This is a genomic window from Dyadobacter luteus, from assembly GCF_003383615.1.
GTDB lineage: Bacteria > Bacteroidota > Bacteroidia > Cytophagales > Spirosomataceae > Dyadobacter > Dyadobacter luteus.
On the sequence record NZ_QNUL01000003.1, the window covers coordinates 1 to 115343 of the forward strand.

The 115343-nt window shown below is 43.6% G+C and carries 87 protein-coding genes and 1 other RNA gene; 50 read left to right on the forward strand and 38 right to left on the reverse strand.

Annotated features, from left to right (window positions below; genetic code table 11):
• On the forward strand, positions 1-462 hold a 462-nt coding region (locus tag DSL64_RS05145; RefSeq protein WP_199539332.1), incomplete at its 5' end, for a transposase.
• 367 nt (positions 463-829) lie between these two features.
• Here DSL64_RS05145 and DSL64_RS05150 read toward each other — a convergent pair.
• Both DSL64_RS05150 and DSL64_RS28920 read right to left on the reverse strand, forming a co-directional pair.
• Positions 830-1483, reverse strand: coding sequence for a response regulator (locus DSL64_RS05150; RefSeq protein WP_158547878.1), 654 nt, complete (start codon positions 1481-1483; stop codon positions 830-832).
• A 566-nt stretch (positions 1484-2049) separates the two neighbouring features.
• Entirely contained in the window at positions 2050-2208 is a 159-nt protein-coding gene (locus DSL64_RS28920; protein WP_158547879.1) for a hypothetical protein, read from the reverse strand.
• Between the two features lie 195 nt (positions 2209-2403).
• Here DSL64_RS28920 and DSL64_RS05160 point away from each other — a divergent pair, with 195 nt between their 5' ends.
• Both DSL64_RS05160 and DSL64_RS05165 read left to right on the forward strand, forming a co-directional pair.
• Positions 2404-3798, forward strand: coding sequence for a tail fiber domain-containing protein (locus tag DSL64_RS05160; protein WP_115829603.1), 1395 nt, complete (start codon positions 2404-2406; stop codon positions 3796-3798).
• 322 nt (positions 3799-4120) lie between these two features.
• Positions 4121-4750 (forward strand): helix-turn-helix transcriptional regulator, encoded by a 630-nt coding sequence (locus DSL64_RS05165; protein ID WP_115829604.1) that lies wholly within the window; start codon positions 4121-4123, stop codon positions 4748-4750.
• A 146-nt stretch (positions 4751-4896) separates the two neighbouring features.
• Here the strand turns inward: DSL64_RS05165 and DSL64_RS05170 are convergent, their stop codons facing one another.
• The 5 genes from DSL64_RS05170 to lpxK form a co-directional block, all read right to left on the reverse strand.
• Positions 4897-7983, reverse strand: a complete 3087-nt coding sequence (locus tag DSL64_RS05170) for a sensor histidine kinase (protein ID WP_158547880.1) — start codon at positions 7981-7983, stop codon at positions 4897-4899.
• Positions 7984-8422: 439 nt separating this feature from the next.
• A complete protein-coding gene (locus DSL64_RS05175) occupies positions 8423-11335 on the reverse strand; it encodes a PD-(D/E)XK nuclease family protein (protein ID WP_115829606.1) in 2913 nt (970 codons plus the stop codon).
• A 60-nt stretch (positions 11336-11395) separates the two neighbouring features.
• Positions 11396-11989 carry a MiaE family protein gene (locus DSL64_RS05180; RefSeq protein WP_115829607.1) on the reverse strand — a complete coding sequence of 198 codons (594 nt, stop codon included), beginning with the start codon at positions 11987-11989 and terminating at the stop codon, positions 11396-11398.
• Positions 11990-12045: 56 nt separating this feature from the next.
• A complete protein-coding gene (locus tag DSL64_RS05185) occupies positions 12046-14028 on the reverse strand; it encodes a putative porin (protein ID WP_115829608.1) in 1983 nt (660 codons plus the stop codon).
• 24 nt (positions 14029-14052) lie between these two features.
• Positions 14053-15093, reverse strand: coding sequence for a tetraacyldisaccharide 4'-kinase (gene lpxK / locus DSL64_RS05190; RefSeq protein WP_115829609.1), 1041 nt, complete (start codon positions 15091-15093; stop codon positions 14053-14055).
• Positions 15094-15159: 66 nt separating this feature from the next.
• Here lpxK and menC point away from each other — a divergent pair, with 66 nt between their 5' ends.
• Positions 15160-16242: an o-succinylbenzoate synthase gene (gene menC / locus DSL64_RS05195; protein WP_115829893.1), complete on the forward strand. Its 1083-nt coding sequence runs from the start codon at positions 15160-15162 to the stop codon at positions 16240-16242.
• Between the two features lie 103 nt (positions 16243-16345).
• Here menC and hemF read toward each other — a convergent pair whose 3' ends face one another.
• The 4 genes from hemF to DSL64_RS05215 all read right to left on the reverse strand — a co-directional run bounded on the left by hemF (position 16346) and on the right by DSL64_RS05215 (position 19889).
• Positions 16346-17266 carry an oxygen-dependent coproporphyrinogen oxidase gene (gene hemF / locus DSL64_RS05200; protein WP_115829610.1) on the reverse strand — a complete coding sequence of 307 codons (921 nt, stop codon included), beginning with the start codon at positions 17264-17266 and terminating at the stop codon, positions 16346-16348.
• Positions 17267-17363: 97 nt separating this feature from the next.
• Entirely contained in the window at positions 17364-18869 is a 1506-nt protein-coding gene (locus DSL64_RS05205; RefSeq protein ID WP_115829611.1) for a M56 family metallopeptidase, read from the reverse strand.
• Between the two features lie 30 nt (positions 18870-18899).
• Positions 18900-19274, reverse strand: coding sequence for a BlaI/MecI/CopY family transcriptional regulator (locus DSL64_RS05210; protein ID WP_199539340.1), 375 nt, complete (start codon positions 19272-19274; stop codon positions 18900-18902).
• Positions 19275-19454: 180 nt separating this feature from the next.
• The gene (locus DSL64_RS05215) at positions 19455-19889 is read right to left on the reverse strand and encodes a PepSY-like domain-containing protein (RefSeq protein ID WP_115829613.1); all 435 of its coding nucleotides are present in this window, start codon (positions 19887-19889) and stop codon (positions 19455-19457) included.
• A gap of 144 nt (positions 19890-20033) precedes the next feature.
• Between DSL64_RS05215 and DSL64_RS05220 the strand changes: the two genes are divergently transcribed.
• Positions 20034-22358 (forward strand): TonB-dependent receptor, encoded by a 2325-nt coding sequence (locus DSL64_RS05220; protein ID WP_115829614.1) that lies wholly within the window; start codon positions 20034-20036, stop codon positions 22356-22358.
• A gap of 211 nt (positions 22359-22569) precedes the next feature.
• Positions 22570-22941, forward strand: a transfer-messenger RNA (tmRNA) gene (gene ssrA / locus DSL64_RS05225).
• A gap of 1525 nt (positions 22942-24466) precedes the next feature.
• Here the strand turns inward: ssrA and tnpA are convergent.
• Entirely contained in the window at positions 24467-24904 is a 438-nt protein-coding gene (tnpA, locus tag DSL64_RS05230; protein ID WP_115829615.1) for an IS200/IS605 family transposase, read from the reverse strand.
• A gap of 95 nt (positions 24905-24999) precedes the next feature.
• Between tnpA and DSL64_RS28925 the strand changes: the two genes are divergently transcribed.
• The gene (locus DSL64_RS28925) at positions 25000-25182 is read left to right on the forward strand and encodes a hypothetical protein (RefSeq protein WP_115829616.1); all 183 of its coding nucleotides are present in this window, start codon (positions 25000-25002) and stop codon (positions 25180-25182) included.
• Between the two features lie 262 nt (positions 25183-25444).
• On the opposite strand, the gene DSL64_RS05240 is transcribed toward DSL64_RS28925, so the two are convergent.
• The 3 genes from DSL64_RS05240 to DSL64_RS05250 form a co-directional block, all read right to left on the reverse strand.
• A complete protein-coding gene (locus DSL64_RS05240; RefSeq protein ID WP_115829617.1) occupies positions 25445-26737 on the reverse strand; it encodes a YihY/virulence factor BrkB family protein in 1293 nt (430 codons plus the stop codon).
• Positions 26738-26981: 244 nt separating this feature from the next.
• On the reverse strand, positions 26982-27368 hold the full coding sequence (locus tag DSL64_RS05245; RefSeq protein WP_115829618.1) for a response regulator: 387 nt from the start codon (positions 27366-27368) through the stop codon (positions 26982-26984).
• A gap of 233 nt (positions 27369-27601) precedes the next feature.
• A complete protein-coding gene (locus tag DSL64_RS05250; RefSeq protein ID WP_115829619.1) occupies positions 27602-30736 on the reverse strand; it encodes a PAS domain-containing protein in 3135 nt (1044 codons plus the stop codon).
• Positions 30737-31570: 834 nt separating this feature from the next.
• Here DSL64_RS05250 and DSL64_RS05255 point away from each other — a divergent pair.
• The gene (locus DSL64_RS05255; protein WP_115829620.1) at positions 31571-35488 is read left to right on the forward strand and encodes a response regulator; all 3918 of its coding nucleotides are present in this window, start codon (positions 31571-31573) and stop codon (positions 35486-35488) included.
• A gap of 24 nt (positions 35489-35512) precedes the next feature.
• On the opposite strand, the gene DSL64_RS05260 is transcribed toward DSL64_RS05255, so the two are convergent.
• A complete protein-coding gene (locus tag DSL64_RS05260) occupies positions 35513-35932 on the reverse strand; it encodes a response regulator (protein WP_115829621.1) in 420 nt (139 codons plus the stop codon).
• Between the two features lie 244 nt (positions 35933-36176).
• On the opposite strand from DSL64_RS05260, the gene DSL64_RS05265 reads away from it, so the two are divergent.
• The 4 genes from DSL64_RS05265 to DSL64_RS05280 all read left to right on the forward strand — a co-directional run bounded on the left by DSL64_RS05265 (position 36177) and on the right by DSL64_RS05280 (position 43206).
• Positions 36177-36761, forward strand: coding sequence for an RNA polymerase sigma factor (locus DSL64_RS05265; RefSeq protein WP_115829622.1), 585 nt, complete (start codon positions 36177-36179; stop codon positions 36759-36761).
• Positions 36762-36856: 95 nt separating this feature from the next.
• Entirely contained in the window at positions 36857-38044 is a 1188-nt protein-coding gene (locus DSL64_RS05270) for a FecR family protein (protein ID WP_115829623.1), read from the forward strand.
• A gap of 208 nt (positions 38045-38252) precedes the next feature.
• Positions 38253-41693: a TonB-dependent receptor gene (locus tag DSL64_RS05275; RefSeq protein WP_115829624.1), complete on the forward strand. Its 3441-nt coding sequence runs from the start codon at positions 38253-38255 to the stop codon at positions 41691-41693.
• Positions 41694-41724: 31 nt separating this feature from the next.
• Complete coding sequence (locus DSL64_RS05280; protein WP_158547881.1) at positions 41725-43206, forward strand: RagB/SusD family nutrient uptake outer membrane protein; 1482 nt, start codon at positions 41725-41727, stop codon at positions 43204-43206.
• Positions 43207-43279: 73 nt separating this feature from the next.
• Here the strand turns inward: DSL64_RS05280 and DSL64_RS05285 are convergent, their stop codons facing one another.
• On the reverse strand, positions 43280-44122 hold the full coding sequence (locus DSL64_RS05285) for a glycerophosphodiester phosphodiesterase family protein (RefSeq protein ID WP_115829626.1): 843 nt from the start codon (positions 44120-44122) through the stop codon (positions 43280-43282).
• A gap of 194 nt (positions 44123-44316) precedes the next feature.
• Here DSL64_RS05285 and DSL64_RS05290 point away from each other — a divergent pair, with 194 nt between their 5' ends.
• The 4 genes from DSL64_RS05290 to DSL64_RS05305 all read left to right on the forward strand — a co-directional run bounded on the left by DSL64_RS05290 (position 44317) and on the right by DSL64_RS05305 (position 49217).
• Positions 44317-46152, forward strand: coding sequence for a glycoside hydrolase family 15 protein (locus DSL64_RS05290; RefSeq protein ID WP_115829627.1), 1836 nt, complete (start codon positions 44317-44319; stop codon positions 46150-46152).
• A gap of 718 nt (positions 46153-46870) precedes the next feature.
• Positions 46871-47668, forward strand: a complete 798-nt coding sequence (locus DSL64_RS05295) for a glycosyltransferase family 2 protein (RefSeq protein WP_115829628.1) — start codon at positions 46871-46873, stop codon at positions 47666-47668.
• Positions 47652-48503, forward strand: coding sequence for a glycosyltransferase family 2 protein (locus tag DSL64_RS05300; RefSeq protein ID WP_115829629.1), 852 nt, complete (start codon positions 47652-47654; stop codon positions 48501-48503). Before DSL64_RS05295 ends, DSL64_RS05300 begins: the two co-directional genes overlap by 17 nt.
• A 6-nt stretch (positions 48504-48509) precedes the next feature.
• Positions 48510-49217, forward strand: a complete 708-nt coding sequence (locus DSL64_RS05305; protein ID WP_115829630.1) for a glycosyltransferase — start codon at positions 48510-48512, stop codon at positions 49215-49217.
• On the opposite strand, the gene DSL64_RS05310 is transcribed toward DSL64_RS05305, so the two are convergent.
• Genes DSL64_RS05310 through DSL64_RS05320 form a run of 3 tightly spaced genes read right to left on the reverse strand, consistent with a single transcriptional unit; the run spans position 49214 to position 51518 of the window.
• Positions 49214-50089, reverse strand: coding sequence for a glycosyltransferase family 2 protein (locus DSL64_RS05310; RefSeq protein ID WP_115829631.1), 876 nt, complete (start codon positions 50087-50089; stop codon positions 49214-49216). The two genes, DSL64_RS05305 and DSL64_RS05310, sit on opposite strands and share 4 nt — an antisense overlap.
• A gap of 16 nt (positions 50090-50105) precedes the next feature.
• A complete protein-coding gene (locus DSL64_RS05315) occupies positions 50106-50516 on the reverse strand; it encodes a sugar 3,4-ketoisomerase (RefSeq protein ID WP_115829632.1) in 411 nt (136 codons plus the stop codon).
• Positions 50517-50528: 12 nt separating this feature from the next.
• The gene (locus DSL64_RS05320) at positions 50529-51518 is read right to left on the reverse strand and encodes a glycosyl transferase (RefSeq protein WP_115829633.1); all 990 of its coding nucleotides are present in this window, start codon (positions 51516-51518) and stop codon (positions 50529-50531) included.
• A 284-nt stretch (positions 51519-51802) separates the two neighbouring features.
• On the opposite strand from DSL64_RS05320, the gene DSL64_RS05325 reads away from it, so the two are divergent.
• Positions 51803-52594, forward strand: a complete 792-nt coding sequence (locus DSL64_RS05325; RefSeq protein ID WP_229216969.1) for a methyltransferase, TIGR04325 family — start codon at positions 51803-51805, stop codon at positions 52592-52594.
• Between the two features lie 18 nt (positions 52595-52612).
• On the opposite strand, the gene DSL64_RS05330 is transcribed toward DSL64_RS05325, so the two are convergent.
• Positions 52613-53113, reverse strand: a complete 501-nt coding sequence (locus tag DSL64_RS05330; protein ID WP_158547882.1) for a sigma-70 family RNA polymerase sigma factor — start codon at positions 53111-53113, stop codon at positions 52613-52615.
• A 548-nt stretch (positions 53114-53661) separates the two neighbouring features.
• Here DSL64_RS05330 and DSL64_RS05335 point away from each other — a divergent pair.
• A complete protein-coding gene (locus DSL64_RS05335; protein ID WP_115829635.1) occupies positions 53662-54729 on the forward strand; it encodes a hypothetical protein in 1068 nt (355 codons plus the stop codon).
• Positions 54730-54992: 263 nt separating this feature from the next.
• Here DSL64_RS05335 and DSL64_RS05340 read toward each other — a convergent pair whose 3' ends face one another.
• Positions 54993-56720, reverse strand: a complete 1728-nt coding sequence (locus tag DSL64_RS05340; protein ID WP_115829636.1) for a tetratricopeptide repeat protein — start codon at positions 56718-56720, stop codon at positions 54993-54995.
• Positions 56721-56954: 234 nt separating this feature from the next.
• Between DSL64_RS05340 and DSL64_RS05345 the strand changes: the two genes are divergently transcribed.
• The 3 genes from DSL64_RS05345 (at position 56955) to DSL64_RS05355 (ending at position 59039) form a co-directional block, all read left to right on the forward strand.
• Entirely contained in the window at positions 56955-57371 is a 417-nt protein-coding gene (locus DSL64_RS05345) for a DUF1761 domain-containing protein (protein WP_115829637.1), read from the forward strand.
• Between the two features lie 98 nt (positions 57372-57469).
• A complete protein-coding gene (locus DSL64_RS05350) occupies positions 57470-58066 on the forward strand; it encodes a YdeI/OmpD-associated family protein (RefSeq protein WP_115829638.1) in 597 nt (198 codons plus the stop codon).
• Positions 58059-59039 carry a helix-turn-helix transcriptional regulator gene (locus tag DSL64_RS05355; RefSeq protein WP_115829639.1) on the forward strand — a complete coding sequence of 327 codons (981 nt, stop codon included), beginning with the start codon at positions 58059-58061 and terminating at the stop codon, positions 59037-59039. Before DSL64_RS05350 ends, DSL64_RS05355 begins: the two co-directional genes overlap by 8 nt.
• A 97-nt stretch (positions 59040-59136) precedes the next feature.
• On the opposite strand, the gene DSL64_RS05360 is transcribed toward DSL64_RS05355, so the two are convergent.
• Positions 59137-59616 (reverse strand): hypothetical protein, encoded by a 480-nt coding sequence (locus DSL64_RS05360; protein ID WP_229216970.1) that lies wholly within the window; start codon positions 59614-59616, stop codon positions 59137-59139.
• 439 nt (positions 59617-60055) lie between these two features.
• On the opposite strand from DSL64_RS05360, the gene DSL64_RS05365 reads away from it, so the two are divergent.
• Positions 60056-60535: a response regulator gene (locus DSL64_RS05365; protein WP_115829640.1), complete on the forward strand. Its 480-nt coding sequence runs from the start codon at positions 60056-60058 to the stop codon at positions 60533-60535.
• Positions 60536-60612: 77 nt separating this feature from the next.
• On the opposite strand, the gene DSL64_RS05370 is transcribed toward DSL64_RS05365, so the two are convergent.
• The gene (locus tag DSL64_RS05370; RefSeq protein ID WP_115829641.1) at positions 60613-61005 is read right to left on the reverse strand and encodes a hypothetical protein; all 393 of its coding nucleotides are present in this window, start codon (positions 61003-61005) and stop codon (positions 60613-60615) included.
• A 231-nt stretch (positions 61006-61236) separates the two neighbouring features.
• On the opposite strand from DSL64_RS05370, the gene DSL64_RS05375 reads away from it, so the two are divergent.
• On the forward strand, positions 61237-61788 hold the full coding sequence (locus DSL64_RS05375) for a YciE/YciF ferroxidase family protein (RefSeq protein ID WP_115829642.1): 552 nt from the start codon (positions 61237-61239) through the stop codon (positions 61786-61788).
• A gap of 19 nt (positions 61789-61807) precedes the next feature.
• Positions 61808-64000 (forward strand): catalase, encoded by a 2193-nt coding sequence (locus DSL64_RS05380; protein WP_115829643.1) that lies wholly within the window; start codon positions 61808-61810, stop codon positions 63998-64000.
• Between the two features lie 63 nt (positions 64001-64063).
• Here DSL64_RS05380 and DSL64_RS05385 read toward each other — a convergent pair whose 3' ends face one another.
• The 4 genes from DSL64_RS05385 to DSL64_RS05400 form a co-directional block, all read right to left on the reverse strand.
• The gene (locus DSL64_RS05385) at positions 64064-64540 is read right to left on the reverse strand and encodes an ankyrin repeat domain-containing protein (protein WP_115829644.1); all 477 of its coding nucleotides are present in this window, start codon (positions 64538-64540) and stop codon (positions 64064-64066) included.
• Between the two features lie 111 nt (positions 64541-64651).
• Entirely contained in the window at positions 64652-64897 is a 246-nt protein-coding gene (locus tag DSL64_RS05390) for a hypothetical protein (RefSeq protein ID WP_115829645.1), read from the reverse strand.
• A gap of 61 nt (positions 64898-64958) precedes the next feature.
• Positions 64959-66116 (reverse strand): DUF748 domain-containing protein, encoded by a 1158-nt coding sequence (locus DSL64_RS05395; RefSeq protein WP_115829646.1) that lies wholly within the window; start codon positions 66114-66116, stop codon positions 64959-64961.
• A 66-nt stretch (positions 66117-66182) separates the two neighbouring features.
• Entirely contained in the window at positions 66183-67562 is a 1380-nt protein-coding gene (locus DSL64_RS05400; RefSeq protein ID WP_115829647.1) for a sensor histidine kinase, read from the reverse strand.
• A gap of 288 nt (positions 67563-67850) precedes the next feature.
• Between DSL64_RS05400 and DSL64_RS05405 the strand changes: the two genes are divergently transcribed.
• From DSL64_RS05405 to DSL64_RS05425, 5 genes are all read left to right on the forward strand, one after another.
• Positions 67851-68033: a DUF3606 domain-containing protein gene (locus DSL64_RS05405; RefSeq protein WP_115829648.1), complete on the forward strand. Its 183-nt coding sequence runs from the start codon at positions 67851-67853 to the stop codon at positions 68031-68033.
• A gap of 471 nt (positions 68034-68504) precedes the next feature.
• Entirely contained in the window at positions 68505-71672 is a 3168-nt protein-coding gene (locus DSL64_RS05410) for a SusC/RagA family TonB-linked outer membrane protein (protein WP_115829649.1), read from the forward strand.
• 13 nt (positions 71673-71685) lie between these two features.
• Positions 71686-73167 (forward strand): RagB/SusD family nutrient uptake outer membrane protein, encoded by a 1482-nt coding sequence (locus DSL64_RS05415; protein WP_115829896.1) that lies wholly within the window; start codon positions 71686-71688, stop codon positions 73165-73167.
• Positions 73168-73210: 43 nt separating this feature from the next.
• Positions 73211-74536 carry a TldD/PmbA family protein gene (locus tag DSL64_RS05420; RefSeq protein WP_115829650.1) on the forward strand — a complete coding sequence of 442 codons (1326 nt, stop codon included), beginning with the start codon at positions 73211-73213 and terminating at the stop codon, positions 74534-74536.
• Between the two features lie 41 nt (positions 74537-74577).
• Positions 74578-76221, forward strand: a complete 1644-nt coding sequence (locus tag DSL64_RS05425) for a TldD/PmbA family protein (protein WP_115829651.1) — start codon at positions 74578-74580, stop codon at positions 76219-76221.
• Between the two features lie 73 nt (positions 76222-76294).
• Here DSL64_RS05425 and treY read toward each other — a convergent pair whose 3' ends face one another.
• Together treY and treZ are read right to left on the reverse strand one after the other, a co-directional pair.
• Positions 76295-80491: a malto-oligosyltrehalose synthase gene (treY, locus tag DSL64_RS05430; RefSeq protein ID WP_115829652.1), complete on the reverse strand. Its 4197-nt coding sequence runs from the start codon at positions 80489-80491 to the stop codon at positions 76295-76297.
• On the reverse strand, positions 80488-82335 hold the full coding sequence (gene treZ / locus DSL64_RS05435; protein WP_115829653.1) for a malto-oligosyltrehalose trehalohydrolase: 1848 nt from the start codon (positions 82333-82335) through the stop codon (positions 80488-80490). Before treZ ends, treY begins: the two co-directional genes overlap by 4 nt.
• A 298-nt stretch (positions 82336-82633) precedes the next feature.
• Here treZ and metN point away from each other — a divergent pair, with 298 nt between their 5' ends.
• The 6 genes from metN (at position 82634) to DSL64_RS29140 (ending at position 87035) form a co-directional block, all read left to right on the forward strand.
• Entirely contained in the window at positions 82634-83665 is a 1032-nt protein-coding gene (gene metN, locus DSL64_RS05440) for a methionine ABC transporter ATP-binding protein MetN (RefSeq protein ID WP_115829897.1), read from the forward strand.
• On the forward strand, positions 83658-84311 hold the full coding sequence (gene metI, locus DSL64_RS05445) for a methionine ABC transporter permease MetI (RefSeq protein ID WP_115829654.1): 654 nt from the start codon (positions 83658-83660) through the stop codon (positions 84309-84311). The genes metN and metI overlap by 8 nt, the downstream gene beginning before the upstream one ends.
• A 52-nt stretch (positions 84312-84363) precedes the next feature.
• Positions 84364-85188 (forward strand): methionine ABC transporter substrate-binding lipoprotein MetQ, encoded by an 825-nt coding sequence (gene metQ / locus DSL64_RS05450; protein ID WP_115829655.1) that lies wholly within the window; start codon positions 84364-84366, stop codon positions 85186-85188.
• 89 nt (positions 85189-85277) lie between these two features.
• Positions 85278-85520 (forward strand): hypothetical protein, encoded by a 243-nt coding sequence (locus DSL64_RS29260; protein ID WP_229216971.1) that lies wholly within the window; start codon positions 85278-85280, stop codon positions 85518-85520.
• Positions 85521-85535: 15 nt separating this feature from the next.
• Positions 85536-86279 carry an alpha/beta fold hydrolase gene (locus DSL64_RS05455; protein WP_262512408.1) on the forward strand — a complete coding sequence of 248 codons (744 nt, stop codon included), beginning with the start codon at positions 85536-85538 and terminating at the stop codon, positions 86277-86279.
• 594 nt (positions 86280-86873) lie between these two features.
• Positions 86874-87035, forward strand: coding sequence for a hypothetical protein (locus DSL64_RS29140; RefSeq protein WP_199539333.1), 162 nt, complete (start codon positions 86874-86876; stop codon positions 87033-87035).
• A gap of 109 nt (positions 87036-87144) precedes the next feature.
• Here DSL64_RS29140 and DSL64_RS05465 read toward each other — a convergent pair whose 3' ends face one another.
• Entirely contained in the window at positions 87145-87558 is a 414-nt protein-coding gene (locus DSL64_RS05465) for a hypothetical protein (protein WP_115829656.1), read from the reverse strand.
• Between the two features lie 274 nt (positions 87559-87832).
• On the opposite strand from DSL64_RS05465, the gene DSL64_RS05470 reads away from it, so the two are divergent.
• From DSL64_RS05470 to DSL64_RS05480, 3 genes are all read left to right on the forward strand, one after another.
• The gene (locus DSL64_RS05470) at positions 87833-88210 is read left to right on the forward strand and encodes a hypothetical protein (RefSeq protein WP_115829657.1); all 378 of its coding nucleotides are present in this window, start codon (positions 87833-87835) and stop codon (positions 88208-88210) included.
• A gap of 106 nt (positions 88211-88316) precedes the next feature.
• Positions 88317-92675, forward strand: coding sequence for a CusA/CzcA family heavy metal efflux RND transporter (locus DSL64_RS05475; protein ID WP_115829658.1), 4359 nt, complete (start codon positions 88317-88319; stop codon positions 92673-92675).
• Between the two features lie 12 nt (positions 92676-92687).
• Entirely contained in the window at positions 92688-93824 is a 1137-nt protein-coding gene (locus DSL64_RS05480; protein ID WP_115829659.1) for an efflux RND transporter periplasmic adaptor subunit, read from the forward strand.
• A gap of 70 nt (positions 93825-93894) precedes the next feature.
• Here the strand turns inward: DSL64_RS05480 and DSL64_RS05485 are convergent, their stop codons facing one another.
• Both DSL64_RS05485 and DSL64_RS05490 read right to left on the reverse strand, forming a co-directional pair.
• Complete coding sequence (locus DSL64_RS05485) at positions 93895-95745, reverse strand: histidine kinase dimerization/phosphoacceptor domain -containing protein (RefSeq protein ID WP_115829660.1); 1851 nt, start codon at positions 95743-95745, stop codon at positions 93895-93897.
• A 141-nt stretch (positions 95746-95886) separates the two neighbouring features.
• Complete coding sequence (locus DSL64_RS05490) at positions 95887-96642, reverse strand: response regulator (protein ID WP_229216972.1); 756 nt, start codon at positions 96640-96642, stop codon at positions 95887-95889.
• A gap of 419 nt (positions 96643-97061) precedes the next feature.
• Between DSL64_RS05490 and rfbD the strand changes: the two genes are divergently transcribed.
• Entirely contained in the window at positions 97062-97910 is an 849-nt protein-coding gene (gene rfbD / locus DSL64_RS05495; protein ID WP_115829662.1) for a dTDP-4-dehydrorhamnose reductase, read from the forward strand.
• 75 nt (positions 97911-97985) lie between these two features.
• Here the strand turns inward: rfbD and DSL64_RS05500 are convergent, their stop codons facing one another.
• The 4 genes from DSL64_RS05500 to DSL64_RS05515 form a co-directional block, all read right to left on the reverse strand.
• Positions 97986-98747: an SDR family NAD(P)-dependent oxidoreductase gene (locus tag DSL64_RS05500; RefSeq protein WP_115829663.1), complete on the reverse strand. Its 762-nt coding sequence runs from the start codon at positions 98745-98747 to the stop codon at positions 97986-97988.
• Positions 98748-98848: 101 nt separating this feature from the next.
• Complete coding sequence (locus DSL64_RS05505; protein ID WP_115829664.1) at positions 98849-99754, reverse strand: helix-turn-helix domain-containing protein; 906 nt, start codon at positions 99752-99754, stop codon at positions 98849-98851.
• Between the two features lie 47 nt (positions 99755-99801).
• On the reverse strand, positions 99802-101031 hold the full coding sequence (locus DSL64_RS05510; protein ID WP_115829665.1) for a hypothetical protein: 1230 nt from the start codon (positions 101029-101031) through the stop codon (positions 99802-99804).
• A gap of 26 nt (positions 101032-101057) precedes the next feature.
• The gene (locus DSL64_RS05515) at positions 101058-101702 is read right to left on the reverse strand and encodes a Crp/Fnr family transcriptional regulator (RefSeq protein ID WP_158547883.1); all 645 of its coding nucleotides are present in this window, start codon (positions 101700-101702) and stop codon (positions 101058-101060) included.
• 293 nt (positions 101703-101995) lie between these two features.
• Here DSL64_RS05515 and DSL64_RS05520 point away from each other — a divergent pair, with 293 nt between their 5' ends.
• From DSL64_RS05520 to DSL64_RS05565, 10 genes are all read left to right on the forward strand, one after another.
• A complete protein-coding gene (locus tag DSL64_RS05520; RefSeq protein WP_115829667.1) occupies positions 101996-102457 on the forward strand; it encodes a c-type cytochrome in 462 nt (153 codons plus the stop codon).
• A 140-nt stretch (positions 102458-102597) separates the two neighbouring features.
• Entirely contained in the window at positions 102598-104574 is a 1977-nt protein-coding gene (gene nosZ, locus DSL64_RS05525) for a Sec-dependent nitrous-oxide reductase (RefSeq protein WP_115829668.1), read from the forward strand.
• An 83-nt stretch (positions 104575-104657) separates the two neighbouring features.
• Positions 104658-105692 carry a nitrous oxide reductase accessory protein NosL gene (locus DSL64_RS05530; RefSeq protein ID WP_115829669.1) on the forward strand — a complete coding sequence of 345 codons (1035 nt, stop codon included), beginning with the start codon at positions 104658-104660 and terminating at the stop codon, positions 105690-105692.
• Positions 105693-105833: 141 nt separating this feature from the next.
• On the forward strand, positions 105834-107090 hold the full coding sequence (locus DSL64_RS05535) for a nitrous oxide reductase family maturation protein NosD (RefSeq protein ID WP_115829670.1): 1257 nt from the start codon (positions 105834-105836) through the stop codon (positions 107088-107090).
• On the forward strand, positions 107087-107845 hold the full coding sequence (locus DSL64_RS05540) for an ABC transporter ATP-binding protein (RefSeq protein ID WP_115829671.1): 759 nt from the start codon (positions 107087-107089) through the stop codon (positions 107843-107845). Before DSL64_RS05535 ends, DSL64_RS05540 begins: the two co-directional genes overlap by 4 nt.
• Entirely contained in the window at positions 107842-108609 is a 768-nt protein-coding gene (locus tag DSL64_RS05545; RefSeq protein WP_115829672.1) for an ABC transporter permease, read from the forward strand. Before DSL64_RS05540 ends, DSL64_RS05545 begins: the two co-directional genes overlap by 4 nt.
• Before the next feature lie 46 nt (positions 108610-108655).
• Entirely contained in the window at positions 108656-109612 is a 957-nt protein-coding gene (gene ric / locus DSL64_RS05550) for an iron-sulfur cluster repair di-iron protein (protein ID WP_115829673.1), read from the forward strand.
• 19 nt (positions 109613-109631) lie between these two features.
• Positions 109632-110456, forward strand: coding sequence for a DUF2249 domain-containing protein (locus DSL64_RS05555; RefSeq protein WP_115829674.1), 825 nt, complete (start codon positions 109632-109634; stop codon positions 110454-110456).
• A gap of 12 nt (positions 110457-110468) precedes the next feature.
• The gene (locus tag DSL64_RS05560; protein ID WP_115829675.1) at positions 110469-111743 is read left to right on the forward strand and encodes a hypothetical protein; all 1275 of its coding nucleotides are present in this window, start codon (positions 110469-110471) and stop codon (positions 111741-111743) included.
• Entirely contained in the window at positions 111730-112056 is a 327-nt protein-coding gene (locus tag DSL64_RS05565) for a metal-sulfur cluster assembly factor (RefSeq protein WP_115829676.1), read from the forward strand. The genes DSL64_RS05560 and DSL64_RS05565 overlap by 14 nt, the downstream gene beginning before the upstream one ends.
• 25 nt (positions 112057-112081) lie before the next feature.
• Here the strand turns inward: DSL64_RS05565 and DSL64_RS05570 are convergent, their stop codons facing one another.
• Positions 112082-112711 (reverse strand): response regulator, encoded by a 630-nt coding sequence (locus DSL64_RS05570; RefSeq protein WP_115829677.1) that lies wholly within the window; start codon positions 112709-112711, stop codon positions 112082-112084.
• A 291-nt stretch (positions 112712-113002) separates the two neighbouring features.
• Here DSL64_RS05570 and DSL64_RS05575 point away from each other — a divergent pair, with 291 nt between their 5' ends.
• Positions 113003-115291 carry an alpha-L-rhamnosidase-related protein gene (locus DSL64_RS05575; RefSeq protein ID WP_115829678.1) on the forward strand — a complete coding sequence of 763 codons (2289 nt, stop codon included), beginning with the start codon at positions 113003-113005 and terminating at the stop codon, positions 115289-115291.
• The last annotated feature ends 52 nt before the right edge of the window (positions 115292-115343 follow it).

A 115343-nucleotide genomic window follows, 5' to 3' on the forward strand; every position in this document is an offset into this window, starting at 1 on the left:
TTAAGTCGAAAATGGGCACCAATAGGGCATAGACCCATTGCACCAGTTAAAATCGGTTATGAGAACACGTACTTATATTTAACGGTTTGCCCTTTTACTGGAGAAGGTTTTGCAACATTTCTTCCTAAGCTTGACAGTAAATCCTTCCGCTGGTTTATTCAAAAAGTAGAAGAGAGTATCAGTAAAAAATCCCTTTTCATAGCTGACGGAGCGAAAGCCCACAAGGAGGAACTTTTCGATGCCAACAAATTGGTATTTAAGAAACTGCCGCCTGCTTGTCCTGAACTAAATCCTGTTGAAAGGTTTTTCAAGGAAGTACGGAAATATCTAAAAAACAAAGTTTTTGAAAGCCTTGAACTTCCTCAGCAAAAAATCCAAAAAGTGGTAGAGACCATTTCTTCATCAGTTGACAACATAATTTCACTTACCTGTTTTCCATATATTAAGAATACGTCCATTTAAATTGTAATTAGTATAATTAGATAAAAATATTTCTACAAAACTTCCGTAATATGGCTAATGGTTTAATTTTAAACCCATCTATATTTGTATCAAAAGCAGCACTTTCTAAAGAAGAAACTACATTGTTGCTTCCTGCATACAGAAACAATATTCTATCGCTATACACACATTATTAAATAATTCGGATCGCCAATAACTATACACACACCTGTCATCAATCGTTTAATCGGATAACAGATATCCGATTAAACGATATCCTCGAAGTAGATAAATTTGTCTTTACTCCGTTATCGAAATACAACGTGTTCACCATGGCATGTACCCAAAAGGTAAACGCCATGGTGAACACGTTCCTGAATCTCCGGACTTATTGATCGGATGTTTTCAATTCATTGGTGTATTCTTCTACTTTCTTATAAAGTTCTACCGTATTTTCAGCTCCCATCTTTTCCAGAATACGAGCTTTGTGCGTACTCACTGTCGAGAATTTCAAATTGAGCAGCTCAGCAATTTCTTTTGTCCATTTCCCCATGATCAAAAGATCCAAAACCTCTCTTTCCCGCGGCGTCAGCGACTCCATCGGATTGGGCAGTAAGGTTCTGTTATGGAGAAAATTGTCCAGTATCTGGGCCTGTACATGCGGTCTCAGATACTTTTTATTCTGTAACACTGTTCGAATTGCAGTTTCCGTTTCTTCGTCAGAGGCATTTTTCGGAAGATATCCATTCGCCCCCATAGAAATACAGTGAGGGGCATTGTGCAGCTCATCACGGCCACTACATACCAGAACCGGAGCTCCTGAAGACTGCTTGTGTAACACTTGTATCATTCCCGCGCCAGTACCACCCGGAATACTCAAATCAAGAATGATCATATCAAATCGATAATTCTCAGCCTGAGTCATTGCTTCCTTCAAAGTGCCTGCGTGGACTACAATGCACTCTCCGACAACTTTTCGAACAGTACCTTCCAAAGCTTTCCGGATAATCGGATGATCATCTAACAGTAATATGTTTTTCATGAGGGGAAAATTATTGAGGCTCAAAACTACTAGAGAAAGCAATGGTATCATCTCCAAATATTTCGATTTTATTTTCGATATGTCCCTTTGATTACCACGTAAAATTTCATGTCAAGCTCTTCGATTCTTCTCCATTTCTCCGAGAAGCCACATTTTCATTTTTTAAGTTTCTTTCCAAAGCTAGTAAGTCTGGGCACATTAATATACATATCAAAGTACTCGTTAACAAAATATTACCAAATCATATACCAGAAAAATAAGGCATTACTTGTTGTCTTCATCTGCTACTCGGACACCTCAATAACAAAAGTAGATACAGTTCTACAACTTCGCATATTCATCAATTTCACATCGTATTCTTTACACTATAAACAAATCATTACCTGGACTGGTACACACCATGAGTTGTATCATTTCAAACATTTAGTCATTGGATTCCTTACGAAATGCATTATCGTAATATTTCTGTTTTTAGTAAGCTATATGGCTAATAGTAGGAGTTTTCAGAAAAATACATTTGTACTGTAAACACACAAATCACTATAGCACTATGATACAATTTTCCTTCACTTCACCTCATTGTAACCGTCACCCGCAAGTAACATGTCTGCAACATTGCCGATCCGAAATGTTTCGTAGTCACCCTTAACTTTGCTCATCGGACAAGTTATAATTTCCCACAACCACTCATAACGCACAACAATATACGAAGATAATATCCTCATACCTTTTAAGTTGCGAGGTGGCATTCCCATAGCTACTTTTCCCGGTGTATCCTTTATTTCAGAGGGTGCATTTGGACAGAAAAACTACAGACCAATTTCAAGCTGTTGGTTCTGGCTACTTTATCGCATTACGTATACCAAATACCGTTACAAACAGTAAGATTCGCAATACATCTATAAACATAAACAGCAACAATGAACAAATTAAATCAGCTTTTAAGCGCAGGATTATTAGTATTTGCAGTATCAACTGCCCAGGCTCAGGTTAAGGTGGGTGACAATCCAGCTACAATCAATGCCAACTCTGCCCTGGAAATTGAAAGTGCAAACAAAGGGTTATTGTTTCCACGTCTGGAGCTGGTAGCACCCACAAACCCCTCGCCTCTGGCAGGACATGTAAAAGGTATGGTCATCTATAACACCAAAGCAGTGGCAGGACTCGAAGAAGGATTGTATGCCAATGATGGTACAAGATGGTCCCTATTGAATAATGAAAAAGTGTTTGCAAGCAACGTATTGGGAAGTAATGCACCTTCCGGTTCTTGTGCTGTAGGCACCCTATATACTGATACGTTATCTACCAGCAGTACAGTGGGTAGGCAATGGACGTGTAGTGGAGGAGCCTGGGTGAGCTACACTCCTGCTACCAGTACTCCTTTTTTTCTGGATGGCACAACCAATGATGCCGGAGGAAATAAATGGACTTCCATAACACGTTCGGGACCGGTACAGGTGAAATGGACAAACGGATCGCAATCTAACTCAACGAGTCTGGGAGGAGGTAACCTTATTCTCACCAGAGAAACCGATTGGGCAGGCGGATTTATTGATTTCAAAAGATCTCACGCAGATGCCACGCCTCGTGTCAGACTGGTGTATAATACACCTTGGGAAGCTTTTGCAATCAATCCCCAAGCCTCTTCAGATGAAGCCAATACTTTCTTTTTTAAAGATAATGGAAGGATGGGAATAGGTGTTGGTAATCCTGGTCATAAACTGGATATAAACGGAAACATCAGAGCTGTGCATGCTATATTTAGTGGAAATATTTCTGGTAACCATATTACTGCTACTGGAAACATCGGTGCGGCACATGCTTCTTTCAGTGGTAACCTTGTGGTGGAAGGTACTGCTTCTAAACCTGGTGGAGGAGCGTGGGCAGCTACCTCGGATAGAAGGGCTAAAGAGAACATCCATCCTTACAATAAGGGAATTAGTGAGCTGATGAAAATAAATACCGTGACTTTCCAGTACCAACCTCAGTTTGCACTTGGGAATAAAACGCACGTCGGAGTAATAGCTCAGGAAATAGAGGAAGTTTTACCGTCAGTAATTGTAGCAGCAAGTGATGCCAAACTTAAAGATTTTAAGCATGTGGATCCAAGCGAACTTACTTACCTATTGATCAATTCTGTAAAAGAACAGCAAAAAGAACTGGATCTTCATAAAGCGGAAATTGCTTCTCTTAAAACACTTTTGAATGAGAAACTGGCTAAACTAGAGAAACGTGCCAGCAAAAAAGAGAACAGGTTGGCTCGCAAGAACAATGCTAAATTGAATAACAAGTCACGCATTGCAATGAATCCCTGATTGAAATCAACTTCTGGTATTCTCAAATAAAAGAACAACTTTTGAAACCCCTTCTATCAGTCTGTCGGTATTATTGCCGGCAGACTTTTTTATTAACCAATTCAAGGAGTAAAGTAAAAACATTTTCCTACACAACTGGTAAGTAGAATTGAGCAATAACATTTCACTGTGCCGGGCTTATCCCCAACGTAAGATATTGATCATCAATACGCTCAACAGTAGAAACATTTCTATAACGCATAGCATATATAACGTACTTTTATCATCATACTAACTTTATTTTTATTGCGAAAATACAGTTCTAAACAAACTCAATAGTATTATGAAGCACATCGTCCTTGTAGAAAGTTACCCTATTGTCAGAGCTGGCATAGCCATGTTAATTACAGAAAGCATGTCGGAAACGTACCAGATACACACAGCAGACAGCATTGAAAAACCCTTCCCAAAAGATCCGGATATCATCATCTTGTCCGTAAATGCAGACGCCATAGCAGAGTTGGGAAAGAAAATAACTTTGTCAAAAATTAGATGCTCCAAAAGTAAACTAATTGTTTTCTGTGAAAATATGACATATACCGATATTTCTAATCTGATAGCATCAGGTGTATCCGGATTTGTATCAAAACGAAGTGAATTTGAACAACTGACCACATGTATTCGGGAAATCGAAATCAGAGAGTACTTCTTTTGTACTGAACTTATAGGCCTGATCATCTCCCGTTTTGTATCTCCTCAAAACGCAATCCTACCAGAAAAAAGGCACAAATTATCCTCACGTGAAATAGAAATAGCCAGCTATCTGGTTAAAGGCATGAAAACTTCTGACATAGCTGTGCAGCTGGACAGAAAGCCTACAACAGTGAGCACTATCAAAAACAATATTTTCAAAAAAATGAATGTAAATAATGTGATGGCACTCAATGAAGTGATGACAAAACTGCATCTGTAATAAAATGCTGAAGCAAAGTATCTTAATTTGAGTAGATTATGTAAGTGAAAATATACTCGACAAGTATTTTACTGAATCGAGTATATTTATTTTCTGTACGAGAGAACCTGAGTCGCGTGCCCATGTAAATTCTTCAAACAATAAATCTATTCCATGTAATCACTGAAAATAAGGTGAACATGTGCTCCGTTATTATTCTCTGCATACAACCCGACATGCAAAATTTCTGAAATCTCTTTGATTATCAACAGCCCTAATCCACTATATTCCTGCGGCACATTCTGGGATACATGTGGTGGTTGGTTGAGCCACTGAATAACGCTATCGGGAAATCCCTGTCCCGGATTAGAGAAAATAAGGTGTATCCCCCCCTCACCCAATTCAGTTTTTACACGCACATCATAATGTTCATAGGAATGCTTTAGGGCATTATCGATCAAATTATGAACCATAATCCCCAACAGCTGTGGGGAGGTGGCTATTTCCAGTTCCACAGGCACCTCGTTATGAAAAGAAATACCCCGTTGGGAAAGAACATTTTTAAAAATCCGGACTTTATCTTCAATCAGTTTGTGTACCAGAACAGGTCGGGCGTTTGTATGTAATCCATAAATTTGACTTTTACTAAAGGTCACAAGGTTTTCAACAAAAGTGTAAATCTGCCGCGCTGAGCTACTCACTTCCTTAAGAAATTTCCGTGCCCCTTCATTGTCTTCACCTCGTATCATGTCGCCTGCCATGTCGGAAGCTTTTGCAAAATAGTGAATAGGCGTGCTTACATCATGGCTAATGGATGCCACCAAACGGGATTGCAACTGCATCTGCCGACTGAGTTCTTTTTCGGAAGTCTGAAGAGAATCCAGCGCTTCCTGCAAATTCCGTGTGCGTTCGGCAACATGCCTTTCCAATTGCTCGTTTCTTGCAAGAAGTCTGCGCGTGCGTATGTAAAACAGGGCATACACCAACCCAAGAACAAAAACTGCCAGCGCTATCCGAAACCAAAGCATTTCATACCAGTGCAGCGGTACCGACACAGCCAGCTTTTGTATACTATACTTGTTAAAGCCAAAACCATCCGTTTTCCTAACCCAAAGGGTGTACTCTCCCGAAGCAATTTCCGTAAACCTGGCAATAGGTTTCCCTTCTTCTACCGGCAACCATTCGCTATCAGCAGGTTTTTCAGTTCCAACTTTCAACACATATGAAATATGCAAATTCTCAGGATTCCCAAAGTAAGCTGTATTGAGATGAAAGCTGATATTCCGCGGATTTAACGACAATTTTACACGGTCACCGGTGATTTGCCTGAGGACATTGTGCTCTTCAACAAAATCTATCACCAATGGACGGTCGGGAAGAACCGGCGTGACATACTCGGGCTCGAATAGCACCAAACCCATCAGTGAAGGCAGTGAAACAAAACCGTTCTTCAGCCGCACTGCACAGGGAGAGCATCCACCATTGAACTCATTCGTGTTAAATCCTTCTTCTTTTGTATGATACAGATAAAACAAGTCAGTTGATTTTCCACGCTGTACACGCTTTACATAGTTGTACAGATCCTCCACTTTCGCCTGAAAAAGACCCCGGTTTGTCGTGATCCAAAAATAGCCGTTGCGATCTTCCACGATACAATGCGCTGCAGCAAGGTATCTGTTCGCATCAAGAGGAAATTGGGTCAACCTTTTGCCATCATAGTAAAAGAAGCCATGATGGAAGGTTGTGAAAAAGAGCTCGTCTCCTTTTCCTCTCAAGTAAAGACTTCTGACAAAAAGATTTTCTGTACCTGGCACTAACTCCCTTACTCGGGTAAGTAAATTAAAACGATAAAGTCCCTTCTCTGTACCCAATACTAAATGAGAGGAATCCGTTTGCTGTATACACACCACGTCCTTCATATCGGCAGGATTATAGAATGACCTTACTTCTTTTGAATTGAGTGAAAGACTGAAGAGCCCCCTTCCTTTAGACCCTACCAGAATCTCGCCATTCCAACTTTCAAAGAGTGTTGTTATATTATCTACGGCAATTTTATGTAGGACCTTATTGCCATCGGAGGAGTAAATGACTACAAAGCGCTCCTCAGCAATCCACATCCTGCCTAACTTATCGCGCAAAGCGTAGCGTGCTGATGTAGCATTGACATCGTGCACAACTCCTGCGGTTTGCCTTTCCTCCAGAAGATTTCCACCTGATTTACGAATGCCAACTACTCTTCCACCAGGCAACAAAACCGTATTACTGTCCATAGAGATCTGGCTATAAGTAACATTTTTATCATCATCCTTGCTTAGGACCAGACTTAAAAAATTTTGCTTTTTTATTACCGTAAGACCCCTTGTTCTACTTCCCACCAACAAATTTCCCGACCTCTCTTCGTAGTAAACACTTGTAATACCGTTTGTCTTAAACGAAAAGCTCTCCAACAATAGCTCTGTATTCCATGTTCCCTCTTTGCCAATTTTCAAATAATAGAATCTGTCCTCTATTAGTAAAAAAGCCTGTTGATTTAACGTATTTGCAAAAAGTTCATGTTTGTAATTACCTTTTTCCCATTCTTTATCATACAGCACATCCCCAAAAATCTTCATAGGCTCAAAAGCTCTCTGCGCGCATTCAGCTACAGTCCCGTCTTCGGTCAAATAATAAAGTTGTCCATCTAATACGAAAAAGTTTTTAAAATTCGGAAAGTTATGACTCTTGACCCACTGCAACTTAAAATCAGAATAAAACTTAATATGGTTGGCTGTGACTATATATGCGCAACCCTTACAACCCGAAACGGAATAATGAAGTGTCTCTAAAAAATTTATACGTTTAAGCATCCCTTCAGAAATATCCTGGGCTAAGTCTATTGTTAGCACATTGAATCCCATCAGAGCCATCATCTCCTGTACTTTGTAAGCCTGGTCGAGCACTGCTCTTCCATTCTCAATACGAACAGACGCATTATCTGGGTGGTAAGTATTTATTTTATTACTATTTCCTAATAAATCTGGCAGGAATTTTTGTCCACGATCCATCCCATCCTTGAAAAATTGACTCATACTAACAATTCTCTGCCCGTCAAATCTGGCAAGCCCACTTTCAGTCTGTAGCCAGATAAAACCAAGATTATCAGCCACCATACTTTTTACACTATTTTGAGGAAGCCCATTTTCATCAGTAAAATTCCGTATTGTGTATTTGTTTTTGACAGGTTGTCCGGAAGCTGTAACAGAGGTAATAAACATGACCATGATTATGTGGAGCCATGTTCTGGGGATATGCAACAAAAGCAATTTTAGTGTGGGTTTGGGTAAATATATATACAATAGGGCTATTATTAGCTATACCGTTGAATAATAAAAATACTACAAAATGCCGGGTTTGACTATTGAACAAAAGAAAACTTATTCGCTTTCAATGAATAGCTATCTATAAAATACTGAACTACAAAATATTGGCAACAACTACTATAATTCGAATATCCGCTACAGCATTGTATGCTAAAAGGGTGAATATTGGCAATTGGTTTTTACAGAACGATGAATATGCAAAAAAGTCCTTCAGAGACCTGTGGTAAGGTGCTGTTACTATCCCCTAAAATCGGGCATAGTAACACCTGTTTCAAATAGCCTCCGTATTTACACGGGCATTGCGTGTTGAAGTAAACAACAACCTCCACAAAACTTACCTCCCGCAGATACCCGTAAAATCACAAAACGCGCATGTATTAAGCTCGTTGGTTTTAGCGAAAGGAATATCCGGATCCAGCATATCATTGAGAATGTCGGTTAATATCCTTTCAGATTCTTCCAAAAACTGTGCAGGGTTCACTCCATCTGTCAATTCTAGCGGGTTGACAATGGCATTTTTTGGGTCCCGGAAAGAATAGAATCCTGATTTTACCAGATGTTGACCGAAGTCATAAACGGTGTCCTGGAGTTTCAGCCCCTGTTCTTCCCGCATTTTGCGGTACATCAGATACTCATAAAGCCATAGCTGACGCACATAACCCATTTTTTTGTCGCCATCCGTTTTCATCATTTCATCTCTCAGCAGCGGATCGGCCAGTTTGGTTTTGGCTGAAAGCTCAACGCTGCCGGTTTTGTAATCCATGACAAACAAGGTTCCTGCATCATCGCGCTCAATCCTGTCAATTTTTCCTCCGATGTTCACAGGCGTGTATTGCCCTTGTAGGACAAGATTGATACTGGTGCGAAGAGCTTGTTCCGCTGCCAGAATTTTCCGCCTTGGCTTCTGTTCCATCTGATGTTTGAGAAAGGTCAGGATTTGCTGTTCCCCGATCTGGAAATAAATTCTGTTTAGCCCCATATCTGTCACGTAGCCGCTGTATAGCCGGTTGAATTCTTCCCGGAGAATAGCTTTAATCTGCTCTTCCGAAGGATCATTTCCAGAGAGAAAAAATTCGTTATCCATCCGCTCCAGACAGCTATGCAGCCAAATCCCTATTTTATCCATTCCCAGCTCTTCTTCCACCTCTTCCTTTTCCTGAACACCCACGATATGTTTCAGATAAAACTGCATTGAGCAGCGGATGAACTCGTTCAGGTGTGTAGGATAAATGCCTTTCCCGGACAGATACCCCCGGATCGCAGCCAGCATTTCATCGTTTTTGACGACTACTTCTTCAGGTTCAGTGTAGTTGCCGGATTCAAAAACAACTGTCTTATTTTCGATCCTGATCAGCGGGTTGTACCCGGTCAGTTCATATTCCAGCTGCCGGATGAACCTGCTTTTTTCCCCTCCACCGGGGGCATCATTGGTGCTGGTATAAAGCATGTGAACCTCAGACGCACGTTGTATCAGATGGTAAAAATGGTAGGACATCACAGCCTCTTGGTGCTGGTAGGTGGGCAGTCCCACTGCCTGAGCAGCATCAAAAGGGATGAGCGAATTTTGTTTTTTTGCCTGCGGAGTAATCCCCTCGTTTACAGACAGAACAATAACTCGCTCAAAATCCAGAGCACGGGTCTCTAGCATTCCCAGAATTTGTAAATCGCTGATCGGCTCCCCGCTGAAAGGTATGCGGGTTTGTCTGATCAGCTCGAACATAAACGAACGAAGCGTTTTCAGATTGATCAGCTCACTGCGTTCTGCCAGGGTTTGCTCGAACTGTTTGAGCAAAGTATAAAACAGATACAGATACTCGGTTTCCAGTGCATTTTTGTAATCTTTATATACATCCCTTAGCAGATTGATCAGCTGATAAAATGCGTCCAGTATGGCTATAGGATTGTTTTTATCCCAACGGGTAAACAGTATCTTAAACAAAGGGTGATGATCGCCAAGTGCTATGAGTTCATCTGCGCTCAGGTAGACGATATTTTTATCTGTAATCTCGTTGAGTGTCCTTTGAATTATGGTTTGACCGTCGCTCTCAGGTTTGAGCATTACGTATTCAAAATGCCGGATGAAGGGGTGGTTCAATACCTTTCCAACAGACTTATGCCCGAATTTGGGAATCCTTACAATCTGACCACTTCGGTTTTTGAACTCCACAACATTCTGCTGCAGTTCAAACAGACTGTCAATCAACGTATACAAGAGGGAACTTCTCAATGATAGTCCCATGGTAATGTTCAGATCCGTTACCTGCTCATCCAGCGAATACAACATGGGCAAAAGCAGGTTCTCATCTGCCAATACGATCGCTGTGAGCACCGGTCTCTCAGGATCTTCATTCTGGCGCATGGTTTGATACAACTGTCCGGCTACCTTGGCCTGAAGGGTTGCATTAGGAACGCCATACAGGGTAATATTTTTGGCAGAAGTTAAAAGATGGTCGGTCATCTGGTTCCATTCTTTTCCAAACCGTTTGTCTTTCTGGTATTCCCGGAGACTTTTTCCAGCCTCTACGCCTGTATTCTCCTGCATGTAATAGCGGTCGGTATCCCAGATGGCCTCTGCCTTTTCCGCTTTCACGAGTGCTGTTACAATTCGTTTCTCTGCCTCTGTGAATGCATTAAAACCTGCGAAATAGATGCGTTCGTGGGTAGAGTCTGCCACCAATAACGTATCCACATGCTCAGCAAGATGCCGGTAGGCCATGCCACGGTAAGCCTTATTTCTGTTGGAAAGCCGTGCTCTGAACGATGCATATATTTTTTTGATATTTTCAAACAGCGAAAAATACTGCCCCGTACCACTGGTTTCCGGTAATGTTCTACCAGAAGGCAGGTTTTGTTGCCATCGGTCTATCGCTCTTGCTTCAGACAAATAATCGAAGAGATAGTCTGTGTTTACCAGATACTGATCCACCTTATCAAGATCAGAAAGCAGCACGGATGCCCAACCCATGAACCTGTCAAAGTCAATGGTCGGATCTATTTCCTTAAAGGTTTCGTAAAGCTCGAAAAGAAGGTGTACTGAATCCTCAATCCGAAGCGTACAGATACTTTCAACGAAATCATCCACTGCTAAAACCGTAGGGCTCATTACAGGTTCTTTGGCTGCATTGGCCAACTCCTGCATCACAAAGAAGGCCGCTCTTCTCGTAGGCAAAACAATGGTTACACCGGAGAGATCAGCCGGATGATTTTTGTAAATATGTGCCGCTACGTGTTGAAGAAAAGTTTGCATTACAGCTCGCTGTTGGTAAATGATCAGGCGAAATTAAGGGAATGAGAGCTATGAAAATAATCAGTGCATACGATCTGCCCGCGGCCCCAGTGTCTTCATAATTTCTGCTTCCTGAAAAAGAAGTTCCTTCCAGCGGGTTCTTACCATATCTTGAGGGATATATTGTTCTGCCAGTTCAATAAAAGTACGGTAATGCCCCGCTTCGGAAATCATGAGCTCACGGTAGAATTTTTGCAGGTGCTCGTCGTCCAGCGATTCGGATAGTAATTTAAAACGTTCACAGCTGCGGGCTTCTATCAGTGCGCAGATCAATAGTTTATCAAGTAATGCTTCTTCATAATCACCTTTATTGCGTACCAGTTTCATTAGCTGACCTACGTACTCGTCTTTTCGCTGTCTTCCGAGAGGGATATTTCGTTTTTTCAGTTCCTTTAAAACCCTTTGGAAATGTCCCCATTCTTCCGCTACAATGGGTGTGAGCGTTTCAACAATACTGGTTTTCTCCGGATAATGAACGATTAGTGAAATGCAGCTCGATGCCGCCTTCTGTTCGCAATAAGCATGATCAATCAAAATATCGCCGATCTGCATCGCAGCTATATCAACCCATCTGGGGTCAGTCGGGAGTTCGAGACCGAGTGTGGTTAAAGACATTATTCAGTAAGGATTTATTTGAATCCATGGCATGCGTGAACCATGAAAGTTGTGGTTTAATCAAACAACGGCCACAACACACCGAAGGAGAATGCTCTGCCTTGCCCCATATAAGTAGGCGTGATGTAATAGCCTGCCGGCGCAGCACCCCAAAGATTCATATTTACGTACGACATCTGGAAGAATAATCTCACGCGGCTGATACGGATGTTTGCAAATGCGTCAGTAATAACCCGGCCTTGTACCTGTGTTGTATTCTGCCTGTGAAATTGCTGCGTAACCGGCATATAAGCATCTGCGAAATAGGTAGAGCGGTACCGTGCAGCAAGTCCAAGTTGGATATGAAGTACCTTGGCGTACACAAAATCGTAGGTAACCTCTCCACTTGCAAATAGGTTTGGCACCTTGAAAATGTCGCTGTTATCAGTTCCTGAGAAATAGGCCATACCTGCAAAGTTCCATCGTTTGAAATGACTTGCAGTGGTAGCACCTATCCGATAAAGACCAAATCGGCCATTGTATTGTGTCGGCAAGGCCAATGTATCGTAGTAGATATAGTCCACGATCTGGTGTATATAGGCATCAGCAGTAAAGTCGATTTTTTTTGATTTGACAGGTGCTGAGCCATAGAAGGTCAGTACCTTTTGACCGTTAAAATTATTTCTCCAGTCAAAATGGTTGCCCAGATAGCGTTGCGTAAGAAGGTCGGGTGCCGTCTGGATAATCTGAACTCCGGCTTTGCCCCATTTGGTACTAAGTTCTCCTTTAAGATTGTACTCAAAATTGACAGACAAATTCAATTCTGCTTCAGCCGTCAGATGTTGAGCAGAATCCTTAAGATAGTAAGCCAGCCAGGCACCAACGATATTGTCAAAACGAAGACCGGTACGGTAGGTGGCATATGGGCGTCCACTTGTGTTGAAATCCTGTCCCTTTGCGTTCATTCCATACAAACGAGGACGGTAATACGCCCTGTAGTTAAAACCCGAAAGGTAACCTTTGAAGCCTAACTTGGTATCCAGAAGCTTGTAATAAATGTCCTGTCTGGTGGTGGTTGTATCAAATTTAACCGTTTTGTAAATGCCATTGGTGATGCCCTGCGCTATATCCCGATCCGTATAACGGTTGATGACGCTTGAATACTCTCCCTGCTGGAAAAGCTGAAAACCATTGGCAAGCTTGTATTGCTGGTACACGTGAAAGACATGACGTCGTTCCCATGAATTGGCGTTATCGCTTATTCTTGCAGGGCCATCGTAGGGGTAAGGATCAATCTGCCCGGTGACCGCATCAGTAGTGAGCATAACACCTCCCTGTTCCCGCACTTTCTGATTCAAATGGCGGTAATGGGCCAGCAAAAGGTATTTTTTGTCTTTGGAGAAAAAGCTGGTATGCATCAGCATAGTCCAGTTCTGGCCCAAAAATGCGCCGGAACTGATGGTATTATAACTTCCGTATTGCTTGTTAGATGTAAATCTTTCAAAATTCAGACCGAAGTTGAACCGGGAGTGGGCATTTTGCGAATAACCGAACTTTCCAAGTGAGGTTTGCTTGCCGCCATTGATATAGGATAGATACGTATGTTGAGACTTGGTATCAATATATTGTACCTCTTCCGCTTTGATTGCATAGGTATCATAAGCACGCATTCCGAGTTGCGTACCGATATCTTGCCGTGGCTGGAAAAATATACTTCTCGAAGCTGTCAGTGCATTGCCCAGGTCAACAAGTTTTCCCCAGGACTTATCAATGGGAGACCAGCGGTGAAAGTTGGTAAGCGAAGTGTCGACCAGATAACGCACTGAATCCCGGTTGTTCAGGATATCATTTTCAAAGTAATGCAGCGTGGTTTTCGGGCCATAAATGTTCTTGGTACTATCATCCAGAACTGCTCCTCCGCCACCTCCACTGCCAAGGCCACCTCCTCCGCTACCGCCGGGCATTTTGATACCGGCCGGCAAATTTACCTGAGCCGATGCTTGTTGCTGCCAAAAAACGATGCTGATAAGGAATAGTGTAATACTAAAAGCAATTCTCATAAACGAAACTATAATACGCCGTTTTTAAAGGATATTCTGGATTTTTTGCCGTATCCAGAGATCAAAGTTGCTGGTTTCATTTTTAAAATCTACGACAATGGGTATATAAACAAATTGAGCTGTAACACCTGCTTCTTCCACTAATGGTTTTAGCTTGACCATATCCTTTTCGGTTGTAACTACAAAAGTATCGTTTTTTAAGTACTTAATCAGTCCTTTCAGATCGTCGGTGCTGTAATTATGGTGATCAGGATAAATAATTTCCTCTATAACGTTACAATGCTGCCCGACATGTGCGGTAAACGTAGCTGGATTTGCGATGCCGGCCACCAGTTTAACATTATTTAACTTAACCCGACTTCCGTCATAACAAACAGCCTCGCCATACCGGATGAAAGAGAAAAAGACAGGCGTTCCGTTTTTGCCGTAGCGACGGATTTTTGTGATAATCTGTATTTTTTCTTCTTCTGTCAGAGTGGACGGACATTTGGTAACAATAATGGCATCAGCTCTCTTGGCTCCGCTTCTTGTTTCGCGAAGGCGTCCGGCAGGGAAGGGAAGATCTTTGTAGAATGGCCGGGCATAGTCTGTCAATACCAGTTTCAGATCTTGAATAATGGCCCGGTGCTGGAAGGCGTCATCGAGCAACAGCAGTTTTACATCAGGCTTCAGGGAAGCAATTTCTCTTGCTCCAATCACCCGTTTCTCACAGACTGCCACTGTGACAGAATCTCCGAATTTTTCAAAATACTGTAAGGGCTCATCACCAATATCTTCGGCGGTCAGCTTCGGTTGAGCCAGTACAAAACCCTTTGTTTTTCTCCCATATCCTCTGCTCAGGATAGCTGTAGCATATTTTGCTGACAGCAACCGTACAAGATACTCTGTCATAGGGGTTTTGCCTGTTCCTCCAACAGTGATGTTACCGACAGAAAGAGTGAATTGGGAAGGCCTTTCAGAACGCAGCACCTGTGTGTCGTATAGCAGATTTCGGATACTGGTAATCAAACCGTATAGCCAGGAAAGAGGTGTCAATATGACTTTAATCCAATTGCGTTCTATCATCTTATCTGCATAATTACGTATTTTTTGGCTAATATTGCAGCCCTGAAAAAACTGACACCAGAAATCATGCCGTTAAAAATCGTCTTTACACCTCATACGCTGCGCTTTAAAAAGCAGGCAGGAACATCGCGTGGGGTGATGACGGAGCGGAAATCATGGCTTGTACGTGTTACGGATACAGAACGGCCTGGCGTTGAAGGTTACGGGGAGTGCGGGCCGTTGCCGGGATTAAGTGTCGACGATCTGCCTGATTTTGAGAATCAGCTGGCTGATGTCTGCTCTCTTTTCAACGAGCTGGATTTAGAAGTATTTCCTTTCAATCTTTCTATCATCCTTCAGCAGGTTATCCCTGAACATCTGCCTTCTGTCAGATTTGGAATAGAAACTGCCTTGCTGGATTATATGAATGGTGGCAACAGAATCATTTATCACAGCCCATTCATCAGTGATCAGAAAGGCATTCTGATGAACGGGTTGATCTGGATGGGGGATTATGATTCTATGCAACAGCAGGTGCAGCAAAAACTGGAACAAGGGTTTGCCACTTTAAAAATGAAGGTAGGCGCTATAGATTTCCAACAGGAGCTGCAGGTACTTGCTTCGGTGAGAAAGCAGTTTTCGGCTTCGGAAATCACATTGCGTGTAGATGCTAACGGTGCATTTAATGCAGAAAACGTGGATACTAAACTGGAAGCACTTGCCCGGTTTGACCTGCATTCAATTGAACAACCTGTGAAAGCAGGGCAACATGAACTTATGGCACAGATTTGTGCAAGCTCGCCAGTGCCGGTTGCGTTGGACGAGGAGTTGATTGGAATATTTGACTACAGAGAGAAATTCGCACTGTTAAAGAAAATTCAACCTACCTATATCATTTTGAAACCCGGATTATTGGGCGGTTTTCGGCAAACGAAAGAATGGATTGAGATTGCAGACAGGCTGAAGATCGGATGGTGGATTACCTCTGCGCTGGAATCCAATATTGGTCTGAACGCGATTGCACAGTTCACTTCGCAGTTTCACAATGAGCTGCCCCAGGGGCTAGGCACGGGGCAGCTGTATCATAATAATTTTGAATCTCCGCTTTATATCAGGGACGGTCATTTGTTTTATGATCTGAACAAGGAATGGGAGTTGCCCTCGTTTTGAGTCGGATGTTAGCACCTCGTTACCGGTCTGAATGCATTTTTGCAGCCTGAACGGGTAATCAACTTACGACCGTCTGTCACCGTTCAGACCGCCGAAATGGCGTTCAGACCGGAGCCCACTCCACACCTTTGCGTAGCCATTCGATAGTAGCCGCTTCCTTAGATCCTTCTTCCAGGATCAGATTATACTCCCAGTTGGCCTGCGGAGGCAGACTCATCAGTATGGATTCGGTGCGACCATTTGTTTCCAGTCCGAATTTGGTGCCTCTGTCCCAGACCAGATTGAACTCGACATAACGTCCTCTTCGCAGATATTGCCAGTCTTTTTCCAGTTGTGTAAAAGGGATGTCGCGATATCTGTCCATGAGTGTTGTGTATATGGGCGCAAAGCTTTCACCTACTTCCTTCACAAAAGCAAAAAGCTGTTCTTTTGATAAACCCTGCCCATTTCCCTGCTGATCTGGTTTCAGATAATCAAAGAAAATTCCTCCCACACCACGCGTTTCGTTGCGGTGTTGTATGAAAAAGTAATCGTCGGCCCAGGTTTTGAAAGTTGGGTAGAAGGCAGCATGGTGTTTGTCACAAACGGTTTTCAGATGCTGGTGAAATGCCCTTGCATCATCTTCAACTACGTAATGAGGAGTAAGGTCAATTCCTCCGCCAAACCAGCACGTTCCGTTACTCAGCTCAAAATACCGCACGTTCATATGAATGATGGGTACGTGGGGATTGCCAGGATGCATCACAATCGAAATACCGGTTGCAGTAAACTGAAAGTCATCGTTTTCTCCCAGGTTCATTTGCTGGCGAAGGCGCGGATGTACTTCTCCACGTACACTTGAAAAGTTGACACCTCCTTTTTCCAACACACTACCGTGCTGTATCAAACGGGTTCTGCCGCCTCCGCCTGAATGATGCTCCCAGGCATCTTCTTTAAATTTGCCCCCCCCGTCGGTTTCTTCAATCGCTGCACAAATGTTGTCCTGTAAACCCTTAAAAAATGACTCTATATCTTCAATATTCATATGCTGGTTCTTATGTTACCGGGCAAAAATACGAGGATAAACAGGAAACAGTAGTCAAATTAGGGACAGAATGATGTTTTTGAACAGAATAATTGTTTTATGGGGCTTTGGGAAGCCATGTACGTGAGATGATTACTCGGTTTAAGACCCGCTCTTCGTACGTTTTGTCAAAATGATCATTGGTCAGTAAATTGAGCTGATACTTATAAATCCGGCCTTTCAGTGCTGCCCCGTACAATTTGCTTAAGTCATATTCTGCTATGTCTGAATATTTATATTTGTCCAGTTCGGAATTGGGCACCTGCTTGTCGTTGATCCATATACCGAATACAGTAGGTCTTTTCCAGTTCTCGAACATTTCGGGAGTAGGGGCTTTTTTAACGGGGATGTCCATCTGCATTATGATTAGCCCTTGATCAAACTGTTGCTGCTGCTGTTCCTTATCCATGCGTGTGTAGCGCTCATACATTTGATCCTTCAGAGCCGGTGGCATGCGAACGATACGATCCGTTCTTCCCTTTTTATTCGTTGTATAGTTCGTATGTTTTTCGAGTATATCTTCAAATTCCCGGATCTGATCCAGAGAAAGTCCCGAACCTGATTTTTGTGCATAAAGTGCTCTCGGGTATTTTGGATTGGCAGAGTCAACAGGAGTCTTTCCCTCTTCCGGTTTTACAATTGGCTGAACCTTACTTACGGTTGTTTTTGGCGTGTTCTGCGAATAAATCTTTTCACAGAAAATCAATGCAAGACCAAACGAAAGTAAGGGGACGATACCTTTCTTTAAGACTGTAAGCGTCCGGTTGGAATTTTTAGTCATCATGATTAATCGGTTTTTTGTGATAGAATAGTTAAAGCTGCTGGTAAGATTCGCCTGTTTTGCATGAAGTACATTGTCAAGCAGAAGCAATTGGTAGTTCTGTACGTTTTCAAACTGGTTCAGTACAGCGCCGTCTGCCAGAAATTCGTGATTCAGCGTGATGGCTTTTTTGTAGAAATGCAGCAAAGGATTAATCCAGAAAACAGCGCTGACGAGTTCTGTGAAAAGTAAATCCAATGTATGTTTCTGCTGTACGTGAGCGAGTTCGTGTGTGAGTATTTCAGGCTTTATGTGTCCTTCCCGAAATAATTTCTCATTGACGAAAATGTAATTCAGGAAACTGAAAGTGGTCACCTCTTCTGTGAGTAACACTAGTTTGGATTGGTGGTAATCGATCAGCGTTTTTCCTTTCTTTTTATTCAGCAAAGTATTGAAATTCAATATCAAACGTAGGGTCAACAGGAACGTCACCACCGCATACATTCCGGGAATGATGTATTCAAGGTTATTTGCTGCACTACTGGTTGGAGATGCAGCAATGATAGAAGATGATTCCGGATTGATAACAGGATAGGTATTTAGCTTCTGTACTACAGAAGCATATTCTACCGGGCCGGGGTTGGTTAGCTCTATACTCACCAGAGGAATTGTTAGTGAAAACAGAATACTCGCCAGTAGGTAAAACCGGTTGAAGTGGTGCATTTTTTCTTTTTCAAGAAAAAGGCGGTAGAAAAGCAGCAAGGCGAAAGAACAGAGGATGAACTTAATGAAGTAGGTGATCATTTTCGCTTGGATTAAGAGGTGAAGTCTATTTCAGTCGTTCTTTTTACGCTTTATTTCATCTTCAATAATTTGCTTTAATTCTTCCAGTTCCCGGGTGCTCAGGTTGGTGTCTTTCGCGAAGAATGAGCCAAACTGGGAAACAGAATCGTTAAAGAATGTTTTGATGATGCCGCCCACTTGTTTTGAGAAATAGTCGGTTTTCTGAACCATTGGATAATATTCCCGCGAATTTCCATAAAGTGTATACCCTACAAAACCTTTATCCTGCATGCGTTTCAAAAGCGTAGCAATGGTAGTTGTTGCTGGTTTAGGCTCTGGAAATGCCTCTATCAGATCTTTCATGAATGCCTTTTCTGCCTTCCACAAATAATCCATAAGCTGTTCTTCCGCTTTACTAAGTTGCATCATTTTGTTTATTCTATGTTTGTATATTGTATTCTACAAATGTAGAGCAATTAAAATCTATGTCAATAAATGTGGTTAAATTTTTTAATTTAATTTTTTGAACCCACTAAAACAGACAAGGACGAAGCGTTTGCCTCGTCCTTGTCTGTTGTTGAAGAAGTGTAAGTACTATCGTTGTTCTTAATTATCAATTCTCAAAAAACCTCCGCTCAGATTAAATTTCAGTTCAACGCGATTGGAAAGTTTTACCTCCTGATCAGTTTTGTCTTTTTCCCATTCGACTATAAAGTGATCAGGATAGTTGGCCTGCACATATTCCAGCACTTTAAGAGGAATTACAGAATCAGGTAACTTTAAGCTGGCAGGACTTTCTGCGTCATAGCAGTTGCCACTTTTATCAAATGTTAGTTTTACCTGGTTATCCAAAATAACATCATAAGTTACCTCCAGGTCGTCACGCTCTTTCACTACCTGTTGTACTTTGGCAGAGGGGAAGTGCGCCTCCACGAATTCGCGGGCGCCACTTGGCAAATCGTTTTCGTTCACTACTTTTTCTTTGTCGCAGCCTGTAAGTAAGAGTAAGCTAAATACAAGACTGGTTAGTGCGATTCTCATAAGATGTCAGTTAGATTATTTGTTACGTTTAGCCTGAGACAATCCATTCAGGGTTTACCCCTATGGCACTCTGAATAAATTTAAGTTTGTGATCGCCTGCTAACGCATTATTTTTGTGCCAGTGTTCCATATACCTTTTCTCAGATGCTTAGAATTCTCCTCATTGTATTGTTTACGACTTCTTTCTGTTTAGCTCAAAATTATACTTCAACCATACGGGGAACTGTCCGGGATGCAGACACAGGTCTGCCTTTATCTGGTGCAACGGTGACTCTCGATAAAAATTCAGACGGCACAAGCACTGATGAAAATGGCAGTTTCCGTTTTCAGGAAATTGCAGTGGGCAGATATGTTCTGAAGATTTCTTATTTGGGTTATGAATCAGTAGTAATTCCAGAAATTCTGTTGGAATCCGGGAGAGAAAATGTGCAGGAGGTACGGCTGCATGCTTCCGGTCAGCAATTACGGGAGGCAACGGTTACTACCAACCGACCAGGCGCCTTCAACAGCGTTCAGGAAATTACGATTGAACAAACAATGCGGTACGCTGCTACTTATCTGGATCCGGCACGGGTAGCCACTTCTTTTCCCGGAGTAGCGGCGGCCAACGATCAGGCAAACGGGCTTGTAATCCGGGGAAATTCCCCCAATGGAATGCAATGGAGACTGGAAGGTGTGGAGATTGTAAATCCCAATCATCTATCCAACGCAGGTACTTTCAGCGACCGTGCCACAACAACCGGTGGAGGTGTAAATATTCTCAGTACGCAGCTACTTTCAAATTCTTTTTTTCTGTCTGGAGCTTTTCCTGCACAATATGGCAACGCGCTTTCCGGCATACTAGATATGAACCTTCGCAAAGGAAATGATGAGAAGACAGAATTTGTAGCGCAGGTAGGGCTGATCGGTATCGATGTTGCAGCAGAAGGTCCATTTTCAAAGAAATCGAAAGCGTCGTACGTGGCCAACTACCGTTACTCTTTTACTGGTTTGCTAAGTTCTATCGGTATTGATTTTGGCGGAGAGGCCAATAAGTTTCAGGATTTTTCTTTCAATGTAAATCTGCCTACAAAAAAGGCAGGAACCTTCAGTATTTTTGGATTAGGTGGAATCAGTGAAAACGTGTTTACTGCCGAGAGGGACAGTACTCTTTGGGAAGTACAAAAAGATGGGAGAGATATTATTTTTAAGAATAAAATGGGTGCAGGAGGTATAACCCATAACGTTTCGTTAGGTAATCGCACCTCATGGAATACAGTTCTTGTGGCTTCAGGATTGACAACAATTCGGCAGAGTTACGATGTGAAAATTGCTGCAAATAACAGGGTTCTCACCGACAGCGATGAATTGAGTAAGGTCAGGTTTTCAGCAAACACCTATATCACACATAGGGTTAATGATAAAAACAGAATCAAGGCAGGCTTATATGCAACAAAGCAATATGATAACATTGGCTTAACCAGGTATTGGGGTGGATCAGAACAGCAATTAACAGGTTGGTTGATTCAGCCATTTATCAATTGGACCTATAAAATTGCTGACAATATTACCTCAGAGCTTGGGTTGCATTCGATGATAAGCACCTTAAAAACGCATATTCTTAAAGGTAACTCTTCAACCCTGGAGCCAAGAGCGGCAGTAAAATGGCAACTGAATCCTAGTCAGCAGGTGAGTTTCTCGTATGGACTACATAGCCAGTTGCAGCTTCCTCAGGTATATTTAGCTCAGTATAGTACAACGCAGTTCGCGGGTAACCTGCATTTGAAACCTACCCGATCACATCATCTTGTATTAGGCTATCAAAAGAATTTTGTCAAAAACAGTAGTCTGAAACTGGAAGCATACTGGCAACAAATGATAGATGTTCCTGTGACTGATGGGATACGTAACTCTTTTTCAGCTCTCAACGTAATTGAAAATGAAGTGAATCGTCGTCTTGAGAATTCTGGAACCGGACGCAATTATGGAATTGAGGCTACCTATCAGAAGCTACTAACAGATCAATATTATATTCTTTTGTCAGGATCATTGTATGATGCCACTTATGTAGGAAGCGATGGTGTAAGGCGTGACAGCCGTTTCAACGGACGGCACACTTTCAGTTTTACAGGGGGAAAAGAATTTAAGAAGGGAACTCAAAGTACGTGGGGCATAAATGCAAAAATTCTTTGGGTAGGCGGCTTCCGGGATACACCCATAGATATTGATGCTTCGACGGCCAGCAATACAACAGTGTACCTGCAAGATCAGGCGTTCTCAGTAAAAATGAAAGACTACTTCCGCCCGGATGTCCGGATCTACTGGAAGAAAAGTAAAACCCGTTACAGCCGGACTCTGGCTTTGGATCTGCAAAATATTTCAGGTACAAAAAACGAAGCATACAGCTATTACGACACTTTTAAAAAGAAAGTTGTAGCACAATATCAGCTGGGCCTGATTCCGGTTTTGAGCTACAGATGGGAGTTCTGAGATCCGGTCGGAACCGCAAAGCGGGTCTTAGCGGAGAAGTCGGTTAATTTTATCGATAAATCTGTGAATGTAAAACTTGCCGGTTACTAAGCATTTGGTAATCAGTGTTGAAGAAAATTTTTATAATTACTTTGAACTATTATTCAACCGCATTTGTCTTCTGATAGCAACAATACTTTGCTTCAAGTAAAGTACCTGTGCCAACAAAAATGGGGGTGACTGGTATTGACAGCGGGCTGAGGTTCTGTGTGTAAGCATGTCGGGAGTTGAGAGTACCTCCCGGAAATAATATTCTCGAACAATAACTGGCGAAAATAACTACGCCATGGCTGCTTAATCCGGAGGATTAACCAAATGCCATCATCCCTCCAACCTACGTGCTGACGGTTGGGCTCCGGGGTGTCGCAAATCAGCGCTGGTTGAAATAGTGATACGGAAATTCAACGAGACACCAGTATCTAAGGCCATGACGCGGGTCCGCCGTGTACCTTGTCAGGTTCGAAAATCCAATCACGGATAAGCATGTAGAAGGCGCAGGGTTTCCCTGTTCTGGACCAGGGTTCGAATCCCTGCATCTCCACTGAATAACTTTTACTGGAAGTAGTTTAACCAGTGAGCGATTCGTGTTGTAGTGAAAAAATTGAATTTACAACTTGTTGATTATTAATAAGTTAAATGCTAATTTCAAGTTTCTCCGTCTCCACGAAAAGTAATTTTAAAACATCTAAAAGCCTATTTACCCCGCGTAAATGGGCTTTTTTTATTGTGCGTATAATGTCAAAATTTATAAAAATGCACAAAACTCTAGTGAGCCATTCGTGTAGTACTTCGGATAGAAAAAAAGTACTCACTGAAAGCGATGTAATGTTTTGACATTTAACATGTTAACCTGATTTACATCTTGTCTTTTTGCTGAGGTCTGAACTATCTGTCGGTGTAGACAGGAAACAATGTATTATGTCTGAAAGAGAAAAAACACAAACTCCACACGTATCTCACTGCTGTCGAGAGCCTTGGAGAACGTATTTAGGCTATATTGCAAACGAAAACAACAGCGAGTCAGATAATTTTGGCTACGCTCTTATCGGAATTATTGTGACAAAGGACGCAACCGATCTAAACCAAATTCATTAAGCCATCAAATACTTAAACCCACGGATCGAGCGGTAGCTGTCTGTATTCAAAGCTTTGCCATTTTTTCGATAACTCCCACAAACAAACCGAGTGGTTTGTCTCCTCGTCATCACAATATGCGGAGCTGCACCCTGCTGATTAAGTGTTCGGTCCTAAACTATCCCTGAAACCACCTTCGGTTGCCCGTACCCGGATCGAGTACGGCAATACCGGTTTTGCCAAAGAGGAATAAGATGGGCGACAGGTTTATTGCAACTGCTTTTTCCAAAAACCAAAGTGAAAAATGTCAAAAAATCTATTAAAGGCACGCAGGGCAGCTTATCGATTGACCATCAAGTGACCATCAAGGATCTACTGACGAACTCATAGAGCATTTCACTAAAATTCCTGCCTTAAAATATGAGATTGCTGAGCTCGAAGAAGGAAAGGTCAAAATAGCCATGCAGAAATCATTCTAAACCATCCAAATAATCGAAAAACACCAAATATGAAAAATCTATCTACTTCAGTGGCCCGTACATGTATAATTGTCCTGTCAATTATATTTTTATATGCTTGTAAAAAAAAGAAGGGGAAATAGTACGCATTCAATCGATTGTGTCGCAAGCTGTTATTGACAAGCTAAGAACACAGGGCATGTCCATTAACGAAAGGAATGAACCTCCCAGGATAGATATGGCTATCAGGGTAAGCCCCTACGAATTAGTTGAGCCGTACGGTCCGTCCGATGCCTAGAAAAAAGGGTTTGTGATTTCTGACAACTTCTATAAATTTTATGGACAAACTGATGCTCAGGAAATTTCCCATGATTATCACAACAGAGGTAGTGACAAAGGAGTAGGCCAGGGTGCATTTATCGTGGGTAGTGGTAACAGATTTACAATTTTTGCAAAAAACGAGGCTGTGTCTAGTGGAATTCCAACTAAACCACTATGGACTTAAAGTCCATAGGTTAAAGGAAAGAATGAAATTCTTTATTCAAGTATAATATTATCAGTATCAATATTTCCAGGCTTTCTATGATGCTCCAGATATTCATTAACCATTTCATCCGTAATATTACCGGTGCTCCAAGCCCCATAGCCTATTGCCCAGAAATGGCGACCCCAGTATCGTTTACTCAATTCTGGATATTCTTCCTGCAAGCGACGAGATGTACGATCTTTCAATCTTTTTACAAGATCACTAATCGCAAGAGAAGGTCGATACTCAATATGAATGTGAACATGATCCTTGCTTACAACACCTTTCAGAATACGTACGTCCTCTGCATCACATATTTGCTTAACAAGTTCCCTGCAACGAATTTGGATATCGCCGGTCAGAACTTTATATCTGTATTTTGTAACCCAAACAATATGGACCGTCAACCAAGTTACCGTATGGCTCCCAATTCGTTGCTCTTTACTCATTCAGTAAATTTAACAAAATGTGTAGCAACTGAAAGTCTTGCGCTGAAAGCGCATAGTTTTAACTAGCGATTGAGACCAATAAACTGGTGACTGTCATGTCCGGACAGCTCGAAGGAAATTCGATCAAAGATTTTCAATATTCACTAGTGATGATAGAGAAAACTGGAGATGATAATAACAGCGTTTTAATACCAGTAAACGCAGGTCGGATTTGGAAAGATGGTGATGGAATTTCAGAATCAATCGACAATTTCAGATTACAAAGACAGGGATTATAAGTCAACGGCGACTCAGTGAATATCCTGAATATCCGGCTTGGTCTGATTCTAATTACGTTGAACTATAGCCTGATCCACTATGCGAATCTTCGGAATAGGCAGGTATGATTCTTCCTCCACCCTTAGTCTATCATGATCAAAAAACCTTTTTTGATGTGCTGGGTAATCACATGTGGGAGCCTGACAACGAACGAAATCAGCTCATGGAGCAAAGCGCCGGATATAATCGTGGCGTGATGAAATGCCCGTAATCTCACGTCTGTCAGTTTTTTTCTTCCATGAGTTTAAACAGTGTACGGCGAAGGAAAATTGTGATTTTTGTTCTCAACAGCACTACCAACGCTATAATAATAAAACAAGCCCCGAGAAGAACCACATAACCCAGATAATCGCTGTCAACCCATTGGTTCAGAAGTCGCCCGACGATTAATGTACCTACAATCAAAGTCATAAAAAACATCACGAAACCTACCGCGTAGAACAGCACAGGCGAAGTCAGTCTGGATATGGTAGTATTTATCACCGCCCGTACAGCGTTCAGTTTGTCATCCACGAACGAAGTCACGCTGTCGATTAATTTGCTCTTGACAGCTTCCGGTTTTAACACAGCCACAATTTTCGCAACGCCCTCCTTAGCCTTCTGCTGAACAGGCTCGTTCTGCTCTGCTTCTCTGCGAACAATCAGAACGGCATGATCATTAGGTTCAATCGAAGTACCATCAGATCTTGCATATACCTTTGTAAACTCAGCTCCGAAATAAAGGATTATGGATGAATAGTATATCCACGTTAGCAGTATCACTATTGATGCTGAAGCTCCGTAGGTAGCCCCCAAATCCGACTGCCCCAAATAAAAACTGATGGCAAACTTTCCCACTGCAAACAATACAGCTGTAAATCCTGCACCTACCAGGCATTCTTTCCAACGTACCTTACCATCCGGTAAAATTTTAAAAATAACTGTAAAAAGGGCAGTAATGATCGCCAGGACAAGAGCCACATTCACGATCGAGAACAATATTACCGAACCTTCAGAAAAGTAGCGTTCCAATCTGCTGCTAAGTACGTCCACCATTGCGTTTACTCCCAGCGATACAATCATCAGAAAACCCAGGGTTATAATCACCGAGAAGGAAAGTAATCTGTTTTTAAGGTACTGAAGCCAGCTTTTCTTAGGTTTTGATTTGATCGACCAGATGTAATTGATCGAATCCTGGATCTCTGCGAATACCGCCGTAGCACCAATCGCCAAAGTAACCGCACCTATCACAGCCGCAGTCGATGACTTATTGGTCAAAGCCGCATTCTTTACAATTTCCTGAACTTGCAATGAAGCCTGACTTCCCACCAAACCACTGATCTGAGTATACAGTTCGCCTTCAAAGGCTTCCTTCCCAAAAAATATGCTCACAATTGAAATCACGAGCAGCAACAGCGGAGCCAGCGAAAATATCGTATAATAAGACAGCGCCGCAGCGAGTTTCATACAGTTATCGTCTAAAAACTCTGAGAAACTGTCTTTAAGTAGCGCAATAATAAATTTGACCTTAACCATTTGTGTGCTGTTTTACCCGTGTAACCTTGTGTAGATATTTCGATCGTTCAGCCTGCTGATGGTAAAAATTGTGCCAGAATGGGAATATGTCTTGCATTTACAATAGGTAACAACACAAAACAGGCACACCGAGATGCATCCTAGATTTGCGAGGGTTCCGCCTGGAACCGCTGGTCCGGACACAAAAAATCACCGGCAATTGCTACCGGTGATCCTTCGACTAATAAGCCGGAACAAAATATCTTTACTGGAACGATTCCAAAATATGTGAAAGCTCAGGAAATGAAATAGGCTTATTTAAAAAGCCTTTAAGCTCGGTAAATGATTTGGCTCTGATATAGTCTTTGTCATCCAGAGATGAACTCGACAAATAAATAACAGGATTATAATCTTTAATCGACAATGTTCTTAATGCTTCCAGAAACTGCCATCCATTCATTTCCGGCATGTTTATGTCCAGAAAGATCAGTTCAGGCAACACATTCACACTTTCAGAAAACTCCTCAATGAATTCCGCCGCGATACGACCGTTGGTATACTGCTGTACAACGTTATCAGAGGGTATTTTCTGAATCAGTTTATTCAGTAAAATCTGGAAAATGGGATCGTCGTCGATTATAGCTATTTTCATACAAAATGAGATGAATGTTCCGAAGGTATTAAATCTTAGAATCACATAAAACCATTTGCAAAAGAATCAGACCAGACTATAAAATTATTACTATAAAACACCTTCAAGTTGTACAAATAGTACTATAATTATAAATTTACTTCTAATGTACAAGTAATAAAAATTATTTAAATAATACCAAAACAAATTCACTGCGACTTTTTCCAGCAGATGAAATTGTACACGAAAATTAATCAGGATTGTTTGTCGGGTAGAATCAGCCAGAAGCTTGCTCCTTTCCCCGGTGCAGATTCTGTAATTAAAGCCCCGCCATGGTTTAAGACTATTCTTCTGCATAAAGCAAGTCCGATACCCGATCCGGGATAACTCTTGCGGCCGTGAAGCCTTTTAAAGATTTCGAAAATCTGGTCTGCATACTGATTTTCAAATCCTATACCGTTGTCCTGTACATGAATCCGGTAATATACTGCGAAGGGATGCGGAAGTTTGATATAATCTTTTAACAAATCAACCGGACATATATCACACGATATGGAGATAACCGGTGGCTGATCAGGTTTGGTAAATTTCAGGCTATTACTGATCAGGTTATAAAACAATTGGTTCATCTGGAGGCTGACAGCTTCCAGAGACGGGAGTTTATCCAGCCTGAATATAGCACCCTTCTCCTGTGCAACAAGCTCAAAATCCCGGAATACATCTCTTACAATCTCATTGAGATCAATCAGATGAAAAGGAGATTCGGATTTGGCCAGTTGAGAGAAATCCAACAAATTGATAATCAACATCCTCATTCTTTCCGCTGACGAGAATATCTTGGACGCCAATTCTCTTCCGTATGCTGACAACATGCTATCCGATGACAGCATATCGGTAAAGACCTGTATCTTTCGCAAAGGTTCCTGCAAATCATGACTGGCCACGTAGGCGTATTGAGCCAGTTCTTCATTAGAGCGTACCAAAAGTTCATTAGTCCCGGCCAGTTCATAATTGGCAAGTTGCAATTCCTCTGTTCGTACACGCACCTGTGCCTCCAGAGCGGATTTCAAATCCTGCTGAACTGTGATATCTTGAGCCGTGCCGACCAGCATGATGGCGTTTCCATCACCATCAAAATGCACTCTTCCGCTGGAATGTATAATACGTGTTGTTCCATCAGAATTGCAGGCAAGCTTATAGATCTGGTCAAACCGTCCGTTACCTTCAATGGCCTTTGAAAGTGCCTGCCCTACCCTTTCCTTATCATCCGGATGCACATGTGACAGTGCCCCCGGGTCTAGATCCATTGCGCTATTTCCCAGCCAGTTTTGCAACCTTTCGGAATATGTCACTATGCCAGTAGGCACATCCAAACTCCAGGTTCCAAGCTCAGCAAGCTCAATGGCGTTTCTGAGCGCAGCTTCTTTTTGCTCCAGTTCATATTGATGTAGCCGTTCTGAGGTAATGTCCCGTGCCGTTCCTTCAATTTTATAAGGTTTGCCGTATTTGTCAAAAAATGATCTTCCAATCGCACTGATGATCCTTCTCTGGCCTGTTTGCTGGCTCACTACCGTATATTCCTCCCTGAACCAGCCGTCCGACTCCGGGTCAAGTGTATAAAAAAGAGCATTGCGAACACGTCTGCGGTCCTCCTCCTGAATCGACTGCATAAAAACACTGATATCTGCCTCAGCCAGCGGAACGTCAAACCATTCAGCCATTCTGGGCGCCAGTGTTGTTCTTCCTTCGGGTAAGTACACTGTCCAGTTCCCTAACTCAGCAAGCTCTATGGCATTTTGAAGTATGATCTCTTTTTCTTCCAGAATTTGATGTGCGATCACCTGTTCGGTTACATCAACAGCCATATCTATGATCCCGTACACCTGACCATTATTATCAAAAAGAGGTTTATAACTAAAATTAAAATAGTAGGTCGACAGCACTTCATCCACTACCAGCTCAGCCGGAGCAGCTGTAGCAGAATAGGCGCTACCTGTTGTATATACCCATTCAAGAATATCAAGAAAAGGTTGTCCGACCAGCTCTGGTACTGCCTCACTCAAAGGCTTACCAATGACCGAACCATCTTTACCCCACACACCAATCATCTTGTCATTGGCCACCTCAATTTTCATATCCTTTCCGATAAACAAACAAGTGGCTACCGGAGCCTGTTCGATCAATGAACGGAATCTGGCTTCACTATGCGCTATAGCCTGATTGGCTATTTCACGGTTGGTCACTTCGGTAGCCAGGGTCATAACCCCTGTCACACGTCCGTCGTCTGCCCTTACAGGCGTATATACAAAATCAAAATAAGCATCTTCCAGCACTCCTTTCCTTTTAAGCCTTGCCAATGTTCCGGCTCCGAAATACGGAATACCAGTATCGTACACCTGCTGCATCAGTTGCATGAATGGCTGGCCTTCAAGTTCAGGGAGTATTGCCATCATGGGCAGCCCAGTCATTTCAGAGCTCTTTCCCCAAATCTCGAAGATGCGGTCGTTTCCCAATGTAACAACCATATCCCTTCCTTCTGCCAATGCAATCCCCATTGGAGCCTGCTCGAATATAGAACGAAATTTTGCTTCACTTTCCCTGAGCGCGATTTCGGTGCGTTTACTGTTGGTGGCATCTGTAGCATGTATCACAATACCCGCCACGGTGCCGTCGTCCTGAATGTCTGGCGTATAAATTATACTTAGCCAGCGGTCCTTTCCGATCCGGCCTGGAGCAGGCATTTCGAAACTTACCTGTTCTCCGGCGTAGGCTCTTATTAATCTGGGATAGATTCTTGCGTAGGCCTCTTCACCAATAAAATCCCGTACGTGAACACCAAGCGCCTCGGTTTCTCCCACATTATACCATTGCATGAAGGTACTGTTATAGGATTTATAGCGTTGGTGAGCATCCAGATAGAAAATCATGGCTGGTACCGAATTGCTGAGAAATTCGATAAACTCTTCACTTTCACTCGCCTTTTGCTGTGCCTGATGACGCATACTCACATCGCGCGCCACTCCTCCGAAACGTTGGACCTGACTGTCGTGGTCCATATAGGCAGAACCTGAAAAATGCACCCATCTTATCAGATTGTCAGCACCTACGGTTCTGTAGGTTGCTTCGTAGGCGCCTCCATTTTCCCCCTGTAGGGCAGCATTGAGTAACTTTGTCACAAGGGGCAGGTCATCGGGGTAAATGTATTTGTAAGACTGATCAAAGGGTATGGCATGTTGTTTTTCCAATCCTATGAGCTCACAGCAGCGATCATCCCAATAAACCATGTTATTGGCTAAATCGACCTCCCAAATACCTATACCGGCTGCCCCCAAAGCAGCTTTGAGCCGGATTATATCCTGCGAAAAACCATGTATGTTCGCCTCTGACATAAAATTAAAAAGTGACTATGGGTATAATCGCATCACGATTATATCATAAAGCTATTGGCTTTTAAGCATAATTCAATGCGTGATAACGAGTTTACTTTTTTGGGTAAGGAAACAGGCAAAATCATTTGAGATGCATCTGCTTATGTTGTTAATAATAGTTTAGGCTGGCGCGACCCGATTGAAAATATCAGTACAGGAATCATGAAATTCCGGCAACAGAGCTGTTTGCAGCTATCCGTCATTCAGATGAAAAACAAATTCGTCGCATCACTGTTAACGCGGCTACGAATTTCAATTCACAAAACGGTTGGTTGATTTGATTATCCCTACAACTGAGAGTCAAAATGTGCAGGAAAAAGGTTTATTCTCTTTCCGGTTGCCCCTTCCTTAACGTTTCTTACCGTTAAGCATTACCAATACTCCAAGCCATATCTCCCAGGATCTGACAGAGTCTACGCTATCCGCATTGAAAAGCATCAGGACAACAAACCAACTTGTTCAGAAAATATGAATCTGAACGGCTCTGCCCACTCCGTGAATAGTGGCACAAACAGGAACTTTGCCAAATAATACTTCTATAAGAAAGCGAATAAATTAATTTACATATAAACTTTTTTCATCTGGCATGAAATTTACCGAAAGACCGATCAGTAAAATTTTGAACTATATTCAGAATATTTAGAAATCATATAATATAAATACTAAGAATTATATTTACTTTATACTTAGAGACACAAAATCTGGAATTTATAGAAATAGTTTTACATATTTCAAGCTGGCCTTCGCCTGAAAAAAACCATCCCGGAATTCACTGAGTTAACAGACACTGTAATCATGCAACCCGAAAACGAAAAAGGACGTCTTGAAGCTTTAGAAAATTACCAGATATTAGACTCTTTGAATGAAGAAGAATTTGATCGCATCACAGAATTGGCATCTATCATTTGCGATACGCCTATTGCACTTGTCACACTTCTGGATGAGAAACGGCAGTGGTTTAAGTCCAAAGTAGGTTTGCAGCTGGGTGAAACCCCCAGAACGATTGCTTTTTGCCAGCATACAATTATGCAAGACACCTTGTTCGAAGTGCAGGATACTGAAAATGATGCACGTTTCAGCAACAATCCACTTGTTACGGGAGAACCACATATACGATTTTATGCCGGATACCCACTTACTGACCCATCCGGGTTCAATCTCGGAACACTTTGTGTAATTGACCGTGTACCAAGGTATTTGACCGAAAAACAAAAAAAAGCATTGTTACTGTTATCGCAGGAGGTGATAGGACTTATTGTAGAACGCAGAAAAAAAGAGGAGTTAAAAAACTTCGAGAATCTCTTCAAACTGTCACCAGACCTGATCTGTATTTCGGGAACAGACGGCTATTTCAAAAAGATAAACCCTGCACTTCAACAACTGACAGGTATTGACGCCAGTCAGTTGACGACAACCTCCTTTTATGATCTGGTGCATACCGACGATCTCAGCGCAACAGTGGATAAAATCAAACTTATCCGCCAGGGCATTCAGCTTCAGAACTTTGTTGCCAGAATACGCGCTTCCACCGGAGCATACAGGAGTATAGAATGGACTGCGTCCCCGGAAAAAAGTACGGGGAATTTGTTTGCTGTCGGCAGAGATTTTACAGAGGATCTTATTAAAGAATCCAAACTTTCTGACAGCGAATCCAGATTACGCGCTTTCTTCGAAAATTCACTGGGGCTGATGAGTACCCATGATCTCGAAGGCAAATTTTTGTCTGTCAACCCGGCGGGTGCAGAAATGCTTGGATACACCTCCGAGGAATTGATTGGTAAAACACTCTATGACCTCATTCCCAAAGGCAGACATTTCGCTTTAAGCGCCTATCTGCAGCAGGTACAGTCAGAAGGATCTGCAAAAGGACAGGTGACTATGGTTCATAAAGAAGGATTCCGCCAGACCTGGATGTTCAGCAATGCGCTGGAAACTTCAGCGGATGGGGAAATGTACGTGATCGCCAATGGTGTGGATATCACAGAACGGTTTGAGATGGAAACAAATCTGTATCAGACGAAGAAGATGCTTGAAGAAACCAATCAGGTGGCCAGGATTGGCGGCTGGCAGATTGATCTGGAGAACCAAAAGCTGTATTGGACCTCTGTTACCAAAGAGATTCATAGGGTCAGTCCGGATTTTGAACCGGATATTAATACGGCCATTAACTTTTACAAAGAAGGCGAAAGCCGGGATTTGATTACCATCGCCGTTGATAACGCATTACAACATGGTATTCCCTGGAATCATGAGCTGCAGATTGTGGACGCAGAGGGCAATGAGTTGTGGGTGAGAGCAATCGGAAAAACGGAATGGAAAGACGGTATTTGCCACCGGCTATACGGAACATTTCAGGATATAGATGATAAGAAAAAGACGCAGATAGAAGTACTCAAATCAAAAGCAATTCTGTCTGCTTTTGTTCAGCACGCCCCTGCATCAGTAGCCATGTTTGATACTGAGATGCGGTATATTGCGACGAGCAACAACTGGCTCGAAGATTATCAACTGCACGATAAGCCAGTGATTGGTGTATCGCATTACGATCTTTTTCCCAATATTACTGCTGAAGGCAAGCAAAGACATCAGCGCATCCTTGCCGGAGCCGTTGAACGCAACGATCAGGATTCATTTATTTTGCTCGGTGAAGAAAACCGACACTATGTTGCATGGGAAATGCGGCCCTGGTATCAGCTGGATGGAAGTATTGGCGGGATAATGATTTTTACCCAGGACGTTACCGAAGCAATACAGCAGCGCGAGCAGCTCACGGCGGCGAAAAATCTCGCTGAAGAAGCCAGCATGGCGAAATCCGAATTTCTTGCCAATATGAGTCATGAAATCAGAACACCCCTGAATGGGGTAATCGGTTTTACAGATCTTGTTCTGGAAACAGATTTGAGTGACACGCAGCAACAATACCTGACGATAGTGAATCAGTCCGCGAATGCTTTGCTCAGTATTATTAATGATATCCTGGATTTTTCTAAAATCGAAGCGGGCAAACTGGAACTGGACATTGAGCGGATTAACCTCTACGAACTCAGCACACAAACCACCGATATCGTCTCTTATCAGGTTCAAAATAAAGGACTGGAAATGCTGCTGCACCTTCCGGATGGGCTGCCGGATTTTATATGGGTAGACGTAGTCAGGTTAAAGCAGATTCTTACAAATTTACTGACTAACGCCGCCAAGTTTACTGAAAAAGGTGAAATAGAACTCAGCATCACAACAATTAGCCGCAACGACAGTTACGCCACCTTACGTTTCTGTGTCAGGGATACCGGAATAGGGATCAAACCTGATAAACAGAGTAAAATTTTTGAGGCCTTTTCACAGGAAGATGGCTCCACTACTAAAAAATATGGTGGTACAGGACTCGGACTGACTATATCGAATCAATTGCTTTCGCTAATGGACAGTCAGTTGCAACTTGAAAGTGTCCCTGATAAAGGCAGCGACTTCTTTTTTGAAATAACAGTGCAAGCCGCAAATGCTGAGCCGGTTGAATATGAAAATCTGGATAAAATTAAAAATGTCATGATCGTCGATGACAATCAGAGCAATCGCAGGATTATCTCTGACATACTGTCGTTGAAAGGTATCGCGTCAGTACAAGCAAAAAATGGCTACGAAGCCATACAGCAACTCGCCTCAGGAAAACAGTTTGATGCAGCGCTGATAGACTATCATATGCCCTACTGGGATGGTCTGGAAACGATAACAAAAATGAGGCAATTACTAGGTCGTAGCAGCGATCGGCTACCGATCATTCTATTGTGGACGTCTTCTGATAAGGAAACTGTTAAATCTGAAAGTGAAGCGTTGGCCGTATCCCAGAGATTGCTGAAACCAATAAAAGCGCATGACCTGTATACTGCATTGTCGCAGCTTTATGCAATAAAATCTGAGCCTGTCCTTCCAGTAAAAACCTTTGCGACTCCGCCTGCTAATTCTAATCAATATACGATTCTGATCGTTGAAGATAATCCTGTGAACATGCTGCTCACGCAAACGATTGTAAAAAGGATTTTACCCAATGCCACCCTGCTGAAAGCACTTAATGGCCTGCAAGCTGTTGATACCTGTAAAGAAGTTTGGCCAGATCTGGTATTAATGGATATGCAAATGCCGGAAATGAACGGGTTGGAAGCTACAAGACAGATCAGATTAATGAACAAAGGAACTCTTCCTATTGTAGCCCTGACTGCCGGAACACTTAAAGAGGAGAGAGAAAAATGCCTTGCAGCCGGAATGGATGACTTTATTGCAAAACCAATCATTGAAAAAGTACTTCGCGCTACACTGAGTAACTGGCTGGGATACGAAAGCCCGGAAATCCCTTCAGATGTGACATCTACGGATGACGCAACTATTCATTTTGATCGTGACCAGCTCATCAAATATGCTGGTAATGATCACGGAATTGTTGCGGAAGTTATTCATCTTACCAAATCAGAGCTTACAGACTCATTAGACAATCTGAAAATGGCCATTGACAAAGAAGATCTTGCCATGATTAAGGGAGTGGGTCACAAGCTTTACGGCACATCTGCTACCGCCGGACTACCAGTTATAGCCCGAGTGGCTATCCAACTGGAGCATTCCGTCAGCTATGATACACTAATTATGCAGGAAATTTATGAGCGGTTAACGCAGGAAACAAGGCACGTAATTACGCTTCTGGATGCTGAAAAACAGAACGGATAAACCTGACTGTAAACCGGTAACGTACTAGGTCGGCAGAACAACGGTCTGAAACCAGTAGCTTCTCAAATTATTAGCCATTACCTGTAAGTCAGTATATTTCCTGGGTTTCACAATGTAGCTGCTCGCGCCCAGATCATATGAGCGGTTCACCTGATCCTTGTCAGAAGAAGTTGTCAGGATAACAACCGGAGTACGGGAAGAAAGATTGCGTAACTGCAATTGGCTCAGAACTTCAAACCCATTCATCACTGGCATATTCAGATCCAATAATATCAGATCAGGTGCGTAAGCCGCTTTGGAAAGCATATCCAGCGCCTGGCGTCCGTCTGTAGCAAAATCCAGATGCACAGGTAAATCCGAATCCTGAAACGCTTCTTCTATCAACTGCTGGTCATCGATATCATCTTCGACTAGCAGTACATGAAAATCCTTTTTTGGTTTCATTATTTCGGTTCGTTAATGGAGTTTAGTTTATATCGCAAATACAAGTACGTTTAGATTCTATAAAAAGTTCAAGAAGTGTCAAATTTCTACGACAGCTCTTTTTAGCGCTCTGCCAATATTAAAACACCACTATATCAGGTTAAAATATAAATATTTCGTCAGTAACAGTAAGATTGCTTTACATTTGCTTTGATATCGAAGCAGGTTCGTGAAAATTTCTAAGGTCAACCACTTTACGAAGAGTATGATACACAAAGCTCCGCCATGTAATGAAGATGTCCTGCGGCAGGTTGCCGCGGGGGATCAGCGTGCATTTCGGCAGCTGTTTAATCTTTATCACCATAAGTTGGGTAGCTACATTTACAACATTACAAAGTCACGTGAACTGGCTGAAGAAGTGGTTCAGGATGTGTTTTTAAAGATCTGGAATAATAAGGCTACACTCCCTGAGATAATCAATTTTGATAGTTATCTTTTTGTCATTTCAAAAAATCATGCGCTGAACTCTCTGAAAACGATAGCCGCCCGACAAACAGCCACTACCTATCTGGAGCAGGTAACCGAGGAAATGTTACCAGCAGATTATCAGGAAGAAAATGAGAGATACTTACTTGTCGACGAGGCTATTGACCGTCTTCCGCAACAGCAAAAACTGGTTTATCTGATGAGCCGGCATGAAAGGTTGCAATATGCGGAAATTGCCGACCGCATGAGTCTTTCAAAGGAAACTGTAAAAAAATATCTGCAGATCTCTACCGAATCCATTTCGAGCTACATTCGTAAAAGACTGACAATCAGTATTATTTTATTTATATCCAATTTATTTTAAAAAAAGTCATATTTAAATACCCCCTTTTTTAACATTTTTTCTGTCCTAAGTATAAATAACATTATTTAGACCGAACCGGATTAAATGTTAGCATTATGCATGAATTTTCTACCAGGCTGACTTACCTCTTTCAAAAGTACTATTCGGGTGATGCATCTGCTGAAGAAACAGATGAACTGATGCTACTGGTTAGAAGGGCTCAGGGCGATCAGCAACTCACTGATATATTAAAATATGCCTGGGAAAATGCAGCTGAAAATCATGGATTTTTTTCCGGAAATGAAAGCGAAACCATTTTCGGAAATATCATTGAACACACCTCTGAGCAAGAAACAATTTCTCCTTTGAGAAAATGGTACTGGTGGAGATATGCAGCTGCGGCTATTCTGATTTTGTTTGGTCTGGGAGCTCTTTATAAATTCAACGATAAAGACATTATTCAACAGAAGACAGCTGCTGCCAAAGAGATACCTAACGATGTGGAACCGGGAGGTAACAGGGCTACACTTACCCTGGCTGACGGCTCAACAATTCTGCTCGACAGTGCCTCCAACGGGTTACTGGCAACTCAGGGAAGCGCTAAGATCAGCAAAAACAGTGATGGTCAGCTTACGTACGATGCACAGGTTAGTGGAGCTTCAGCGGATCCGAATCAGATCAATATGCTCTCTACGCCCAAAGGAGGGCAATATCAGATTACGCTTCCTGATGGCAGTAAGGTATGGCTCAACTCTTATTCCTCAATCCGCTTTCCTGCTTCATTTGCTCAAAATGAAAGAAGTGTTGCCATTACCGGTGAAGTCTATTTTGAGGTAAAAAAAGATAAACGCAGGCCTTTCAAGGTACAATTTCACGACAGCGAAATTGAAGTACTCGGCACCAGTTTTAATGTTACGGCCTATCAGGATGAGCCCTCTTCAAAAACTACATTGATCGAAGGCTCGGTCTCACTGGGAAGTAAAAGCAACAGAAAAAAACTTGTTCCCGGTCAGCAGGCGGCCATAAGCAACGATGGAAATATCAGAACTGCCGATGTGGATGTGGACGAAGTGATTGCCTGGAAAAAGGGACTTTTCTATTTCAGGGATGAAAGTATTGAGCAGGTGATGAAGAAAGCATCCCGCTGGTACGACATACAGGTGGAGTACCAGGGCAGCATACCGCTCCGTCAGTTCACCGGGAAGGTTTCCATGGATGTGAACATATCAGAATTGCTCAACATGCTCAGCTACGCGGGTGTAAACTGTAAAATTGAAAACAAAAAAGTAATCATTACAAATTAACAAATACGTATATACTATATAGTTAAACTTTTATCCAAATCTGACCCAAATCACATGATACGGTATGCAAACCCTCCACCCTGATCAAGGGGAAGGTCTGAAACTAAAAAAGGGAAAATGCTGCGAACATTTCCCCCGGATCAACTCAGGCTAAACAATCTTTTCTTGTCGGAAAAGCGACTATTTTTTACCTAAATCTTTCAAAGATATGAAAATAAACCTTTTACAATGGCGTGGAAAACCCTACCGGCTGACCACAGCTGCTAATTTGATAAAGACTATGAAACTCGTAACGCTACTGCTGATAGCAACGTTGTCGCAGGTCGCCGCCAGAGGATACAGCCAGAAAATTACGCTGGAACGGCGTAACATTTCTATAGAGGCTGCATTCAAGGCCATAGAGAGCCGAACCGAATATTTGTTTCTTTACGATAAACTGGATTTACCATCATCCAGACTAGTGTCGGTCAATGTCAAAAATGGTACGATAGACCAGACCCTGAATCAGCTATTGGAAAATCTGCCTTTGTCCTACAAGATTTTCAACAAGAATATTGTCATCAGAAAGGAGCAGAAAACTAAAGAAGAAGCTGTTGTAGCTCCTCAGAAAAGCTTACCAGCCGTACAGCAGCTCACCGGAAAGGTTACGGATGAGAAAGGTGAAGCGCTCCCTGGTGTAAACATCATTGTAAAAGGAACTTCCAAGGGCGCGACAACCGACATATCCGGAATTTACCAACTGGATCTGACCGAAACAGATCCTATACTTGTATTTTCATATGTAGGCTATATTTCGCAGGAAGTTCAGCCAGGGAATAAAACGACGCTGGACATCATACTGAAAACAGACGACAAGGCACTCGAAGAAGTAGTGGTAGTCGGATACGGTACGCAAAAGAAGAGCGACCTGACCGGTTCTATCTCTTCTATCAAATCCGAGGATCTGAAAAAATTACCTACCACATCATTTGACCAGGCTATCCAGGGAAGGGCTGCCGGAGTGCAGGTTACGCAGGCATCCTCCGCACCAGGTGGCCGTGTATCTATCCGTATTCGTGGTGGAAACTCTCTGAGTAGCGGTAATGAGCCACTTTATGTAGTGGATGGGTATCCTATCACGGCAGGTGGCACAGCGAGCGATAATGGATCCGGATCAAACGGCGCAGGTCAGAATCCACTGGCCTCTATTGCACCGGGTGATATCGAGTCCATGGAGATTCTGAAGGATGCTTCCGCTACAGCCATTTATGGTTCTCGTGGAGCCAACGGCGTTGTATTAATCACGACAAAACGCGGCAAATCGGGAAAAACCACGGTAAGCTATGATGGTTACTACGGAGTACAGAAGGTTATTAAAAAGTTAGATATGATGAATGCGCGGGAATTTGCTGCGCTTGTCAATGAAGCACGCGTCAATGACGGAGTCGCAACCCCGGTCTACCCCAATCCAAATGACCTTTACAATTTCCCGGATCCTGCAACAATGGGCGAAGGAGTTGATTACCAGGATGAAGTATTTCGCTCGGCTGCGATTCAAAACCATTCAATCAATATTTCCGGTGGGAATGATATCACAAAAATCGCTGTATCAGGAAGTTATTTCGACCAGAAAGGGGTATTGATAGGCTCTGATTTTAAGAGGGTTTCACTCAGAGCAAATATTGATACGAAGCTGGCGAAAAACCTGATGTTCACCACAAACCTGACAACCAGCAAAGTGTGGGGGAATAATGGCCGTTCTGAAGGAGATGGTGGTGGCAATGCCAATACGGTGAATGCAGCCTTGATTATGCCTCCGACAGTACCAATTTTTCAGCAGGACGGCTCTTACACCAGGCTTAATCCTACCCCGGGTGGTTCAACCGTACACAACCCTGTGCCGATCGTCAAGTTCAATAAAGATTTCCAGAATATAGACAGGATCATGGGAACAATGGCATTAAACTGGAACATCATCAGCGATCTGTCTCTTAGAGTTTCTTTCGGAACGGACATGTCGAATGCCAACCGCGAAATGTATGAGCCCCGCCAGACTGTGAATGGTTACAATGCCAACGGGCGGGCTACACAGGCAAACCGCCGGTCTAACTCCTACCTGAACGAAAACATTCTGACCTACAACAAACTGATCAATAAACATTCGATCAATGTGGTGGCAGGTTATACCTGGCAAATGGATCGTGATCAATCTTTCAGCACATCTTCGAGCAATTTCCTGACAGATATGTATGAGTCGGATAATCTTGGCGCGGGGGCCGTTTTTGCACCGCCTACATCGCGAAAAAATCAAAGTCAGCTGGTTTCTTATCTGGGGAGAATCAACTATACCTTCGATAACAAATATCTGATCTCTCTGACCGGCCGCTCGGATGGAAGCTCCAAATTCGGAGCGAATAACAAGTGGGCATTCTTTCCATCGGTGGCAGTGGGTTACAAAATTTCTGAAGAATCATTTATTCAGAACATAGACGCAATCAGTAATCTGAAAATCCGCGCCAGCTATGGTAAAACCGGGAATCAGAATATTGACAACTACCGCTCTCTGGCTCGTTTAAGTGTCTACAATTATGATTTGAACGGATCATTGGTATCTGGTTTGGCGCCAAACAACATTGCCAATCCCGATTTACGCTGGGAAACAACTGCCACAACTGACTTTGGTATCGATCTTGACCTGTTCGGCAATCGCCTGAACTTCGTTGCGGATTACTACTACAAGAAAACAACCGATTTGCTATGGAACATCAGTGTTCCACTTACATCCGGTTTCGGCTCTATTTTCAGAAATGTGGGAAGTCTGCAGAACAAAGGGCTTGAATTGAGTTTGGGTGGAGCCGTTTTCGATAAAGATTTCAAATGGAATACCCAGGTTAACTGGTCGATGAACCGTAACAAGGTTTTGGCTATTCCGGGGTATACGCCTACGACACAAAGCGAGATTTCCGGCCACTTGAAAATCAACGGAAGCTGGCTTGCACCCGGGTTGCCTGTGGGTGTCTGGAACTTGCTTCAATATGACGGCGTATTCCAGAATCAGCAGCAACTTGATCAGGGGCCTCGTTCGAGCAGCAGTACCAGACTTGGTGACGCACGTTTCGTGGACCGCAATGGAAATGGTTCTATCAACCTGGCAGAGGACCGTATGATCGTGGGTGATCCCAACCCTGACTTTATTTTCGGCTGGTCAAACAACTTCTCTTACAAAGGGTTTGATCTGTCTGTTTACATGCAGGGAACTTATGGCAACGACATTTTGAACGTGCAAAGAGCTGAAAGTAATGTATCGGGTCCATGGGGAAATCAGCGCAGGGAAATACTAGACCGCTGGACACCAACGAATACCAACACCGACATTCCCCGCGCCCGCACTACAGTGGATCCTTTGCTTTTGCAATCATCCTGGCTGATTGAAGACGGCTCATTCCTACGTGTAAAAACAGCTTCACTGGGTTACACTTTCACGCCAACAAAGGGCATCAAGTCCTGCCGCGTGTATGTGTCCGGTTTGAACCTGCTGACTTTCACCAAATACTCAGGATTTGACCCGGAAGTAAACTCTCCCGGAAACAGCAACCTGCAGCTTGGTGTAGACTACAACGCCTATCCTGCTGCTCGCACCTTCATGGTGGGGGTGAATGTTGGTTTTTGATCTGATGTAAATGACATTAAACTGGAAGAAGATGAAAAAGAATTTCAAAATATGGATTAGCTCAGCACTCTTTGTTACGAGCTTATTGGGATGTCATGAAAGTTTTCTTGAAGAGAAAGTATTCGATTCACTGACTCCGATTAACTTTTATAAATCTGAAGCTGATATACAGGCCGGGCTAACAGCTGTCTATAATGCCATGCACAGCGGCGATTGCTGGGGAAGACAAGTTTGGCTTGCTGCCGAATATCCGGGCGAATCGTCCTGGCCAAACAGCTCCGGAGAGGCATGGCGTACAGAACTGGATCAGTATACTTGGACACCCAGCTCAACCGGATTCAAAACGATATGGAGTGGCCTGTTCAGAATGGTGAACCGGGCGAATACTGTGCTGCAATATGCCGACGGTATAACCTATAGCAGTCCTGCAAAAAAAGATCAGATCCTGGCAGAAACCCGTTTTCTACGAGGTCTGGCTTACTTGACACTTGTACGCTTCTTTGATCACGTACCTTATGTAACAGAGCAGAATACAAACGAGCTTTATCCGACCAATGAAGGTACCGACGACCAGGTTTGGAGTCTGATCATTGATGACTTCAAATTTGCACTTTCGGTTTTGCCACCCAAAAATACAGGAGCCAATATCGGAAGAGCAACAGCGGGTGCAGCGCAGACCATGCTCGCCAAGGCGTATCTGACACAGGCAGGAAAACCATGGAACAAGACCGAAAGCTGGGCACTGGCTGCCGAAGAAGCCAACAAGATCATCAATAATACAGCTTATGGTTATGGTTTGCATGCGAGCTACGACAATGTGTTCACACTTGCCAATGAACATGCGCAGGAATATGTTTTCAGCCTGGAACTTGAAAGTGGAATGGGCCTTGGGAAGGACTTTCCTACTTTTACCGGAATCCGTAGTGGAAATCAATTGAGGCTAGATGGCTGGTCTTCACTTGTGGCAGAGAAAAAGTTTATTGACTCAATGGACCCGACCGACCAACGTCGTAGCAAAACGTTTGTACTCACCTACCCCGACATCCGTGGTAATGGAACGGTATACACCTATCCTCAGACCATTACGCTGCCTCATTTCAATAAGCTGATCAATGCAGATGACAACAAGGCAACCGGCACCGGAGATTACGCTACCAACCTGCCAATCACACGGTACTCTGATGTATTGCTAATGCATTCAGAGGCAGAAAATGAAGCGAAAGGGCCAAGTGCGGAAGCGGTGAAAGGAATCAATATTGTTCGACAGCGCGCAGGGCTTGCTTTGCTTACGCCGGGCTCTATGACTAAGGCAACGCTTCGTGATGCTATCATACAGGAACGTTCATGGGAACTTTGTGAGGAAGGGCATGCATTCTTTGACCTGAAACGTCAGGATGCCATTACGAAAAGAATCACTTCTTTCCCTACCACGGCAAAAAGTTATGTATTTCCGGTACCTCAGGATGAACTGGACGTCAATCCAAATCTGAAACAGCATCCGTTGTACAGGTAATCAGGAAGAAATGAAAATACCCATGTGCTCATGAATATCATGGCAGATGGGTACTTTTATGTTCCAAGGCACCTCATCGGTGCAGCTTGCTCTCCTTTAAATATTTCAGAATCTTTTCAGGCTCATCAGTCTGGATAACATTGGCACCATTAGTGATTAACGCATCTACCGCCTGCTTTACGTTTCCTTGCTGAATTAATTCGTCAGGTTTGCCTAAGGCATTGATCCAGATTCTTGCATGGTTGTTTTTGATCAACTTGCATACTTCCGGTGTATTGAAGGAGTCGTCGATATGAATCACTTCCGGTTTAAACAACTTAATAGCGGAATCAGCCATAGCTATGTTGTGTGCTCTGGGCATAAGCATAAATTGCTTTGAGACAGCATCTACCTTTGACAAAATCTGATAATCGCTGTCAAAAAAGAAAACGATATCTTCGGTTTTGGTACTTTCCACTACTTCGATCACTTCATCAATTCTGTCGGTTTTCAAGTCCAGATCCACCATTATTTTTCCTTTCGCAACTTCCAGCGCTTCGCGTAATGTCGGAATTACCTTCCCTGTTTTCTTTCCATCCTGAACCAAATGAAGTTTTCTTAACTCCTTATAAGTCTGCTCTTCCAAATCACCTTTCCCGTTGGTTGTCCTGTCTACCTTGCCATCGTGCATCAGCATGGGAATACCATCTTTGCTGACCTTTACGTCGATTTCAATGATATCCACGCCCAGTCTGATCGCCTCCTTAATAGCCGCAATTGAATTTTCAGGGTGTTTTTTGTGGGCTGCTCTATGGGCCGCTACCAATATTTTCCCTGAAGCGGGATTTAGAAAATCAGACTGAATGTGTGAAACCGGTGTCTGGGCAACAGCCGGCATGGTCAGTAATAATGAAAGATACAGGATCAAATTTCTCATACAATTTTTATTAAATGAATCCCGCTGTGATGTTGGACGGGGAATACCAATTCTACTTTCTGTCCGGAGAAACAGACTATTATTCCCTTCTCTTTCACGAAATGATAACAATCTCCAACCAATTTACGCCGTCAGGAACGATTTTATCGTAGCCACCGGGGACGTCAGAACTTTTCTCAACTAACTAAAACAGCATGGACATCAACACAGACAACTATCAACCCATTGAAAATTACGGTGTAATCGGGAACATGAAAACCGCAGCCCTTGTCGGGATGGATGGCTCTATTGACTTTTTGTGCTTTCCGGCATTTGACTCACCAAGCATTTTTGCCAAAATCCTTGATCATCAGAAAGGCGGCTATTTTTCCATAGAACCACAAATGGAGAATGTTCAGATCAAACAGCTCTACCTACCTGAAACGGCCGTTCTGATCACACGCTATTTCTCTGAGGAAGGTATTGCCGAAATAGCCGATTATATGCCCGTCAGAGATGAAACCTGCAACAGCTACAACGCTGTTGTAAGGAAAGTGAAGGCGGTGAGGGGAACAATCAGATTCATCCTGAAAATGCAGCCCAGGTTCGACTACGGGCGACAATCTCATAGCACGAAAAATAATGATAATGCGCTTCTTTTCAGCTCCGATGAAAACAACAAAACCCTGCTTCGTTTACAGGCTGAATTTCCTCTGGAAATCCGAGATCAGGATGCTTACGCTGAATTTGAATTGCAGGAATCTGAAAAAACTGTGGTCGTTCTTGAGTGCGTTGACGAAGGTTATGAAAAACACTTTAAGGAGCTTTCCTTTTATGAAGAGCATACTTATTTTGAAACAATTGAATACTGGCGAAGGTGGAGCAATCAGTGTACCTACAAAGGACGTTGGAAAGAAATTGTGCTCCGGTCAGCGATTACATTAAAACTCCTCACCTCCTCTCAATATGGCTCCGTAGTAGCGGCTGCCACTTTCGGACTTCCCGAGGAGCTGGGCGGTGACCGTAACTGGGATTATCGTTATACCTGGATTCGCGACGCCGCATTTACCATGTATGCATTTCTGAAGCTGGGTTTTACTCAGGAATCGGAAGACTTCCTGAAATGGATTATTGAACAGGATCAAAACAGAGATCTTCACCTCTTGTACAAGGTCGACGGCAGCTCGGACATGGAAGAGCAAATCCTGGAGCATTTTGAGGGCTATAAGAAATCTGCTCCCGTACGAATCGGTAACGAAGCCAACAACCAACTCCAACTTGATATTTACGGTGAACTTCTCGACACGATTTACATCTTTAACAAATACCACAAGCCGATTACTTACGACTTATGGCAAATCATCTGTAAGGAGGTCAAAATTGTGATGGAAAAATGGCAGGAGCCCGACCACGGCATCTGGGAGATCCGCAACCAGGAACAGGAATTTCTCCATTCACGGCTCATGTGCTGGGTCGCGATGGACAGAGCCATCAAGATCGGACAGGACCGCTCGTTTCCTTTTCCTCAAACAGAATGGATAAAGGTGAGAGATGAAATCTATCATGATATTTACCACAATTTCTGGAATGAAGAACTCAGCAGCTGGGTACAATTCAAAAACGGCGACAAGGTTTCGGATACCATTGATGCCAGCGTGTTATTGATGCCACTTGTTCATTTTATAGTTCCAAATGAACCTCGGTGGGAAGCCACGCTGGAAGCTGTAAATAAGCATCTCAGACTCGATGTATTGGTTTACAGATACGACAATGACGAATCAGGAATAGACGGCCTGCAAGGGGAAGAAGGAACATTTACCATGTGCTCATTCTGGTATATCGAATGCCTGGCAAAAGCCGGACGCATTGAGGAAGCAGTTGAAAACTTCGCTAAAATGATCGGTTATAGCAACCACCTTGGTCTTTTTGCTGAACAAATCAGTAAGAAAGGTGAACACCTGGGTAATTTTCCGCAGGCATTTACGCATCTGGGACTGATCAGCGCGGCGCTTGAACTGGATAAGCAATTAACCAGAAAGGTAAACAGGTAATAGCAGGCAGTTCCCTGCATTGTTAATGTGCAGGGAACTGCCCCATTGAACATAGCCCCGTGAGAAACCAAACCAAGTTCGCCGGGCAAATAACGTTTATTAATAAGCGTTCAAAAAAACCGCATTATTGCTGCGCAAAAGCACAATTGTACTATTTCCAGTATTCTACAAGAATAGTTACAAGGTACCCTCTGCGACTAGTATTCTATATTGCAAATATCGGTTACAAGCTCATTTTTCCCGGTTTTGTTACCTCAGGATACCTTTACGATACATTTAGAGACTTTAATAGAAAAAAGACATTAAAATTCTGTTAAAAAAATATTTGAAAAAAATAAGAAATATGTTTGATTTAATTCCGGTACTTTTTCGATATTTATGGCGTCTATGACATAACAACAATTTATCCCTAACAAAACATAACAGATGTCCTCTATTCGTATCACTTTCTTTGGTTTACCGCCATCCCAAAAGCGGTCAGTCCCGTCCGGGTTTTATTCTGTTCATCACAAAATTTTATTGGCCTGATCACGTGTTTTCCCGATGCAGTACCGCTGGTTTCTGAATAAGTTATAGTGCTCTCCATATTAACTTCTCCTGCTTTGTCGTCAGAGTTTTCTGATTACTGATGCTGGTGAGTTATATCCGATCATTACACCTGTCTCTCTTAACTGACGTCTGTGTTGGAAACATCATCATCAGATAACTGATTAATCCGATGAATTTTGTACCGGCAACAGCCCTTATTATTGCCACCTACAACTGGCCCGAGGCTTTGCATTGTTGTCTTTTGAGCGTAGCAAGGCAGACTCTGCTACCGACAGAAGTGATTATTGCAGATGATGGCTCAGACGTGCGTACATGGACTGTGATAAACAAGATGCGCAAATTTCTTCCCATACAGGTATTGCATGTATGGCAGGAAGACGATGGTTTTCGCAAAACGCAGATTCTCAACAAAGCGGTCAGTCAGTGCTCTGCAGATTATGTGGTTCAGGTGGATGGAGATGTGATACTCCACCCCTCTTTTATTGCCGATCATCTATCTGCAGCAGAGAGTGGTGTGTTCGTTCGCGGGAGCCGCGCCAGGCTTACGCCAACCAAAACACTGGATACACTTCGAAGCCAGAACACCAAAATCGGATTTTATTCCAATGGAGTTCACAACCGGCTGAATGCGGTCAGAATGCCGTTTTTTCAGCAACTGGGGCAACGAAAAGAAATGAAAAGCAGGAGTGTTCGGGGAAGTAATCTGGCGTTCTGGAAAGCCGATTTCATCAGAGTCAATGGTTATAACAACGAACTCAATGGATGGGGACACGAAGATGAGGAGCTCGCAGCAAGGTTTATCAATAATGGTATTTGTAAAAAAATTGTAAAGCTCGGCGCTGTTCAGTTTCATCTGCACCACCAGGAATTACCCAAACCGAACGAAGGTCTTCACCGGGAAGTGATTGACCAGACGCTTACCTCCAAAATCAAAAACTGCATAGACGGATATGAAAAACTTTACTAAAATTTCCCTTATCATTTCAACATATAACTGGCCTGAGGCGCTGCGCCTTTGTTTGCTGAGCGTACAACAACAGTCGTTACTGCCTTATGAGGTAATTATCGCAGACGACGGCTCAACCTCTCAGACATTCCAGGTTATCGAATCGATGCGTGCGATGCTACCTGTTCCGCTGGTTCATATCTGGCATGAGGATGATGGTTTCCAGCTTTCTAAAATTCGTAACAAAGCTATTGCTGCAAGCACAGGCGATTACGTCATTCAGATTGACGGCGACCTTGTTTTGCATCAGCACTTCATTAAAGATCATCTCGAAATAAGCAGACGAGGAAGTTTTGTTGCCGGAAGCCGGGTGATGATGAATGCCGAACTTTCTCAAAAAATGCTTCTGAAGCAGTGCCCTAAAATAGCCACATTTCAGTCCGGACTGGGAAATTTCTGCAACCGTGTGAATATTAACTGGCTGAGCCGCTATATGGCCGACCGTTACAAGCCTGGCAATATTTATGCGCTGCGCGGATGTAATATGGCATTCTGGCGTGAAGACCTGATTCGCGTAAACGGATACAATGAACACTTTCAGGGATGGGGACGTGAGGACAACGAAATTGCTGTACGCCTGATGAACTCGGGCATAAGCAAACGTGCTATTAAATTCGGAGGAATTGTGTTTCATATCCACCATAAAGAAGCCGACAGGTCGGGATGCAAAGAAAATGAGCAGTATCTACTGCAGGCATTGGAACAAAAGTCCGTGTACTGTCAGCATGGTGTAAGCCAGTATGTGGAAACTTTCACTTATGCTGCTGAAAACAGAATTGAACTGGCAGTTGCATAGCGCTAAATGAATAACCAAAGTCTGATATCGGTTGTAATAGTTAGCTATAATGCTGAAGCGCTCCTGCAAAGGTGCCTGGAAAGTATATACGCACAACAATATACGCAGATCGAAATTATACTAATTGATGGTGACAGCAAAGATAGAACTGTTACTATTATACAGAAAAATGCTGCCCGGATTGCATTCTGGATAAGTGAAAAAGACAATGGGATATACGATGCGATGAACAAAGCCCTGAATTATGTAAAAGGGCAATGGGTCTATTTTATTGGAGTTGATGATGTGTTAACCCCGGAATTTTCTGCGTTAGCGCAGCAATTAAACGACCCGGCAACAATTTACTACGGAAGCGTCTGGAAATCAGGCAAAAAGTATCTCGGTAAGCTGTCACCCTATCACCAGGCTAAGACTGGAATCAATCACCAGGCGATGATTTACCCTGCACAAGTATTTGCAAAAAAACGTTACGACACGCAATACACCATTTCCGCAGACCATGTACTTAATATGGAATTGCACAAAGATCCTCTATACCATTTTGAATTTCAGAATTTTACGATCGCTGTCTTTAATGATACCGGCGTATCCTCACTTAAGAAAGATCAGCTTTTCGAAAAGAGGAAAGCAAACCTTATTCTGCAAAACTACGGATGGGGCATCTATTTCAGATTTTTATTCAAAACACTGAAAGCTAAACTCTTGAAACATTAAGAAGGATTATAACTAAGCATTAATACATTGGTTCTATCAAACACGATTTTAGGTGGAAGAGCCAGTAAACCAGCTGAAAGTCTATCCTGCCATTTTCGTTTAGGCAAAAGCCGAAAACAATTCAGCAAAAGTTTATATACAAACACGTATCTGATGCCATCGGCTCTTCTCCTTTCCTCTTCCAGCAATTGTTGAACCTGATCCAAATACTCATCCCGTTGCGTATAACTCTTCTGATTTTCAGAACGTAAACGAAATCCGGCTAACATGTAGGAAGTAGAATACAGCTTTGCATACCTGGAAAACCGGAGCCACAGTTCCAGATCAGCTGCAAGGGAAAAAGATTCGCTGAGCTGACCTCCCGCCTGCGACCAAAGTTCCCTCCGCCAGAATACCGATTCCTGCTGAACAAAATAACCATCTCCCAACAGCAATCGCTTTCTGGACCACCTTTGCGCATAAGGTTGCGCTTCGAATACAAATGGAAAACCAGACTCATCAAAATAGGTATTACTACCCATAATCCACTTTATATCAGCATACTTTGCAAATATATTGGCTACTTGAAAAAGACTTTTCCGATGCAAGAGGTCGTCTGCATTCAGCCACGCCATGATATCGCCCGTAGACCGTTTAAAGCCTTTCTGAATAGCATAATATAAGCCATTATCTGATTCACTTACCCAATAAGAAAGCTGGTGCTCGTACTTTTTGATAATATGTACCGATTCATCCGTACTGCCTCCGTCAATGATGATGTATTCAAGGTTAGGATATCCCTGACTCAAAACTGACAATATCGTATCCTCCAGATATTTACCCTGGTTAAAAGAAGCAGTAACGATAGTTATTTTAGGATAATCTGCACGCATCACACTCCAAAACAATTTAAATAGCGACCCGCAATGAAGCTTCCGGCAGAAAAGCTATGGTAGTTGGGTACGGTTCGTAGATATAATCCGCCTCATCAAAATATTCAGAAGCGAGTACCATCAGAATGGCGTCAGGAGTGAATTCAAGCATTTGATGCCAGTCTTCGGGATTCAATACCAGACACTGATCTGCCGAGTCCAGGATAAACTCCTGCTGCTCTAACCCATTGTCATTGACGATTTTACAGCTGCCTGTCAGACAAATCGCCGCCTGCACTGTCTTATGGTGTCTGTGCCCACCCCGTACAGAATCATCGACGCCGTAGATGTAAAATATCCTTTTGATATCAAAAGGGATAATACGCTCTATCACAGTGAGGTTACCTCTGATATCTGTGAAGGTTTTCAGGTTGATTACGTGAGCCAATTGGTGTACTATTTATAGTAAATAACTTTTTTTAGCGTAATTTTTATGCGCTCCACTCACCATAAAACGAATTCTACGCGACAGGCTCACATATATCCATTTCATTGGTAGCAGTCGTTCATGATATACAGCTTTCGGATCGAACTGTGTGACTTGTTGCTCAGCCTGTTTCAAGCCTTTCGCATAGGGTTGGTATACATTTCGGACAACATCTCCATTCAGCAGGTATTGTTCCGCCGTCAACCTGAAATTGCCGTTTTCACAATATCTGAAATCATGAAAATGGTAAAAAACAAGTTCTGTTTTTTGCTCTCTTTCACTTTGAATTATGACACGACCACCCGCATCCTGAAACTTATAATCTTTTGAATTCCAGGGAGCTACTCCTCCTCCATAATTCTCCAACACATGAACCCCTTCAAATCTTTCCGTCCAGTCGTCCAGGTATTTCTGATCTCCGAACTTACCATCTTCAAATCGGCTGTAACACCAGTCAAGACAAACCTTACACCACCAGTCAAGTGCTTTCAGGCCACGAACAGTGTTTTTAAAAGTCAAAAACTGAACGCAGTAAATTCCGCTAAGCTCAGACTGATCATATTCCTTACTATAGTTATGGCGGGTGATCAGCACATCGTTTTCGCCCATTTCATCTGTCAATACTTTCGGGTCAGAAAAGAAGAGTAAATCCGCATCCAGATACGTACAATGATCCAAATTGTAGTGATGAATACAATGCCAGATCGTAAACGATGTACAAGTCCAGCAGTACTCCCCGACAGTGCGGCTATCTTTTACCGAAAGTAATTCTTCTGTTTCAAATTCCTGCAGAGAAATAATCGTCGCAGACGGCAAATCCATCCCTTTGAGCAGCTCACAGGAAGGCTGATCAAAGGCAAAAATAAACAAATGAAAGTCAGACGTTTGTCTAACTAAAGAATTGTACATCGCCAACCCACGCGAAAGGTAGAATGAGTTGAACAGCGTGCAAAAATACTGCATGAAAAACGATTACACTTATTAGGGGCTTGTAACTTTAACACAAATATCAGTCAATAATCAGTCATTTGATTCTTTCCTTCGAAAAAAATTTTAAACACAAAAAGAGTAGATTTTTTAGCCATGCTTTTCCATTCAATTTGTGCCATTTTCCACATCCCGAGCACCAGACCAGAAAACTACATTTTCGATTGAATTGCAGATAATTTCTCAAATCATATAACCGAAAACGGATGGCGATTTGGAAAAATAAAGCACTAAATTGCAACGTATTTTTATCATGCGTTATGTCTTTGTTTGGATTCAAGAAGGAGAGAAAAAATAAGTTTGGCTGGTTTGGTGACTATAAAAACTGGGATGAGCTCAAAGCGCTGACCGGAGGTTATGAAGAGCAGTCTATACTTGACATAACAAAGCACGCATTGTTAAAAGTGAGAAATGGCGAAGCTGTTTACGAGCGTGACTCCGTTCTTTTTGATAAAAAGCTTTACCCCTACTCTGTGATTACCGCCCTGCTTTACGCAGCAGCAGAATGTGGAGGCTCTTTGAATGTCATCGATTTCGGCGGATCTCTGGGTAGTACCTATTACCAGGTAAGAGACCTGATCCCACCCTCTGTCTCAATCAACTGGAGTGTGATAGAGCAGAATGCCTATATCAAATGCGGGCAGGAACACTTTCAGGATGAGACGCTTCAATTTCACTTCACCATAGCGGAAAGCCTTAAGGCAAAGAAAGCCGACATTCTGTTGCTTTCCAGTGTGGTTCAATACCTTCCGGATCCACATGCATTCCTCAAAGAGATACAAGATTATGGTTTTAAATTCATTATTATTGACCGGACTGCATTTGTAAAAGGAGAACGGGCGGACCGGTTGACCCTACAAATCGTCCCTCCTCACATTTACACAGCACAATATCCCGCCTGGTTTTTTAATGAGAAAAATTTTGTGGCTCATTTCAAGCATTACCAGATCAAAACGGAGTTTGAATCTTCCGTTCCAGGAGAAGAAGAAATGGAAATTGACGGTAGCAAACAGGGTTATGACAAAGGTTTTTTTCTGATCAGAAAAAGCTGATAGGTAAAGTTCAGGGGATTACGCTAAGGAGAGTCTCAAGGTACGTAAGGCTCTGGTCAAATGTGCCTCCACTGTTTTGGATGACAAACACATGATCACTGCAATTTCGGCAATGGTAAGTCCTTGCTGACGGCTGTATTTAAATACCATTCTGCATTTCTCTGGTAGCTGCTCTGCAACAGCTGACAAATACTCTTCAAGAAATCTGGCATAGATCACCTGCTCATCCCACTGAATTGTTTCTGGCCGGTGGTGCTGTGCAATCAGTTTTTGGTGTAGCTTATTTGCCGCTACAGATTTGAAAACAGCCAATTTAACAGAGCGGATCAGGTAGGCCGGCAGTGAATCAATATGCATTTTACCTCTTCTTTCCCATACACTCATAAATACGTCCTGTACGATATCTTCAGCTATCAAACTGTCTTTGGCAAAACCAAAAACGATATGCTGCAGCTGCCTATGGTGCCGGCTGTATACATCCACAAACTCTTTTTCATTAAAAGCTTGTACTTTTTGCATTCTGAGAAATGCCGCACATAATAAATCACCATTTGGATGTATTTCCATCAATTCGATAACATAACTAGAACAGATTCCTTTTATTCGAGGCTTATTTAAACATTCTACAATACTCTATATAATCAATAGACAAAATAAAGTATTATGCATCATAAAACCAACAAGAGTATGGTTTTTTGCCTGACTAGCTACATATATACTTCTAATGGACCTTAGATTTTTTTGTCACTCAGCAACTCCAACTCATGTCACTTACAATTAATTTCTTCTTTGGGGAACTAGCCATTTTCATCAAATAGAAAACAATGATGTGCTTCTTCTCTATTTAATAATCAGTAAACAGAGTTTATTCTATGCCAACTATAACTAACATACAAGAAGCACCTACTATTCATGAATATATTAACTTAATGATTAAAATATATCCAAAACAAACACTGGAGCATATTAATAAATACATGAAAATTAAAATAATTAATGATGAGTAGTAGAAATAGTTATCTTTCTTTGGGCTATTAATTAAATAATCTTTCAACTAATATGGAATCATGAGAGTAACACTATTTGCCGCAGTAGCTCTTTTGGGAGCTATGACCCTTTCTTGTCAGGAGGATAAGCTCACAACTGAAAATCAACTATTACAAAGTAACGGTACTATCTTCAAATCAGTTGAAGGAAGTGTAATACTAAGAGATGGCATTCTGGATTTTGAAAACACGGATGTGCTTATCGCTTTTAAAAAGAAGATTACGGAAGATACGTCCTTTCAACAATCTGTTCGTGATCAAACAGGTAACAACTTACTTGTAAGCCAGTTGGATAAACAAACAATTTCAGGTCAGAAAAAAGAAATTCTTGAAAACCTTGCTCCCGCATATCCTTTCATTCTGAATAATGACGCAGCTTACGTTGTTGGTAAAGAATATGTAAGATTTGGCCAGAGGAATCAGTATGCTATTGAGGAAGCGAAAAAAAACGAGATCAATTGGGGGGACGAAGAGAACATCGATAATAAAAAAGTATCAGTGTTTAAATATGGAAAATTCACCAAAGTACTGTCTTCAGATAGTCCAAATGCCAGGGCCGACTTTGGCCCTTGGCAAGATTTGGTAGGTGGCGGGCAGCGAGAATTTTATCAGGTCAGCCCTACAAGCGGAGATAGAAAATGGATTGATGAAATATATAGCAGACAGGCTTATTTAGGCACAGCCAGAAATCCTAATAATCCAAGTGATCCAAATTGGTATGACAGACATGATATCTCTGTAACGTTTCTTATTCGTCTATTCTCAAAGTCAGGTAGAAGATGGAATAATACAACTATTGCACGCGAATTAACCCCTCATTTCAGCTGGCAACTGAAGTTCGGTCCAAATCCGAGTACTGCTCCCGTCTTTGGATCTGGAACAGTTGGCCCACCTTGCTGTGTCAGTGTAGTTCCTGTGACTATATATACTTCGGGTGACTATTTTCTCCCGATGGCTGACCTTACGTATGTCGACGTTTATGGTACACATAATTCAAGTTTGTGGTATCTTGAAGGAAGCGGCACTATCAAACACAGAATCACTGGTGATGTTGCAGCTAACGACTGGACTCGATCTTGGACCTGGTAAAACTTAACCATTATATTAAAAGCCTGTATTTTCATTGTGCAGGCTTTTAATATAATGGTTATTACAAAGGCACACTTTCCTCGCAGGAATTAAAAGCTTCCTTTTTTGTCACTCAAAATCACCTCAACTTATTGTAGCAAATAATTTCATAACAAAAAGACTTTACTTTACCTTTGAAAATCGCCAATTTTGAAGGAATCGTTATCGCTTTTCAAAACAGAAGAATAACCAGTTTTTATGGCCACTGTCTGCCTTTAACTTATTCATATCGGATAGAGCTCCGAATCACCAGGACTTACTACCGTTTTCAGTTGCTGCGCATAGGCTTTGGCTTTCTGTACATCCCCTTTTTTCTTGAAAACTTTGTAAAGCCCCCACAAAGCATTGGCGCTGTTTGGCTTCTTTTTAGCAAGCTCTTCGTAAGCTTTTTGGGCAAGGCTGTACTTCCCCGCCTGCAAATGCACCTCAGCCAGGCTGATCAAAACAGGTCTTGCGTAGGAAGGCGGTTCGCTGTAACCCATGTCGTGCTCTTTTTGCTTCGCCTTTACCAGCAATGCAACCGCTTCATCATACTTGTTTTGAAGGTTTTTGATCAATCCCTGTAGTTCCAGTGATGCCACATTAAGATCAGTCAGACGGCGGGCTGCTATCAGATCCGCCTTGTCTGCCTGTGTGCTGTTGCGGTACAAATGAGCATCGAGCGCATCTGAGAATTTCAGCGCTTCATCAGCCTTACCACGTTTTACAGCGTCCATTCCAAGTGCAAACAAATACAGACCATCCTTATAGGCAATTGCTTTTCCTGTGAAAACGCTGTCCTTATCATTAATCAGCTTCAGTCTGTCAGCAGCTTTGCGGTAGTTACCAAAGCACAGTTCCATTTTAGCCGGAGCGATAATGCCCTGATAGAAAAAACGGCCTTCGTACTTCGCCTTACGCTCTTTGGTCACAGGCATCTTCTGTAATTTTTCAGCATAATAAAGCGCCGTTTTATAGCGGCCATCCTCTGCGCAATTGGATAGCAGATAGTTGATGTTGTGAATGTAGTTCCAGGTATCTACCTCAGGAATCCCCTGCTTTGCCATATAGATAGAGTCCACCGCAACAGCTCTCACAAAGGCTTCATGCGCTTTTTGGTACTGCCCCAACTTGTAATATACGTGCCCTGGCATATGGACCATATGTGCTGCACCCGGCGTAAGACTTGTAATCGCTTCAGAGCTTTTTAAAGCTTCTCCCGGGCAGCAATTCTCCATCAGATGTATCCAATAATGATGTGCTCCTGCGTGATCAGGATACTTTGTCAAAACATCACGCAGCAGGAATTCGCTGTAAATCTGGCCATCTCTGGGATTAAGCTCTACGTCGTATCCGGTCATCTTACTTAGTGCCAGAAACAGCTTTGCATCCACATCTTCCGGATATTTATGGACAATTATTTCAAGCTTTTGCTGATATGCTTTTTTGCTGTTTTCTCCTGCCGCATCTCTCAGCAAGATCGCCTCTGCGTACAATCTCTCTTTTTCGTTGGCAGCCGCTTTCAGCTGTTTGAGTTTTCTGACAGCCAACTTTTTATCTTCGTCAAAGTCGGGTCCTTCTGTCGCACCGATCGCACTGTACAATCCCCAATATGGCATCAGCGCAGCAGAATCATTTTTGATTGCTTCTTTGAAAGATCTGTATGCTTCAAAATCCCAGAAGTCGTGCAGTAGCGCCACTCCCTGACCAAAATAACGCTGCGTAAGCGGCGAGCTCGTTGTTATTTTAAGATCTGAACTCCCCACGCCTTCAAGGAACTGCGCCGGCGGTAGATTATGAACATAAGCCGTTTCCTTTCTGTAGGCCTGAATATGATCCAGGTGATTGTGTGCAAACTCATTTTCGTCAACGTGACTGGCATGGTCATGACTTGCGGCAGCTTCCTTTCGCCCTTCACGCTGTGCAAATACCGACACGGAGACCATTGAAAATAATAAAAACAGAAACTTCATAGATTAACAGATTTTGGAACAGATATAATTGCCTTGACTGGTTAGCAGCACCGGTGATGTAAACCGGTCACTAGCCATGTACAGTACTGTACGACAACTCATCTCTAACCCTGCATCAGTTTCAAAAAAATTTACGAATTGAAAAATATTCCCCGAGGGTATGACATAAGGCTGTCACAAGCCTGGGCTTGTTTTGTGATGTAAGAGAGTTATCACCCAAAAACAAAAAAAGAAATGTTTAATGTATTTGTTCAAATCAATTGGCTGAGCGTGTTGTGCGCATTCATTCCCTACTTCATGCTCGGCGCATTGTGGTTTACTTTGCTATTTCCAAGATCGTATCATTTGTCGCTGGGAAAAGCAATGCAGCCTCAGCAAAAGCCTGAGCTTATCTTTATATTTGGTCCGGCGCTATGTTGTTTGGTAATAACCATAGCAACCGCAGTATTGCTCTATGCGCTGCAGATTAGCACGCTTAACGATGCTTTGATTCTTGCCACTATTATCGGTGCCGGATATCTGGTTGCGAATACGGTCAATATTGCCATTAACCCAAATATCCCCCGGCCGCTTTTGTATGGGCTTATTTCCGGAGCTTACCATATGACCGGAATTACCATCGTTTGTATCATTCTGGTTTTGATGAAATAATCCGGGAGCGGCAAATGATTCTTATGAAGCGACAGAGTTTCTCATTTGCCGCTAACTCTTCAGATTTAATGGTATTTTTGAGTTAAACAGAATAGATTATGCCGGAAAAACAAATTGCAACTTTTACTCCGCGAAGCAAAGAAGAATGGCGCGCTTGGCTGCAACAAAATCACCTGAAGGCAGAATCTGTGTGGCTTATCTACTTTAAAAAGCATACTGGCCTACCTACCGTGAGCTGGAGTGATACCGTTGACCAGGCTTTATGTTTTGGCTGGATCGACAGTCTGGTGAGGCCGATAGATGAAGAAAAATTCATGCGCTTGTTTACCAGGCGGAAACCTAAAAGCGTCTGGTCCGCAATCAATAAAGAAAAGGTAGCAAAGTTGATTGAGTCAAATCTGATGATGCCCGCCGGCTTGTCAGCTACGGAAACAGCCAAAAGCAATGGATATTGGGACAAACTAAATGACGTTGACAACCTGCTGCTACCGGCGGATCTGGAATCAGCACTCGGCCAAAATGAACCTGCCAGAATTTTCTTTCACCAAATGAGTAATTCTGCGAAACGCAGCTTGTTGCAATGGCTCACAATGGCAAGAAAAGATCAGACCCGCAGTAAACGGATTATAGAAATTGTTGACTGCGCAGCAAAACAAGTAAGACCAAAAGCTGTAGCCTGGGCAAAAAATGAATGACACTGAAGTAAGCAGACTTGCCAGATTAGTGAGCCTGACAACGCTGCTGCAAACAAAACGTACGCTTACTGCTACTGAACTGGCCTTGCGGTTTGGTGTAAGTACACGCACCATTTACCGGGATATCAAAACACTCGAAAGTGCCGGTGTGCCTGTTATGACGATTGATGGGAAGGGTTACGCCCTGCTTGAAGGTTACAGAATTCCACCGGTGATGTTTACGCAGCAGGAAGCGCTTTCTTTACTTACTGCAGAAAAACTGGCATCAAAGCGGACGGATGTAAAGACTGCGGAGCTGATCAGAGCAGCCATGGATAAACTTCGCGCTGCCTTGAAATATACAGGCCGGGACCATATTGAAAGTATGACATCCCGGATTCAGGTATTGGACGTTCAACATGGCATGTCCGGCGATAATACCTATCAGGCATTGCTCGGTGCGATCTCCGCGCATTACCTGGTGCATATCAGTTATCAGTCTGCGGATGCGAACTCAGTAATAAACCGAATTATCGAGCCCATTGGGTTGTACCTCAGCCAGCATTGGCACGTTGTTGCTTTTTGTCGTTTAAGAAATGATTTTCGTGATTTCCGGCTGGATAGGATCAAGGATACAATGGTGTCTTCCGATACATTCCCTGTCCGAACTGAAACATTACAAAGGTACTGGGACCAGGAGCTTAAAAGAAGAACGAAACAAAAAGTAACAGTTATCATCCTGACAGAGCAAATCCCCCGCCCATTATATCAGCAGTTCAACGACAGCAAACTTTTGTATGGTTTCTCAGATCAAAAAAAACTTTCCAAACACGAATCAGAAATGATATTTATGGTTGGAGATCTGCATTATATAGCCAGGTGGATGCTGACTTTTGCAGGATATGTGAAGATTATTGAACCTGTCGAGTTAAAGCATCAGCTAAAACTACTGGCAGAACAGGCTTTCCATGCTTTTGGATATAATGAAGGGTGATTTTTGTACATCTAACGCCCCTGCTTCATTTAGTCTTGCAGGAAACTTTCCAGGTCATAAAAACCAGAGAGTTACAAACCACTTGGAGAAGAGAAGATCAGGCCACTGACACCAGCTCTTTTTCATCCAGTTTCGGCATCTTTTCCAATTCTTTCACCAGAGAATCCCTTAATATTGTCAGTTTATCAATATGTCCGCGGCAGGAAACTGAGATTTCCCCATCATCGTCTACCACACCCAAAAGATGGTTGTACTCTCTGAGAAGGGACTCGTGGCGCATGGCTATCTCAGAGAAAATCATTCTTTGGTCTTTCGATATCTGATCTTTATCCGGACCGCTCACAGTGATACTGCCCAGCTCTCCGTCGTCGAGACTGCTCTTCATCGAATCATAAATATTGCCAACATCTTTCTTGAAGAGCACAGTCGTCAGGTAACCATGACTGCATATCTTACGCAGCTTATAGGATGTATCCAGACTCATTACAGAGCGCAATAATAATTCCTGCTTTTTGTACATCCGCCAGATTCTGGCTATGCATCCCACTATTTCTCCCCCGTTGTTCATCATCATCATTGTTAAGCTGTAAATATTGGTTCCATCAGGAAGTTGGTATATCTACGGATACATCACCGCCTCTGGCCTGAAATAACTATAAAAATTATTCCTGATGAAAAATGTCCCGAATCTCTCCTGATGCGCTGAGCCGGCTTAAACTATCTCTACAACCACAGAGACTACAACCTACTTGTTTATAGCACGTTACATATATACTCCTTTAACAATAGCTTAAAATGTGTAGATCAGAAAAGGGAAATAATTGCCCGTTACTTTAAACATGAACTCAGGCATGGATTTGTTTGCAATTGGCCTATCAAAGCGTAAAAGTTAAGCAGCTGCATAATCCGCCACGATGGATTCGCAAGACCATTGCAGTTTGCTCCGCATTGATGCAACCAGGCCGTTAAAAATTCCTTGAACTATCAGGTTCATTCAATTCCTAAATCAGATCTAAATGAGCAGCAAAGAAATTTTTCATGTAGAGGGCTCCCCGGAATTCAGGCAGCTTGTAAGAACAATTTTTAAAGAGTTTTTGCCACGTTACAGTGTAAGAAGCTTTCAGGGGGGTAGCGAACTGTATCAATATATGGTTATGCAATCTTCAGACAGCTATACAGGGAAGCTCCCATCTCTGATTATCATGAATATAAATCTGCCCAGCCTGAACGGATACGAACTACTGAAGCTTATAAGACAAACACCGTCCAACTCTTCAACCGACTGGAAAACCATACCTGTCGTCATGTTTGGAGAATCCGAAAGCCAGGAAGATGTAGACCGCTGTTACCAGGCCGGAGCCAATTCTTTCTTTCTTCGCCCTTCGGAGCCAGATCAATTACGAAACATACTAGAAACGCTGTGCAACCAATGGTTAGAACATAACCCGCAGACACCACCGGAGAATAACAATACACAGCAGCCCGGTTGGATTTAAAGGTCATGCAGCTTATCAGGGGAGCTTCATACAACAATACCATTGCCTGTCTTGTTGTATGAAGCTTTATTCCTGCACTAGCTATCCTGCAGTATGAGCTCCTTATCATTTAAATCGCGCTGCTTTCTATATTCCACGCGAAAGCGTATTTTCTCGCCGAACATATCATGGTCTGGTGTATAAAACCGCCCGTCGTGAAAGGTGTTTTTATCAGAGGGCAGCTCTCCATGTATCCGGTTATAGTTTTCCAGGAAAGCTACCAGCGCATAAAACATACTTCTCCACCATGCCTGATCCTGCTCTGCGCTTCCTGTACCCGGTAGATGCGAGCCCGAATAGGACTGTCTGGAGACATGTACTTTATAAACATACATGTTGCCTGATTCTGTGTGGAGCATTTTAAACTGACCTGAAAATCCTGCAGGTTTTCCATCCAGTAATACTTTACTTGAAAATACAAGGGTCTTCATTTGTTTTAAGAGTTGTGGTGGTAGTCTTACAATTCAGCAAGCTTCTTTAATCGCATTTTAATAGCAATTTCTAAGCCAGAGCCACTGTCCCATAGTTTTTCGCCATCAAATTTTAAGCACTATTCCTATTAATAAGTATCTGGATGGCTACTTGAAAATATGAGTCAGTTTTTCTCCGATTTGTGCTGGAACAACTTTTGTTATAATGGCTCGACCAAAAAATAAATCACTATGGAAAACGACACAAACTCAGATCCCAAATTTAAATCCGGTACCCAACCTAATGCTGAGCCGGCATTACAGGAATTATTCCTTGATTGCGTAAGGGATATTTTCTGGGCCGAAAACCATCTGGTCAAAACGCTGCCCAAGATGGCGCAATCTGCATATGCAGCGGAACTGGCTGATGCAATAAACTTACATCTCAAACAGACTAAAATTCATGTTGAACGTCTGGAGCAGGTCTTTTCAATTCTTGGCAAAGATCCAGTTGCCAAAAAATGCGATGCGATTGAAGGTATCACCAAAGAAGGAGAAGGAGTTATTGAGAGTACGGACAAAGGCACGGCGACCCGCGACATTGGCATCATTTTATCATCACAGAAAGTGGAGCACTACGAAATCGCATCCTACACAGGGCTGATTATGCTTGCTCATACACTGGGGCATACTGAAGTCGCTAAAATTTTACAGGAAACTCTGAATGAAGAGCTGGAAACGGATCAGCTTCTTACAAAAATTGCTACCGGCAACATCTTAAATGAGGCATCTGAGGAAGCGTAATTAAACATTATTTAAAAGTATGGCGAAAGAACAGAAACCACAGATTCAGGAAAAATTACAGCCTGAAAATGACAAAATCAAAGATTTGACCCGTAATATGGAAGATTCGTCGGGAGAAGTGATGAATACCAATACAGGTCTGAGAATTAACGATGACCAAAACTCGCTGAAGGCTGGCGAGCGTGGTGCTTCACTATTGGAAGATTTTATTCTCCGCGAGAAAATTACCCATTTCGATCATGAACGAATCCCGGAACGGGTAGTGCATGCGAGAGGATCAGGCGCTCACGGTGTCTTCAAGGTATATGAATCACTGGACAAATACACAAAGGCGCAGTTTCTGAATGATACAGAAATCGAAACACCTGTATTTGTACGTTTCTCAACCGTTGCCGGGTCGAGAGGATCCACCGATCTCGCCCGCGATGCACGGGGATTTGCCGTAAAATTTTATACACAGGAAGGAAATTTTGACTTGGTGGGAAACAACATGCCCGTATTCTTCATCCAGGATGCTATGAAGTTTCCCGATCTGATACATGCTGTGAAACCGGAACCGGATAACGAGATGCCACAAGCGGCTTCTGCTCACGACACCTTTTGGGATTTTATTTCGGTTATGCCGGAATCGGCGCATATGATTATGTGGGCGATGAGCGACCGTGGAATTCCCAGAAGCTACAGAATGATGGAAGGGTTCGGGGTACACACGTTTAGACTCATCAATGCAGAAGGAGAAAGCCACTTCGTAAAATTCCACTGGAAGCCGCTGCTTGGCGTACATGCTGTTGCATGGGATGAAGCGCAGAAAATTTCCGGTAAAGATCCTGATTTTCATCGCCGTGATCTGTGGGACGCTATCGAAAGTGGGAATTACCCGGAATGGGAACTGGGACTACAAATCGTTCCTGAAAGTGACGAATTCAAATTCGACTTTGACCTTCTTGATCCGACAAAAATCATCCCGGAAGAACTCGTTCCAGTGCAGCGTGTTGGCAAACTGACTTTGAACCGAAATCCGGAGAATTTCTTTGCGGAAACAGAACAATCTGCTTTTCACATCGGACACATCGTTCCGGGAATTGACTTCACGAATGATCCGCTGTTACAGGGCCGTTTGTTTTCTTATACAGATACGCAATTGATCCGATTGGGTGGCCCCAATTTTCAGGAGATTCCCATCAACCGGCCAATCGTACCGGTACATAACAACCAGCGCGATGGATTTATGCGCCAGACGATCAACCGGGGAAAGGTGGCTTACGGGCCAAACAAATTAGACAACAATTCACCTCGCCAGGCCAAGGCCTCTGAGGGCGGGTTCACATCTTATCCTGAACGTATTGATGCCAGAAAGATCAGAGCCCGCAGTAAAAGTTTCCTTGACCATTTCAGTCAGGCTAGGCTATTCTTAAACAGCCAGTCTGAACCGGAGAAAAACCACATGATTGATGCTTTCAGTTTCGAATTGGGAAAAGTCAATTCAGTCGAAATACGCACACGTATGCTGGGGATACTCTCACTAATTGATAAAAAGCTGGCAAGCGAAGTGGCTTTCGCATTGAGGCTGCCTGTTCCTGAGGATCCCGAACTTCCGGTGAACCTGAGCTTCCCGGCAGATGCAGATCCTGCAGACTACGATCCGATCATGAAAGACGGAAAAGTAGTTATATCCGACGCCCTCAGCATGGCCAACACGCCGAAAGACAGTATTGCGACAAGAAAAATCGCGTTTCTGATCGCGGACGGGGTTAATGCCAAATCTGTAAATACGGTTAAATCAGCATTGGAAAGCCAGGGGGCAGTTGTTGAAATGATTGCACCAAGACAAAACTATGTCATCGCTGAGTCTGACGAGCAGATTCCTGTACAGCACAGTTTCCTCACGGCGGCGTCCGTGTTATTTGATGCGGTATATGTTCCTTCAGGTACAAATAGTGTGGCAGCCATAGAGGCTGAAGCTGATGCGGTACATTTCCTGAATGAAGCATTCAAACATTGCAAACCGATTGCGGCTGATCTTGGAGCTATTCAGGTTTTGGAAGCTACCTATTTTGCAAGAAAGTTACCGGAAGACTTTTCCGAAGAATCAGTGTTGCTTGATGGTATTGTCGTAAACGAGGACACCGGAAAACTTGCTTCTCTGTTTGCGAAAGCGATTGCTCAGCACCGTTTCTGGGACCGGGAAGTGCCCCGAAAAATTCCGGCATAAACGAAAAAACTGGTCGTCTTCTTAAAGGCGACCAGTTTTTGTTTCACTGACAATTACTATTATTCAATCTGTGGAGAGCAAATCCATCGCCCCCGCATTGCCCTGTTGGGCGGCCAGATCATAAGCTGATAGACCTCTGACGTCGACTATAGTGAGATCAGCCCCTTTCTCTCGGAGCAAGTGTACCATATTGTTCCTGCCAAACATGGCTGCGAACATCAGCGCTGTGCCACCATTACCATGTTGAAGATCCAGATCGGCCCCGTGCCGGATCAAAAGATTTGCAATCTGATCATGGCCCTTAAAAGCTGCACCCATCAGTGCCGTATTACCGCCGTGGTCGGCAGCATTTACATCCGCCCCCGCATCCAGCAACATACCCGCAGCTGCAACCTGATTATTATAGCAAGCCACAATTAGCGCAGTATGTCCTTTTTCATCGACTAAATCTACGTTTACACCTCTGCTAATAAGCTCTTGTATCACCTCTGTGTTGCCCACTCTCGCAGCATGAACAATCACATTTGTATAATCTTCCATGTCACCATAATTATTGAATCTCCAATCTAAAAGAAAATACTGAGATCATTGTTAAGATTGAAATTTAAGGTAAAAATCATTTTGCCAAACTAGTGTCGTATGACCCGATCTTTAAACATTTTTTTCGATCAGATACTGTCGTAATACATTTTCAAGCCTGCCACGGGTTGCATGGTCGGCACATTCCACCCGGAAACGGATACCCGACCTGTCATCACCCAGAATATGTAGCTTAATAGGACAGTCATCAAAATTATAAGCGAAAACCAAATCCTGCATTCTGTCGAAATGAGTAGCAGAATCGTTACGATGCTTATTAGTTCTTTTAAAAGAATTTATGACAGCTATGTTTTCCATCTTTGTCTGACTATTTATTTAGAAAATCACCAGCACAGGGTACAAAACCATGCCAGCCAGATCATTTCTTTTCCTTTTTACCCTTTTTTTCTTCCTTGTCTTTTGACCCGAAAACTTTTTGGAGAAGGGTTTTCTTCTCCCCTGTTTCCGCTTTTACTGAGCCTATATTGATCTCATTGTCGATAGAAGGCTGAAGTGCATGTATAAAAGCATTTTGCAATACTGTGCCAATAGCAATCCAGATATTGGCTGAAGGCGAATCCAGTTTCCCTTTAAAAGGAATTTTGGTCGCCACCTGATCTTTACGCTGGTTCTCAAAGAGTTCTCCCACACCTCCGGCTACAGCCTCCCATAATTTCTGAAGAAGATTATCTTTCCGATCTTCTTTTCCCAAAATGTCCAGGTTATTGATAACAGGTTTTACATAACCTGTAAAAGCATTTTCCTTGGCAGCTACCTCAGAATACAATCCAAAACGCCCGTCGTTGACATCCACTTTGGCATAGGCCTGAAAAAAGTCATTTAGCTTTACCAGATTCGTATTCTTCAACTCTGCACTCACATCAAACGTGGGACTGCTTCCCAATGGATTAAGCTTCGCATGTACGTCAAAATTGCCCTCATAAATCATCGCACTCATATCAATCGTGGCAGGCAAAACAGTAGAAGAGTCGTAGCTGTTTTTCAGATTTTTAGCAGTCAGGAACAGACGGTTCGCTTCAATATCCACTTTAGGGCTACTGGTATTATCCTTATACCGGATCGTTCCGTTATTGATAGTGAGCACGTTGATATCCAAAGGCATAAAACCTTCCAGAACCTTTTTGAAATCTGCAGAATCCTTTACAACCTGCTTAGGTTCAACTTTGTCCTTTGTGAATATGAGCTGCGGACGGTCTACGGTAATTTTACTGACGATAGAGCCTTTAAATAATGCCTTCCACTCAACGGATAAGTCGATCAATCCGGCAGAAAAGAAGGGTGTCTGATTGCCGGTAGCCGTATCTGACTTATTCAGATATATGCTGTCGATTTTGTAAGCACCCCTGATAATAGCCAGATCAATGTCTTCAATGTGCCCGTAATAACCATCCATTTCGGCCAGAGTCTTATTGGCATAATGAAGTACCACATAAGGCAGCGCAATTCTGAAAATGATTAAAAGGCCGATCACAATCAGCAATACATTTCGGAGTCGTTTCCTGGAAGTTCTTTTCATAACGGGTATAATCTGTATCGGAGCCGTGTACAGAAAACATTATGCCAGTCGAAATTACAGGTAGAGCTAGTGAGTGCCTATAGCCATCTGATCAGGGTTATTCTGGTACACAGGCAGCTGTAACCGGAATTCAGTTCCCCGTTCACTGGTAGTGAATCCGATCTTGCCGCCCATAATAGCTGTGAATTCCTTGCAAAGCGAAAGCCCCAGCCCCACCCCACGCTCGCTGGATGTGCCTTTGGTAGAAGTGAGTTGCGAAGAAAAAATTTCAGACTGTTTTTCTATCGGAATGCCCACTCCCGTGTCAGTTACTGAAATAAGGCTATCTGTATCCGTTTGCTCTCCTTTCACATAAACACTACCTCCCGTTGGGGTAAACTTAACAGCATTGTTGATCAGATTTCGCACGATGATATTTAACATCTGCGGATCTGCATAAGCCTGCTGGTTATCGTCAATCGAAACATGCAGCCTTATATTTTTTTCTTCTGCAATGGACTTATAGATTTTAAGCGTGTCGCTGATCGCTTCATGAACCAATACCTTTTCCGGACGGTAATCCCGGTTATCCATATTGGTTCGTGCCCAACTAAGCAAATTTACCAACAAATGCTGCGTATCAGATGTAGCCTGGTTCAGATCCGCCTCAAATTGCTTCCGGTCTTTGTCTTCCAGTTCCATTCTGGTGAGTATCCACAAATACTTTTTAATATTATTGAGAGGTGTGTTGAAATCATGAGAAATAATGGAGATCAACCTGGCTTTCTGCTGATCCATTTCCATGATTTTTCTGGTCTGCTCTTCGGCCTTATTTTTTTCCTGCCGGTAGTTGTTGATAATGTAAGACAAGCCGGCAAACATGAGCACGATATTGACCACGTAGGTAGAGGTTATATCAACAAAATAATCCTTGCGGGAAGGATAGGAATAAAGATTTGTATCCGCATGGGTATATTCCCAGAAGATCAGTCCGCCAACAAGTACAATATTGAAAAGTGTCCAAAACAAGTATCTGCTCCTGGGCATAGTAGCCATCGTCATAAAATGAACCAGACAAAAAGATAAAAGTGTGGAGCCCGAAATACCCGAATTGACAAAGTAGTTGACACAAAAAAATGCGTTAATCAAAAGGGCATAGATCGTTTCTCCCAGGATCGTTTTGTTCCCGAATCTGGAAACGTAAAACAGATAAATAATCAGAGGCAGAAGCAAAAAACTGGCCAAAGCCGCCTGATACATGCCAATCGCAAGACTGAACGGCACATTGTACAGCATTACGGCGCCAATCACCAGGGATATTGAATGGTATATGCGGGCGTGCAACGGGAACTGATCAATATCCCCTTTCAGAAATTCCCAAAGCTCCAGAATTCGTTTGATAAGATGGGACACGGGACTGAAAAATCCGGATCCAATTTCAGATTTACTGACAAATTGTTTTTTCACGAAATGATTACTTATTTGATACAAACGTAAGTAGGTATCTGTCGGGATTGAGCAACAGGAATGTGAGCGCAAAACGATAAGACAAAGTAATCGATATTAATCTACTTTATAATCTCCTGCAATACTGACTTTGGTCATATTCCACGAAATTTAACATTTTCAACTTCTTACAGCATGTACTTCGAAGCGATTACTTCCCGTAAGCGGATCTGTGCGCTATCCGGAGACTTAGCATAATTTTTGCTGCATATATTTTGTTGATTATCTTAACTTTAACCTACATCAATTATGGCTGACGACACAAATAAACAGGACAACAGGGATCGCAGCAAAGTTTCGGCAAGCGAGGATTACGAAATAAACTATATCGTCAAAAAAATGGGCGTTACAGTGGAGCAGGTCAGAGAGGCTATTGAAAATGTGGGCAACCACAGGGAAAGAATAGAAGGATTTCTAGCCAATAAAAAATAGACACTCTTCCCGGTTTTCGGTTCTTTTCTGCCGGTAACCGGGAATTTTATGTCCGGTGTATTCATGATCGGAGATTGCTGATTACGCCCTTTACTTATGCATTACAACCAGTGTACAGTCATAAAGCTAAGTAGCCAAATTGCATATTTTTATCAATATTTTAGAGGATACAAATATCCGGTGGTACACTACCATAATTTTCTATAAAAGCCTGAAGCAAATCCCCTGCACGGCAAACAAATCTCAAAATTATCCTCATATATTTGAACTGGCCGGAGCCTGAAAGCAATCATGCAGAAAGGACTCACCCGCCAATCTCCCTGACAATACTCGTTGATCTGCTCCAATAACTTCTGAAAAGATAATCGCTGATTATCAGTTATGAAATGCTGAGAGTGGTTTGTAAATACATTTTAGTCTATAAAATATATAGATAAAATATATTATTTTACAATTATAACCTGACTGATTATGAGAAACCGTTTTATCAGAAACGTAAACATTCTGGTGCTGGTGGTACCACTATTTCTGCATGTGGCAGCGCACGCCCAAAAGACGATACGGGGGACAGTATCTGCCAAAGGAGATAATTCCGCACTGCCCGGAGTGAATGTATTACTAAAAGGAACCAGCATCGGAACCTCCTCAGACGCAGAGGGAAACTACCAGTTGAATATCCCTGAAAACGGTGGCACGCTGGTATTTTCTTTTATCGGATTTACTGCTCAGGAAGTGAGTATCGCCGGGAAAACCATTTTACATGTTAGTCTGGATCCGGAAATCAGCTTGCTCAACGAGCTGGTTGTGGTTGGGTATGGGACCCAGCAAAAAAGAGATCTGACAGGTTCTATATCAACTATAAGTGGAAAAGATCTGGCACTGGCTCCAGTTCAAAGTTTTGATCAGGCCCTGCAGGGACGTTCTGCCGGAGTAAACGTATCAACCCCCGGCGGGGCTTTAAACGCACCGCCCGTAATTCGGATACGTGGAATCAACTCCATCAATCTGAGCTCTTTCCCATTGGTGGTGATAGATGGTATTCCCACTTACACGGATAACCTTTCGACTAACTCTGCTTCAAACAACCCGCTCTCAGGTATTAGTCCCAACGACATTGAGAGTGTTGAAGTGCTGAAAGACGCTTCAGCAACAGCTATTTACGGATCAAGAGCAAGCGCAGGCGTAATATTGATCACCACCAAACGTGGCAACAAGGGCGGCGTGAAAGTAAACTTCGATTCCTGGGTAAGTGTCTCGAATCCTTACCGGCTGGATCAGATCAAAATGCTTAACGCAGAACAGCATATAGCCGTGAAAAATGAAGCCAGAGCAAATGCCGGCCTCGCCGCTGCCTATTTCCCCAACTACGACGCGAACGGGAATCTGATCGATACTGACTGGAAGGATTACTTTTATCAGCACAATGGTTTCTCTCATTCCAATGCCCTTAGCTTTTCGGGAGGGTCAGAAAAAACAAACTACTACCTGTCAGTGGGTTACACCAAACAGAATGGTATTGTCAAAATCAACGAATATGAAAGGAAAAACGCAAGGGTTAAAATTGACCACAAGCTTTTCAAAACCTTTACTGTCGGAACTAACTTCTCATTCAGTAACACTTCCACACAGTCGGCGAATTCAGGTTCGACGAGCGGGCAGACATGGGATTACGCAAACGGGCCACGCCTGGCTCTGAACTCCGAACCGAATGTGTCGCCGTATAACAATGATGGTTCATACAATGTTTCACCCACAGGCGTGCTCGGACAGATGAACAATACCATCTCCGCTAACTGGGCCAATCTTGCAGTAGTAATGGACAAAGATCGCTTTAACTCTGCAAGCAGCTCTATTCAGGGAAGTATTTTTGCTAATTGGGAGGTGATAAAAGGATTAAATCTGCGTACACAATATGGCATCGATAGGCTGAATGTTATTGACAATACCTATGAAAATCCCCTTCAGGCACCTGGCTACTTTGTAGGCGGAAGGGCTGTGAATGTAAACAGACTCAACAATCGCTGGAACTGGCAAAATACTGCTCAGTACGACTTCACTGTAGCTACCAAGCATTCGTTTTCTTTACTGGCCGGGGGCGAACAGCAGTACTCTCAGGTTGATCGCTGGGGACTTGCGCGCACCGGCCAGACAGATCCGTTTTTCACAAGTGCACAAGGAAACTTCCTGAATACACTTCCAAATGTCAGTCAGACGGGTGCGGACATTGGCTTACAAACTGAAAATTTCCTGATTTCTTATTTTGGACGTGTCAACTATGATTTTGGTAAAAAGTATTTCGCGACTATCAACTTCCGTCGTGATGGTTATTCCGCTTTTGCCAAAGGAAATAAGTATGGTAATTTCTATGGCGCTTCGCTGGGTTATTCAATATCAGATGAAGATTTCTGGGTCAATTCACCTGTAAGCAAGGTAATCAGCTATCTGAAACTAAGAGGCAGTTATGGCCTGGTCGGAAACAATCAGGGAATTAATGACTTCGCTTCTTTGCAAACCTACAGCGGGGGGCTGCAGGGAGATGCTTCCACGCTCTACTACTACCAGTCTGGTAATAGCAATTTATCCTGGGAGACAAGCAAAAAATCGGATTACGGTTTTAGTTTCGGTTTATTGCAAGACAGGATTACCGGTGAGTTTGCCTACTACCGAAATGACGTCGACGGTCTGATACTGGACGTACCACAGGCTCCATCCAAAGGTGTACCCAACCCTACCTCCGCCAATAGCCTTCCTCTCAATATCGGTTCGATGCGCAATACAGGTATAGAGCTGAGTATTCAGGCAAACCTGATCCGTACCAACGATTTTTCCTGGAAACTGAACGCAAACGTGACCACGCTCAAAAATGAGGTTCTGTCTCTGAACGGCGACAATCAGCGTATCATCAATACCGAGAACGTGATAGAAGTCGATAAGTCTATTTCAAGCCTTTGGGCTGTAACCACGCATGGGGTAAATCCTGAAAACGGCAGAAGGTTGCTCGAAAAAGCAGATGGCACAATTGTTCAATATGATCATTCAGCACCGGCAGCATCACGCTGGACAACACTTGAGGGAACTCCTGTAACAGCTGTGACTACATTGGCAGATGGAAAGAATCAGGGAGTTGCATTGCCTAAATGGTACGGAGGTTTTGATAACACCTTCGGTTACAAGTCATTCGACCTGGGCATATTCCTGCAGTATTCCGGAGGAAACTATGTACTGAACGGAACCAAGGCTGGTGTCAGAGATCAACGTGCCTATGCCAATAGTACCGATCTGCTCGACAGATGGACACCAGAAAACACGGATGGAAGTATACCCAAGGCGGTTTGGGGTGATAATATTTCTAATGGTGGCGCTGCGCTTTCAATTTCCGAAAACATTGAAAAAGGTGATTTTCTGCGTGTACGCAACATTTCACTGGGCTACAGGCTACCTGTCAATTTGCTCAGCAAAATTAAAATCGCCAGTGCACGCGTGTATGTTCAGGTTCAAAATGCATTTATCCTGACGGGATACAAAGGCTACGATCCGGAATCGTCGGTGAACGGGAACAGTAACATCCGTCCGGGTGTAGACCGGAATGCCCTGGGCCAGACACGCACAGTTTCAGCGGGTATCAATGTTGGATTCTAATTATTTATCGATCATGACAAAGGTTATAAAAAACATACATCAATCCCTTTTTCTGGGAACAGCACTTTTGTTTACACAGGTTTCCTGCTTTACTGATAAACTGGAACCTTCTCCTCAGACATTCTTCTCTGATCTGGTCGTGTTTGACACGCCGGAACGGGTACAACAACAGGTGAATAGTTTGTATAGCTCTTCCTCCATCAAGGCGGGCGCTTTCCTGGGAGGCAGATACCTGATATATAATGATATTCAGGGCGAAGAATTCATCAATGTGAAAGCCAATCAGGGATCCGGATTCAATGTCTGGAACTTTACGCAAAACGAATCTCAAACCGGAGGAATCTGGGATGCTGCCTATAAATCTATCAATCAGGCTAATGTACTTCTCAAAGGACTTGAAGACAATGCAGGCAAGTTTGTCACACCCGTTTTTCCTGAAAACTATGCAGCAAAGGCTGAGCAATTTAAGGCCGAGGCGAGATTCATCCGAGCAGTTTCCTATTTCTATGCTTTGCAGATTTATGCTCGTTCTTACGGAGCTGCAAATGGAAGCAGCCCCGGACTTCCTCTCCGACTGACAGCAGAAACGAATTCTGAGAACAACGATCTGGCGCGCAGTACGGTAGCAGAAGTGTATGCACAGATTATCGCAGACCTTGATTTCGCCGAGGCCAATCTTCCACTGCAATATACTGATGCCTTAAATAATGTATCTCATGCGCATCGCAACACGGCCATCGCGCTTAAAACCAAGGTGTATTTATCTCAATCCAAATGGGATGATGTGATCCGGGAAGCGAATAAAATCGTTTCGGAGAGTGCTCCGTTTACGGCGGCAACCGGGGTAAAACATGCATTGGAGCCATCTATTCAATCGGTTTTCGCAAGCCCGCAGCTGACAAATGAAAGTATATTCTCTTTGGTTTTCACCAATCAGGATAATGCAGGAACACAGAACCAGCTTGGCTTTTATTACCAGCCTACAGGTGGCGCGGAGTATTATCTTAATCCGCAAGGTATTATCGCGGATGCAAGCTGGAAGCCGACCGACGAACGCAGGAAATTTGTCACATTATCCGGAGGTAATAGTTGGCTGATCAAATATCCATCCCCTACTCCCTATACCGACAAAGCTCCTATTATCAGGTACCCGGAAATTCTTCTGAACCTGGCAGAGGCGCGCGTAAGGTCAACCGGGAATGTAGATCCCAAAGCGCTGGCCTTACTAAACGCTGTAAGATCCCGGTCAGACGCCTCCACGAGCTGGACAACAGCCAGCTTCGCTAATTCGGGCGCACTGTTATCCGCTATTTTGAAAGAACGACAAATTGAGTTTCTGGGAGAAGGCATAAGGGCCATAGATGTACGCAGATTAAACATAGCCTTCCCTAAAAAGGGCTCAGTATCAGCCATTGAACCAAATGACCCAACCTACCTGTGGGCTATTCCTGCCTCTGAGCTGGCCGCCAACAAGCTTGTAACCCGAAACGAATAATTCGTGTGGGTAAAATTGAACCATTCACAGAAATCAAAACAACATGGCTATTTTATCAGAACAGGAAGCCAAAATAGTAATCAGTAAAGCGCTCGGATTTTCCGGGTCAGACGAAATCTTCGTTAGTCTGAAAGGAGAAAATAACGGAAATATCCGTTATGCAGGTAACAGCGTGTCCACCAGTGGCGAAACCAGTAATATCTCTTTGTCGGTGACGTCGGTATTTGGCAAAAAGTCGGGTACGGCTACGACCAGCGAGCTGGATGAAGAGGCAATTAGAAAGGTTGTGTCCCGCGCCGAGGAACTTGCCAGACTCGCTCCCGATAATCCCGAATACGTCAAAGGCTTACAGGCACAGCAATTCCAGCCGACACCTTCTTTCTTCACCTCGACCGATCAGATAGATGCCGATTACCGGGCGCAGGGTGCTCTGCACAGTATCGAATCAGGCAAAAAGGCTGGCCTGAATGTGGCAGGATTTATACAAAATGCTTCCGGATTTACTGCGATCGGTAACGATAAAGGACTTTTTGGCTACAACAAGGCATCATCTGTTAACTTCTCTGCGACAGTGCGCACCGAAGATGGATCCGGCTCAGGATATGCAGCCCAGGACTACAACGACTCTGCACATCTCAATATAAAATCAGCCACAGACATTGCTGTACAGAAAGCATTGGCTTCTTCCAAAGCCAGGGCGCTGGAACCGGGCAAATATACCGTGATCCTTGAACCGCAGGCCGGACAGGAGCTTTTACGGAATCTTGTCAGCAGCTTTGATGCACGAAGTGCTGAAGAAGGTCGCAGTTTTCTGAGCAAAAAAGGTGGAGGAACACGTTTGGGTGAAAAGTTATTTGACGAAAAGGTCACTATCTATTCGGACCCGTTTCATAGAGACATCCCATCCTTACCTTTCAGTCCGGATCCCGGCGACGGACGTCCCATTGAAAAAACCGTCTGGGTTGAAAAAGGTGTTGTCAAAAACCTGTCTTATTCCAGATACTGGGCAGACAAAAAAAGCGTGAAACCAATAGTTGCTGCCGGCGGATTTATTTTTGAGGGTGGAACAAAGTCTCTGGCTGAGCTGATCAAAAACACTGAACGGGGAATACTGGTAACACGCCTTTGGTACATTCGCGCTGTGGATCCACAGACACTTCTCTACACCGGTCTCACCCGTGACGGAACGTTCTATATAGAGAACGGACAAATCAAATATCCCGTAAAAAACTTCCGCTTCAACGAAAGTCCGGTGATTATGCTAAACAATCTGGAAGAAGCCGGCATACCTCAGCGGGTTCGCGGAAGCCTGGTTCCTCCCTTAAAAATCCGGGATTTTACTTTCACCAGCCTCTCGGACGCAGTTTGATTGTTTTGGACTATCAATCCTATTTATACCCATTAAAAAATATGAATCGTCGTGACTTTATACAACTGGGCTCCCTTTCCGCAGGAGCACTTCTTGCAACCTCATTCGCTGCCCGTGGAGCCAACCCAGTACATCCGCAGTCTTTTTCCGATCCCGGTCTTGATGTGAGTATTAAAAAGAGACTGGCAGATGCGGGTTTGAATACGGCCAGAAAACAAGGTGCTACTTATGCGGACATCAGGATAGGGCGCTATCTGAATCAATTTATCACAACACGCGAAGACAGAGTTCAGAGTATCGTCAATACGGAATCATTTGGTGCGGGAGTCAGGGTGCTGGTGAATGGTAGCTGGGGATTTGCGGCTGTTGAAAATGTAAAAAACGAAGAACAAATCGTAAAGGCCACGCTGGCTGCGGCCAATATCGCCAAGGCTAACGCAAAAATTGCATCTGTCCCAATAGAACTCGCTCCCCAGATTGGCTACGGAGAAGTAAGCTGGCAAACACCCGGTGTTCAAAACGCCCTGCAAATACCAGCACGCGAAAAGGTAGATCTTCTGCTTGAAGTGAACCGGGCTGCGCTTGAAAACGGAGCAAATTTTGTAAACTCGAACCTGTTCCTGATCAATGAACAAAAATACTTTGCTTCTACAGATGGCACCTATGCAGATCAGGATGTACACCGTATCTGGCCCAACTTCACGGTCACGTCCATTGACAAGTCTACGGGAATATTCCAAACCAGAAGCAGCCTGAGTTCCCCGGTAGGACGTGGCTATGAATACCTCAAAACCAACCCCACAGACAAGGTTACCGGCGTTACAACCAGGTACAACCGCGCTTATGACATATTTGAAGACGTCACGGCAGCAGCCCGACAGTCACGCGAGAAAAGCTCAGCCAAGTCGGTGGAAGCAGGGAAGTATGATCTTGTACTGGATCCATCGCATTTATGGCTTACTATCCATGAGTCTGTAGGGCACGCAACCGAACTGGACCGCGTATTAGGTTTCGAAGCGAATCTGGCCGGAACGTCTTTTGCTACTCTTGATAAATGGAAGTCAGGCAAATTCAACTACGGAAGCCAAAAGGTTAACATCTTCGCCGACAAAACGCAGGAAGGATCACTGGGCGCAGTGGGCTGGGATGACGAAGGGGTGAAAGCCACAAAATGGGATCTGATTAAAAATGGTATACTTGTCAATTACCAGGCCACGCGCGATCAGATTCACATCCTGAATAACAACCAGCCCCAGGGCAGCAGCTATGCCGACAGCTGGAGTTCGGTGCAGTTTCAACGTATGGCTAATGTTTCGCTGCAAGCTGGTAAAACGCCATTGAGTGTTGACGAACTGATCAGAGATGTAAAGAAAGGAATTTACATTATCGGAGACGGCTCCTATTCCATCGACCAGCAGCGCTACAACTTCCAGTTTGGCGGACAACTTTTTTATGAAATACGGGATGGAAAAATCATAAATCAATTAAAAGATGTAGCCTACCAGGCCAACACACAGGAATTCTGGAACTCACTGGTCGCGGTAAGCGATGAGCGGGATTACAGATTAGGCGGAACATTTTTTGACGGCAAGGGGCAACCAGGACAGTCCAGCTCGGTATCGCATGGAAGCGCGACGGCACGTTTCAACGGTGTGAACGTCATCAATACCGCAAGGAAAATTTAATACTTCAATTACGAAAACGACCATCTGAAGGCTATGTTTTCCAGATGGTCGTTTTCGATTCAAAATAGCCCGGCTATATCCGGCCGTACAACTTTACAAGTTCCCGCAGCCGGGTCTGAACCGACCCGGTGAGTTGCTCTGGCAAAACGCGCCATTGCCAGTTGCCCTGTTCAGACCCCGGACTGTTAAGCCTGCTTTGCTCATCAAGCTCCAGAATATCTTGTAAAGGCAAAATGGCAGTCTGAGCCGTAGACCCGTATGCAGCAGCAATAAGAAGCTTGTTGATATTATTTTCATTCACTTCCTGATTAAAATACCGGCATAAGTTATCGATCACCAGCGGATCAGATTCCTGTTGTTCTTTTAGCCAGCCGATTGAAGTGTTGTTGTCATGGGTTCCGGTGTAAACAATAAAGTTCACTTCATGATGATGAGGCACGTGCAGGCTCTTTGCGATATCCTGCCCAAAAGCAAACTGCAAAACCTTCATTCCCGGAAGTTTGAACTGATCCCGCAACGCAAAAACATCCGGACTGATCTCTCCCAGATCCTCAGCCACAAAAGGCAATCTGCCCAGCGCGCTGCCAACGGCTTCAAAAAAATCTGCACCCGGACCTGGTAACCACTCCCCTTTCTCCGCTGTTTTTTCTTTGCCCTCCACAGCCCAATAATCGGCAAAAGCCCGGAAGTGATCCAACCGCACCAGATCGTAAATTTCTGTATTACGTCTCAGGCGATTGATCCACCATTCATAGTTATCTTTTTTATGTGCTTCCCAGTTAAAAACCGGCATGCCCCAAAGCTGTCCTGTGTCAGAAAAGACGTCAGGCGGCACACCCGCCTTGCTGGTTATATCCCCCTTTTCATCCAGCATAAACAGATCCTGATGCGCCCAGACATCACTGGAATCAGCACCGACGTAAAAAGGCAGATCTCCGAACAGCGTGATGTCATGCTCATTGCAATAGGCTCGCAGATCCTCCCATTGCTTGCTGAACACAAACTGTACCCATTGATGGAACCTGATTTCATCCTGATGGTTTTCGGCGAACCGGTTCATAGCTTCAGGTTGCCGGCTTCTGAATTGCTCATCCCATTCTGTCCAGGGTTTATTGTCAAATTTTGCCCTCAGAGTTACGAATAAGGAATAATCCTGCAACCAATCGGCATGATGCTTCCTGAAAGCCTCGAATGCCGGAGACGACTGGCGCTCCTGCTCATTAAAATGACGGTAAGCAATTCTCAACAGCTGATTTTTATTATGCTGCACGGTAAGATAATCTGTACAACTGCCAGGCTGAAGCTCATATAGCTGCAAATCTTCCTGAGTTAATAATCCCTGTTCTCTCAGCAATTCGGGACTGATAAGCATGGGTTCCGCCGCCATCGAGGACAACGCGCTGTAAGGAGAGAATCCCTGTGCCGAATCCAGAGGATTTACCGGTAGCATCTGCCATACTTTTTGATATCCCTGATAGAGAAAATCTGCAAAGCGGTAAGCCTCAGGCCCAAGGTCCCCAATGCCGAAAGCAGAAGGCAATGAAGTAATATGTGCCAGCACCCCGGCTCTTCTGTCGCCAGCGGGCTGCGTTCCCTTCAAAAGCGCAGCCGGCAGATTTCTGAATAATTGATCAACCTGTATATTTTTTTCAAAACTAAGCTCATCGCTTGTCAGAATGTTTCGCCAGTTTTTACCCAGAAAATCCGGTAAAACAATTTCCGTTTGCTGCCAATCCAGATTCAGTATATCAGTTTGTTGCTTTTCACAAATGGAAGCCGTGTTGAGTGGCACTGCAATCAGCATTACCTCATTACGATGCACACGGTAGAAGGCAAAAACATGTTCTTTTAACGGCCCTTTGATTTCAAGCGGGAAGTAATCTGCATACTGGTAAAATTCAGGGTTTTGCTTCCGTTGGTTAAACAGCTGTTGCGTAATCCATAGTTTGATATGACCGTTATTTCTATTTTTCCACAATGTAGCAGGAAGCGCTTTGGCATCAATCTGCCGGAAATCTTCAAGAATTTGTTCCCGTAATTGATAGTCTACCGGTCTGCGGTTATCCGGGTCCACCAGACTCAAATCCCAGAGCTCGGTTCCCTGGTACACATCAGGAATGCCGGGACAAGTGAATTTCAATATCAATTGCGCGATAGAATTGGTGATTCCATAGTCGGCGATTTTGGAATGAAAGGGAGTAAAGCTTTGCCAATACTTACTTTCTTTATCCAGTAATTGTGTCACAAATTCCTGACTGGCCTTCTCGTAGTTTTCATCAGGATCCGTCCAGGTGGTTTTCCTTTTGGCCTCTCTGAGTGCTTTTTCAAGATAGGCAGATAACCTTTTGGCAAAGTCGTCATCCCCTTCCCCGGGCATCGGATAAGCACCTGCGATGGTCTGGTAAATCAAATATTGATCGTTTCGATCTGGCGCTTCCGGATTACCACTGAAAGCGAACCACTCCTCTACTTTTTCGTTCCAGAGGTCAGCAAGGTCAGTTAGCACATTCAGCCTTGCCCGCACATCCTCTCCCCGTTTGGTATCGTGAGTGGATGTGGTGTTCATAGTCAGAGGCCAAAGCTTTTGCCGGAGCTGCATTTTACGATGAAAATCCTTCGGCGATTTCCCAAAACTTTCCACTGAACCGCCCACGTCGTTGAGCCCGATAAAGCGGTTGTAGGTATACATCAAAGTATCTTCAACTCCTTTTGCCATCAACGGACCGCTGAATTGCATGCAACGCTGGTAAAATTCCTGCACCCTTTCACGGTAACTATCATCTGATCCGTCAGGACGCGTGAGCAGTATATTTTGTAACAATTCAACTGCATTCAATAACCCCGGGTACGCATCTTTTAAGCTGGTAAATATTTCTGCTACGGCTGAATATTCATCACTACCGAGAGGAAAAGAACTTCCATAGAAACGGTATACAGGAAAATACACCAAAAACTCTCCCAGTATTTTTTTCAGATCTTCAGCTCCGGCTTTTTCGATTGTGTCAGCATCTGCCAGGTTCAGCTTAAAAATGAGTTGGAAGAGATTCTCGTATTCCCCGCCCATTTGTTCGTACAGAATCAGCCTTTTCTTCTCCAGTAAAATTTCGCTCGCAGGCTGCTTCGAATCAGTGATTTTTTGATAGAATTCAGTGAAAGTTTTTTCGGCTTTTGTATTTGTAAAAAGCTGATTAACCTGTGCAAGGAAATCATAGCCCGACGTACCTTCAACAGGCCAGTTCACCGGAAGCTGTTCGTCACTTTCCAGAATTTTTTCAACGGTGATGTAGGTATTTTCACCGGCAATGGCGCGAAGCCGTTGCAAATATTCTTCAGGATCGTACAAACCATCAATATGATCTATTCTTAAACCCGTAAAAACACCCTCCTGTAGCAGCCCTTCTATCAAACTGTGGCAGGCATCAAACACCGGCTTATTTTGTATATTGAGACATAACAGATCATTGACTGTAAAAAAACGCCGAAAATTTATCTTTTGCTCCGTTATAGATGATTCACAAAGCGCGTAAAACTGCTGATTGGCAAGCGTCTTTATCCTTTCAGGATCAGTATTCCATTTTGAAATTACATCTTGAAATAACTTGTCCAATCCACCGGCCGCTCTGAACTGCGATTTTATCCTTTCCCATTCCTGTGAAAAACGCTCAGGCTGTGTAAGTTGTAAAACTTGCTTAATCGTATCAGGAAACAGTTCTTTTTCAGACTGATCTGTTGCCTGAAAAAGCGTCAGATAGGATTCTGCATTGACCGGAAAAGCAGATTCACCGCATTTCAGATAAAGTCTGTCTGCATCCGCTTCAATTTTAATGTTTCCTTTCTCAATTTCCTGCTCCAGACCAGCAGCCAGAAAAGGAACCATTACTTTCCCGTCAAAGAGTTTGCTCACGGGGCTTATATCGAAAAATTGAGCATACATAGACCGCTCCCCTTTTTCCAGTACGTCCATCAGCCAGCGGTTGGACGGATGAAACGCCATGTGGTTAGGAACAATGTCCTGTAGCCAGCCAATATTTTTATCCCGAAGTTTCCCGGACAGTTTTACAAGCTGATCCAGGTCTCCGACTTCAGGATTGATTTTTGTCGGATCGATACCATCGTAGCCATGTGTGCTCCCCGCAACTGCTTCAAAAATCGGGGAAGCATAAAGTGTAGCCACGCCCAATTGATTAAGGTAATTGGTCAAGCGTTCTGCATGTTCCAAAGTAAAGTTTTTATGAAACTGAAAACGGTATGTGGAGTTAATCGGATTCATAGCTTGTTGATGTAAAGTGAAATAGATTCAGCAGGTAAGGTCAGGCCAGAGAGTGTCGAAACGGGCGAAGGCAGTTCTTGCTTTCCTGCCCATTCCCTATCAGATGAGGCGAGTAGTTTCTCCCAATTGTTAGTGTTGTGATCCAGAGATATAGTTTTAGGTTGATCGGAGAAATTCATCAGGCATATCACCTGCTCACCCAAACAAGATCGGAAAAGAATAAGAGTTCCATCTTCGGCGTTCACCTGCAAAACACGCACATCATCCCGGTTTAAATTTCTTAATGACGCATACGACTTGCGAATTGCAATTAAACGTTTGTAAAAATCCAGCATAATTTTATGATCACCCTGATCAGGCAGTTTCCATTGGAGTTTTGAGTTTTCAAAAGTCTCTGCTCCGGCAGGATCTGGCACCTGCTCATCGTTGTGAAAATCGCCAAACTCTTTCTTGCGTCCTTGGCGAACCATCTGCACAAGTTGCGCGTCTGTATGGCTGATAAAATATTGAAAACGATTCGTTTCTGCGTATTCCTCACCCATAAAGAGCATTGGTAAATACGGGCTAACGAATACAGCTCCTGCAAGTAGTTTCTGCATTTCAAAACTCACCAGCTCGCTTGTTCGCTCTCCAAGCATGCGGTTACCAACCTGATCGTGATTCTGAGAGAAAACCACAAATTGCTTACCGTCTCTGGTTTTTGCCCTGGCACCAAATGTCTTTTTTCTGTGCTCCGAATACTGTCCGTCATATACATAGGCATCCGTGTATGCTTTTGCCAATGACGTAATACCATCGAAATCAGAATAGTAACCAATTTTTTCCTGTCCGGATGTCACCCGCAACGCATGATGAAATTCATCAATCCACTGCCCTTCCATACCATATCCACCTTGGGCAGTGGGGGTGATATAAAGATCATCATTCAGGTCCAACTCAACAATCATGTAGTGCCTGCGACCCGACTGCTTTTCAAGCTCATCTGCCTGCTGACGGATTTCTTTGAGAATATGAACCGGGCTAAAATCCTTAATCGCATGAACAGCATCCAGCCGCAGCGCGTCAATGTGAAAGTCCCGGAACCACATCAGTGCATTTTGGATAAAATACTGACGGACTGCATCGCACCATGCGTCATCAAAGTTGATCGCATTTCCCCAGGGCGTCGAATACTTCTCCGTAAAATACGGGCCAAACTCGGCCAGGATATTGCCCTCTGGTCCCACATGATTATATACCACATCCAGAATCACAGCCAGCCCCTTCTTATGACATGCATCAACGAGTTGCTGTAAACCAGTGGCAGAGCCGTAAGAGTTCTGAACACAAAATGGAAAAACGCCGTCGTACCCCCAGTTGCGTTCACCTGCAAACTGGCTCACAGGCATAATCTCAATGGCTGTAATACCCAATTCCACCAGATAGTCCAGCTTTTGTTCTATTCCTGCAAAAGTTCCTTGCGAAGTGAAAGTGCCAGTATGCAGCTCGTAGATGATGTAATCCTGCAGGTTGGGGTTCTTCCAGTCCTGATCCTGCCATTGAAAGCCTCTCAGGTCTATTGCCTGCGAAGGTCCATAGATACCCTCCGGCTGGCTCAATGACGCAGGGTCAGGCAAGTGCTTACCACCGTTGAGTCGGAAAAAATATTCACCGCCCGGTTTTAATTCTTTGGTTGTAAGATGCCAAAAACCCCGGGAATGTGATTGCAGCGATAAATACGCGTTTTGGGATACAAGGTAGAGTTCAGCCTGACTGGCATGTGGCGCCCATAGGGAAATTTCTGCGCGCCCTTCCGAATCAAAACAAACTCCTGCAGAACGGCAAGGCAAATCACTGTTATTCATTATATTAACCCGATTTTAGTTTAAGATGAGTACTTCACTTGAGATAATTTACCATATACGCGGTTCAGCACATACCAGGTAAAGCAGCTTTCGATTCGGACATTAGCAAAAAATGATCCAGAAGTTCTTCCGTGCTCAGATGGAAGCGTCAGAAACTGCATGTTGAAGGAAGCGCACAGTTTCCTGGATACGGAACTTTGTTGTCTACTAAGTTGATATACTATATATTTTACTAATTTTGCAGTTCGCCGGCTTTATTGATCCGGCATTTCATAACAAACTAAGAGAACCTCCGTTTATGATTGAATTCAGAAATATTTCCAAGGTTTTCCGGCATAACGAAAGAGAAATCACTGCGCTGTCAGAGGTTTCGCTAACGGTAAAAGCAGGTGAGATTTTTGGTGTAATTGGCAAATCGGGTGCAGGAAAAAGTACGCTCATCAGATGCGCCAACTTATTGGAAAGACCCACATCGGGAACCGTGTTCATTGACGGGCACGATCTTACCGCTTTATCCGAATCTCAACTGGTGCAGCAGAGGCGGCAAATAGGAATGATCTTCCAGCATTTCAATCTGTTATCGTCGCGTACTGTTGCTGAAAATGTAGCTTTTCCGCTTGAACTGATTGGAACATCAAAAAACGAAATAGACAACCGGGTACATGAGCTGCTTAACCTTGTCGGACTTCAGGACAAAGCAACACAATACCCTGCCAAACTTTCAGGCGGACAGAAGCAACGGGTAGCGATTGCTAGAACGTTGGCTAATAATCCGAAAGTTCTGCTTTGCGACGAAGCCACCAGTGCATTGGATCCGGCCACTACCAGGTCAATCCTTGCGCTTTTGAAAGACATTAACAAGCGGCTCAATATTACGATCCTATTGATTACGCACGAAATGGCCGTGATTAAAAGCATCTGTGATTCTGTTGCAGTGATTGACGAGGGCAGGTTGATAGAAAATGGTAAAGTGGCCGACGTATTTATGAATCCGTCCACCTCTTTGGCGAAAGATTTTATTGCTTCCGCACTTCACATTGAGATTCCCGAGCATTTCAGGAAACGCCTTTCGCCCGTCGACACGGGTGATCTTGTTCCGCTGCTGAGGCTCGAAATGACAAGTCAGACTGCCGACCAACCGATTCTCTCTCAGGTTTCCCGGATTTTCAATGTTGACACCAACATCATCAGCGCTCAGATGGATCATGCCGGAGACAAAAATTTCGGAATTATTCTGCTCACACTATCGGGGCATGTGCATCACTATGAGGACGCAATCAAATACTTTAAAGATCATCACATCAAAACTGAAATTTTAGGATATGTCTGACGCAGTGATTTCTCTACTCCTTTCCGGCACGGCTGAAACCATTTTTATGACATTCGTATCCGGTTTTTTCGCCTTCAGTCTGGGACTCCCAACGGGCGTGCTTCTGTTCCTGACCAGAAAAGGACAGATCCTGGAAAACAAGCTTATTAACGGTTTTCTATCCATTGCTGTCAACATTTTCAGATCTATACCTTTTATCATATTGATCGTGTGGATGATTCCCTTCACCAGAGTCATCGTCGGCACTTCTATCGGCATGAGTGCTGCATTGGTCCCGCTTAGCATCGGCGCTGCCCCTTTTGTCGCCCGGCTTGTCGAAAACAGCTTGATTGAAGTACCAGCCGGACTCGTTGAAGCTGCCCGAGCCATGGGTGCCAGGCCACTTCAGATTGTTGGTAAGGTTTTACTTCCTGAAGCTTTGCCATCGCTGATTAACTGCGCGACGATTACGCTCATCACACTCGTAGGATATTCTGCCATGGGCGGTGCTGTTGGCGCAGGCGGACTCGGGCAAATCGGCTACCAATATGGTTACATTGGCTACGATGCACTGATTATGAATACCGTTCTTATACTCCTGATCACGCTGGTATTTATCCTTCAGTTTACGGGTGACTTTATCGCAAAGCGTGTGGATCACCGCTAGCAGATGCAGCATCCAATTTCTAATAATCATCGAAAAATCAAATACACAGGAAATGAAAATAGCAAATCAGATTTATGCCCTCATTTTATTGGCTGCCGGCACGATAGCTGTATCAGGCTGCTCAAAAAAAGCTGAGAAAAACAACGATCCCAACCATATTAAAGTTGGCATTGCTGTCGGTCCTGAATATGAAGTGGCTCAGGTCGCACAAAAAGTGGCAAAGGAAAAATACGGATTGGATGTTGAGCTGATCACATTCAACGATTATGTGGTTCCCAATGAAGCGCTGTCACATGGAGACGTAGACATCAACGCATTTCAGCATAAACCTTATCTGGATCAGCAGGTTGCTGAACGTGGTTACAAATTGGCAATTGTCGGAAATACGTTTGTATATCCGATTGCAGGCTATTCAAAAAAAATAAAAAGCCTGCAGGAATTGGCAGCGGGAGCTACTGTTGCTATTCCTAATGACCCCACTAACGGAGGTCGTTCATTACTACTGCTTGAAAAATACAAACTGATCAAACTCAAACCAGGTATTGGGTTACTTCCCAAAGTCATAGATATCGCCGAAAATCCCAGAAATCTCAAAATACTGGAATTGGAAGCACCGCAATTACCGCTGGTTTTGGACGACAAGGAAGTGAGCCTGGCTATCATCAACAACAACTTTGCAGCAAAAGCAGGGCTAATATCAACCAGAGACGGGCTCCTAATAGAAGACAAAGATTCTCCTTATGTTAATCTGATCGTGGCACGTGAAGACAACAAAAATGAAGAGAAGGTAAAGAAATATGTGCAGGCGTATCAGTCTGCTGAAGTACTGGAAGCTGCTGAAAGAATTTTCAAAGGCGGCGCAGTAAAGGGCTGGTAAACAGGATTAAACCTAAATTCAGGCATTCTGTGTATATCTGCGCAGGATGCCTGTTGCGTTTGTAAAGAAACACCTAAGACAAACTTGTTATGAAATACCTATTTCCATTGCTTCTATTGGTTGCCAGTCTGACTGTACACGCGCAGAACAAACTTGTTGCCCTGGACAAGGATCTGACTTCTGTTACCTATCCTTTCGAAGTCAAATTTTACAATTTCAAAGCTCAGAAACAGAGCCTGCGGATGGCGTATATGGATGTGAAGCCAGCGACATCCAACGGTCATACTATCGTACTTTTACATGGCAAAAATTTCAACGGCGCATATTGGTAACAAACGATTAGAGCACTGACAGAAAAAGGCTTCCGAGTACTTGTTCCGGATCAGATCGGTTTCGGCAAATCGACCAAGCCTGAGCAGTATCAGTACAGCTTTCACGCCCTGGCTGTGAACACCAGAAATCTGCTCAAAAGTATAGGCGTTGAAAAAGCCATTGTTCTGGGTCATTCCATGGGCGGCATGCTTGCTACCAGATTCGCACTCATGTATCCAGATGCTACGGAAAAACTGATTCTTGAAAACCCAATCGGACTCGAAGATTACAAAACACTGGCTACCTATCAGACGATTGATCAGGCTTATCAGTCTGAACTACAAGGCAGCGCAGAGAAAATAAAGGCCTATCAGCTAAAGTTTTATTACGACAACAAATGGAAACCAGAATACGACCGTTGGTTTAATTTACTGGCAGGCTGGACATTACATAAGGATTATCCCGTCATCGCATACAACGCAGCGCTTACGAGCGATATCATTTTCAATCAACCTGTGGTGTACGAATTCAAAAATATTAAAACCCCTACCCTGCTGATCATCGGTACCCGCGACAGAACCGCTATCGGAAAAGACCGCGCTCCTGAGTATCTGCAGCCGACCATGGGTCAATATCAGGTACTGGGTAAAAAGACGCAACAGCAAATTCCGGGATCTAAACTGGTGGAACTGGAAGGTGTAGGACATTTACCGCATATCGAAGTTTTTGAGAAGTTTAAATCTGCTGTTTTAGATTTTGTGGAAATTGAGAATAAGTAATTTTTCCGATGTGAGTATCTAAATAACTATTCACCTATATCCGAATGGTGTCAATCCCTTGTATAACGCTTGAAAAAGGAGGTGCGAGCACCATTTGCGCGGAAATACCAAATAGCTCCCATACCCTATTCCGCCTAATTAAATGCCCGACACTACACCCTATTTCGCCGGAGCTTCAAAATAGTAAATGCCTAAGAGATGGGCTCGTCAATCAATTTTTAATCTTCGAAGTGTGATGTAAGAACGGTGTTAAGAGAACGGGAAACTGAAGGAGGTAATAACCGAATTCGCCTTCACAATTTTCTTCGTGCTTCGTTTTCTATAATTTTAACATTCTTCCCATAGATAACATTTATCTTAGTGGTAGGTAATAATCGAGGATAGGCACCACCATCGCTTGAAAGTTAACAATAGAAATATCACGCAGTCAAATGATATTTTAGTGGTCCAAAAGAATTTATATGTAATTGCAGGTTGTAATGGCGCGGGAAAAACCTCCGCTTCTTTTACTATTTTACCTGAAATAATCGAATGCAAGGAGTTCGTGAATGCTGATGAAATTGCAAAGCGGATATGCTCAATTAAGAGAAACATATGACAACAATTAAAGAACAACTGGAACTACGTGATAAGATTATTTTTGGTCTCAAAAAGACCTATAAAAATGTTGTTGAGTTTAAAAAGCAAAAAGATAGTGCTATTGTTGTCATGAGAGATAATAAGATTGTAAAGATTAAGCCTTGGGAAAAACAGTAAGTAGGTCGTTGGTTTCATACTTTTGATCGCCTATCCCTATAAAAAGACTTTTAGTTCAATAAAAGAAACCACAACAGCCTACAGGTAATTTGAGTCCCCTCCTACCCCTCTAATACCCACTCCTCACCTGCCCTTCCCTGCGCACTATCACCCATAGCAACACAGCAGAGATCAGCGTCAGCGGAGTGAAGACCCATCTTTCAAATAGGGTTTCGGCCATGAGATTGCCAATGGTGTTTAACAGAAAAACGATCACGAATATCCAGAGCAACAGATCCAGAATCGATTGAGAGACGCCGCTTTTGATGTATTCATTCTTCATGATCAGCGTCACGAGCAGCAGGATATTGACTGCAATCGAAACGGACTCGAACGTATACATTTCCTGAAGTGTATGTATTTTGCCGGCCCACACTATATCGTAGGGAATAATGGAAAAAATCACTGCGAAGTGGAAAACGATAACCAACGAAATCAGGGTGATCATGATTTTCAAGGCCAGCTTCTTATTGATAGCAAACATGTAACTCAACACTTGTATTAAAATCTGATGCTGCAAAACTACTTCAGCCGCTTTCAGACACAGGCTTTTACAAGATTATCAAATTGTTGTTTCTGAAGACTGGCTCCTACTTCCCGGAAAAACAAAAAACCATATCCGCAAAAAGCAATGGTAACAAAAATGTTACAGAATTTCAGCATAAATGCTTGCCTTACCAACTACTTTACACGTAACTTAGCAGGTACTTGCAGTGGCGTAGCCAGCAGGGAAGTTCAACCGATCTGTTAAAAAGGTTTTGAGAAAGGCGATTCTACATATTTTGATGGTCATTGTAATACTCGACACGACTTCGTTGTGCCAGGTATTCAAGTTACCTTCGCTTGTGCAGCATTTCACCGAACACAAAGCACTGAACCAGCAAATCAGCTTCCTTGATTTCCTCTCCATGCATTACTGGGGAGACGACATGGACGACGACGACGATGAAAAAGACATGCAGTTGCCTTTCAAAAAGATTGACCTGCAACAATCGGCATTTCTGTTCATTCCGGTAAGCACTTCGTTCAGTTTTGATAGTAAAGCCTGGACGCTCAGTCGGGATTACCATCAGTACAAGCCACAGGTACATTATAACTCCCACATCGGCTCTCTGTTCCGACCGCCTCAGGTTTAAATACATCGCTTTCTGATGCAGGTTTTCGCCTGCTATCTATCCCCATGCACACGCCCTTCCGGTATGTGCCATGGCTCATTTGCTATGTATTTATCCTAAACAGAATATGCTGACTAAAATCATTCAGTTTTCAGTTCAGAACAAACTGATTATAAGCATTTTTGTGTTAATCTGGATTGCCTATGGCACCTACCAGATTACACAATTGCCCATAGATGCAGTGCCTGACATCACCAACAATCAGGTACAAGTAATTACGAATGCCCCTGCGTTAGGGGCAGAAGATGTAGAAAGGCTCATTACGTTTCCCATCGAGCAGGCGCTCAGCAACATTCCCGGACTGCAGGAAAGCCGCAGTATGTCGCGCTTCGGTTTGTCGCTCGTCACGGTTGTTTTCGATGATGATTCGGACATTTACTGGGCCCGGCAACAGGTAACGGAGCGTCTCACCCAGGTAGATATTGGCGAAAACGCAGGCACGCCCCAGCTCGCCCCTCCCACCACAGGTCTGGGCGAAATTTACCAGTACGTACTCAAACCGAAAGCGGGTTTTGAGAGCAAATACAGTCTGGCTGACTTACGTACTACGCAGGATTGGATCGTAAAACGACAGCTGCTCGGCACGCCAGGGGTAGCAGATGTTTCCACTTTCGGAGGCGAACTGAAACAGTATGAAGTTGCTGTGCAGCCAGCCCGGCTCAAAGCGATGAACCTAACAATTTCCGATGTATTCACCGCGCTTAATCGTAACAATCAGAATACTGGTGGAGCTTACATTGAAAAAGGCCCCACAGTTCTCTACATCAGAAGTGTGGGCTTGGCTGGCTCACTGGATGATATTCGCCAGATCGTCGTCAAAACCAATCCTTCCGGCGTGCCTGTACTGATCGGCCATGTGGCTGATGTGCAGTTCGGAGCAGCGGTCCGTTACGGTGCATTAACCATGGCTGGCAAAGGCGAGCTTACCGGTGGAATCGTGATGATGCTCAAAGACGCCAACTCTTCCAAAGTGATTGAAAACGTGAAGAAACGGGTGGCAGAAATCCAGAAAACCTTGCCCGAAGGTCTGGAAATAGAGCCGTTTCTCGACCGTACAAAAATGGTAAGTAACGCCATCAGCACCGTAGAAACCAATTTACTTGAAGGTGCGCTGATTGTTGTATTGATCCTGGTCTTATTTCTGGGAAATCTGCGTGCCGGTTTTATTGTCGCATCCGTGATTCCACTATCCATGCTATTTGCCATCAGCATGATGAATCTTTTCGGTGTAAGCGGTAATCTGATGAGTCTGGGCGCACTGGATTTCGGGTTGATTGTCGACGGAGCTGTGATTATTGTGGAAGCCATTCTGCACCATTTGCATTCGCCGGCAAACCATGGAACGGTTGCACTGACCAAAAAACAAATGGACAAACAGGTAACCGGCTCAGCATCCCGGATGATGAATGCTGCCGTATTCGGGCAGGTTATTATTCTGATTGTGTACCTGCCGATTCTATCTCTATCAGGGATCGAAGGAAAAATGTTCAGACCTATGGCTCAGACCGTTGCCTTCGCCATTATCGGAGCATTTATTCTGTCGCTGACCTACGTCCCAATGATCAGTGCCGTGCTGATCAGCCGCAAAATACCTACTTCCCTGACCTTCGCTGACCAGATCATGCTTCGTCTGGAAAATGGTTACGCCCGCATACTTGCCTCGGCGCTCAACATCAAACGGATTCTTGTAGCTACTTCATTTGCCCTGTTTGCTATTGCGGTCGCCATTTTTGCGCAAATGGGAGGAGAATTTATACCACAGCTCGAAGAAGGCGACTTTGCGACAGAAACACGTTTGCTTGTAGGTACAAACCTGTCGACAACTATTACGGCGTTCAACAAGATCACCGATAAGCTGAAGAAGGACTTTCCTGAAGTAGAAAAAATCGTTTCAAGAATCGGTAGCGCAGAAATTCCTACAGATCCAATGCCGATTGAGGGCGGAGATATGATCATCGTACTGAAAGATAAAAAAGAATGGAAAAGCGCTAAAACCTTTCCTGAAATGGCTGAAAAAATGGCTGCATCTGCACAGCAGGTCGTTCCGGGTGTTTCTACAGGTTTTCAATATCCGGTTCAGATGCGCTTCAACGAACTGATGACAGGCGCCAAGCAGGATGTGGTTTGTAAGATATATGGAGAAGACCTGCCTACACTGGCGCGCTACGCGGAAAAACTTGGTGAGATTTCACGGACAGTGGATGGCACCGCCGACTGGTACATCGAAAAGGTAACTGGTATGCCACAGATTGTGATCGAATACAACCGTAGTGAAATTGCCCGTTATGGTCTGAATATTGATGATGTTAACCGTACAATCAATGCTGCTTTCGCAGGAGCTGTGGCAGGGCAAATTTACGAGGGAGAAAAAAAGTTTGACCTCGTTGTACGTGTTGGTAGCCAAAACCGGAAGAGCATCAAAGATGTAAACGAGCTGTTAATTGCGACGCCGTCCGGAATTCAGTTACCGTTGTATCAGCTTGCATCTGTAAAGGAAATTGAAGGACCGAATCAGATTCAGCGTGAGAATACGCGCCGTCGGATCATCGTAGGTTTCAATGTCAGAGGTAGGGATGTAGAATCGATCGTGGAAGAATTACAAGCTAAGGTCGATCAGCAATTGAAATTTCAGGCGGGCTACACCATTACCTACGGAGGCGCATTCGAAAACCTGCAACAGGCCAAATCAAGGCTTATGATAGCAGTTCCTGTGGCACTTTTGCTCATTTTCGGAATGCTGTACTTTGCCTTTAATTCTGTCAAAGATGGTTTGCTGATCTACACAGCGATTCCGTTATCTGCCATCGGCGGGATTTTCGCACTCGCTGCCAGAGGTATGCCCTTCAGTATTTCTGCAGGTGTTGGATTTATAGCATTATTCGGCGTTGCGGTGTTGAACGGGATTGTTTTGCTTTCTGAGTTCAACCGTATTAAAAAAGAGGGGTTGATATCTGATGCGCTGGAGCTGGTGATGACCGGCACTAAAAACAGACTCAGACCTGTACTCATGACTGCATCGGTTGCGTCTCTCGGCTTTTTGCCGATGGCGCTCAGCAATGGAGCCGGCGCCGAGGTGCAACGCCCTTTGGCAACAGTGGTGATCGGCGGTTTGATCTCCGCAACGCTTCTGACATTGTTTGTTCTGCCTGCCTTGTATCTTTTGATGGACAAAGCCAAACCACTCAGACCGGGAAAGGTGTTGACAGTTATTGCTTTGTTTCTTTTAACTCAATCTGCCTTGTCCGCTCAAAGCGTAAAACCGATAGACCTGCAGACAGCCATACAGATTTCCGTACAAAATAACCTGCAGCTAAAAAGCACCAGGCTGGCCGAAAAATCCAGACAACAGCTGGTTAAGACCGCATTTGACCTTCCTAAAACAAGTATTGATGCCGATTATGGCCAAGTAAGTAGCATTCACAATGACACAAGGTTCGGGATCGGTCAGTCTATCAATTTCCCAACCGTCTACAGCCATCAGCGGAAGAAATTACAAGCCGACTACCACGGTGCCCAGATCGTCTCCGAGCTATCTGAAATGGAAATAAAAGCACAGGTACGCCAGCTCTTTTATGACTACAAGTTGCTGAGTGAAAGAGAGAAATTACTGCAATATGCAGATAGTCTCTACCAGCAGTTCGAAGAACGGTCCAACCTGCGATTTGATCAGGGAGAAACCGATGTACTCGAAAAGACAGCAGCCACTGCCCGAAAACAGCAGATTGCCAACCAGCTGCAATTGCTTTCAGATGACATGCTGATTCTGCTGCGTAGTTTCAATTTTCTGTTGCAGTCGGAAGAGAAATATGTGCCCGCCACTGACAGCAAAACCAGAATAGAACTAGGTACGCTCGCCGGAAATACCGCAACAGACCAATTACCGCAAATGCAACTCGAACACTTCAAACAGCAGTCTGCATTTTATCAGTATAAAACAGAAAAAGCACAGCGCCTGCCTGACTTCAAACTTGGCTACAACAACCAGAGTCTGATTGGAGTACAGCAGATTGCAGGCAATGAGCAGTACTTTTCAGGTTCAAAACGGTTCAGTTATGTGACGGCAGGGATTGGTATTCCATTGTTTTCCAAAGCATTTTCTGCAAGAATAGATGCTGCGAAAACGGAATGGGAAAGAACCACAACAGAAGCCAATCAGACCAAAGCCAGACTGGAAACAGAGCTTTCCAATACAGAAGCGGCGGTTGGGAAATTCCGCAAAAGTCTGTCCTTCTACGAGCAGCAGGCACTCAGCAGTGCAGAGGTGATTATTACCACCGCCAACCAGCAACTGCAAGCCGGTGAGATTGATTATCTACAATGGGTAATTCTTGTTGATCAGGCCATTACGATCAAAAGTCAATATCTGGACGCAATGCTACAGTATAACACGGCCGCCATACAGCTACTCAAACTGAACAACTTATAACAAATTGACATCATGAAACCATACATATTAGGCATCCTGGCAGCGGTAACGTTGGGATGTAACCAATCAAAACAACAGGAAGAACAGGCTCCGGAAATAAGCGCTGACAGCATACAAACTGTACAATTTACTACGGCCCAAATGCAGGCTGCCGACATTCAGATCGGCACGCCTGATGAGCAGATGTTACACGAAGAGCTCGTATTGCAGGGACAAATCGAAGTAGCACCTGAAAACATTGTGAATCTGAGTTTTCCGTTGAGCGGATATCTGCGTTCTGCCAAAGTTTTGCCGGGTTCAAAAGTACATAAAGGCCAGTCGCTGGCCGAAATTGAAGACATGCAGTTTATTCAGTTGCAACAGGACTACCTGACTGCAAAAGAAAGACTTACACTGGCTGAATCTGAATTTGAAAGACATAAAAGCCTGAATACAAGTAAAGCAAGTAGTGACAAGGTTTTCCAACAAGCAAGAACGGAAATGCAGACCCAGCATATTCTTGTCAATTCACTGGCGCAGAAACTGCAGGTGATCGGTATTGATCCAGGTAAACTGAAAGCTGAAAACATCACCAGAACTGTACGCATTACCTCTCCTATCAACGGATACGTCTCCAGAGTATATGTGTCGGCAGGAAAATACACCTCTCCTACCGACCCTCTGTTTGAGCTGATTGATCCGGGCAAAATTCATTTGACCTTACAGGTTTTTGAAAAGGATCTCAACCAGCTTTCCATAGGACAAAAAGTTCTGGCCTATACCAACAACAATCCCGACGATGTGATGGAAGCCGAAGTGGTACTGATCAACAAAAATCTAGATTCCAACCGTATGGCAGAGGTACATTGTCATTTCAAAAAACATAATTCCGTACTGGTTCCGGGAATGTTTATGAATGCCAGAGTTGCCGTTACGGGAGGTAAAGCCCTCACTGTTCCCCAGGAAGCAGTGGTACGTTGGGAAAACGCATTTTATGTTTTTGAAGAGAAAAAACCGGGTATTTTCGAAATGCTGGCAGTAGCTCCGGGCAGGCAGGCGGATGGAAAACAACAACTTGCTGCAGAAGGGCTCAAAACAAGCACGCCTTTAGTGCTAAAAAATGCTTACTCAGTACTGATGAAAATGAAAAATGCGGAAGGTGATGACTAAATCGTAACCTGTCAGTAAACAAAATGACCGAAGCATAAGCAATGTCTGCCCAATGCTTCGGTCATTTATTTTATACCAAAACAGTATCTCCCATATCCTGCGAACCTACAACCACAGACTTTGGAAAACTCAAAAGGAAACGCGAACCACTTTCGGAGAACACTGCAATCTGCCCTTTCGCTTGTTTTGTGAGAGATTTAATAAGCCTTTTACCAAAGGAATCACCCGTTTTCTGCCAGTCTTCCGGCGCAATTCCGGGACCATTATCTCTGATTTCCAGGTACATTTTATCTTCATTCCAAAGACGAATACTCAGCTCTGCTTCTTCCACCTCCTTGTATGCATGTTTGAAGGCATTGGTGGTTAGCTCGTTGATAATCAATCCAATTGGCACAGCAAGTTCCACATCCAGCACAATAGGCTCTATATCAAGGCTCATATTGAACGGATCTTTTTGCCTGAATGATTGCATAAGCCCTGTAGTAAGATCGGCTACGTACTCTTTCATATTCACACCCGTCACATTATCAGTCAGATAAAGCTGATTGTGGATCAGCGACATGGCCTCCACACGCTGCTGTCCCTCCATCACGGCGAGCGCCGCCTTCTGGTCGTCGAGCCGATCTGCTTGCAGCGAAAGAAGACTTGAAACAATGGCAAGGTTGTTCTTGACCCTATGATGCAATTCCTGCATCAGTTCCTTTAGCTGAAAAGATTGTTTGTTGATCTGCTGGTTCGCCGTCTGTAGTGTAGCATTGGTTTCTTCGAGTTTACCATTTACTCTCTTAATGACAACATACTGCCAAACAGCTATGAACAAAACAATGGCTAACAAAAGAATCCCGGCAGTGAGCCAGAATAACTGCAGCCTTCTCTCGGCATTCTCCTGATCCAGCCTTTGTATTTCCTGCTGTTTTTCCTTCACCTGAAATTTCGATTCCGCTTCCACCAATTGCCGGTTGCTTTCGAGATTAAAAATACTATCCCGGTATACGATCCATTTCTGCTGATAATCATATGCTTTATCAAAAGCTTTTCTTTTCACCGCAACTTTGGCCAGAATATCGTACGCCTCGCGATTTAAAACCAGTTTATTGAAGCTTTCAGGAGCTAGTTCCAGCGCCTTTTTTGCGTAAGCCTCTGCCCTGTCCGTATCTCCAACCTGCAGCAACGTCAGTGGCATATTGACATAGATCATTTCCAGCATTTCTTTAAAGTCTGTCTTCTGCGCGTACGCAAGACATTCTTCATACACACGAATTGATTCGTGAAAACGACCGGCATTTTTAAGAATAATTCCCCTGTTAAAAAGTGTTACATAATGATCCTCGCCCATCTTTTTGTATAGGTCTACGGCCTTCTGGTTATAGTCCAGCGCTAAATTAAAATCTCCTCTGATGTCTTCAATTGTGGCCTTGTCCGTATAAAGATTTGCAATCTCATCTTCCATTTTATGATCCTGTGCCAGCTTGAATGCGCGATCTGTATACTGCTGTGCATGTGCCACGTCCCTGGTAGTGATGTAAACCATACTTATTCGCTGAAACGATCGTATTTCCCGCTTCACATCGCCCGACTTACTAAAGCACTCCTGCGCCTTCTGGTAATTGCTGATGGCAGCTGTTTTGTCATTTTGCTGCTTGGCGATGTAGGCGACAGACATATATACTCTGCCCTTAAAACCAATACTGTTTGTCTCTTTCGCAATTCTCCTCAACTCGCCCACTATCTGATCTGCTTCCACAAAATGAAGCTGATCTGCCAGATCTAATACAAATTCTGATAGTTTTTCGAAACGGATACTGTCGGGCTCCGTTTCTATTTTTTTAAGAAAACCCGGAACAGAAGTTTTCGATTGACTGAAAGCAAAAGTGCCAGCCAGCCACAGAAAACAAATTAAAAATGATATAGCACCTTTCATGAATCTCTTTAAGCTATAGGGTAATCGTTACCAGTCAGAATAATCAGTAAGATTACCATTTATATTTTTCCGGTTTGGCAGAATGTAGGTAAACCTCAGGTTCCTGATTGTGAAGTGTGTTATTGAGGTTGTGGCTTGGGATTACCGAGAGGTAAAAAAACTCATAAAGCCATCCTTGTACTGAGCACCCAAGGGAACGACCGTATCACCTATAAAAATCTCCCGGTCATTAAAACCGGTAATTTTTTTCAGATTAACCACGAAAGAACGGTGTACTCTGACAAGCGAAGCAAAGCCCAATTTCTCCTGGGTACCGCTCATCGTCTGCCGAAGGGTCAGTTTCTGATAAGGTGTAATAATGTGGGTGTAGGTATTATCGGCCTGAAGCATGAGAATGTCGGCCAGCGGTATCCTTACAAACTGATAATTGTTTTTAATAAAAACGTGATCATCTGCCAGCAATATAGATTCTTTACCTGCTTCTTTGTCTACAGTTTTTTGTTCCGACAACGAAATTCCAACAGACTTATGACGTGCAAAATTACTCAGGGCTAATTCCACGGCCAGTTTGAGATTGTCGGATCTGACAGGTTTAGAAAGATAGGCAGACGGATATGTTTGTTTGGCCCGTTCTACTGTTTCTCTGTCGGCGAAGGCAGTCAGGTATATGACAGGGACTTCTCTGATTTCTGCTATTTTGTTTACTGTTTCTATTCCATCCCAATCACCTCTGATGTGAATATCGCATAACAGAAGATCTACATGCTGTTGCTGAAAAATGCTCAGCGCCTCCCTCCCGTTATCGACCACATCTACTACCTGATAGCCGCTTGCTTCCAGTAAATCGCTTACATACATTCCAAGTACCGCCTCATCTTCGACGATTAAAATTTGCATTTTCATAGGGTTTACGTAATTCTTAACGTTGAAATTTACCTACAAAATTAATGGCTTTAACATCACTCAAGCCTTATTTCGCATACAATTTCAAATACACTATACCATTTCGCTATACTTTTGAACCGTCAAATGCCAAAAGCATTGGACTAACTAAAATTCAGGGGCATCCATATATACTCAACATAGACCGGGTGTCCCACTTATAATAGTGCCATTCCACATGGTGCGCCTTCCTCCGCTATTTACTCAACGTTAGATCGCCAGCGCCTGAAAACTTCCTTATGATAGGGACAAGAGGGCTGGTGGCGGTTATTTTCCAGGTTTCTCTTCCTAAATACTTTGCAAAGAACAGTGCGACAAATTCCTTCATTTGTGGTTAAAGTCTATATTTGCAGCACAAAGCAAAACCACAAACTATGAAAATCGTTGTACTCGGAGCATCCGGTCAATTAGGAAGCTGCCTGAAAAAGGTCGCTGCAGAAAGAAATATCACTGACATTTCGTTTCCGGGAGAGCAGGAAGCCAACATTCTGGACAGCGATTTGTTAGACAAACTTTTCGCTTCCGAAAAACCTTCCTTTGTGATTAACTGTGCCGCTTATACTGCGGTAGACAAGGCAGAAGATGAACAGGATATTTGCCGAAAAGTCAACCGTGAAGGAGCAGCCAATATTGCACAGGCCTGCGTGAAGTACGATGCTACTCTCATTCACATCTCGACGGATTTCGTTTTTAAAGGAAACGTCCCTCAGCTACTCTCAGAAACGGATCCTGCTGAACCTGAAAATATCTACGGACTCACCAAACTGGAAGGCGAACAGGATATCACACGTATTCTTGAAAAACACTTCACAGTGAGAACCAGCTGGCTATATTCTGAGTTTGGAAACAACTTTGTGAAAACCATGCTTAGACTTGGCAAAGAAAGAGATCAGCTGGGTGTAATCGCCGATCAGACAGGATCGCCAACTTATGCAATTGATCTGGCAGGAGCTATTTTTGACATCATCGCTTCAGACAGCAAGGCTTACGGTATTTATCATTATAGCAATGAAGGAGTTACTTCCTGGTACGATTTTGCCAAAACGATCTTTGATATCAGCAACACAACCGTTAAAGTGAATCCGGTTAAAACATCAGAATATGTGACCAAAGCGGTTCGCCCCGCTTATTCGGTGATGGATAAATCCAAAATAAAAAAAGAATTCAATCTTGATATTCCTTATTGGAGAGACAGCCTGGCGGTGTGTATTTCGCGCTTGTAACAGGAATTTGAAATCATAAAAATTGCCCGATACATTCATTTGTATCGGGCAATTTGCCTAAAAAGGCGGTATCTGTTAAAGGTTCACACCTCCGGATACTTCTATCCTCTGCGCATTCACCCATTTGGCATCATCTGTACAAAGGAAGGCCACTACCCCACCAATATCGTCTGGCAAACCCACGCGGCCCAGTGCGGTAAGGCTTGCAATATGCTGGTTCACATGTTCATTATCCCTGACAACCCCACCGCCAAAATCTGTTTCAATTGCGCCTGGTGCGACCACATTCACTCTGATTCCACGGCTTCCAAGTTCTTTTGCCTGGTAACGCGTCAGTGTCTCCACTGCTCCTTTCATACTTCCGTAAGCACTGTATCCGGGATTGGAAAAACGTGCCAGACCGGATGAAAGATTCACGATCCCGCCGCCATCGTTCATATGTGCCAGTGCGGTCTGCGTCAGGAAGAATACTCCTTTGAAATGGATGTTCATCAGCAGATCAAAACTTTCTTCGGTGGTTTCTGTAAAGGCACTGTTGATACCGATGCCGGCATTATTGATCAGGAAGTCAAATCGTTCCGTTTCAAACTTCTCTTTTAATGTATTTTGAAGAGATTCAAAAAATGCAGGGAATCCTTTCGTATCGCCCGCATTCAATTCCAAAGCAGCTGTACGCTGCCCCAGCGCCTCAATCTCACGCACCACTTCAAGGGCATGGTCGCGCTGACTTTGGTAGGTCAATACTACATCTAACCCTTTTTTGGCCAGACTAAGCGCCATATTTTTTCCTAATCCACGGCTGCCGCCAGTTACCAATGCTATTTTATTACTTGCCATTTTTGTCTTATCGTTTTTTTGTTTTTGATAATACAAAGGTGTGCATTCGGCGCAAATCTGAGTTTGCGCGTTTCAATCAGATATTTGCAAAAATCAAATCACTAGCTCCGATATGCCATTGGCGAAAGTTGCGTATGCTTTCTGAAAAAATTGGAAAAATGAGCAAGCTGCTCAAAACCCAGGCAATACGAGATCTCGGAAACATTCCAACTTGTCTGCTTTAGGATAATCTTGGCTTCCCGTACCACTCGTTCAGCAATCAGATCTGTAGTGGTATGTCCTGTATTTTCTTTAAGCACTTTGTTGAGATGATTCACATGTACCGCAAGTGCATCTGCAAAATCTTTAGCGGTTCTTAATCGAAGCTGCTGATCCACAGATTCAATAGGAAACTGCCTCTCGAGTAATTCCAGAAAAAGAGAACTCACTCTGGCTGATGCGTTATGTGGAGGATAAAGGGCCGTCGCAGGCTGCAGTTTCTGACCATAATGAATCAGTTCCTGCAAATAGTTTCTGAGCAAATCATATTTGAAAGCATAATCGGACACGAGCTCTTTCTGCATTTTTTCAAAAACAATTCTCAGTTCCTCTGTCTGTGAATTAGTTAGTTCAAAGACAGGATAACCACCCGATTTAAAAAGTGGCAGATCATCAAGCACAATACCGCTATTGGCTGGTGTAAGAAATTCGGATGTAAAAATGCAGAATTGGCCAGTCTGCTGGTCATCATAAGGCAGGTAATGATAGGGAATCTTAGGGGTCGCAAACAACAACGCACTTTTTTCAATCTCAATCACTTTGTCTGCATACTCGGCCCTATTGCGCCCAATGATCAGACTGATCTTGTAATAGGCACGGCGGTCGTAGGGCATACTGGATTTCCCTCCGGCCTTCTTTTGCAGGTCAGCAATTCTGAATACATTGAAATGCCCGATCTGATTCCCTATTTCAGCAGGAAAACGCTGGGTAATTTCATCATAAAAATCCTGCAAAGATGTCGGCTTCATATTTCTATCATTTGTAAAATTCAAATGTAGAAAAAAATCACCTGCTCTTAAACCTTTACAGTGAAATGAACCGAGCGTAACAGAAATAGTAGTCCTGTTACCATCACTACGCTTGCAAATACCAGTAGCTCAGGCATGCCACCAATATAAATTCCTGACATCGAGCCAATCCCCTGAATCATCAGAAATATCTCATTGCATATTACGCCGGCTACGAAGGCAATGAGTCCTGTTTTTCCCGTTCTTCGCACTGTCAAAACCTGCTGATTGTAAAACCATCCGATCAGAAACAAGGAGATAATACCCAATAGCACCAGATGCAGATATGCAATCACTACAGGTCTTAACCCACAAGCAAGAGTAGCAATGTCCGGATGAGCAGAAACGGTCTGCAGGCTGAATTTGATAGTTCCGGCTAAGAGCACAAAAGAAAAAAGCCACAACACTTTGAGAGGCAGTATTGCCATAAGTTGTCCTTTAATCCTGAGGATGCCATTCACGAATATCAGCCACGCTCCTGCCTGCAGGAGTGCCACACTGATGCTAACTGCATGCAGATAGTTCGGAAAATGCATCCAGTTAACAGATAACAAATAAGAAGGAATGCAGCAGGCAATAAGGATCCGACTGATGTTTCCTGAGTCTTTCAAAGCAAGATTGTTCAACGACAACCAATAATGGAACAAACCCAAACATGCCAGCAAAAACCAGCCATTGTACTGAAAATGAAGATAAAAGTATACAGATGCAAGTCGTAATTCGGTATTTTGAGGTTGCGTTGCCATGGTATAAGCCAGTGAAAATGTTCCCAATGCAGACAACATGTTGAACAACATAGCGGCATGCATGTACTTCCACCAAACCGAATGCTGATCTCCGGCGTACATATCCTTTCTACAGAATATATAAAAAATGACACTGATAAAAATCGTTAGCGTAGAGAACACAATAGAAACCGGAGCATAACCCTGGAGAAAAAAGCTGATCAGCATGCCGTAGGAGCAAAACAGATTACCTACCAGAAGGTAATTGTAGCGTACCGGCAAAATCCCGGAATTTTTTTTAGCCAATATGGCCAGCGCAATACACAGCATCAGCGATTGCGTGATCCATCCTGAAAAGGCAAAATGTGAGTGTGCGTGCAGTGTGAAACGCTGGTCGACCCATGGAAGCTCCCAGACTATTTTCAGCCTCATCAAAAGTCCGAGACTTGCTACTATAACCAGATTTAAAATACTAATTGCCGCCCATTGACTGGCCTTCAACGATTTAAACATAACCTCATCAGTTTGGAATCTGCACGCTACACAATCGACTGGCGCGACTTACAGCAACTGGTTTCGTTTTCAGAAGTCAGAAAAACTTTCCCTTTCACAATACTTACTTTACCCTTGTTTTCCAGCGCCTTGGTCGCTCTGATGATCGTCTCCACGCGCATGCCCGTCAGGTTCGCAATTTGCTGCCGGGTAAGTAAAAGCTTGTTACATTCCTGGCAAACCTTGTTACTATGTTTTTGCAGATAATGGAATAATTTATCGACAGTCTGCTCAGGCGAATTTCCTGCCAGTTCACGGATCAGAAACAGCTTAAATCTCAGCTTTTCAGCAAACATTTTATTGAACCGAATACTGATTGACGGATCATCCTGCAGCATCTGGCGAAACGCTGCCGAGGGAAGTCGGAGTATTACACAATCTGTGAGCGCCACCGCAGAACACGCATAAGGCATCTGATCAAATAGTACCAGCTCACCAAATGACTCACCAGGCCAAACCAGTTCCTGCAATATCTCCTTTCCATCATCATTGAAATTCGACCAGCAGACCCGCCCTTCTACCAACTGATGATAATAGTGGCCTGTGTCACCTTCGAGAAAAATGATTTCGCTTGCAGATACCTTCTTGTAAGTTGCTCCGTAGCGCACCAGCAAATCAGTTTGAATCATCATAGTCATAACGCTTTTACGCCCAAACTTAATCCTATTACAAACCAGGTGTGATGATTAATCCCATAACCAATACTGACATAAGTCACTATTAAATAATAGTCTGATTATCAAATAATTAAATAACAAAACAACCTTTTAACAGGGCTATTTCCTCAAATCATAAACTGCGGAAAACCGTTTATGCGTACACGCATAAAAACCGGCAAAAGTGGCTGATACATTTGCAACAGACAGTCATCAGTCAGGCTGAGAAACTGTTTGATGAAACAATTTTTCACCCAAATGTTACCACAATGAAAAAGACCATGCTTCTGATATTCGGCGCCGTTATGCTATATGCATGCGGACAGAAAACCGAGCAAAGCGGAGAAAGCACAGCAGCCGAGCAAAAGCCCAAAACTGAGGAATACGACCCGCAGCGAGGCGAAGGAAAATTCGACAAAGTTGAAATATCCGATAACCTTGATGCCGCTATGGCTGCCAGCGGGAAACAGGTATTTGATATGAAGTGCTCTGCCTGCCACAAACTGACTGATGAAAAGCTGGTCGGGCCAGGCTGGAAAGGTGTCAGTACCAAACACAAACCTGAGTGGCTGATGAACTTCATTACAAACCCTGATGCGATGATTGATAAGGATCCACAGCTACAGGCGCAGCTCGAACTTTGTCTTGTACGAATGCCAAATCAAAATCTTACGGATGACGATGCCCGCCACATTCTTGAATTCATGCGGCAGAATGACGGAGTGAAGTAGTTGGCAATCGGCTTTCGGCAATCAGCTATCGGCTTTTAAAAAATGTAATGTATCAAATGTAACCTCTATTAGGACCTACGAGCTGACGGCCGAAAGCCGACTGCCGAAAGCCCTAAAAATATTTACCAACCCATAAAATTATGAAACCAATAAAATATGTCCTTGGCGTTGCTTCCTTAGCGCTTCTTGCCAGTGGAATCCAATCTTGCAAACCCAAAAGCGCCGATACGGCAATTAGTGGTGATGCCGCTGCCAAAACTTACGTAGCTCCCGGCCAGTACGACGAATTCTATAATTTTGTTTCAGGCGGTTTCAGTGGCCAGCTGTCGGTATATGGTATTCCGTCGGGGCGTTTGCTCCGGGTCATTCCTGTGTTCTCACAGGATCCTGAAAAAGGATGGGGCTTCAGCGAAGAAACGAAGCCTATGCTAAATACCTCTCACGGAAATGTACCCTGGGATGATTTGCACCACGTTCAACTTTCCAAAACCAATGGAGAAAATGACGGAAGATGGGTGTTTGTGAATGGAAACAACACGCCTCGTCTGGCACGGATTGACCTCAAAACTTTCCGTACTGCGGAGATATTGGAACTGCCCAACAGCGGAGGAAATCACTCTTCACCTTTTATCACAGAAAACACCGAGTACGTAGTTGCAGGAACACGTTTCAGCGTACCGCTGGACGAATCTGATGGCGATGTGCCTATTAACACCTACAAGAAAAACTTTAAGGGAACGCTCAGTTTTGTGAGTGTAGACCAAAAGGATGGCAACATGGATATCGCTTTTCAGATCGAAACGCCAGGCGTGAATTTTGACCTGAGTCGTTCCGGAAAAGGCCCGTCACACGGCTGGTTCTTCTTCTCCTGCTACAATACCGAACAGGCCAATACATTATTGGAGGTAAATGCGTCCAAAAATGACAAGGACTTTATTATGGCTGTTAACTGGAAAAAAGCGGAGGAATACCTGAAAGCAGGTAAAGGAAGAAAAACCAAAGTAAAATATGCACATAACAAGTACAGCGAAGAAAGCCACACCTCCACTTCGGAAATCAAAAATGAAGTTGTCGTATTGAGCTCAAAAGAATTGAAAGACCTGTGTTATTTCATTCCTTGCCCGAAATCGCCGCACGGAATTGATATTGACCCTACGGGCGAATACATGGTAAGCAGCGGTAAACTAGCAGCTCTGATTCCCGTTTTCTCATTCAGCAAAATGATTAAAGCGATTGAGAACAAAACTTTTGAAGGCGATTACAATGGCATTCCGGTGATCAAATACGAGGCAGCTTTATATGGAGAGGTTCAGAAACCAGGGTTGGGACCTTTGCATACCGAATTTGACGGCAGAGGAAATGCAGTAACGACTATGTTCGTCTCTTCAGAAATCGTGAAATGGAACATCAAGGATCTGAAGGTAATCGACCGCCAACCTGTTTACTATTCCCCTGGTCACCTGATGATTCCCGGCGGAGATTCGAAAAAACCGGACGGCAAATACCTGATTGCTTATAATAAAATCACCAAAGACCGCTTCCTGCCCACCGGACCTGAACTGGCTCAAAGTGCGCAACTATTTGATATTTCGGGAGACAAAATGCAACTGATTCTGGACTTCCCAACAATTGGAGAACCGCACTATGCGCAGGCGATCAGGGCAGATAAAGTAAAAGAGCAGTCGGTAAAAACCTTCAAACTCGAAGCAAACAAGCACCCTTATGTGTCCAAAGGCGAAGGAGAAACCAAAGTCGTGCGCGACAAAAACAAGGTGCATGTGTACATGACTGCCATCCGCTCCCACCTTACTCCCGACAATATTGAGGGGATCAAAATCGGTGATGAGGTCTACTTCCACGTAACCAATCTCGAACAGGACTGGGATGTTCCTCACGGGTTTGCTGTAAAGGGTGCAAACAACGGAGAACTGCTTGTGATGCCGGGAGAAACGCAGACACTGAAATGGGTTCCCGATCGTGTGGGTATTTTCCCCATTTACTGCACAGACTTCTGCAGTGCATTGCACCAGGAAATGTCAGGATATGTACGCGTATCACCAGCTGGTAGCAAGGTCGCATTGGTAGGAAACACAGGTACCAACCTGCCTGCTGAATAAAAGGTTTGAAAACAGTCTGTACGTGAGAAATCCCACTCACGTACAGACATTCCCGAACCTATTTTTCATTAAAAGCAAACACCATGAAAGCGAATCAAATGCTTGGTTTTCACAGGATTTTACTGGTCTTCTGCGGAATAGCACTGCTGCTGGTAAACTACTTCCCGATATGGCGTATCGAACTGGATGCACCACAATATCCGGAAGGACTCGAACTGCTTATTTTCAGTAATAAACTGGCTGGAAATGTTGACATCATCAACGGATTAAACCACTACATCGGCATGAAGACACTTCATACAAATGACTTCATCGAGTTCAGTGTACTGCCCTATCTGGTGATTTTTTTCGCGGCTGCATTTGTGCTTGCGGGAGTATGGGGGAAACGTTGGAGTGGGTATATTGTGCTGGTTCTTTTTGCGATGTTTGGTGTAGCAGCCATGGTTGACTTCTGGTTGTGGGAATATGATTACGGCCATAATCTGAGTCCGGATGCTGCCATTAAAGTTCCGGGGATGTCGTACCAACCTCCGCTGATCGGTTTCAAACAATTACTCAATTTTGGCGCTTACAGTATCCCCGCGGCCGGAGGCTGGATCTTCATTATGACCGGAGTGGTGGCGGCTTACTGCATGGTAAGTGAATGGCTGGCCACCCGCAAAGCGCTTACCATTTCACACACAGCGCGTTTGGTATTGTCCACACTTACTCTTTATGCAGGACTTTCAATCGCACAATCCTGCGGCCCGCGTGGCGCAGAACCGATACGTGCCGGGGTAGATGCCTGTGCGCATTGTAAAATGACGATCAGCGATCTTCGGTTTGGCTGTGAGTTTACTTCAAAAAAAGGAAGAGCATTCAAATTCGACGATCTGCAATGCATGACTTCGTTCGTAAAGCAAGATGGCGTGAGCAAGGCTGAAATCGAAACATTTTATCTGCCCGACTTCACGACTAACGAGCTGTCAGAAGCACACCAAATGCACATCCTCCATAGCGAAGATCTAAGGAGTCCGATGGGAGGAAATTACGCTACTTTCAAAATGAAAGCAGATTTAAAAAATGCGCAGGAAAAGTTTTTTGGTGAGGTGGTGAAGTGGGAGGATTTGAGTAAGTGATTATGAAACCTCGAAACTTGTCTGCTTAACACAACAGACTTGTCAGACTGAGCATATCAACCGACCTGTCAGGCTGAGAGCTCAGGGTGACAGCGCTTACGAACGTACCCTTGTCAAAAATAAAATTCAAAACAAACCACCATGCTCAAAACCACTCAAAATATCGTCCTCCTCTTATGTCTGTGGTTAACAGCAGGGCTTGCCACGCAATTACTGGCTGGCACGATCCGGGTGGGAAAAATGCGTGCAATAAAGAGCATACGTACAGGCATTGGCATTGCAAAATCAGGTGACACAGTTTTGGTGGACAAAGGCCTGTATCGAGAAGGAAACATTATCATTGATAAACCTATCCATCTGACCGGCATGCAGCGACCGGTACTCGACGGACAGAATAAATATGAAATCATATCCATCAAATCAGATCATGTAACTGTAGACGGCTTTGTTGTAAAAGCATCCGGCCAGTCATCCATGCAGGATATTGCCGGGATCAGGATTTATAACAAACGTGATGTTACAATCAAAAACAATATACTGGAAGACAACTTTTTCGGCATATATCTACAGCAAGCGCACAATTGCCTGATTACGGGCAATAAACTCAGAGCTCACGGAAAAGCTGAACATCTGATTGGCAATGGTATTCATAGCTGGAAAAGCGATAGTCTGACCATCAAGGGCAACCGCATAGAAGGTCACCGGGACGGTATCTATCTGGAATTCACCACCAACACTCAGGTCCGGCAGAATACAAGTCATGGTAATCTGCGGTACGGTCTGCACTTCATGTTTGCACATCATAATACCTATACACACAATACATTCAGTAGCAACGGGGCAGGCGTGGCAGTGATGTACACGCACCATGTACATATGAAAAACAACATTTTCAAAGACAACTGGGGCGATTCGGCATACGGTATTTTACTCAAAGAAATCTCAGACAGCGATATTGAAAATAACCGTTTTGAGGCCAATACATCGGCCATATTTATGGAGGGCGCCTCCCGGGTACGTATCAAAAACAACATTTTCAATGCGAATGGGTGGGCGTTAAAAATTCAGGCAAGTTGTATGGAAAATCAAATTGAGAAGAATAATTTCCTCGGCAACACCTTCGATGTAGCGACAAACAGCTCACTGGTGCTCAACACTTTCGATTCCAATTACTGGGATAAATATGAAGGTTACGATTTAGACAAGAATGGTATCGGAGATATTCCCTACCGACCGGTAAGCTTGTATTCGATGATTGTAGAGCGCTTCCCTCCTGCCATGATCCTTTTCAGAAGTTTCATGGTCACACTTCTGGACCGAACTGAAAAAATGATTCCCGGCATGACGCCCGAACAACTCAAAGACTCAACTCCTGCGATGAAACCTGTGCAACTATGATTTCTGTAAAAAATATTTCTAAACGTTTCGGCAAATTTCAAGCCCTGGATGACATTTCCTTCCAATGTGAAAGAGGCCAATGTATTGCGCTGATCGGCTCTAACGGAAGCGGTAAAACGACAATCATCAAAACCATATTAGGTATGGTCATTCCAGATAAAGGTATAATCGAATTTGAAGGAAAAAGCATTGCAAATGACTGGACTTACCGTAACGACATTGGTTACATGCCACAAATCGGCCGTTATCCTGAAAATATGACCATCGGTCAGGTGTTGGACATGATCAGTGACATCCGTAAAATACCTGAAAAAAGCCTGGATCAGGAACTTTACGAAGCATTCAGGATCGGGAATTTGCTGAACAAAAAAATGGGCACGCTTTCCGGCGGAACCCGGCAAAAAGTCAGTGCCTGTCTGGCATTTATGTTCAACTCGAAGGTGTTGATTCTGGACGAACCTTCGGCAGGTCTGGATCCTATCTCTTCTGAAATTCTAAGAGACAAAATTCTCTCTGAAAAGAAGAAAAACAAACTGGTTATCATCACTTCTCATATTCTGAGCGAACTGGATGATCTGGTCACGAATATAATTTATGTGCAGGATGGCAACATCAGGTTTCACGAGTCCATACACGCATTGCAAAGAGAAACAGGAGAGGAAAAACTATCACGTGTGATTACGAGCATGCTTCGCCAGGAAGATGCAAAGCAAAACGGGGTTCAGCCAAAAGCATTAAAAGATCAATGGTTATGAAAAAGATGATTAAATACATCGTTGCAGATATTCTGCAAAGCCGCATTATGATTGCCTACACGATCATTCTGCTGGTCATATCATTCTCTGTTTTCGCGATTGAAGACAACCCCGCCAAAGGCATATTGAGCCTTCTGAACATAATTCTGTTTATTGTCCCTTTGGTAAGTATCATATTTTCAACCATATATATCTATAACAGCAGTGAGTTCATAGAACTGCTCGTCAGCCAGCCGTTACAAAGAAACGCTATCTGGCTCAGTATGTTCGCGGGTTTATCCTTATCGCTAAGCCTTGCTTTTTTACTTGGATCAGGTATTGTGATCCTTGTCTATGCCTGGTCGGCTACCGGGTTTATCATGCTTGCTTCGGGAATATTGCTGTCCAACGTGTTTGTCGCTGTCTCGCTTCTGGCATCTGTACGTATCCGCGACAAAGCCAGGGGAATCGGTGCTGCAATCATGCTCTGGCTCTATTTCGCTATGCTGTTTGATACCCTTGTACTTTTTCTTCTGCTCCAATTTTCAGACTACCCCATCGAAAACAGCGTAGTAGCACTTACAGCTCTAAACCCTATCGACCTGAGCCGCGTGCTTATTCTGCTACGCATTGACGTGTCCGCCATGATGGGATATACAGGAGCTATTTTCCGTGATTTTTTTGGCAGTACCAGTGGTATGCTCATCGCACTAGCCATGATGCTGACCTGGATCGGCTTGCCCGCTTACATTTCCACTGCCCGGTTCAGAAGTAAAGACCTTTAAAACAACTACATATTTCAATTAACCATTCACTTTTAATTTTCATACCATGCAAACCATACCCACCATTGATGTAACAGTTATTGAGCCAAGACTGAAACACCCAACCATCTTCCAGAATTTTGATGCGCTTAGCGGCGGTGAAGCATTTATCATCTTTAACGATCATGATCCCAAACCGCTCTATTATCAACTTCTCGGAGAAAGAGGAGATATCTTTACCTGGGAATATCTTCAGCAGGGTCCCGAATACTGGCAGGTTAAGATTGAGAAAAAAGCCGCTTCATTAACAGAACAGACCGTCGGGCAAATTGCTTCGCAGGACATCAGAAAGGCCGATGCTTTCAAGAAACTCGGAATTGATTTTTGCTGTGGTGGCAAAAAGAAACTGAAAGATGCACTACGGGATGCAGGAGTGACAGAACAGCAATTGCAACAGGCGCTGGATGAAAGCGCCCAACTACCGGCTACTCAGTTACCCCTGAATTTCAGCAGCTGGCAACCTGCTTTCCTGGCTGACTATATCACCAACGTCCACCATAGTTATGTACGCGAAAGCGGGCCAATCATTGCCGGCCTGGCCAATAAGGTTGCCAATCGCCATGGCGATCATCATCCCGAGCTCTTCGCGCTTGCAGAGCAGGTTCATTTGCTACTCTCAGATCTTTACAAACATTTGGTGAAAGAGGAAACAATTTTGTTCCCCGCTATCAAAGCACTGGCTTCAGCTAAAAATGCGGGGGATCTGCAGGATGTAATCAGTGTTAGTTCAGCTATTGAACTCATGGAGGCCGAACACGAATCAGCGGGTGATGATCTGAGAAATCTGCGCAAGATCAGTAATCAATACCAGTTGCCACAAGGGGCATGTAATTCATACACCTATTTGTTCGAAAAGCTGAAAGAATTTGAAAATGACCTCTTTAATCACATTCACCTGGAAAACAATATTCTGTTCCCGAAAGCACTCAAAATCCAGCAGCAAACACTCAGCGCAGTAGCCTGATCATCCAAGCCGAATCACCATGGTCACCATCACCAATCGTACCAGGATCTCAGAGATCATCAAAGCCAATCCGGATAGCATTGACGTTATCGCGGCAATAGCCAAACCGCTTCAAAAACTAAAAAATCCCCTGCTCCGGAAAATTATGGCGCCAAGGGTTACCCTGGAAGAAGCAGCTTCTATTGGTGGTTGTGACCCTGGTGATATCATCGGCGCACTGATCCCGCTGGGATTTAAACACATACCATTTAATACAGAAAATGATATGAATGAAGAAGAAAAGAAACCTAAGTGGCTTTTATCTGTACCACAGGACATGATTACGGAATTGGACGTACGGCCTGTCATTGAGCACGGGCAGGATCCCCTTAAGCAAATCATTGAAAAATTCGGAGCATTGCGCGACGGACAGATATTATGCATTATCAATTCCTTTGTACCCTATCCGCTCATCAATTTACTGTCAAAACAGTCTCTGACCTATACAGAACAGAGTGAGGAAGCATCCACGCATTACACCTGGTTTCTGAAAAGGCAGAGACATGAAGATGTTCAGGAAACCTCAGTTGCAGGTATTCACATGGAGGATGAAGATTCATTTGGAAGAATCCTGTCCAATTTCGATGAAAAACAGCTTGTACGAATTGATGTCCGCTCATTGCCCATGCCTGAGCCCATGCAGGTTATTTTGCAGGAACTGAAATCTCTGCCTTCTGGTCATGCGCTTTACGTCTACCATAAAAAGGTTCCCGTTTACCTGCTGGAGGAGATTCGTCATGAAACTTTCACCATTCACATTCTGGACTTGGGTGTTGGTGAAGTGAGGCTTTTAATTTATAAATGAGGCCCCTGCAAAATGGACAATATACATATCAGTAAAGCTCCACCTTTGCGCGTCGTTATTCCTTTCTACGCTACAGGCGCTTTATTTTTCCTGATTTTCAATATAATGCTACTGATAAGTGCCAATGACCTGATGGGGCATTATTTCAGTCCCCATCTTCTGGCCATTGTACATACCGCTGTGTTGGGCTGGGGAACCATGGTTATTTTCGGCGCAGCCTATGAGCTGTTGCCGGTGCTTTGTGAAAACAGGTTATACAGCGATCGCCTCGCTATGGCCTCCTACGTCTTCCTATTAATCGGTATTGTGCAACTGGTTCCGGCGTTCTGGTTGTTCCGGGCAGGTTCACTCATGATTGCCGGAGGTGGCTGCGTGTTTATTGCGGTGTTTTTTTATGTAATAAATGTAATGCTCACTGCGGGAAATTGCCAGGATCATTCTCTGCATCAGAAATTCCTGGTTAGCTCTGCGTTATGGTTATTGTTAACAGTTACACTAGGACTTTGTCTGGCTATCAATTTACGGTATCCGTTCATGAGTCGCAACCATCTTGATATCATGAAGCTGCATGCACATGCAGGAATAGCAGGATGGTTTTTACAACTGATTACCGGTGTCAGTGTCAAGCTGGTGCCCATGTTTCTGGTCGCTAAAGCTACTAAAACAAGGTGGATCAAGGCTGCATGGTTCTTTCAGAACGTCGGATTAATGGGATTGCTAATAGACGGGCATCTCAGCAATTCGTCCGGACGTGACATTTTATACGCAGCAATCTGCGGAACCGGCATAATATGCTGGATGTATTTTTTGAACGATGTCAGATTACACCGTATAAAAAAGCGGATTGACTTTCCGATGAAGCTGACGATGTCGTCTAATTTCTTTTTGGTAGCAGCACTTATAATGATCCCGGTGGCGCATTACGGTTCTCAAACCAAATGGACGATTGCATATGGCATTTTGCTTTTCATTGGCTGGATCTCTTCAATAATTATGGGGCAAACTTTCAAAACCCTTCCGTTTATTATCTGGAATGAGCATTACAACTCGTTGACCGGGAAAGCCGATATCCCTTTGCCCGCTTCACTCTATGCTGAGATATTGCTTAAATACCAAAACTACTTTTACTTCATTTCGATGGCAGTTTTGCTTGCCGGGATACTTTCTGCACAAATTCTGATGATTCAGGTTGCGCTGCTTATGCTGATAGTGACAGCCCTGCTTTATGTAGCGAATGTATTTAAAATCATCCTTCACAAACCACTAAATAATCATGTACACCGATGAGAAATCCCATCCACATCAGCTAAGGCAAAATGCTATCGCTGCGCTAAAAAAAGTAATTGATCCTGAACTTTTTGTCAATATTATTGACCTCGGGCTGGTCTACGAAATCCTCTTTAACGAAAAATCTGTGGAGGTGCTAATGACGCTCTCTACGCCGCATTGCCCGCTGGGTGATGCCATCAAAAATGGAGTATACAATGTTCTATCAGAAGTTTTCCCGGACAGAGAAATACAGGTGACATTGGTGTGGGAACCTGCCTGGAATCCCGATATGATGACCGGAGAGGGTCGTAAGGAACTCTTTGAAGGATAGTCAGTGCTGCAACACCGGCTAAATATCAGGACGCAGACTGGTCGAAATAGGTATTGAGCTCGATAATGTTGCTGATGCCCAACTTCTTAAAAACCTTCGACTTATGGTTACTTACTGCAGGTGAAGATATATTCACCATTTCTCCGATTGACTTGATCGACATGCCTTTTACAAGAAGTCTGGCAATTTCGTATTCCTTCTCTGAAAGAATATCCATCACATTTTCTGACTTTTGTGGATTAACAAGTTGCTCAAAAGAGCTTTCAAACAAGGATGGACTCATGTATATCCTGTTCTTGATGACCAGATCCAGAGCAAACTTAAATTCTTCGATCGGAGCATTTTTAGGAATAAACCCGCTTGCGCCTGCTTTCAGAAAAGGAATACCATAGTACTTCTCTTCATAATCGGAGCAAATAAGAATAGGAAGATCATGCTGCTTTTTTCTTATCAGATCGACCATGTCCATTCTGTCGCCGTTCGGTATGCCTACGTCCATAATCAGGAGATCAAAACTCTCCTTTTCCAGCGTACTCAGCGTTACGTTGAAATCGCCTGTGACATGTACCTCCACATCCTGCAGGCAACTTTTCAATAGACTTTCTATGCCGAGAATGATGAGCGGATGGTCCTCGGCAATCAAAATACGTTTCATTTTCAAATATCAAATAAGCTAAACTCCAAGGCAAATATAGTACTCAGCGTATAAGGTATAAGCATATATAGTAAAATTATTCGACAAAGAAGTAAAAAAGTTTGATTTTATAGAAATAAATCTACAACAGTATACTAAAATGTTGTATAAAATTAAGATTGTTAGTAAACTACAAAAATTTTTTAACGAGTAATACCAAAGCTTTATCTACACTAAGCAGCTAAAACAAGAACGTATGTTATATCTTCGAGATTATTTTCTTTCAATAAATTTTTGCGAACTTCCACTTGTATGAGATTGCTGATTATCTGCTACCTTACCTTTTTTACTACATATCTATACGCACAACACGCTGCTCCTTCCCATCTCCGAACTGACCTTTCAGAGCAGACAGACAAAGTCTGGCAGAATGGCACGGTTACCAACTACACCCTGGCTCAGGCCGAAACAGGACATTTCAAAGGACAGCTTACGCTCATCAGAAGCAAAAGACCTTCATTTAGTTGGGTCCTGGGTGATACATTACAAGGTGCATATCAGTCTGCCTACCAAATACTAGTCGCTACTTCCATTGATAAACTTGAAAAGGGAAAAGCAGACATTTGGGATTCGGGTAAAGTTAGCAATAAACAAAGTACAGGAATTATCGCTGATAAAGATTTAGTTCAGGCGGACCAGATCTATTACTGGAAAGTGCAAACCTGGAACGAGCATGATGCTGAAAGCGGGTTCTCTGCCATCAAAGCATTCCGCACCGACAAACAACTTACAGATTACCAGCCTCCATTCGTTCCACTGCTTAAAACATGGCAACAGCCAGTCAGCCAAACAACTGGAGCGACAGGAAATACCTTTTATGACTTCGGAAAAGATGCTTTCGCTCAGCCTTTCCTGACAGTTACTTCACCAACTGACGGCGATACGCTCTGGATGCATATTGGTGAAGCAAAAACCGTTCAGAAAACCGTAGACAGAAAACCTTTGGGAAGTCTGCGTTACAGCCGTATCCCTATTCTGCTGCAAAAAGGCACTCATGATTATGCCATTCAGTTTACCGCAGACAAGAGAAATACCGGTCCAAAAGCTATTTTAATGCCGGATTACATCGGAGAAGTTTACCCGTTCCGATATATTGAGCTCCAGGCTCCTACCGGTGATGTCAGAATTGAGCAATTGAGCCGCCAGGTGATCAACTACACATTTAACGACGACGCTGTTACCTTCACCAGTTCAGATACTACCCTGAATCAGATATGGGATCTTTGTAAATACTCCATTAAAGCGACCACATTTTCCGGTTACTATGTCGACGGTGACAGAGAGCGTATTCCCTACGAAGCCGATGCGCTCATCAACCAGCTTTCTCACTATGCGACCGATACGGAATTTAACATGGCCAAACGCTCACTGGATTATCTGATTTATCATGCAACATGGCCTACAGAATGGAGCCTTCAGAACCTGCTGGTTGCCTGGTACGACTATCTGTATTCAGGTGATATCAGAACTGTTGCCACGCTTTATCCTCAACTCAAACCAAAATTACTCACAGAGTTATCCAGAGCTGACGGACTGATCAGTACCCGAACCGGTAAGCAGGATGATGCATTTAAAAAGTCTATTCACTTCAATACTTTTGATGGTAAAAGTACACTTGTCGACATTGTTGACTGGCCTCAGCAGGGCGTTTTGGGTCTGGAGAAAAAGCAGGCCGGTGAAACCGACGGGTTTGTTTTTACCGATTACAATTCGGTTGTCAACGCGTTTCATTACCAGGCGCTTATTTACATGAGCAAACTGGGTAAAGTACTGGGTCACCACGATGATGCAGCGCAATATCTCACTCAGGCAAACAAGGTAAAACAAGCCTTTCAAAAAACATTCATTGATACTAAAACGGGTCTTGTCCGTGATGGCGAAGGAACCGATCACGCCTCGCTTCATGCCAATATGATGGCGCTGGCATTTGAACTGGTTCCAGCCAAATACCATCAGAAAGTACTTGCGCACATACGCTCACGGGGCATGGCGTGCAGTGTATACGGCTCCCAGTTTCTGCTCGACGGGCTTTACAATGCGAATGAAGCCGGCTATGCACTCTCGTTAATGAACTCAGATGCGGAAAGAAGCTGGTATAATATGATCAGAACAGGTTCTACGATTACCACAGAAGCCTGGGACACCAAATACAAACCGAATCAGGATTGGAACCATGCCTGGGGTGCTGCCCCTGCCAATGTTATCGTCAGAAAGCTGATGGGTATCGAGCCCCTGACTGCCGGGTACGAAACGGTAAGTATAAGACCTCAATTGGCCGACCTCGAAAAGGCCTCATTGAAACTGGGAACGCTTCGCGGAGACATCATAACGAGTGTTGAGAACAAAACAGGTAAATTCTCAATGAGCGTTCAGCTACCTGCAAATATGACCGGAGTGGTTTACTTGCCAAAAACAGAATCGGCAGGTACAGTAAAGTATAATGGTAAAATTGTAAAGGCTGCGAGCGAAGGAGCTTTCTACAAAATTGCTGACGTTGGATCAGGCAAACATCACTTTGAAGTGATTGACAAAAACAAGTAATAAAAAACGGGTAAGCTCTTCAGATTGCGAAAAGCTTACCCGTTTCTTCTTT

Excerpts from the sequence above, each read along its gene's own strand:
- DSL64_RS05220 (WP_115829614.1), top strand. The coding sequence starts at position 20,034 with ATGCTTAGAATTCTCCTCATTGTATTGTTTACGACTTCTTTCTGTTTA.
- DSL64_RS05325 (WP_229216969.1), top strand. The coding sequence starts at position 51,803 with ATGTCTTTGTTTGGATTCAAGAAGGAGAGAAAAAATAAGTTTGGCTGG.
- DSL64_RS05535 (WP_115829670.1), top strand. The coding sequence starts at position 105,834 with ATGCTCAAAACCACTCAAAATATCGTCCTCCTCTTATGTCTGTGGTTA.
- DSL64_RS05275 (WP_115829624.1), top strand. The coding sequence starts at position 38,253 with ATGAAAATAAACCTTTTACAATGGCGTGGAAAACCCTACCGGCTGACC.
- treY (WP_115829652.1), bottom strand. The coding sequence starts at position 80,491 with ATGAATCCGATTAACTCCACATACCGTTTTCAGTTTCATAAAAACTTT.
- DSL64_RS05260 (WP_115829621.1), bottom strand. The coding sequence starts at position 35,932 with ATGAAACCAAAAAAGGATTTTCATGTACTGCTAGTCGAAGATGATATC.
- DSL64_RS29140 (WP_199539333.1), top strand. The coding sequence starts at position 86,874 with ATGACAACAATTAAAGAACAACTGGAACTACGTGATAAGATTATTTTT.
- DSL64_RS05290 (WP_115829627.1), top strand. The coding sequence starts at position 44,317 with ATGGACATCAACACAGACAACTATCAACCCATTGAAAATTACGGTGTA.
- DSL64_RS05345 (WP_115829637.1), top strand. The coding sequence starts at position 56,955 with ATGTTTAATGTATTTGTTCAAATCAATTGGCTGAGCGTGTTGTGCGCA.
- menC (WP_115829893.1), top strand. The coding sequence starts at position 15,160 with ATGCCGTTAAAAATCGTCTTTACACCTCATACGCTGCGCTTTAAAAAG.
- DSL64_RS05360 (WP_229216970.1), bottom strand. The coding sequence starts at position 59,616 with ATGATGATGATGAACAACGGGGGAGAAATAGTGGGATGCATAGCCAGA.
- DSL64_RS05395 (WP_115829646.1), bottom strand. The coding sequence starts at position 66,116 with ATGAAAAGAACTTCCAGGAAACGACTCCGAAATGTATTGCTGATTGTG.
- rfbD (WP_115829662.1), top strand. The coding sequence starts at position 97,062 with ATGAAAATCGTTGTACTCGGAGCATCCGGTCAATTAGGAAGCTGCCTG.
- DSL64_RS05150 (WP_158547878.1), bottom strand. The coding sequence starts at position 1,483 with ATGAAAAACATATTACTGTTAGATGATCATCCGATTATCCGGAAAGCT.
- DSL64_RS05210 (WP_199539340.1), bottom strand. The coding sequence starts at position 19,274 with ATGCAACTTAGTAAAGCGGAAGAACAGCTTATGGATTATTTGTGGAAG.
- treZ (WP_115829653.1), bottom strand. The coding sequence starts at position 82,335 with ATGAATAACAGTGATTTGCCTTGCCGTTCTGCAGGAGTTTGTTTTGAT.
- DSL64_RS05180 (WP_115829607.1), bottom strand. The coding sequence starts at position 11,989 with ATGTCTTTAACCACACTCGGTCTCGAACTCCCGACTGACCCCAGATGG.
- DSL64_RS05240 (WP_115829617.1), bottom strand. The coding sequence starts at position 26,737 with ATGGTTAAGGTCAAATTTATTATTGCGCTACTTAAAGACAGTTTCTCA.
- DSL64_RS05510 (WP_115829665.1), bottom strand. The coding sequence starts at position 101,031 with ATGTTTAAATCGTTGAAGGCCAGTCAATGGGCGGCAATTAGTATTTTA.
- DSL64_RS28920 (WP_158547879.1), bottom strand. The coding sequence starts at position 2,208 with ATGAGGATATTATCTTCGTATATTGTTGTGCGTTATGAGTGGTTGTGG.
- DSL64_RS05570 (WP_115829677.1), bottom strand. The coding sequence starts at position 112,711 with ATGAAACGTATTTTGATTGCCGAGGACCATCCGCTCATCATTCTCGGC.
- DSL64_RS05295 (WP_115829628.1), top strand. The coding sequence starts at position 46,871 with ATGAATTTTGTACCGGCAACAGCCCTTATTATTGCCACCTACAACTGG.
- DSL64_RS05385 (WP_115829644.1), bottom strand. The coding sequence starts at position 64,540 with ATGGAAGATTATACAAATGTGATTGTTCATGCTGCGAGAGTGGGCAAC.
- DSL64_RS05520 (WP_115829667.1), top strand. The coding sequence starts at position 101,996 with ATGAAAAAGACCATGCTTCTGATATTCGGCGCCGTTATGCTATATGCA.
- tnpA (WP_115829615.1), bottom strand. The coding sequence starts at position 24,904 with ATGAGTAAAGAGCAACGAATTGGGAGCCATACGGTAACTTGGTTGACG.
- DSL64_RS05265 (WP_115829622.1), top strand. The coding sequence starts at position 36,177 with ATGATACACAAAGCTCCGCCATGTAATGAAGATGTCCTGCGGCAGGTT.
- hemF (WP_115829610.1), bottom strand. The coding sequence starts at position 17,266 with ATGAATATTGAAGATATAGAGTCATTTTTTAAGGGTTTACAGGACAAC.
- DSL64_RS05530 (WP_115829669.1), top strand. The coding sequence starts at position 104,658 with ATGAAAGCGAATCAAATGCTTGGTTTTCACAGGATTTTACTGGTCTTC.
- DSL64_RS05340 (WP_115829636.1), bottom strand. The coding sequence starts at position 56,720 with ATGAAGTTTCTGTTTTTATTATTTTCAATGGTCTCCGTGTCGGTATTT.
- DSL64_RS05170 (WP_158547880.1), bottom strand. The coding sequence starts at position 7,983 with ATGTTTATTACCTCTGTTACAGCTTCCGGACAACCTGTCAAAAACAAA.
- DSL64_RS05310 (WP_115829631.1), bottom strand. The coding sequence starts at position 50,089 with ATGCGTGCAGATTATCCTAAAATAACTATCGTTACTGCTTCTTTTAAC.
- DSL64_RS29260 (WP_229216971.1), top strand. The coding sequence starts at position 85,278 with ATGAAATACCTATTTCCATTGCTTCTATTGGTTGCCAGTCTGACTGTA.
- DSL64_RS05335 (WP_115829635.1), top strand. The coding sequence starts at position 53,662 with ATGAGAGTAACACTATTTGCCGCAGTAGCTCTTTTGGGAGCTATGACC.
- DSL64_RS05490 (WP_229216972.1), bottom strand. The coding sequence starts at position 96,642 with ATGCAAATTTTAATCGTCGAAGATGAGGCGGTACTTGGAATGTATGTA.
- DSL64_RS05305 (WP_115829630.1), top strand. The coding sequence starts at position 48,510 with ATGAATAACCAAAGTCTGATATCGGTTGTAATAGTTAGCTATAATGCT.
- DSL64_RS05280 (WP_158547881.1), top strand. The coding sequence starts at position 41,725 with ATGAAAAAGAATTTCAAAATATGGATTAGCTCAGCACTCTTTGTTACG.
- DSL64_RS05350 (WP_115829638.1), top strand. The coding sequence starts at position 57,470 with ATGCCGGAAAAACAAATTGCAACTTTTACTCCGCGAAGCAAAGAAGAA.
- DSL64_RS05560 (WP_115829675.1), top strand. The coding sequence starts at position 110,469 with ATGGACAATATACATATCAGTAAAGCTCCACCTTTGCGCGTCGTTATT.
- DSL64_RS05300 (WP_115829629.1), top strand. The coding sequence starts at position 47,652 with ATGAAAAACTTTACTAAAATTTCCCTTATCATTTCAACATATAACTGG.
- nosZ (WP_115829668.1), top strand. The coding sequence starts at position 102,598 with ATGAAACCAATAAAATATGTCCTTGGCGTTGCTTCCTTAGCGCTTCTT.
- DSL64_RS05405 (WP_115829648.1), top strand. The coding sequence starts at position 67,851 with ATGGCTGACGACACAAATAAACAGGACAACAGGGATCGCAGCAAAGTT.
- ric (WP_115829673.1), top strand. The coding sequence starts at position 108,656 with ATGCAAACCATACCCACCATTGATGTAACAGTTATTGAGCCAAGACTG.
- DSL64_RS05565 (WP_115829676.1), top strand. The coding sequence starts at position 111,730 with ATGTACACCGATGAGAAATCCCATCCACATCAGCTAAGGCAAAATGCT.
- DSL64_RS05320 (WP_115829633.1), bottom strand. The coding sequence starts at position 51,518 with ATGCAGTATTTTTGCACGCTGTTCAACTCATTCTACCTTTCGCGTGGG.
- metN (WP_115829897.1), top strand. The coding sequence starts at position 82,634 with ATGATTGAATTCAGAAATATTTCCAAGGTTTTCCGGCATAACGAAAGA.
- DSL64_RS05185 (WP_115829608.1), bottom strand. The coding sequence starts at position 14,028 with ATGAGAATTGCTTTTAGTATTACACTATTCCTTATCAGCATCGTTTTT.
- DSL64_RS05330 (WP_158547882.1), bottom strand. The coding sequence starts at position 53,113 with ATGCAAAAAGTACAAGCTTTTAATGAAAAAGAGTTTGTGGATGTATAC.
- DSL64_RS05515 (WP_158547883.1), bottom strand. The coding sequence starts at position 101,702 with ATGATGATTCAAACTGATTTGCTGGTGCGCTACGGAGCAACTTACAAG.
- DSL64_RS05420 (WP_115829650.1), top strand. The coding sequence starts at position 73,211 with ATGGCTATTTTATCAGAACAGGAAGCCAAAATAGTAATCAGTAAAGCG.
- DSL64_RS05375 (WP_115829642.1), top strand. The coding sequence starts at position 61,237 with ATGGAAAACGACACAAACTCAGATCCCAAATTTAAATCCGGTACCCAA.
- DSL64_RS05485 (WP_115829660.1), bottom strand. The coding sequence starts at position 95,745 with ATGAAAGGTGCTATATCATTTTTAATTTGTTTTCTGTGGCTGGCTGGC.
- DSL64_RS05270 (WP_115829623.1), top strand. The coding sequence starts at position 36,857 with ATGCATGAATTTTCTACCAGGCTGACTTACCTCTTTCAAAAGTACTAT.
- DSL64_RS05475 (WP_115829658.1), top strand. The coding sequence starts at position 88,317 with ATGCTGACTAAAATCATTCAGTTTTCAGTTCAGAACAAACTGATTATA.
- DSL64_RS05175 (WP_115829606.1), bottom strand. The coding sequence starts at position 11,335 with ATGCAAACTTTTCTTCAACACGTAGCGGCACATATTTACAAAAATCAT.
- DSL64_RS05205 (WP_115829611.1), bottom strand. The coding sequence starts at position 18,869 with ATGATCACCTACTTCATTAAGTTCATCCTCTGTTCTTTCGCCTTGCTG.
- DSL64_RS05215 (WP_115829613.1), bottom strand. The coding sequence starts at position 19,889 with ATGAGAATCGCACTAACCAGTCTTGTATTTAGCTTACTCTTACTTACA.
- DSL64_RS05370 (WP_115829641.1), bottom strand. The coding sequence starts at position 61,005 with ATGAAGACCCTTGTATTTTCAAGTAAAGTATTACTGGATGGAAAACCT.
- DSL64_RS05415 (WP_115829896.1), top strand. The coding sequence starts at position 71,686 with ATGACAAAGGTTATAAAAAACATACATCAATCCCTTTTTCTGGGAACA.
- DSL64_RS28925 (WP_115829616.1), top strand. The coding sequence starts at position 25,000 with ATGTCCGGACAGCTCGAAGGAAATTCGATCAAAGATTTTCAATATTCA.
- DSL64_RS05480 (WP_115829659.1), top strand. The coding sequence starts at position 92,688 with ATGAAACCATACATATTAGGCATCCTGGCAGCGGTAACGTTGGGATGT.
- DSL64_RS05505 (WP_115829664.1), bottom strand. The coding sequence starts at position 99,754 with ATGAAGCCGACATCTTTGCAGGATTTTTATGATGAAATTACCCAGCGT.
- DSL64_RS05545 (WP_115829672.1), top strand. The coding sequence starts at position 107,842 with ATGAAAAAGATGATTAAATACATCGTTGCAGATATTCTGCAAAGCCGC.
- DSL64_RS05365 (WP_115829640.1), top strand. The coding sequence starts at position 60,056 with ATGAGCAGCAAAGAAATTTTTCATGTAGAGGGCTCCCCGGAATTCAGG.
- DSL64_RS05245 (WP_115829618.1), bottom strand. The coding sequence starts at position 27,368 with ATGAAAATAGCTATAATCGACGACGATCCCATTTTCCAGATTTTACTG.
- DSL64_RS05500 (WP_115829663.1), bottom strand. The coding sequence starts at position 98,747 with ATGGCAAGTAATAAAATAGCATTGGTAACTGGCGGCAGCCGTGGATTA.
- DSL64_RS05465 (WP_115829656.1), bottom strand. The coding sequence starts at position 87,558 with ATGTTTGCTATCAATAAGAAGCTGGCCTTGAAAATCATGATCACCCTG.
- DSL64_RS05250 (WP_115829619.1), bottom strand. The coding sequence starts at position 30,736 with ATGTCAGAGGCGAACATACATGGTTTTTCGCAGGATATAATCCGGCTC.
- lpxK (WP_115829609.1), bottom strand. The coding sequence starts at position 15,093 with ATGATAGAACGCAATTGGATTAAAGTCATATTGACACCTCTTTCCTGG.
- DSL64_RS05575 (WP_115829678.1), top strand. The coding sequence starts at position 113,003 with ATGAGATTGCTGATTATCTGCTACCTTACCTTTTTTACTACATATCTA.
- DSL64_RS05165 (WP_115829604.1), top strand. The coding sequence starts at position 4,121 with ATGAAGCACATCGTCCTTGTAGAAAGTTACCCTATTGTCAGAGCTGGC.
- DSL64_RS05425 (WP_115829651.1), top strand. The coding sequence starts at position 74,578 with ATGAATCGTCGTGACTTTATACAACTGGGCTCCCTTTCCGCAGGAGCA.
- DSL64_RS05555 (WP_115829674.1), top strand. The coding sequence starts at position 109,632 with ATGGTCACCATCACCAATCGTACCAGGATCTCAGAGATCATCAAAGCC.
- DSL64_RS05410 (WP_115829649.1), top strand. The coding sequence starts at position 68,505 with ATGAGAAACCGTTTTATCAGAAACGTAAACATTCTGGTGCTGGTGGTA.
- DSL64_RS05390 (WP_115829645.1), bottom strand. The coding sequence starts at position 64,897 with ATGGAAAACATAGCTGTCATAAATTCTTTTAAAAGAACTAATAAGCAT.
- metI (WP_115829654.1), top strand. The coding sequence starts at position 83,658 with ATGTCTGACGCAGTGATTTCTCTACTCCTTTCCGGCACGGCTGAAACC.
- DSL64_RS05540 (WP_115829671.1), top strand. The coding sequence starts at position 107,087 with ATGATTTCTGTAAAAAATATTTCTAAACGTTTCGGCAAATTTCAAGCC.
- DSL64_RS05255 (WP_115829620.1), top strand. The coding sequence starts at position 31,571 with ATGCAACCCGAAAACGAAAAAGGACGTCTTGAAGCTTTAGAAAATTAC.
- DSL64_RS05380 (WP_115829643.1), top strand. The coding sequence starts at position 61,808 with ATGGCGAAAGAACAGAAACCACAGATTCAGGAAAAATTACAGCCTGAA.
- DSL64_RS05355 (WP_115829639.1), top strand. The coding sequence starts at position 58,059 with ATGAATGACACTGAAGTAAGCAGACTTGCCAGATTAGTGAGCCTGACA.
- metQ (WP_115829655.1), top strand. The coding sequence starts at position 84,364 with ATGAAAATAGCAAATCAGATTTATGCCCTCATTTTATTGGCTGCCGGC.
- DSL64_RS05160 (WP_115829603.1), top strand. The coding sequence starts at position 2,404 with ATGAACAAATTAAATCAGCTTTTAAGCGCAGGATTATTAGTATTTGCA.
- DSL64_RS05285 (WP_115829626.1), bottom strand. The coding sequence starts at position 44,122 with ATGAGAAATTTGATCCTGTATCTTTCATTATTACTGACCATGCCGGCT.